This is a genomic window from Pseudomonas sp. FW305-3-2-15-C-LB1, from assembly GCF_058787615.1.
The window spans coordinates 571,586-685,650 of record NZ_JBYSZX010000001.1 but is presented as its reverse complement, the minus strand read 5'-3'; the positions used below and the strand labels follow the sequence as shown (position 1 = coordinate 685,650).

The 114,065-nt window shown below is 60.8% G+C and carries 105 protein-coding genes and 1 pseudogene (2 of these 106 running past the window's edge); 37 read left to right on the top strand and 69 right to left on the bottom strand.

The window, feature by feature from the left end; translation table 11 throughout:
- The 5 genes in view from surE to AC3WP7_RS03125 are tightly spaced (at most 54 nt apart) and all read right to left on the bottom strand, a layout consistent with a single transcriptional unit that may run on beyond the window.
- A protein-coding gene (surE, locus tag AC3WP7_RS03145) for a 5'/3'-nucleotidase SurE (RefSeq protein ID WP_071488814.1) crosses the window boundary here: on the bottom strand, positions 1-458 show its 5' portion. 292 nt of this gene lie to the left of the window's left edge; 458 of the gene's 750 nt are visible here — the first part of the coding sequence; its start codon is at positions 456-458; its stop codon lies beyond the left edge, outside the window.
- Positions 446-1,504, bottom strand: a complete 1,059-nt coding sequence (truD, locus tag AC3WP7_RS03140) for a tRNA pseudouridine(13) synthase TruD (protein ID WP_102591678.1) — start codon at positions 1,502-1,504, stop codon at positions 446-448. Before truD ends, surE begins: the two co-directional genes overlap by 13 nt.
- Positions 1,501-1,974, bottom strand: coding sequence for a 2-C-methyl-D-erythritol 2,4-cyclodiphosphate synthase (gene ispF, locus AC3WP7_RS03135; RefSeq protein ID WP_058425271.1), 474 nt, complete (start codon positions 1,972-1,974; stop codon positions 1,501-1,503). Before ispF ends, truD begins: the two co-directional genes overlap by 4 nt.
- 54 nt (positions 1,975-2,028) lie before the next feature.
- Complete coding sequence (fghA, locus tag AC3WP7_RS03130; RefSeq protein ID WP_071488812.1) at positions 2,029-2,874, bottom strand: S-formylglutathione hydrolase; 846 nt, start codon at positions 2,872-2,874, stop codon at positions 2,029-2,031.
- A gap of 8 nt (positions 2,875-2,882) precedes the next feature.
- On the bottom strand, positions 2,883-3,995 hold the full coding sequence (locus AC3WP7_RS03125) for an S-(hydroxymethyl)glutathione dehydrogenase/class III alcohol dehydrogenase (RefSeq protein ID WP_071488811.1): 1,113 nt from the start codon (positions 3,993-3,995) through the stop codon (positions 2,883-2,885).
- Positions 3,996-4,105: 110 nt separating this feature from the next.
- Between AC3WP7_RS03125 and AC3WP7_RS03120 the strand changes: the two genes are divergently transcribed.
- Positions 4,106-5,002 carry a LysR substrate-binding domain-containing protein gene (locus tag AC3WP7_RS03120; protein WP_071488810.1) on the top strand — a complete coding sequence of 299 codons (897 nt, stop codon included), beginning with the start codon at positions 4,106-4,108 and terminating at the stop codon, positions 5,000-5,002.
- Between the two features lie 112 nt (positions 5,003-5,114).
- Here the strand turns inward: AC3WP7_RS03120 and ispD are convergent, their stop codons facing one another.
- The 23 genes from ispD to rpsB all read right to left on the bottom strand — a co-directional run bounded on the left by ispD (position 5,115) and on the right by rpsB (position 31,222).
- Positions 5,115-5,822, bottom strand: a complete 708-nt coding sequence (ispD, locus tag AC3WP7_RS03115) for a 2-C-methyl-D-erythritol 4-phosphate cytidylyltransferase (protein ID WP_093512211.1) — start codon at positions 5,820-5,822, stop codon at positions 5,115-5,117.
- Positions 5,819-6,097 (bottom strand): cell division protein FtsB, encoded by a 279-nt coding sequence (gene ftsB / locus AC3WP7_RS03110; protein ID WP_003172294.1) that lies wholly within the window; start codon positions 6,095-6,097, stop codon positions 5,819-5,821. The genes ispD and ftsB overlap by 4 nt, the downstream gene beginning before the upstream one ends.
- A 184-nt stretch (positions 6,098-6,281) precedes the next feature.
- On the bottom strand, positions 6,282-7,571 hold the full coding sequence (gene eno, locus AC3WP7_RS03105; protein WP_071488808.1) for a phosphopyruvate hydratase: 1,290 nt from the start codon (positions 7,569-7,571) through the stop codon (positions 6,282-6,284).
- A 157-nt stretch (positions 7,572-7,728) separates the two neighbouring features.
- Positions 7,729-8,574 (bottom strand): 3-deoxy-8-phosphooctulonate synthase, encoded by an 846-nt coding sequence (kdsA, locus tag AC3WP7_RS03100; RefSeq protein WP_027604465.1) that lies wholly within the window; start codon positions 8,572-8,574, stop codon positions 7,729-7,731.
- A gap of 5 nt (positions 8,575-8,579) precedes the next feature.
- Positions 8,580-10,211 (bottom strand): CTP synthase, encoded by a 1,632-nt coding sequence (pyrG, locus tag AC3WP7_RS03095; RefSeq protein WP_071488807.1) that lies wholly within the window; start codon positions 10,209-10,211, stop codon positions 8,580-8,582.
- A 273-nt stretch (positions 10,212-10,484) separates the two neighbouring features.
- Complete coding sequence (gene tilS / locus AC3WP7_RS03090) at positions 10,485-11,804, bottom strand: tRNA lysidine(34) synthetase TilS (protein WP_093119324.1); 1,320 nt, start codon at positions 11,802-11,804, stop codon at positions 10,485-10,487.
- A gap of 101 nt (positions 11,805-11,905) precedes the next feature.
- Positions 11,906-12,853 (bottom strand): acetyl-CoA carboxylase carboxyltransferase subunit alpha, encoded by a 948-nt coding sequence (locus AC3WP7_RS03085; protein ID WP_093119327.1) that lies wholly within the window; start codon positions 12,851-12,853, stop codon positions 11,906-11,908.
- Between the two features lie 129 nt (positions 12,854-12,982).
- On the bottom strand, positions 12,983-16,504 hold the full coding sequence (gene dnaE, locus AC3WP7_RS03080; protein ID WP_071488805.1) for a DNA polymerase III subunit alpha: 3,522 nt from the start codon (positions 16,502-16,504) through the stop codon (positions 12,983-12,985).
- A 71-nt stretch (positions 16,505-16,575) separates the two neighbouring features.
- Positions 16,576-17,208 carry a ribonuclease HII gene (rnhB, locus tag AC3WP7_RS03075; RefSeq protein WP_071488804.1) on the bottom strand — a complete coding sequence of 211 codons (633 nt, stop codon included), beginning with the start codon at positions 17,206-17,208 and terminating at the stop codon, positions 16,576-16,578.
- The gene (gene lpxB, locus AC3WP7_RS03070) at positions 17,205-18,344 is read right to left on the bottom strand and encodes a lipid-A-disaccharide synthase (RefSeq protein ID WP_071488803.1); all 1,140 of its coding nucleotides are present in this window, start codon (positions 18,342-18,344) and stop codon (positions 17,205-17,207) included. The genes rnhB and lpxB overlap by 4 nt, the downstream gene beginning before the upstream one ends.
- Before the next feature lie 2 nt (positions 18,345-18,346).
- Complete coding sequence (gene lpxA, locus AC3WP7_RS03065; RefSeq protein ID WP_071488802.1) at positions 18,347-19,123, bottom strand: acyl-ACP--UDP-N-acetylglucosamine O-acyltransferase; 777 nt, start codon at positions 19,121-19,123, stop codon at positions 18,347-18,349.
- Positions 19,120-19,560 (bottom strand): 3-hydroxyacyl-ACP dehydratase FabZ, encoded by a 441-nt coding sequence (gene fabZ, locus AC3WP7_RS03060; RefSeq protein WP_003172281.1) that lies wholly within the window; start codon positions 19,558-19,560, stop codon positions 19,120-19,122. The genes lpxA and fabZ overlap by 4 nt, the downstream gene beginning before the upstream one ends.
- A 111-nt stretch (positions 19,561-19,671) precedes the next feature.
- A complete protein-coding gene (lpxD, locus tag AC3WP7_RS03055) occupies positions 19,672-20,727 on the bottom strand; it encodes a UDP-3-O-(3-hydroxymyristoyl)glucosamine N-acyltransferase (protein ID WP_092241172.1) in 1,056 nt (351 codons plus the stop codon).
- 3 nt (positions 20,728-20,730) lie between these two features.
- Entirely contained in the window at positions 20,731-21,234 is a 504-nt protein-coding gene (locus AC3WP7_RS03050) for an OmpH/Skp family outer membrane protein (protein ID WP_003172279.1), read from the bottom strand.
- 45 nt (positions 21,235-21,279) lie between these two features.
- On the bottom strand, positions 21,280-23,667 hold the full coding sequence (bamA, locus tag AC3WP7_RS03045; RefSeq protein ID WP_092241170.1) for an outer membrane protein assembly factor BamA: 2,388 nt from the start codon (positions 23,665-23,667) through the stop codon (positions 21,280-21,282).
- Positions 23,668-23,741: 74 nt separating this feature from the next.
- Positions 23,742-25,094, bottom strand: coding sequence for a sigma E protease regulator RseP (gene rseP / locus AC3WP7_RS03040; RefSeq protein WP_102591679.1), 1,353 nt, complete (start codon positions 25,092-25,094; stop codon positions 23,742-23,744).
- A gap of 57 nt (positions 25,095-25,151) precedes the next feature.
- A complete protein-coding gene (gene ispC / locus AC3WP7_RS03035) occupies positions 25,152-26,342 on the bottom strand; it encodes a 1-deoxy-D-xylulose-5-phosphate reductoisomerase (RefSeq protein WP_093512216.1) in 1,191 nt (396 codons plus the stop codon).
- Positions 26,339-27,145: a phosphatidate cytidylyltransferase gene (locus AC3WP7_RS03030; RefSeq protein WP_092241166.1), complete on the bottom strand. Its 807-nt coding sequence runs from the start codon at positions 27,143-27,145 to the stop codon at positions 26,339-26,341. The genes ispC and AC3WP7_RS03030 overlap by 4 nt, the downstream gene beginning before the upstream one ends.
- Positions 27,146-27,901 carry a polyprenyl diphosphate synthase gene (gene uppS, locus AC3WP7_RS03025; RefSeq protein WP_016974405.1) on the bottom strand — a complete coding sequence of 252 codons (756 nt, stop codon included), beginning with the start codon at positions 27,899-27,901 and terminating at the stop codon, positions 27,146-27,148.
- A gap of 17 nt (positions 27,902-27,918) precedes the next feature.
- Complete coding sequence (frr, locus tag AC3WP7_RS03020; protein WP_012722596.1) at positions 27,919-28,476, bottom strand: ribosome recycling factor; 558 nt, start codon at positions 28,474-28,476, stop codon at positions 27,919-27,921.
- Positions 28,473-29,216 (bottom strand): UMP kinase, encoded by a 744-nt coding sequence (pyrH, locus tag AC3WP7_RS03015; protein ID WP_003189161.1) that lies wholly within the window; start codon positions 29,214-29,216, stop codon positions 28,473-28,475. Before pyrH ends, frr begins: the two co-directional genes overlap by 4 nt.
- A 213-nt stretch (positions 29,217-29,429) precedes the next feature.
- Entirely contained in the window at positions 29,430-30,293 is an 864-nt protein-coding gene (tsf, locus tag AC3WP7_RS03010; RefSeq protein ID WP_058425287.1) for a translation elongation factor Ts, read from the bottom strand.
- Positions 30,294-30,484: 191 nt separating this feature from the next.
- A complete protein-coding gene (rpsB, locus tag AC3WP7_RS03005; RefSeq protein ID WP_003189158.1) occupies positions 30,485-31,222 on the bottom strand; it encodes a 30S ribosomal protein S2 in 738 nt (245 codons plus the stop codon).
- 387 nt (positions 31,223-31,609) lie between these two features.
- Here rpsB and map point away from each other — a divergent pair, with 387 nt between their 5' ends.
- The 3 genes from map to dapC all read left to right on the top strand — a co-directional run bounded on the left by map (position 31,610) and on the right by dapC (position 36,539).
- Positions 31,610-32,404 (top strand): type I methionyl aminopeptidase, encoded by a 795-nt coding sequence (gene map, locus AC3WP7_RS03000; protein ID WP_058425288.1) that lies wholly within the window; start codon positions 31,610-31,612, stop codon positions 32,402-32,404.
- Between the two features lie 69 nt (positions 32,405-32,473).
- Positions 32,474-35,176, top strand: a complete 2,703-nt coding sequence (locus tag AC3WP7_RS02995) for a [protein-PII] uridylyltransferase (protein ID WP_092241163.1) — start codon at positions 32,474-32,476, stop codon at positions 35,174-35,176.
- A gap of 163 nt (positions 35,177-35,339) precedes the next feature.
- Positions 35,340-36,539 carry a succinyldiaminopimelate transaminase gene (gene dapC, locus AC3WP7_RS02990; RefSeq protein WP_102591680.1) on the top strand — a complete coding sequence of 400 codons (1,200 nt, stop codon included), beginning with the start codon at positions 35,340-35,342 and terminating at the stop codon, positions 36,537-36,539.
- Positions 36,540-36,551: 12 nt separating this feature from the next.
- Here dapC and AC3WP7_RS02985 read toward each other — a convergent pair whose 3' ends face one another.
- On the bottom strand, positions 36,552-38,195 hold the full coding sequence (locus AC3WP7_RS02985) for a Na+/H+ antiporter (RefSeq protein ID WP_071488795.1): 1,644 nt from the start codon (positions 38,193-38,195) through the stop codon (positions 36,552-36,554).
- Between the two features lie 267 nt (positions 38,196-38,462).
- On the opposite strand from AC3WP7_RS02985, the gene AC3WP7_RS02980 reads away from it, so the two are divergent.
- From AC3WP7_RS02980 to AC3WP7_RS02965, 4 genes are all read left to right on the top strand, one after another.
- On the top strand, positions 38,463-38,771 hold the full coding sequence (locus AC3WP7_RS02980; RefSeq protein ID WP_231999482.1) for an arsenate reductase: 309 nt from the start codon (positions 38,463-38,465) through the stop codon (positions 38,769-38,771).
- 33 nt (positions 38,772-38,804) lie between these two features.
- A complete protein-coding gene (dapD, locus tag AC3WP7_RS02975; RefSeq protein WP_058425293.1) occupies positions 38,805-39,839 on the top strand; it encodes a 2,3,4,5-tetrahydropyridine-2,6-dicarboxylate N-succinyltransferase in 1,035 nt (344 codons plus the stop codon).
- Positions 39,840-39,903: 64 nt separating this feature from the next.
- Positions 39,904-41,109, top strand: a complete 1,206-nt coding sequence (locus tag AC3WP7_RS02970; RefSeq protein ID WP_102591681.1) for an aminotransferase class V-fold PLP-dependent enzyme — start codon at positions 39,904-39,906, stop codon at positions 41,107-41,109.
- Positions 41,106-41,519, top strand: coding sequence for a SufE family protein (locus tag AC3WP7_RS02965; RefSeq protein ID WP_102591682.1), 414 nt, complete (start codon positions 41,106-41,108; stop codon positions 41,517-41,519). The genes AC3WP7_RS02970 and AC3WP7_RS02965 overlap by 4 nt, the downstream gene beginning before the upstream one ends.
- 116 nt (positions 41,520-41,635) lie before the next feature.
- Here the strand turns inward: AC3WP7_RS02965 and tcdA are convergent, their stop codons facing one another.
- A complete protein-coding gene (gene tcdA, locus AC3WP7_RS02960; RefSeq protein ID WP_083351546.1) occupies positions 41,636-42,451 on the bottom strand; it encodes a tRNA cyclic N6-threonylcarbamoyladenosine(37) synthase TcdA in 816 nt (271 codons plus the stop codon).
- 212 nt (positions 42,452-42,663) lie between these two features.
- On the opposite strand from tcdA, the gene AC3WP7_RS02955 reads away from it, so the two are divergent.
- The 4 genes from AC3WP7_RS02955 (at position 42,664) to AC3WP7_RS02940 (ending at position 47,824) form a co-directional block, all read left to right on the top strand.
- Positions 42,664-45,255, top strand: coding sequence for a glycosyltransferase (locus tag AC3WP7_RS02955; RefSeq protein ID WP_071488792.1), 2,592 nt, complete (start codon positions 42,664-42,666; stop codon positions 45,253-45,255).
- 176 nt (positions 45,256-45,431) lie between these two features.
- A complete protein-coding gene (dapE, locus tag AC3WP7_RS02950; RefSeq protein ID WP_093119342.1) occupies positions 45,432-46,583 on the top strand; it encodes a succinyl-diaminopimelate desuccinylase in 1,152 nt (383 codons plus the stop codon).
- Complete coding sequence (locus AC3WP7_RS02945) at positions 46,583-47,392, top strand: putative RNA methyltransferase (RefSeq protein ID WP_102591683.1); 810 nt, start codon at positions 46,583-46,585, stop codon at positions 47,390-47,392. The genes dapE and AC3WP7_RS02945 overlap by 1 nt, the downstream gene beginning before the upstream one ends.
- A 54-nt stretch (positions 47,393-47,446) precedes the next feature.
- Positions 47,447-47,824, top strand: a complete 378-nt coding sequence (locus AC3WP7_RS02940; protein ID WP_058425300.1) for a hypothetical protein — start codon at positions 47,447-47,449, stop codon at positions 47,822-47,824.
- 178 nt (positions 47,825-48,002) lie between these two features.
- Here the strand turns inward: AC3WP7_RS02940 and AC3WP7_RS02935 are convergent, their stop codons facing one another.
- The gene (locus tag AC3WP7_RS02935) at positions 48,003-48,212 is read right to left on the bottom strand and encodes a cold-shock protein (protein WP_003219353.1); all 210 of its coding nucleotides are present in this window, start codon (positions 48,210-48,212) and stop codon (positions 48,003-48,005) included.
- 182 nt (positions 48,213-48,394) lie between these two features.
- Between AC3WP7_RS02935 and plsB the strand changes: the two genes are divergently transcribed.
- From plsB to AC3WP7_RS02920, 3 genes are read left to right on the top strand one after another with little or no spacing between them, the layout of a single operon-like run.
- Positions 48,395-50,899 carry a glycerol-3-phosphate 1-O-acyltransferase PlsB gene (gene plsB, locus AC3WP7_RS02930; RefSeq protein ID WP_092241150.1) on the top strand — a complete coding sequence of 835 codons (2,505 nt, stop codon included), beginning with the start codon at positions 48,395-48,397 and terminating at the stop codon, positions 50,897-50,899.
- A 51-nt stretch (positions 50,900-50,950) separates the two neighbouring features.
- Complete coding sequence (locus AC3WP7_RS02925) at positions 50,951-51,352, top strand: YbaY family lipoprotein (protein ID WP_071488788.1); 402 nt, start codon at positions 50,951-50,953, stop codon at positions 51,350-51,352.
- A gap of 22 nt (positions 51,353-51,374) precedes the next feature.
- Complete coding sequence (locus tag AC3WP7_RS02920; protein ID WP_071488787.1) at positions 51,375-52,064, top strand: DUF4197 domain-containing protein; 690 nt, start codon at positions 51,375-51,377, stop codon at positions 52,062-52,064.
- A gap of 45 nt (positions 52,065-52,109) precedes the next feature.
- On the opposite strand, the gene AC3WP7_RS02915 is transcribed toward AC3WP7_RS02920, so the two are convergent.
- The 4 genes from AC3WP7_RS02915 to AC3WP7_RS02900 all read right to left on the bottom strand — a co-directional run bounded on the left by AC3WP7_RS02915 (position 52,110) and on the right by AC3WP7_RS02900 (position 58,336).
- Positions 52,110-53,474 carry a Fic family protein gene (locus AC3WP7_RS02915; RefSeq protein ID WP_371914360.1) on the bottom strand — a complete coding sequence of 455 codons (1,365 nt, stop codon included), beginning with the start codon at positions 53,472-53,474 and terminating at the stop codon, positions 52,110-52,112.
- Between the two features lie 93 nt (positions 53,475-53,567).
- Positions 53,568-54,161, bottom strand: a complete 594-nt coding sequence (locus AC3WP7_RS02910; RefSeq protein ID WP_071488786.1) for a LysE family translocator — start codon at positions 54,159-54,161, stop codon at positions 53,568-53,570.
- 2 nt (positions 54,162-54,163) lie between these two features.
- Positions 54,164-57,229 carry an efflux RND transporter permease subunit gene (locus AC3WP7_RS02905; RefSeq protein ID WP_093119349.1) on the bottom strand — a complete coding sequence of 1,022 codons (3,066 nt, stop codon included), beginning with the start codon at positions 57,227-57,229 and terminating at the stop codon, positions 54,164-54,166.
- A gap of 6 nt (positions 57,230-57,235) precedes the next feature.
- Complete coding sequence (locus AC3WP7_RS02900) at positions 57,236-58,336, bottom strand: efflux RND transporter periplasmic adaptor subunit (protein ID WP_093119351.1); 1,101 nt, start codon at positions 58,334-58,336, stop codon at positions 57,236-57,238.
- 94 nt (positions 58,337-58,430) lie between these two features.
- Between AC3WP7_RS02900 and AC3WP7_RS02895 the strand changes: the two genes are divergently transcribed.
- On the top strand, positions 58,431-59,084 hold the full coding sequence (locus tag AC3WP7_RS02895) for a TetR/AcrR family transcriptional regulator (RefSeq protein WP_093119353.1): 654 nt from the start codon (positions 58,431-58,433) through the stop codon (positions 59,082-59,084).
- Between the two features lie 44 nt (positions 59,085-59,128).
- Here the strand turns inward: AC3WP7_RS02895 and AC3WP7_RS02890 are convergent, their stop codons facing one another.
- Positions 59,129-59,911 (bottom strand): class I SAM-dependent methyltransferase, encoded by a 783-nt coding sequence (locus tag AC3WP7_RS02890; protein ID WP_102591684.1) that lies wholly within the window; start codon positions 59,909-59,911, stop codon positions 59,129-59,131.
- Positions 59,912-60,007: 96 nt separating this feature from the next.
- Between AC3WP7_RS02890 and AC3WP7_RS02885 the strand changes: the two genes are divergently transcribed.
- The gene (locus AC3WP7_RS02885) at positions 60,008-60,628 is read left to right on the top strand and encodes an energy transducer TonB (RefSeq protein ID WP_092241138.1); all 621 of its coding nucleotides are present in this window, start codon (positions 60,008-60,010) and stop codon (positions 60,626-60,628) included.
- A gap of 3 nt (positions 60,629-60,631) precedes the next feature.
- On the opposite strand, the gene AC3WP7_RS02880 is transcribed toward AC3WP7_RS02885, so the two are convergent.
- The 7 genes from AC3WP7_RS02880 to ppc all read right to left on the bottom strand — a co-directional run bounded on the left by AC3WP7_RS02880 (position 60,632) and on the right by ppc (position 67,858).
- Positions 60,632-61,312, bottom strand: coding sequence for an extensin-like domain-containing protein (locus tag AC3WP7_RS02880; protein WP_219731699.1), 681 nt, complete (start codon positions 61,310-61,312; stop codon positions 60,632-60,634).
- A 21-nt stretch (positions 61,313-61,333) separates the two neighbouring features.
- Positions 61,334-62,161 carry an isocitrate lyase/PEP mutase family protein gene (locus AC3WP7_RS02875; RefSeq protein WP_092241134.1) on the bottom strand — a complete coding sequence of 276 codons (828 nt, stop codon included), beginning with the start codon at positions 62,159-62,161 and terminating at the stop codon, positions 61,334-61,336.
- A 27-nt stretch (positions 62,162-62,188) separates the two neighbouring features.
- Positions 62,189-63,049 carry a DUF72 domain-containing protein gene (locus AC3WP7_RS02870; RefSeq protein WP_093527678.1) on the bottom strand — a complete coding sequence of 287 codons (861 nt, stop codon included), beginning with the start codon at positions 63,047-63,049 and terminating at the stop codon, positions 62,189-62,191.
- The gene (locus AC3WP7_RS02865; RefSeq protein WP_058425317.1) at positions 63,049-63,339 is read right to left on the bottom strand and encodes a hypothetical protein; all 291 of its coding nucleotides are present in this window, start codon (positions 63,337-63,339) and stop codon (positions 63,049-63,051) included. The genes AC3WP7_RS02870 and AC3WP7_RS02865 overlap by 1 nt, the downstream gene beginning before the upstream one ends.
- Positions 63,340-63,529: 190 nt before the next feature.
- Positions 63,530-64,213, bottom strand: a complete 684-nt coding sequence (gene tsaB, locus AC3WP7_RS02860) for a tRNA (adenosine(37)-N6)-threonylcarbamoyltransferase complex dimerization subunit type 1 TsaB (protein ID WP_092241129.1) — start codon at positions 64,211-64,213, stop codon at positions 63,530-63,532.
- 90 nt (positions 64,214-64,303) lie between these two features.
- Positions 64,304-64,951: an adenylate kinase gene (adk, locus tag AC3WP7_RS02855; protein WP_010212617.1), complete on the bottom strand. Its 648-nt coding sequence runs from the start codon at positions 64,949-64,951 to the stop codon at positions 64,304-64,306.
- A gap of 279 nt (positions 64,952-65,230) precedes the next feature.
- Positions 65,231-67,858 (bottom strand): phosphoenolpyruvate carboxylase, encoded by a 2,628-nt coding sequence (gene ppc / locus AC3WP7_RS02850; RefSeq protein WP_092241126.1) that lies wholly within the window; start codon positions 67,856-67,858, stop codon positions 65,231-65,233.
- A gap of 184 nt (positions 67,859-68,042) precedes the next feature.
- On the opposite strand from ppc, the gene AC3WP7_RS02845 reads away from it, so the two are divergent.
- The 3 genes from AC3WP7_RS02845 to lptF all read left to right on the top strand — a co-directional run bounded on the left by AC3WP7_RS02845 (position 68,043) and on the right by lptF (position 69,911).
- A complete protein-coding gene (locus AC3WP7_RS02845) occupies positions 68,043-68,387 on the top strand; it encodes a pilin assembly protein (protein ID WP_092241124.1) in 345 nt (114 codons plus the stop codon).
- Positions 68,388-68,646: 259 nt separating this feature from the next.
- Positions 68,647-69,072 (top strand): DUF4398 domain-containing protein, encoded by a 426-nt coding sequence (locus AC3WP7_RS02840; RefSeq protein ID WP_092241122.1) that lies wholly within the window; start codon positions 68,647-68,649, stop codon positions 69,070-69,072.
- A gap of 53 nt (positions 69,073-69,125) precedes the next feature.
- Entirely contained in the window at positions 69,126-69,911 is a 786-nt protein-coding gene (lptF, locus tag AC3WP7_RS02835; RefSeq protein WP_071488772.1) for a lipotoxin F family OmpA-related lipoprotein LptF, read from the top strand.
- Between the two features lie 76 nt (positions 69,912-69,987).
- On the opposite strand, the gene AC3WP7_RS02830 is transcribed toward lptF, so the two are convergent.
- From AC3WP7_RS02830 to AC3WP7_RS02745, 18 genes are all read right to left on the bottom strand, one after another.
- On the bottom strand, positions 69,988-70,344 hold the full coding sequence (locus AC3WP7_RS02830) for a hypothetical protein (RefSeq protein WP_139212836.1): 357 nt from the start codon (positions 70,342-70,344) through the stop codon (positions 69,988-69,990).
- Between the two features lie 99 nt (positions 70,345-70,443).
- The gene (locus tag AC3WP7_RS02825) at positions 70,444-70,854 is read right to left on the bottom strand and encodes a hypothetical protein (protein ID WP_139216842.1); all 411 of its coding nucleotides are present in this window, start codon (positions 70,852-70,854) and stop codon (positions 70,444-70,446) included.
- 175 nt (positions 70,855-71,029) lie between these two features.
- Positions 71,030-71,167 carry a hypothetical protein gene (locus AC3WP7_RS02820; RefSeq protein ID WP_156682175.1) on the bottom strand — a complete coding sequence of 46 codons (138 nt, stop codon included), beginning with the start codon at positions 71,165-71,167 and terminating at the stop codon, positions 71,030-71,032.
- Between the two features lie 154 nt (positions 71,168-71,321).
- The gene (locus AC3WP7_RS02815) at positions 71,322-71,648 is read right to left on the bottom strand and encodes a PA3694 family proteiin (RefSeq protein ID WP_092241116.1); all 327 of its coding nucleotides are present in this window, start codon (positions 71,646-71,648) and stop codon (positions 71,322-71,324) included.
- Positions 71,645-72,550 carry an alpha/beta hydrolase gene (locus AC3WP7_RS02810; RefSeq protein ID WP_102591685.1) on the bottom strand — a complete coding sequence of 302 codons (906 nt, stop codon included), beginning with the start codon at positions 72,548-72,550 and terminating at the stop codon, positions 71,645-71,647. Before AC3WP7_RS02810 ends, AC3WP7_RS02815 begins: the two co-directional genes overlap by 4 nt.
- A 27-nt stretch (positions 72,551-72,577) precedes the next feature.
- On the bottom strand, positions 72,578-73,855 hold the full coding sequence (locus AC3WP7_RS02805; protein ID WP_010212629.1) for a flavohemoglobin expression-modulating QEGLA motif protein: 1,278 nt from the start codon (positions 73,853-73,855) through the stop codon (positions 72,578-72,580).
- Positions 73,856-73,876: 21 nt separating this feature from the next.
- A complete protein-coding gene (locus AC3WP7_RS02800; protein ID WP_102591686.1) occupies positions 73,877-74,425 on the bottom strand; it encodes a hypothetical protein in 549 nt (182 codons plus the stop codon).
- A gap of 16 nt (positions 74,426-74,441) precedes the next feature.
- Complete coding sequence (locus tag AC3WP7_RS02795; RefSeq protein ID WP_092241110.1) at positions 74,442-75,158, bottom strand: TetR/AcrR family transcriptional regulator; 717 nt, start codon at positions 75,156-75,158, stop codon at positions 74,442-74,444.
- Between the two features lie 106 nt (positions 75,159-75,264).
- Complete coding sequence (gene lysS / locus AC3WP7_RS02790) at positions 75,265-76,767, bottom strand: lysine--tRNA ligase (protein WP_058425327.1); 1,503 nt, start codon at positions 76,765-76,767, stop codon at positions 75,265-75,267.
- An 81-nt stretch (positions 76,768-76,848) separates the two neighbouring features.
- Positions 76,849-77,944, bottom strand: a protein-coding gene (gene prfB / locus AC3WP7_RS02785; protein ID WP_102591687.1) for a peptide chain release factor 2 whose coding sequence is annotated in 2 segments (ribosomal slippage) — positions 76,849-77,871 and positions 77,873-77,944 — 1,095 coding nt in all. Because the reading frame shifts where the segments join, the coding sequence is not laid out codon by codon here.
- Positions 77,945-78,119: 175 nt separating this feature from the next.
- Entirely contained in the window at positions 78,120-79,121 is a 1,002-nt protein-coding gene (locus tag AC3WP7_RS02780; protein WP_012722554.1) for a diguanylate cyclase, read from the bottom strand.
- A 51-nt stretch (positions 79,122-79,172) separates the two neighbouring features.
- Positions 79,173-80,183 carry a chemotaxis response regulator protein-glutamate methylesterase gene (locus AC3WP7_RS02775; RefSeq protein WP_102591688.1) on the bottom strand — a complete coding sequence of 337 codons (1,011 nt, stop codon included), beginning with the start codon at positions 80,181-80,183 and terminating at the stop codon, positions 79,173-79,175.
- Entirely contained in the window at positions 80,180-82,444 is a 2,265-nt protein-coding gene (locus AC3WP7_RS02770; protein ID WP_071488765.1) for a hybrid sensor histidine kinase/response regulator, read from the bottom strand. Before AC3WP7_RS02770 ends, AC3WP7_RS02775 begins: the two co-directional genes overlap by 4 nt.
- Positions 82,441-83,142, bottom strand: a complete 702-nt coding sequence (locus AC3WP7_RS02765; RefSeq protein ID WP_092241104.1) for a chemotaxis protein CheW — start codon at positions 83,140-83,142, stop codon at positions 82,441-82,443. The genes AC3WP7_RS02770 and AC3WP7_RS02765 overlap by 4 nt, the downstream gene beginning before the upstream one ends.
- Positions 83,139-84,398: a CheR family methyltransferase gene (locus AC3WP7_RS02760; protein ID WP_102591689.1), complete on the bottom strand. Its 1,260-nt coding sequence runs from the start codon at positions 84,396-84,398 to the stop codon at positions 83,139-83,141. The genes AC3WP7_RS02765 and AC3WP7_RS02760 overlap by 4 nt, the downstream gene beginning before the upstream one ends.
- Positions 84,395-84,907, bottom strand: a complete 513-nt coding sequence (locus tag AC3WP7_RS02755) for a chemotaxis protein CheW (RefSeq protein ID WP_102591690.1) — start codon at positions 84,905-84,907, stop codon at positions 84,395-84,397. Before AC3WP7_RS02755 ends, AC3WP7_RS02760 begins: the two co-directional genes overlap by 4 nt.
- The gene (locus AC3WP7_RS02750) at positions 84,907-86,529 is read right to left on the bottom strand and encodes a methyl-accepting chemotaxis protein (protein WP_071488761.1); all 1,623 of its coding nucleotides are present in this window, start codon (positions 86,527-86,529) and stop codon (positions 84,907-84,909) included. The genes AC3WP7_RS02755 and AC3WP7_RS02750 overlap by 1 nt, the downstream gene beginning before the upstream one ends.
- Positions 86,530-86,739: 210 nt before the next feature.
- On the bottom strand, positions 86,740-87,447 hold the full coding sequence (locus AC3WP7_RS02745) for a tellurite resistance TerB family protein (protein ID WP_092241099.1): 708 nt from the start codon (positions 87,445-87,447) through the stop codon (positions 86,740-86,742).
- A 168-nt stretch (positions 87,448-87,615) separates the two neighbouring features.
- Here AC3WP7_RS02745 and AC3WP7_RS02740 point away from each other — a divergent pair, with 168 nt between their 5' ends.
- The 9 genes from AC3WP7_RS02740 to AC3WP7_RS02700 all read left to right on the top strand — a co-directional run bounded on the left by AC3WP7_RS02740 (position 87,616) and on the right by AC3WP7_RS02700 (position 99,780).
- Positions 87,616-88,527, top strand: coding sequence for a LysR family transcriptional regulator (locus tag AC3WP7_RS02740; protein WP_071488759.1), 912 nt, complete (start codon positions 87,616-87,618; stop codon positions 88,525-88,527).
- A 133-nt stretch (positions 88,528-88,660) separates the two neighbouring features.
- Complete coding sequence (locus tag AC3WP7_RS02735) at positions 88,661-90,118, top strand: gamma-aminobutyraldehyde dehydrogenase (RefSeq protein ID WP_170856028.1); 1,458 nt, start codon at positions 88,661-88,663, stop codon at positions 90,116-90,118.
- Positions 90,119-90,190: 72 nt separating this feature from the next.
- Complete coding sequence (gene ydcS, locus AC3WP7_RS02730; protein WP_102591691.1) at positions 90,191-91,342, top strand: putative ABC transporter substrate-binding protein YdcS; 1,152 nt, start codon at positions 90,191-90,193, stop codon at positions 91,340-91,342.
- 189 nt (positions 91,343-91,531) lie between these two features.
- Positions 91,532-92,566, top strand: a complete 1,035-nt coding sequence (locus AC3WP7_RS02725; RefSeq protein ID WP_102591692.1) for an ABC transporter ATP-binding protein — start codon at positions 91,532-91,534, stop codon at positions 92,564-92,566.
- Between the two features lies 1 nt (position 92,567).
- The gene (locus tag AC3WP7_RS02720; RefSeq protein ID WP_092241091.1) at positions 92,568-93,497 is read left to right on the top strand and encodes an ABC transporter permease; all 930 of its coding nucleotides are present in this window, start codon (positions 92,568-92,570) and stop codon (positions 93,495-93,497) included.
- Entirely contained in the window at positions 93,487-94,296 is an 810-nt protein-coding gene (locus AC3WP7_RS02715) for an ABC transporter permease (RefSeq protein WP_025856826.1), read from the top strand. The genes AC3WP7_RS02720 and AC3WP7_RS02715 overlap by 11 nt, the downstream gene beginning before the upstream one ends.
- Before the next feature lie 169 nt (positions 94,297-94,465).
- Complete coding sequence (locus AC3WP7_RS02710) at positions 94,466-95,890, top strand: gamma-aminobutyraldehyde dehydrogenase (protein ID WP_092241089.1); 1,425 nt, start codon at positions 94,466-94,468, stop codon at positions 95,888-95,890.
- Between the two features lie 63 nt (positions 95,891-95,953).
- Positions 95,954-97,816: an NAD(P)-binding protein gene (locus tag AC3WP7_RS02705; protein WP_102591693.1), complete on the top strand. Its 1,863-nt coding sequence runs from the start codon at positions 95,954-95,956 to the stop codon at positions 97,814-97,816.
- Positions 97,817-98,154: 338 nt separating this feature from the next.
- Positions 98,155-99,780 carry a glucan biosynthesis protein D gene (locus AC3WP7_RS02700; RefSeq protein WP_092241085.1) on the top strand — a complete coding sequence of 542 codons (1,626 nt, stop codon included), beginning with the start codon at positions 98,155-98,157 and terminating at the stop codon, positions 99,778-99,780.
- A gap of 44 nt (positions 99,781-99,824) precedes the next feature.
- Here AC3WP7_RS02700 and AC3WP7_RS02695 read toward each other — a convergent pair whose 3' ends face one another.
- The 3 genes from AC3WP7_RS02695 to AC3WP7_RS02685 form a co-directional block, all read right to left on the bottom strand.
- The gene (locus AC3WP7_RS02695) at positions 99,825-100,010 is read right to left on the bottom strand and encodes a hypothetical protein (RefSeq protein ID WP_058423750.1); all 186 of its coding nucleotides are present in this window, start codon (positions 100,008-100,010) and stop codon (positions 99,825-99,827) included.
- 270 nt (positions 100,011-100,280) lie between these two features.
- On the bottom strand, positions 100,281-101,387 hold the full coding sequence (locus AC3WP7_RS02690; protein WP_092241083.1) for an NADH:flavin oxidoreductase/NADH oxidase: 1,107 nt from the start codon (positions 101,385-101,387) through the stop codon (positions 100,281-100,283).
- A 127-nt stretch (positions 101,388-101,514) separates the two neighbouring features.
- Positions 101,515-103,416: a potassium transporter Kup gene (locus tag AC3WP7_RS02685; protein ID WP_071488750.1), complete on the bottom strand. Its 1,902-nt coding sequence runs from the start codon at positions 103,414-103,416 to the stop codon at positions 101,515-101,517.
- Between the two features lie 289 nt (positions 103,417-103,705).
- Between AC3WP7_RS02685 and rimO the strand changes: the two genes are divergently transcribed.
- From rimO to tsaA, 5 genes and pseudogenes are all read left to right on the top strand, one after another.
- Positions 103,706-105,046, top strand: coding sequence for a 30S ribosomal protein S12 methylthiotransferase RimO (gene rimO, locus AC3WP7_RS02680; RefSeq protein WP_003231334.1), 1,341 nt, complete (start codon positions 103,706-103,708; stop codon positions 105,044-105,046).
- A 105-nt stretch (positions 105,047-105,151) separates the two neighbouring features.
- Positions 105,152-105,592, top strand: a pseudogene (locus tag AC3WP7_RS02675) (GNAT family N-acetyltransferase); the annotation flags it as partial.
- A 222-nt stretch (positions 105,593-105,814) separates the two neighbouring features.
- A complete protein-coding gene (locus tag AC3WP7_RS02670) occupies positions 105,815-106,525 on the top strand; it encodes an rRNA pseudouridine synthase (protein ID WP_078047152.1) in 711 nt (236 codons plus the stop codon).
- A gap of 67 nt (positions 106,526-106,592) precedes the next feature.
- The gene (locus AC3WP7_RS02665) at positions 106,593-107,054 is read left to right on the top strand and encodes a YehS family protein (protein WP_016977930.1); all 462 of its coding nucleotides are present in this window, start codon (positions 106,593-106,595) and stop codon (positions 107,052-107,054) included.
- 3 nt (positions 107,055-107,057) lie between these two features.
- Positions 107,058-107,753: a tRNA (N6-threonylcarbamoyladenosine(37)-N6)-methyltransferase TrmO gene (gene tsaA, locus AC3WP7_RS02660; protein WP_102591694.1), complete on the top strand. Its 696-nt coding sequence runs from the start codon at positions 107,058-107,060 to the stop codon at positions 107,751-107,753.
- Positions 107,754-107,899: 146 nt separating this feature from the next.
- On the opposite strand, the gene fpr is transcribed toward tsaA, so the two are convergent.
- Entirely contained in the window at positions 107,900-108,679 is a 780-nt protein-coding gene (fpr, locus tag AC3WP7_RS02655) for a ferredoxin-NADP reductase (RefSeq protein WP_003189055.1), read from the bottom strand.
- 123 nt (positions 108,680-108,802) lie between these two features.
- Here fpr and AC3WP7_RS02650 point away from each other — a divergent pair, with 123 nt between their 5' ends.
- Positions 108,803-109,729, top strand: a complete 927-nt coding sequence (locus AC3WP7_RS02650; protein WP_093512263.1) for a LysR family transcriptional regulator — start codon at positions 108,803-108,805, stop codon at positions 109,727-109,729.
- 3 nt (positions 109,730-109,732) lie between these two features.
- Here the strand turns inward: AC3WP7_RS02650 and AC3WP7_RS02645 are convergent, their stop codons facing one another.
- The 3 genes from AC3WP7_RS02645 to AC3WP7_RS02635 all read right to left on the bottom strand — a co-directional run bounded on the left by AC3WP7_RS02645 (position 109,733) and on the right by AC3WP7_RS02635 (position 111,679).
- Positions 109,733-110,095 carry a diacylglycerol kinase gene (locus tag AC3WP7_RS02645; RefSeq protein ID WP_058423756.1) on the bottom strand — a complete coding sequence of 121 codons (363 nt, stop codon included), beginning with the start codon at positions 110,093-110,095 and terminating at the stop codon, positions 109,733-109,735.
- Positions 110,096-110,170: 75 nt separating this feature from the next.
- Positions 110,171-110,821, bottom strand: coding sequence for a response regulator transcription factor ErdR (gene erdR, locus AC3WP7_RS02640; protein ID WP_071488746.1), 651 nt, complete (start codon positions 110,819-110,821; stop codon positions 110,171-110,173).
- A gap of 138 nt (positions 110,822-110,959) precedes the next feature.
- The gene (locus tag AC3WP7_RS02635; protein WP_102591695.1) at positions 110,960-111,679 is read right to left on the bottom strand and encodes a tRNA-uridine aminocarboxypropyltransferase; all 720 of its coding nucleotides are present in this window, start codon (positions 111,677-111,679) and stop codon (positions 110,960-110,962) included.
- A gap of 179 nt (positions 111,680-111,858) precedes the next feature.
- Here AC3WP7_RS02635 and AC3WP7_RS02630 point away from each other — a divergent pair, with 179 nt between their 5' ends.
- Together AC3WP7_RS02630 and AC3WP7_RS02625 are read left to right on the top strand one after the other, a co-directional pair.
- Positions 111,859-112,299: a PA3611 family quorum-sensing-regulated virulence factor gene (locus AC3WP7_RS02630; protein ID WP_102591696.1), complete on the top strand. Its 441-nt coding sequence runs from the start codon at positions 111,859-111,861 to the stop codon at positions 112,297-112,299.
- Positions 112,300-112,589: 290 nt separating this feature from the next.
- Positions 112,590-113,702, top strand: a complete 1,113-nt coding sequence (locus AC3WP7_RS02625; protein ID WP_102591697.1) for an LOG family protein — start codon at positions 112,590-112,592, stop codon at positions 113,700-113,702.
- A 222-nt stretch (positions 113,703-113,924) separates the two neighbouring features.
- On the opposite strand, the gene recX is transcribed toward AC3WP7_RS02625, so the two are convergent.
- Positions 113,925-114,065, bottom strand: partial view of a recombination regulator RecX gene (recX, locus tag AC3WP7_RS02620; protein WP_093119393.1) — the final stretch only. 327 nt of this gene lie beyond the right edge of the window; 141 of the gene's 468 nt are visible here — the last part of the coding sequence; its start codon lies beyond the right edge, outside the window — the gene reads right to left on this strand; its stop codon occupies positions 113,925-113,927.

Genomic DNA, 114,065 nt, shown 5'->3' with positions numbered 1-114,065 from the left:
GGTGGCAGGTCCAGAGAGCCATGGGCCTCCACCAGCTTGCGCGCGAAATGCGCGGCGGTTGCCAGGTTATCCAGTTGCCGCGAGGCAAACGAAAAGGCGAACCCGGTACGGCCCAGGAAGCGCCCCTCAAGGGCCGCCGCCACGGTCCCGGAATACAGCACATCATCCCCCAGGTTTGCACCCAGGTTGATGCCCGACACCACCAGGTCCGGCGCCTGCTCCAGCAGACTGTTGATTGCCAGGTGGACGCAGTCGGTAGGCGTGCCGTTCACACTGATAAAGCCATTGGCCAGGACTTGCGGGTGCAGCGGACGGTCGAGCGTCAACGAACTGCTGGCGCCACTCTTGTCCTGGTCGGGGGCAACCACCACGCACTCGGCATAATCCTGCAGCGCAGCATAAAGCGCGGCAAGACCGGGTGCGGTGGCACCGTCATCGTTTGATATCAGAATACGCATGGGTTGTCCGTCTGCCCCACCGGCACCAGATCAACAAGCTCGCGCACCAACACAGTGGCGAAGCATCCGGCCGGCAGGACGAATTCCAATTGCAGAATGTCCAGCGAGGGATAATGCCACGTCAAACCGCCAATGGGCAGTCGAAGAATGCGACGTTCCTGGCTCATACCGGCATTCACCAGCCAATCTCGCAGGTCGGCTTCACCAGCGGCAACCGCCTGTTCCAGCTCGAAGGTTGCACCACTGGCCGGCGAGTCGCCCTCGCCCCACTGCGGCCCGGTCGGGTGCAGGTCTAGAATAGCCAGGCGCGGGTCGCTACATTCCGCTTCGCCAGCCGGGAAAAAACTGCGGCTGTCGGTAAACGCCAGCAGGTCGCCGACCTGGGCACGTTGCCACGAACCATCGGCCACCCGCGCGGCCAGCACTTTGTTGAACAAAAAGCTGCGGGCGGTGGACAGCAACCGCGAACGCACATTGCGCTGCTCCGGCAAGGCTTTGCGGGCGGCCCACTCGCGAGCGTCCACGACATTGCCGCCATTGTGGCCAAAGCGCTGGGCACCGAAATAGTTGGGAATGCCGTGTTGGGCAATCTGTTGCAACCGAGCATCGATGGCGGCGGTATCACCGGCCAACTGCGTCAGGCGCAAAGTGAACCCATTGGCCGAATGCGCACCGCGCTGCAGCTTGCGCTTGTGGCGACCGGTCTTGAGAATCTTGAGCGTGTCGTTTTCTGCCGCGCTCATGTCCGGGTCGGCCTTGCCCGGCAGTTGCACGCTGAACCATTGGCGGGTCAACGCCTGGCGATCCTTGAGCCCGGCATAACTGACGGTACGCAACGGCACGCCGGCCGCCTTGGCGATACGCCGCGCAGCTTCTTCGGTATTGAGGCCGCGTTTTTCCACCCACAACCACAGGTGTTCGCCTTCACCGGTCAGCGGAATGTCCAGCACCTCGTCGACCTGGAAGTCTTCAGCCGTCGCCTTCAGTACCGCGCTGCCCAAGGCATCGCCATAGGCTCGCGGGCCCAGCAGTTGCAGGTCATTCATGCGCGCAGCAACAAGGCAACGGAGTGCACGGCAATGCCCTCTTCACGGCCGGTGAACCCGAGCTTTTCGGTGGTGGTGGCTTTCACGTTGACTTGATCCAATTCAATTTGCAGGTCGGCGGCAATCAGCGCGCGCATCGACTCGATATGCGGGGCCATTTTTGGCGCCTGGGCCACGATGGTGTTGTCGACGTTGCCGACCTTCCAGCCCTTGCCGTGGATCAGGCCGACCACATGGCGCAGCAGTACGCGGCTGTCCGCGCCCTTGAAGGTCGGGTCAGTGTCCGGAAAGTGCTTGCCGATATCGCCCAACGCCGCCGCGCCGAGCAAGGCGTCGCTCAAGGCGTGCAACACGACGTCGCCGTCGGAATGAGCCAGCAAACCATGGTGGTGCGCAATGCGCACGCCGCCCAGGGTGATGAAATCGCCTTCAGCGAAACGGTGCACATCGTAGCCGTGGCCAATACGCATAAAAAAACGCCCCGATTTAATTCAGGGCGTGATTCTACCTACTTTTGCCTCACATTAACCGAGCAAAGCACGGCCATGGTGTCGCAAATGGTCTTCGATGAAGCTGGCGATAAAGAAGTAGCTGTGGTCGTAGCCGGGTTGCAGGCGCAGTTCCAGCGGATGGTTGGCTGCCTTGGCCGCTTGTTGAAGGGCTTCAGGCTTGAGTTGCACGGCGAGGAAATCGTCGCGGTCGCCCTGGTCAACCAGCAGTGGCAGCTTTTCCGTAGCTTCGCTGATCAGCACACAGGTGTCCCACTCGCGCCATTTTGAACGCTCTTCGCCCAAGTAGCGGGAGAAGGCTTTCTGGCCCCACGGGCAATCCATCGGGTTGTTGATCGGCGAAAACGCCGACACCGACAGGTAGCGCCCGGGGTTGCGCAAGGCACAGACCAGCGCACCGTGGCCACCCATGGAGTGGCCGCTGATGCCACGTTTATCCGAGGCAGGGAAATGCCCTTCGATCAACGCCGGCAATTCTTGCACGACGTAGTCATACATCCGGTAGTGCTTGGCCCAGGGTTCCTGGGTGGCATTCAGATAAAAGCCGGCACCGAGACCGAAATCCCAGGCGTTATCCGGGTCGTCCGGCACACCCGGACCTCGCGGGCTGGTGTCCGGCGCCACGATGATCAACCCCAGCTCGGCAGCCATGCGCTGCGCGCCCGCCTTCTGCATGAAGTTCTCATCGGTGCAAGTGAGACCGGACAGCCAGTACAGCACCGGCAATTTGCCGCCCTGCTCCGCTTGCGGCGGCAGGTAGACAGCGAAGGTCATGTCACAACCAAGCACATCGGAATGATGCTTGTAGCGTTTATGCCAGCCGCCGAAACTCTTCTGGCACGACAGGTTTTCCAGACTCATGGCGAACCTCAGAAGTGGATGACGGTACGAATGCTCTTGCCTTCATGCATCAGGTCAAACGCTTTGTTGATGTCTTCCAGGCCCATGGTGTGGGTGATGAAGGTGTCCAGCGGGATCTCGCCGGTCTGGGCCATTTCTACGTAGCTTGGCAGTTCTGAGCGACCACGCACGCCACCGAAGGCCGAACCGCGCCAGACGCGACCGGTCACCAACTGGAATGGACGGGTGGCGATTTCCTGGCCGGCACCGGCCACGCCGATGATCACCGACTCGCCCCAGCCTTTGTGGCAGCACTCGAGGGCGGCGCGCATCAGTTGCACGTTGCCGATACATTCGAAGGAGAAGTCCACGCCGCCGTCGGTGAGGTCGACGATCACGTCCTGGATCGGACGATCGTAGTCTTTCGGGTTGATGCAGTCGGTGGCGCCCAGTTGCTTGGCGATTTCAAACTTGGCCGGGTTGATATCGATGGCGATGATGCGACCCGCCTTGGCCTTGACCGCACCGATCACTGCCGACAGGCCGATACCGCCAAGGCCGAAGATGGCCACGGTATCGCCTGGCTTGACCTTAGCGGTGTTGATTACCGCGCCGATGCCCGTGGTGACGCCGCAACCGAGCAGGCAGACTTTTTCCAGCGGCGCCTCTTTAGGAATCCTGGCCACGGAGATTTCCGGCAGCACGGTGTACTCGGAGAACGTCGAAGTGCCCATGTAGTGGAAAATCGGTTGGCCTTTGTAGGAGAAACGCGTGGTGCCATCCGGCATCAGGCCTTTGCCCTGGGTGGAACGGATGGCCTGGCACAGGTTGGTCTTGCCCGACAGGCAGAACTTGCACTTGCCGCATTCCGGGGTGTACAGCGGGATCACATGATCGCCCACGGCCACCGACGTCACGCCTTCGCCGATCGCTTCAACCACGGCACCGCCTTCGTGACCGAGGATCGACGGGAAGATGCCTTCCGGGTCGGCGCCCGACAGGGTATAGGCGTCGGTATGGCACACGCCGGACGCGACCACGCGCAACAGCACTTCACCCGCCTTGGGCATGGCGACATCCACTTCGACGATCTCAAGGGGCTTCTTGGCTTCGAAGGCTACGGCGGCGCGGGACTTGATCATCCAGGTTTCTCCAGGAGGTTAAAAAACTGAGTGTGTGAGTGTAAAACATGCCTGACTGATGAATAATCCAGGCAAAAGCAAAACTTTATTGCTGTACAGGGATAATCGACGTGCTTGAAAACCGCTGGGAAGGTATCGACGAATTTGTCGCGGTGGCCGAATGCGGCCAATTCACAGCGGCGGCGGAACGGCTGGGGGTGTCGTCTTCCCATATCAGCCGGCAGGTGGCGCGTCTGGAAGAACGCCTGCAAACCCGCTTGCTATATCGCAGTACGCGCAAAGTGACGTTGACCGAAGCAGGCCAGACGTTCCTGCAACACTGCCAACGCCTGCAGGACGGGCGTGAAGAAGCCCTGCGCGCCGTAGGTGACCTCACCAGCGAGCCCAAGGGCATGTTGCGCATGACCTGCGCGGTGGCGTATGGCGAGCGCTTTATCGTGCCGCTGGTCACCCGGTTCATGGGGCTGTATCCGCAGTTGCGGGTGGATATCGAGCTGAGCAACCGCCAATTGGACCTGGTGCACGAAGGCCTCGACCTGGCGATCCGCCTGGGGCGTCTGCAGGATTCGCGCATGGTCGCCAGCCGACTGGCGCCGAGGCGCATGTACCTGTGTGCGTCGCCGTCCTACCTCGCTCGGTATGGTCGGCCACATAGCTTGTCGGAATTGAGCCGGCATAACTGCCTCATCGGCAGCTCGGATATCTGGCAACTGGCCCAGGACGGCCGGGAATTTTCCCAGCGCGTGCAGGGAAACTGGCGCTGCAACAGTGGGCAAGCGGTGTTGGATGCGGCGTTACAGGGCGTCGGGTTGTGCCAGTTGCCGGACTATTACGTGCTGGAGCATTTGCACAGTGGCGCGCTGGTGTCGTTGCTGGAGGCGCATCAACCGCCGAATACGGCGGTGTGGGCGCTGTATCCACAACAGAGGCATTTGTCGCCGAAGGTCAGGAAGTTGGTGGATTTCTTGAAGGAGGGGCTGGCTGAAAGGCCGGAGTACAGCAGTTGACTGTTGGTGGTTTGGACGGGCCTCATCGGGGGCAAGCCCCCCTCCCACACTTGGAATATATTTCAATGTGGGAGGGGGCTTGCCCCCGATGAGGTCGACACGGTATCGCGGATTACCTGCGGTTGACCCACCGCAGCCGTAGCCATTCCAGATCTTCGGGCCGGGTCACCTTGATATTGTCCGAGCGCCCTTCGATCAGGCGCGGTGCCTGGCCGGACCACTCCATGGCCGAAGCTTCATCGGTAATCACCGCATCCGCCACCAGACTGTCGGCCAAGGCACGATGCAAAGCCCCCAGGCGGAACATCTGCGGCGTATAAGCCTGCCAGATCAGGCTGCGATCGACGGTCTCGACCACACGGCCACGCTTGTCGACGCGCTTGAGGGTGTCGCGGGCCGGTACGGCCAACAGGCCGCCAACCGGGTCGTCCGCCAGTTCGGCGAGCAAGCTGTCCAGATCATCACGGCTCAGGTTCGGCCGTGCCGCATCATGCACCAACACCCAATCGTCATCACTGGCGCCCAGGGCATTGAGCTGAAGCAGCGCATTGAGCACAGACCCCGAACGCTCGTCGCCGCCGTCCGCACGCACGATGCGTGGGTCGTTGGCACAAGGCAGGTTGGGCCAGTAAGGATCATCGACAGCAAGACTGACCACCAACCCTTTAAGGTCTGGATGGTCAAGAAAACAGCCAAGGCTGTGTTCGAGAATAGTGCGCCCACCCAGTTGCAGATATTGCTTGGGACGGTCCGCGGCCATACGGGCACCGACGCCCGCAGCAGGAATCACGGCCCAGAAGGCCGGCAAACGGCTACTCATTGGGCCAACTGGTAGAGGGTTTCACCCTCCTTGACCATGCCCAATTCATGACGAGCCCGCTCTTCAACGGTCTCCGTACCTTTTTTCAACTCAAGCACTTCGGCATCGAGGACGCGGTTGCGCTCCAGCAGGCGTTCGTTTTCGGCGTGCTGGTCGGCAATTTGCTGGGTCAGGTCTTTTACCTGCGCAAAGCTGCCATTACCCACCCATAGGCGGTACTGCAGGCCAGCCAGCAACAGGAGCAAGACGAGGAACAACCAATTGGGACTGCGCATCGAATATCGGGTATCCAGTGAAAAAAGACCGCCATGCAAAACTTTTGCAGCAACTGATAGCACGAAGCCTGGAAAAACCAGGCTTGTGCTTGATAGCCATCAGATTAGCGTCGAAATCCACACTGTCGTGAGTTTTCCGACGCAATCCGCTGACTTTTTACCATGTTTCACCATCAACTAGCGATCAGCCGCGAAACTCGCCGCGACCGTTGTACTTGGCCTTGCCGGCCAGTTGCTCTTCGATACGCAGCAATTGGTTGTACTTGGAAACACGGTCGGAACGGCACAGGGAACCGGTCTTGATCTGGCCAGCCGAGGTGCCCACGGCCAGGTCGGCAATGGTCGAATCTTCGGTTTCGCCGGAGCGGTGCGAGATCACGGCGGTGTAGCCCGCAGCCTTGGCCATCTGGATGGCCTCCAGGGTTTCGGTCAGGGTGCCGATCTGGTTGAACTTGATCAGGATCGAGTTGGCGATCTTTTTATCGATGCCTTCTTTCAGGATCTTGGTGTTGGTCACGAACAGGTCGTCGCCCACCAGTTGGATTTTCTCGCCGATCTTGTCGGTGAGGATTTTCCAGCCGTCCCAATCGGACTCGTCCAGGCCGTCTTCGATCGAGATGATCGGGTAGCGCTGGGTCAGGCCCTTCAGGTATTCGGCGAAACCTTCGGAGTTGAACACCTGGCCTTCGCCGGACAGGTTGTACTTACCGTCCTCGTAGAACTCGCTGGCCGCGCAGTCCAGGGCCAGGGTCACGTCGGTGCCCAGCTTGTAGCCAGCGTTGGCCACGGCTTCGGAGATCACTTTCAGTGCATCTTCGTTGGACGCCAGGTTCGGTGCAAAACCGCCTTCGTCACCCACCGCAGTGCTCAGGCCACGGGCCTTCAGCACAGCCTTGAGGTGATGGAAAATCTCGGTGCCCATGCGCAGGCCTTCGGAGAAGGACTTGGCGCCGACCGGCTGTACCATGAACTCCTGGATGTCGACGTTGTTATCGGCATGCTCGCCACCGTTGATGATGTTCATCATCGGTACCGGCATCGAGTAGACGCCCGGGGTGCCATTCAGGTTGGCAATGTGCGCGTACAGCGGCAGGTCCTGGTCCTGTGCGGCGGCCTTGGCGGCAGCCAGGGACACGGCGAGGATGGCATTGGCGCCCAGGCTGCCTTTGTTTTCGGTGCCGTCGAGCTTGATCATCGCGTGGTCCAGGGCTTTCTGGTCCAGCGGGTCCTTGCCCAGCAACAGGTCACGGATCGGGCCGTTGATGTTGGCCACGGCTTTCAGTACACCTTTGCCCAGGTAACGGCCCTTGTCGCCATCACGCAGTTCCAGCGCTTCGCGCGAACCGGTAGAAGCACCGGACGGCGCGCAGGCGCTGCCGATGATGCCGTTATCGAGAAGCACGTCGGCTTCGACGGTGGGGTTGCCACGGGAGTCGAGAACTTCACGACCTTTGATGTCGACGATTTTTGCCATTGTTGTAAACACTCCAAAGTTGACGAAAACGACGCAGCTGAAGGGAATCTTTTGACCGACCGCAAGGGTGGAACAACGGGGCAGGCTTGCAGGCGACAAGGCTCAGGCCCGTAGGCCTGAGCGTAAAGCGTGGGAAAGTCTACCGGAGAAACGACGCTTACGCGGTCTCTACCGTCGGAAAACTCTTGACCAGTTCGTCCAACTGCTTGAGCTGGGCCAGGAACGGCTCCAGCTTGTCCAGGCGCAGGGCACATGGGCCGTCGCATTTGGCGTTGTCCGGGTCCGGGTGGGCTTCCAGGAACAGGCCAGCCAGGGACTGGCTGATGCCTGCCTTGGCCAGGTCCAGCACCTGGGCACGGCGCCCGCCCGCGGAATCGGCGCGACCACCGGGCATTTGCAGCGCGTGGGTCACGTCGAAGAACACTGGGTATTCGAACTGTTTCATGATGCCGAAACCAAGCATGTCCACCACGAGGTTGTTGTAGCCGAAGCTCGAACCCCGCTCGCAGAGGATCAGTTGGTCGTTACCCGCTTCCACGCACTTGTTCAGGATGTGTTTCATCTCCTGGGGTGCAAGGAACTGGGCTTTCTTGATATTGATCACAGCGCCGGTCCTGGCCATCGCGACGACCAGGTCGGTCTGGCGCGACAGGAAGGCCGGCAACTGGATGATATCGCACACCTCGGCGACCACGGCAGCCTGCTCAGGCTCGTGGACGTCGGTGATGATCGGCACGCCGAAGGCTTGCTTGATGTCCTGGAAGATCCGCATGCCTTCTTCAAGGCCCGGGCCGCGATAGGAGGTCACGGACGAACGGTTGGCCTTGTCGAAGCTGGCCTTGAATACGTAAGGGATACCGAGCTTCTCGGTGACCTTGACGTACTCTTCACAGACCTGCATCGCCATGTCACGGCTTTCCAGCACGTTCATGCCACCGAACAGCACCATGGGCTTGTCGTTGGCAATCTCGATGTCGCCTACGCGAATGATCTTCTGGGCCATCAGGGTTACGCCTTCTTCTGGTGTTGCGTCAGGGCTGCCTTGACGAAACCGCTGAACAACGGGTGACCGTCGCGCGGCGTCGAGGTGAACTCAGGGTGGAACTGGCACGCCACGAACCACGGATGATCCGGCGCCTCGACCACTTCAACCAGCGCGCCGTCACCGGAGCGACCGGAGATCTTCAGGCCGGCCTCTTTGATCTGCGGCAGCAGGTTGTTGTTCACTTCGTAGCGGTGACGGTGACGCTCGACAATCACGTCCTTGCCATAGCAGTCGTGAACCAGCGAGCCCGGCTCCAGCAGGCAGTCCTGCGCACCCAGGCGCATGGTGCCGCCCAGGTCGGAGGCTTCGGTGCGGACTTCGACGGCGCCGGTGGCATCTTCCCACTCGGTGATCAGGCCCACGACCGGGTGACCGCTCTTGCTGTCGAACTCGGTGGAGTTGGCGTCTTTCCAGCCCAGCACGTTACGGGCGAACTCGATGACAGCCACTTGCATGCCCAGGCAGATCCCCAGGTACGGCACCTTGTTTTCACGAGCGTACTGAACCGCGGTGATCTTGCCTTCCACGCCACGCAGGCCGAAACCGCCTGGCACGAGGATCGCGTCGACACCTTCGAGCAGCGCGGTGCCCTGATTCTCGATGTCTTCGGAGTCGATGTAGCGCAGGTTGACCTTGGTACGGTTGCTGATACCCGCGTGGCTCATCGCTTCGATCAGCGACTTGTACGCGTCCAGCAGCTCCATGTACTTGCCGACCATGGCGATGGTGACTTCGTGCTCAGGGTTGAGCTTGGCGTCGACCACGGCTTCCCACTCGGACAGGTCCGCGCCGTTGCATTGCAGGCCGAAGCGCTCGACCACAAAATCGTCCAGGCCTTGGGAGTGCAGGATGCCCGGGATCTTGTAGATGGTGTCGGCGTCTTCCAGCGCGATCACCGCACGTTCTTCAACGTTGGTGAATTGCGCGATCTTGCGACGCGAGGAAATGTCGATCGGGTGATCGGAGCGGCACACCAGCACGTCCGGCTGCAGGCCGATGGAACGCAGTTCCTTGACCGAGTGCTGGGTAGGCTTGGTTTTGGTCTCGCCGGCGGTGGCGATGTACGGCACCAGGGTCAGGTGCATCAGCATCGCGCGCTTGGCGCCGACTTCGAAACGCAACTGGCGGATGGCTTCGAGGAACGGTTGGGACTCGATGTCACCCACGGTGCCACCGATCTCGACCATCGCCACGTCGGCATCGCCGGCACCCTTGATGATGCGGCGCTTGATTTCGTCGGTGATGTGCGGGATCACCTGGATGGTTGCACCCAGGTAGTCACCACGGCGCTCCTTGCGCAGCACGTGCTCGTAGACACGGCCGGTGGTGAAGTTGTTGTTCTGGGTCATGGTCGTGCGGATGAACCGCTCGTAGTGGCCCAGGTCCAGGTCGGTTTCGGCGCCGTCGTGGGTGACGAACACTTCACCGTGCTGGAACGGGCTCATGGTGCCCGGGTCAACGTTGATGTAGGGGTCCAGCTTGAGCATGGTGACCTTAAGTCCCCGCGCCTCCAGGATGGCCGCCAATGAAGCGGAGGCAATGCCTTTCCCCAATGAAGAAACAACACCGCCCGTGACGAATATGTAGCGCGTCATGAAAAACCCTAGAAGTCTGCGTTAAAGCGGTCCGAGCCGCCGGGGAAAGCGAAGGAAGGCCGAAGCCCCCGATCACCTGCATTAATCACAGTGCACCTTTCAAAAAAACCGCCGCGTGGTGACAGACCAGCAATGAAACACCGGTACGTTGATCGCTACACATTTTTTGGAATCGCCCAGCAAAGACTGCTTGGTAATCGGCAACTGCTGCGATTCAGCCGAATCCACAGAAGTTGTATCAAGAAGGGAGCGTAGTCTACCGGAAAGGCGCTATCAGCTCAAACCTTGATCGCAGGTCTGTGGCATCCAATGTAATTGCCAGTCATCACTTGCCGCCGGCCACAGTCCCACAAGGCTGGGTGCACCCAGCAATTGCTGGCCGCGATACAGCAGCGGCAATCTGCCACGGACGAAACCCGGCAGGCCACTTTCGTTAAGCAGGCGCTTCAAATCACGCCGGCCTCGACCGGGTACGTCGAGGATTTCGCCGCCCTGGCGGTAGCGGACCTCCAGCGGGCCTGCGGGCACGCTGCCCGTGAGCGTCAACTGACCATTACCGGGTAACTCTAGTGGGTTTTGTGGATCGGACCAGCTCAGCGATGCGTCGGAAAATTCTGATCCTGCGCGAGGCAGCCACCAGATGCGCTCGCCACCGCGATGCAACTCACCGTCGGCCAGGCGCCATAGAGGTTGTGCGTCACCCCTGGCATCGCGCAGGGAATACCAGCCTGCCCAGTGGTCACTGTCGGGCAGGCGCGTCAGCGGCGTCAGCCAATGACGCAGGGCGTTGCGCTGACGGGCGTCGGAAAGCTCACGCAGCGGCGTAAGAGCCAAGGACGGCAAATTCAGCCAGGGAAAAGGGGAAGGTTGATCGGCGGCCTGCAGGTCCATCTGCGCCAGCTCATCGAGCAGGCCCTGGGCTTCACTCAGGTGTTCGGCGGTGCGCGCCAGGCTTGAGACGGCCTGAGGCCAGCGTTCCGTCAGTGCAGGAAGCACGCGGTGACGCAGGTAATTACGGGAGAAACGCAAATCTGCGTTTGAAGGGTCTTCGATCCATTTGAGCTGATACTGGCGTGCGTAGGCTTCCAACTCGTCCCTGGAGACACGCAACAATGGCCTTACCAGGTAGCCACTTGCCAATCGGCGCTGCACGGGCATCGCTGCCAACCCGCGCACCCCAGCCCCACGCAGCAGGCGGAACAACAGCGTTTCTGCCTGGTCTTCACGATGCTGGCCGGTGAGCATCACCTGCCCCGCCCCGATCACCTCGGTAAATGCCTGGTAGCGCGCATCACGGGCGGCACGCTCGAGGCTGGCGCCGGGTTGTACCTGCACGCCCATCACGCGCAAAGGCACGCCCAGGCTGTCACAGATCGACTGGCAATGAGCCGGCCACGCGTCGGCGGCAGCCTGCAGGCCGTGGTGGACATGGACAGCGCTGAGGGGTGGCAGGGTTTCGGTTTTCGCCAGGTTGGCCAGGAGGTGCAGCAGGACGGTGGAATCAAGGCCACCGGAGAGTGCGATGTGCCAGGCCGGGGCGTTGCGCCAAGGCGCTAGGATTTGCATGAGTTTGGCGGGCAGAGCCGGTTTCATGACAAGTTACCGCCTCTGGTCTGGAATACGCTCACCAAGCATACACAACGCAAATGTGGGAGGGGGCAAGCCCCCTCCCACATTTGGGTATTGCGTGGGTCTTAGAGACCGTAGCTCATCAGGCGCTCGTAACGACGAGCCAGCAGCGCTTCGTTATCCATCTTCTTGAGCATCGCCAGTTGCGAACCCAGTTCGGCACGGATGGTCGCAGCAGCAGCAGCCGGGTCACGGTGAGCGCCGCCCAATGGCTCGGCGATCACTTTGTCCACGATCCCAAGGCCTTTGAGGCGATCGGCGGTGATGCCCATGGCTTCGGCAGCGTCCGGTGCCTTTTCGGCGGTTTTCCATAGGATAGAGGCGCAACCTTCCGGCGAGATCACCGCGTAGGTCGAGTATTGCAGCATGTTCAACTGGTCGCAGACGCCGATGGCCAGTGCACCGCCGGAACCGCCTTCACCAATCACGGTGGCAATGATCGGGGTTTTCAGGCGGGCCATGACGCGCAGGTTCCAGGCGATAGCTTCGCTCTGGTTACGCTCTTCGGCGTCGATCCCCGGATAAGCGCCCGGGGTGTCGATGAAGGTCAGGATCGGCATCTTGAAGCGCTCGGCCATTTCCATCAGGCGGCACGCCTTGCGGTAGCCTTCTGGACGCGGCATGCCAAAGTTGCGGCGGACCTTCTCGCGCACTTCACGGCCTTTCTGGTGACCGATCACCATCACCGGCTGGTCGTCCAGGCGAGCGATACCGCCGACGATGGCCGCGTCGTCGGAGAAGTGGCGGTCGCCATGCAGCTCGTCGAACTCGGTGAAGATGTGCTGAATGTAGTCCAGGGTGTACGGACGGCGCGGGTGGCGAGCCAGGCGCGCAATCTGCCAGCTGGTAAGCTTGCCGAAGATGTCTTCGGTGAGCGTTTTGCTCTTGTCTTGCAGGCGGGAGATCTCATCGCCGATATTCAGCGAATTGTCATTGCCGACCAGGCGCAGCTCTTCGATCTTGGCTTGCAGGTCAGCGATCGGCTGTTCGAAATCAAGAAAATTCGGGTTCATAAGCGTCCGTCTTGGGTCGACGGCCAGGGCGTGCCTGGCCAGCCGGTTGTCTATTCGCGCCCTACCTTAAGGGAGAGGCGCGTTTAGGTCGAGATTAAATGTTTAGCCGAGGTCAGACATATCTGACCATCAACGGTATTGGAGGAAGACGTTGTCTCGCCCGAACTGGTCACGCAAAGCTTGAATCAAGCCATCAGCGGGATCGATTCGCCAGGTCTCGCCAAACTGCAACATGGCCTTGGCGTCATTGCCGGTGTACTCCATGGTCACCGGGCACGCGCCACGGTGGCGTTTGAGCAGGTCGCCCAACCAGCGTAGCTGATCGCCCTTGAGCGCTTCGGTTTTCACCTTCAAGCGCAGGCTCTCGGCCAGATTGGTGCGCGCATCTTCCATGCTCATCACCCGCTTGATCCGCAGGCGCAGGCCGCCGGAGAAGTCATCGTTGCTGACCTCCCCTTCGACGACCACCATGGCGTCGGTCTGCAACAACGACTGGGCGGAGTGGAACGCGTCGGCAAACAGCGACGCTTCGATGCGGCCCGAGCGGTCGTCGAGGGTGATAAACCCCATCTTGTCGCCCTTCTTGTTCTTCATCACCCGCAGGGCAATGATCATGCCAGCGACGGTCTGGGTGTCCCGCGCCGGTTTCAGGTCGATGATGCGCTGACGGGCGAAGCGACGGATTTCACCTTCGTATTCGTCAATCGGATGGCCGGTCAGGTACAAGCCCAAGGTATCTTTCTCACCCTTGAGGCGTTCCTTGAGGGTCAGTTCCTTGGCCTTGCGGTGGTTACCGTAGACATCCGCATCGTCTTCGACGAACAACCCGCCAAACAAGTCGGCATGGCCGCTGTCATGGGTACGTGCAGTCTGTTCGGCCGCCTTGATCGCTTCTTCCATGGCGGCGAGCAGCACCGCACGGTTACGGTCGATATTGGCCTGGTAGGCCTTCGGCTCGTCATGGAAATACGGGCCGAGACGGTCGAGCGCGCCGCTGCGGATCAGGCCATCGAGGGTTCGTTTGTTGATGCGCTTGAGGTCCACCCGTGCGCAGAAGTCGAACAGGTCCTTGAACGGACCGTCCTGGCGCGCTTCGGTAATGGCTTCCACCGGGCCTTCACCGACGCCTTTGATTGCGCCCAGGCCATAGATGATGCGGCCTTCGTCGTTTACCGTGAACTTGAACTCCGAGGCGTTCACATCCGGCGCATCAAGGCGCAGCTTCATGGTGCGCACTTCCTCGATCAAGGTCACGACCTTGTCGGTGTTGTGCATATCCGCCGAAAGTACCGCAGCCATGAACGGCGCCGGGTAGTGGGCTTTCAGCCAGGCAGTCTGGTACGACACTAGGCCGTAGGCGGCGGAGTGGGATTTGTTGAAGCCGTAACCGGCGAATTTCTCCACCAGGTCGAAGATGTTACCCGCGAGGTCGGCGTCGATATTGTTGGTCGCGCAACCTTCAATGAAACCGCCGCGCTGCTTGGCCATTTCCTCGGGTTTTTTCTTACCCATGGCTCGACGCAGCATGTCCGCGCCACCCAGGGTGTAACCGGCCATCACCTGGGCAATCTGCATCACCTGTTCCTGATACAGGATGATGCCGTAGGTCGGTGCCAATACCGGCTTGAGGCCTTCGTACTGGTAGTCCGAGTGCGGGTAGGCCAGCTCGGCGCGCCCGTGTTTACGGTTGATAAAGTCGTCCACCATGCCCGATTGCAGCGGGCCCGGACGGAACAGGGCCACCAGTGCGATCAAGTCTTCCAGGCAGTCGGGCTTGAGCTTTTTGATCAGCTCTTTCATGCCGCGCGATTCAAGCTGGAATACCGCCGTGGTTTCGGCTTTTTGCAGCAGGGTGTAGGTCGGCTTGTCGTCCAGCGGGATGAAAGCGATGTCCAGCGGTTCTTCGCCCACCTTGGCGCGGTCGCGGTTGATGGTCTTGAGCGCCCAGTCGATGATGGTCAGGGTCCGCAGGCCGAGGAAGTCGAACTTCACCAGGCCGGCCGCCTCCACATCATCCTTGTCGAACTGGGTGACCAGGCCGTCGCCTTCTTCATCGCAATAGATCGGCGAAAAGTCAGTCAACTTTGTCGGCGCGATGACCACGCCACCCGCGTGCTTACCGACGTTACGCACCACGCCTTCAAGCTTGCGGGCCATCTCCCAGATCTCGGCCGCTTCTTCATCGACCTTGATGAAGTCGCGCAGGATTTCCTCCTGCTCGTAGGCCTTTTCCAGGGTCATGCCGACTTCGAACGGGATCATCTTCGACAGGCGATCCGCCAGGCCGTAAGACTTGCCCTGCACCCGGGCCACGTCGCGGATTACCGCTTTGGCCGCCATGGAACCGAAGGTGATGATCTGGCTTACCGCGTTGCGGCCGTATTTCTCGGCCACGTATTCGATCACGCGGTCACGGCCATCCATGCAGAAGTCGACGTCGAAGTCGGGCATGGAAACCCGCTCCGGGTTCAGGAAACGTTCGAACAGCAGGTCATATTCCAACGGATCAAGGTCGGTGATCTTTTGCACATAGGCCACCAGCGAACCGGCACCTGACCCCCGGCCCGGACCAACCGGCACACCGTTGTTCTTGGCCCACTGGATAAAGTCCATCACGATCAGGAAGTAACCGGGGAATCCCATCTGGATGATGATATCCAGCTCGAAATTCAGCCGGTCCACATAAACCTGGCGCTTGGCCTCGTAATCTTCGGTGGTGTCCCTGGGCAGCAGAACGGCCAGCCGCTCTTCCAGCCCGTCGAACGAGACTTTGCGGAAGTACTCGTCGATGGTCATGCCATCCGGAATCGGGAAGTTGGGCAGGAAGTGCTTGCCCAGCTTGACCTCGATATTGCAGCGCTTGGCGATCTCGACGGAGTTTTCCAGCGCCTCGGGCAGGTCGCTGAACAGCTCGGCCATTTCCTCAGCGCTTTTGAGGTACTGCTCTTCGCTGTAGTTCTTCGAACGACGCGGGTCATCCAGGGCCCGGCCTTCACCGATGCACACGCGGGTTTCGTGGGCTTCGAAGTCTTCCTTCTTGATGAAGCGCACGTCGTTGGTCGCCACCAGTGGCGCGCCCAGCTTGTCGGCCAGGGCCACCGCAGCGTGCAGGTGCTCTTCATCGTTGGGGCGGTTGGTCCGCTGGACTTCCAGGTAAAAACGGTCGGGGAAGACCTGCATCCATTCCCTGGCCAGCACTTCGGCTTCTTGGGGGTTGCCGCCCAGCAGCGCGATACCGATTTCGCCCTCTTTGGCGGCCGACAGCATGATCAGGCCTTCGCTGGCCTCGGCGACCCATTCGCGCTCGATGATGATCGAGCCATTGCGCTGGCCGTCAATGAAACCACGGGAAATCAGTTCAGTGAGGTTGCGGTAACCCACGCCGTTCATCGCCAGCAGGCTGATGCGGCTCAGGGGGTTATCCGGGTCTTTGTTGGACAGCCACAGGTCGGCGCCGCAGATCGGCTTGATGCCGGCGCCCATGGCGTTCTTGTAGAACTTGACCAGGGAACACATGTTGTTCTGATCGGTGACCGCCACCGCAGGCATGTTCATGCCCACCAGGGTTTTGACCAGCGGTTTGATCCGTACCAGGCCGTCGACCAGGGAGTATTCAGTGTGCAGGCGTAGGTGAACGAATGAAGCCGGCATAGTGATCTCTTAACGTGGAAACAACAAGGCCCGGATTGTACCGGGCCTTGGCAAAAACATCAGCCTCGCGACTACACCTCGCTGAGACTCTCCCGCGCCTCGCAAGCCTGGCGCACCGGAGCGAACGAGCGGCGATGGATCGGTGTCGGGCCAAGACGTGCGAGGGCTTCCAGATGAACGGGCGTCGGGTAGCCTTTATGACCGCCGATGCCATAGCCGGGGTAGATCAGCTCGAAAGCCGCCATTTCACGATCACGACTGACCTTTGCCAGGATGGAGGCCGCCGCAATCGCCGGCACCTTGCTATCGCCCTTCACCACCGCTTCCGATGGCATGGCCAGTCTGGGGCAGCGGTTGCCATCGATCATCGCCAGTTTGGGCGTAATGTGCAGGCCCTCCACTGCACGCTGCATGGCGAGCATGGTGGCGTGGAGGATGTTCAGTTCGTCGATTTCCTCAACTTCGGCCCGGGCGATGTGCCAGCTCAGGGCTTTCTCGCAAATCTCGTCGTAGAGCTTTTCACGGCGCGCTTCGGTGAGTTTTTTCGAGTCGTTGAGGCCGAGGATCGGACGGTTCGGATCAAGAATCACCGCCGCCGTGACGACCGCACCGCACAAAGGTCCGCGCCCGACCTCGTCAACACCGGCTACCAGTTCGTGGGCTTGGGCAACCAGGCTGAAATCCAGGCCCATTTGCGTACTCATAACGCCTCCTGCTTCTGGCCGATCAGAGTCAACACGGCGTCTGCCGCCTGGTTCGAGGCGTCACGGCGCAGTATGCGATGGATGTCGTCGAAACCACGGGTCTGTTCTTCGCCACCCTCGATCAAGGGGAGCAAGGTTTGCGCGAGCGCCTCAGGCGTTGCATCGTCCTGCAACAACTCCGGCACCAACAGGCGCTGGGCCAGCAGGTTGGGCAGGGAGATGTAAGGACTTTTGACCATGCGCTTGAGAATCCAGAACGTCAGCGGCGCCAGGCGGTAGGCCACGACCATCGGGCGCTTGTACAGCAAGGCCTCCAGCGTGGCCGTCCCCGAAGCGATCAATACCGCATCGCAGGCCGCCAGGGCCAGGTGCGATTGACCATCGAGCAGGGTCAACGGCAGGTTGCGCCCTTCCAGCAATGTCTCGATCTGCGCACGCCGTTGCGGGCTTGCGCAGGGCAACACGAAACGTACGCCCGGCTTCAAGACCTGCAGACGCTCTGCGGCGTCGAAAAATACCGAGGCCAGGCGGCCGACTTCGCCGCCCCGGCTGCCCGGCATCAGCGCAACCAATGGGCCGTCGGGCAAGCCCAACTCGGCACGCGCGGCCGCGCGATCCGCCTGCAAGGGAATAGTGTCGGCCAGGGTGTGCCCGACAAACCGCACCGGCACGCCCTTTTCTTCATAGAACCGCGCTTCGAACGGCAGTAAGGTCAGCATCAGGTCGCAGCCTTCGCGGATCTTGAGCACGCGCTTCTGCCGCCATGCCCAGACGGACGGGCTGACATAGTGCACCGTCTTGATGCCGGCCTGGCGCAACTTGAGTTCGATATTGAGGGTGAAGTCCGGCGCGTCGATTCCGATAAAGACGTCCGGCTTTTCTTCGATCAGGGTCTGGATCAGCAGCTTGCGGCGGGCCAGCAGCTCGCGCAGGCGGCCCAGCACCTCGACCAGCCCCATGACAGACAAACGCTCCATGGGGAAGTAGGACGTAAGCCCCTCAGCCTGCATCAGCGGGCCGCCGACGCCGATGAACTCTACCGCTGGATGCTGGGCCTTGAGGGCCCGCATAAGACCTGCACCCAGAATGTCGCCGGAAGCTTCCCCGGCCACCAGCGCGATACGCAGATTAGCCATGATCAGCGGGTGATGCCGCGAGTCGACGCCTGGATCGAGTCACGGAACACCGCGACTTCCGGGAACAACGCTGCCGGCTCGGTCAGTTGGGTCAACGCCTGGTCCACCGTGAGCCCCTGGCGGTAAACCACCTTGTAGGCGCGGCGCAGGGCGTGGATGGCTTCTTCGCTGAAACCCCGACGACGCATGCCTTCGAAGTTCATGCTACGGGCTTCGGCGGGGTTACCGAATACCGTGACGAATGCCGGAACATCCTTGCCAATGGCGGTACCCATGCCGGAAAAGCTGTGAGCACCGATATGGCAGTACTGATGCACCAGGGTGAAACCGGACAGGATTGCCCAATCGTCAACATGCACATGGCCGGCCAACGCGGTGTTATTGACCAGGATGCAATGGTTGCCGATCACGCTGTCGTGGCCGATATGGGCGTAGGCCATGACCAGGTTGTGGTCACCCAGCGTGGTCTCGGCCCGATCCTGCACGGTGCCACGGTGAATGGTCACGCCTTCACGGATGATGTTGTGATCACCGATTACCAGGCGGGTCTCTTCACCCTTGTACTTCATGTCCGGGGTGTCTTCGCCTACCGAGGAGAACTGGTAGATGCGATTGTACTTGCCAATGCGGGTCGGACCTTTGAGGATCACGTGCGGCCCGATGACAGTCCCCTCGCCGATTTCCACACCTGCGCCGATGATCGACCAGGGGCCGACCTCAACGTCGGCGGCCAGAACGGCCGACGGATCGATGATTGCGCGAGGGTCAATCAAACTCATAGTTTGCGTTCCGCACAGATGATCTCGGCAGAGCACACCGGCTTGCCATCCACCGAGGCCTGGCATTCGAACTTCCAGATCTGGCGCTTGCAGCTGATGAACTTGGCTTCCAGGATCAACTGGTCACCCGGGGTAACCGGATTGCGGAAACGCAACTTGTCGGAGCCCACGAAATAGTAAAGCGTGCCATCGGCAGGCTTGAGGTCGAGCATTTTGAAACCAAGGATACCGGCAGCCTGGGCCATCGCCTCGATGATCAACACACCCGGCATGATCGGATGCGCAGGAAAGTGACCATTGAAGAACGGTTCGTTGATGCTGACATTCTTGTAGGCACGAATGCGCTTTTCCTCGACATTGAGGTCCACTACGCGATCCACCAACAGGAACGGGTAACGGTGAGGCAGGTATTCGCGAATCTCGTTGATGTCCATCATTTCGGGGGGAAGCCTGTAATAAAGATTGGGGGCGGGCGAACTAAAAGCACGCCCCGCTAGCAAATCAAGGAGGCAGTCTAGCGGCTGTGCACACTTGATATGGAAATGGTATCAGCCTTCTGATGAAGCATTACCGCCAGGGGTCACGTCCCCAACACGCTTTTCCAGCTGTTTGAGACGTCGAGCCATGTCGTCGAGCTGCCTCAACCGTGCTGCACTCTTGCGCCATTCAGCCGCAGGCTGCATGGCGGTACCGGAAGAATAAGCACCCGGTTCGGTAATCGAGTGGGTGACCATGGTCATGCCGGTGATGAAGACGTTGTCGCAAATATCGATGTGCCCCACCAGCCCGACGCCACCGGCCAGCATGCAATGCTTGCCGATCCGGGTGCTGCCGGAGATACCCACGCATGCTGCCATGGCGGTGTGATCGCCAATCTGCACGTTGTGGGCGATCTGGATCTGGTTGTCGAGCTTTACGCCGTTGCCGATCACGGTATCGGCCAGGGCCCCGCGATCAACAGCTGTGTTCACGCCAATTTCCACGTCGTCGCCGATCAATACGCCGCCGACCTGGGCAATCTTGTTCCAGATGCCCTTGGAATTGGCAAAGCCAAAGCCTTCACCACCGATCACGGCACCTGACTGGATGACCACACGCTCACCGATACGCACGTCGTGGTACAGGGTTACGCGGGGTGCCAGCCAACCGCCTGCGCCGATTTCGCAGCGCGCACCGATAAAACAATGGGCACCAATGGTCACGCCCGCCGCAATGCGTGCACCGCTCTCGATCACCGCAAAGGCACCGACGCTGGCAGCAGGGTCAACCTGGGCATCATCGGCGATCACCGCAGACGGGTGAATACCGCTGGCGGCCTTGGGTTTCGGATCGAACAGGTGCGACACCCGCGCATACGCCAGGTAAGGGTCGGCTACCACCAGCGCATCCCCGGCAAACCCTTCGGCATCAGCGGCCTTCAGCAACACGGCTGCGGCTTGGCTGTCGACCAGGTATTTACGGTATTGGGGGTTTGCGAGGAAGCTCAACTGAGCTGGGCCAGCCTCCTGCAAGGTGGCTAGCCCAGTGATTTCCTTCTCCGGGGAGCCACGCAAGGTGGCCCCCAGGAACTCGGCCAACTCGCCGAGCTTGATAGTCGCGGTCATGGCTTACTTCAGCTGGTTCATGCGCTCGATCACCTGACGGGTGATGTCGTATTGAGGCTTGACGTCGATCACAGCGCCACGCTCGAACACCAGGTCAAAGGCACCTTTCTTGATGACTTCTTCCACAGCGCTGTCGAGTTTCGGCTTCAGCTGTTTCAGCATTTCACGGTCAGCAACAGCCTTGGCTTCGTTCAGTTCTTTGGACTGGAACTGGTAGTCACGGGCCTTTTGCTTGAATTCAAGCTCCAGACGCTCGCGCTCGCCTTGCTGCATCTTGTCACCACCGGCTACCAGACGATCCTGGATGCCCTTGGCGCTGCTTTCCAGGGTCTTGAGCTTGGTCAGTTGCGGACCGAATTTTTTCTCGGCATCCACGGCGTATTTCTTGGCCGCATCGGATTCCAGCAGGGCCATCTGATAGTTCAGGACGGCGATTTTCATTTCGGCGAAGGCCGGGGTGGTTACCAGCACGGTTGCCAGCAGCACCAATTGAGTCAACTTGCGCACGATGTACTCCTACAGAATCCGTTGTCGTTATCTTGGGTCAGACGCTTAGAACGTCTGGCCGAGGGAGAATTGGAAAATCTGGGTTTCAGCGTTATCCGGTTTCTTGATCGGCATGGCCAGAGCAAAGCTCAATGGGCCAAGCGCAGTCACCCAGGTCACACCCACGCCCACGGAGCTTGCCAGATTACTCAGGCTCACGTCGTTACACTGAGTGTTGGACTTCACGCCGCTCGGGTTACGGATCTGCTCGCACTTGGAATCGAACACGTTACCCACATCCCAGAATACCGAAGTACGCAGGGAGCGCTGATCTTTCACGAACGGCAGCGGGAACAGGATTTCCGCACCACCCTGGATCAGGACGTTACCACCGAACGGCAGTGGGTCGTTGTCGGAATCCACTACGGTGCCCTGGTTACCGGTTACACCAACACCACGGCTCGGAGTACCACGCGGGCCCAGGGTGCTGTCTTTGAAACCACGTACGGAGTTGAAGCCACCCGCATAGTAGTTCTCGTAGAACGGTAGACCATTGGTGGAGCCATAACCATCGCCATAACCCAGCTCAGTGTGCAGGCGCATGGTGTAGTTGTCGCTCAACGGCTGGAACAGCTGGCCGCGGTAGTCGAGCTTGAAGAACGACAGGTCGCTGCCCGGCGTGGTGGTTTCCAGGGTCAGGCTCTGGGAATGACCACGGGTCGCCAGTACACCTTTGTTCAGGGTGGACTCGGACCAGCCGGCGGACGCCTTGAAGTTCAGGAACTTGTCACCTTCACGACGGGTGAAGTCGAAGATTTCGTCCACGGTGTACACACCGGTCTTGATCTCATCCTGCTGCGCAGTCAAGCCGAACGTCAGGCGCGAGGTCTCGCTGATCGGGTAACCAACGTTCACGCCAGCACCAAGACTATCGATTGCATAGCTGGCTACGTCAACGTCGAGGTCTTTGTAGTCAGTGGTGCGATAAAAGGCGTTGTAGCCCAGGCTCACACCGTCAGCAGTCCAGTAGGGGTCGGTATAACCGAAGTTATATCGGCTCTGGTATTCGCTTCGGGTCAGGCCGATGGAAACTCGGTTACCGGTACCCAGGAAGTTGTTCTGGGTGATCGAACCACCGAGGATCAGGCCGGCGCTCTGTGCGAAGCCAACACTGGCGGTGATGGAGCCCGATGCCTGTTCTTCTACGGCGTAGTTCACGTCAACCTGGTCATCCACACCCGGTACGGCCGGGGTTTCGACGTTGACTTCCTTGAAGAAGCCCAGACGCTCAAGACGGGTCTTGGACTGGTCGATCAGGTAAGTCGACGCCCAGCCACCTTCCATCTGACGCATTTCACGACGCAGCACTTCGTCCGCAGACTTGGTGTTGCCACGGAAATTGATACGGTTTACGTAGGCGCGCTTGCCTGGATCGACCACGAAGGTGATGTCCACGGTGTGGTCATCATCATGGGGCGTCGGCACGCCGTTGACGTTGGCGAAGGTGTAGCCTTCGTTGCCCAGGCGACGGGTGATCAGTTCGGACGTGGTGGTCATCAGCTTGCGCGAGAACACCTGGTCTTTCTGCACCAGCAACAGCGCCTTGACCTGGTCTTCAGGCACCTTCAGGTCGCCGCTCAGCTTGACGTCGCGAACCTTGTACTTCTCGCCTTCGTTGACGTTGACGGTGATGTAGACGTGCTTCTTGTCCGGGGTGATGGACACCTGGGTCGAAGCGATATCCATATTGATGTAGCCACGGTCCAGGTAGTAGGAGCGCAGGCGCTCCAGGTCACCGGACAGTTTTTCGCGGGCATACTTGTCATCGTTCTTGAAGAACGACAGCCAGTTGGTGGTCTTGAGTTCGAACAGGTCGATCAGGTCGTCATCAGAGAACTTGGTATTGCCTACCACGTTGATGTGCTGGATCGCCGCCACAGTGCCTTCGTTGATGTTGACCTTGAGGCCGACACGGTTACGCGGCTGCGGCACCACTTCCGTTTCCACGGTCGCGGAGTAGCGGCCCTGCGCAACGTACTGGCGTTGCAGCTCGTTACGCACACCTTCGAGGGTGGCGCGCTGGAAGATCTCGCCTTCGGCCAGGCCGGATTGCTTCAGACCCTTCATCAGGTCTTCAGTCGAGATCGCCTTGTTGCCTTCGATCTCGATACTGGCGACGGAAGGTCGCTCGACCACGGTGATGACCAGGACGTTGCCTTCGCGACCCAGTTGGATGTCTTGAAAGAAACCGGTTTTGAACAGCGCACGAGTGGATTCCACCAGGCGACGGTCATCAGCCTGTTCCCCAACGTTCAACGGCAAGGCACCAAAGACGCTACCCGCGGAAACCCGCTGGAGGCCGTTGACGCGAATATCGGAGATGGTGAAGGACTCGGCGTGAACTTCGGCGATCATCAATACGGTGAGAACCGCAGTTAGCAGCAGACGTTTCATGAAGTCCTTTCTTATTCCAACTGGCAATAAACAAACTGCCGCAAAATGCGGCAGATTCGCAATTCAGCGAAGCGTTACAGTCGACCCAGATCGTTGACCAGGGCTAACAACATCACCCCGACCACCAAACTGATACCGATCTGTATCCCCCAACCCTGCACCCGATCCGACAAGGGGCGACCACGCACCCACTCGACCAGATAAAACAACAGATGCCCCCCATCCAATACTGGAATGGGCAGCAAATTCAGAACCCCCAGGCTAATACTCAGATAAGCCAGGAAATTCAGGAAATCCGCGACACCCGACTGGGCAGAAGCGCCCGCCACTTTAGCAATGGTTATCGGTCCACTCAAGTTTTTTACCGAGAGCTCGCCGAACAACATTTTCTTGAGCGATTCCAGGGTCAGCACACTCATGGTCCAGGTGCGTTTCGCACCCTCGCCAATTGCCGCCAACGGCCCGAAACTCACCTCACGCACCATCGATGGCGGCCAATCGACACCCTTGACTCCAGCACCCAGGTAACCCCCGGCCGCCTTGGCTTCCCCGCGAACCGACAAGGTCACAGGGACGTCGATTTGAGCACCGTCGCGTTCAACTTTCAGCACAATTTTAGTATCAGGACGTACACGAACCAGATCGACCACCTGCTGCCAGTCACCCAATGGCTGACCATCGAGGGCCAACAGGCGATCGCCGGTTTTCAGGCCAGCAGCCTGGGCCGGACCTTTCGGATCCAGCTCGGCAAGCACCGGCGGCAAGGCCGGACGCCATGGACGTATGCCCAGGGATTTGATCGGATCAGGCTCATCTGCGCCCTTGAGCCAGTGGTCGAGAGCCAGTTCACGCGGGCTTTCGGCGGTGGAGCCCTGCTCGCGCACCACTACATTCACAATCCCGCTTTCGCCCAGGCGACGCACCAACTGCAAATTGACTGCGCCCCAACCCGTGGTGGGTTCGCCATCAATGGAAACAATTTCCTGCCCAGCGACCAGCCCGGCCTTGGCGGCGATGCTGTCCGATTCAACCGCACCGATCACCGGACGCACCTGCTGGCTGCCCAGCATGGCCAACACCCAGAAGAACACCATCGCCAACAGGAAGTTGGCGATCGGACCCGCGGCAACAATGGCGATACGCTGACGAACGGTCTTGCGATTGAAGGATTGATCCAACTGGTCTGCAGGCACTTCGCCTTCGCGCTCATCGAGCATCTTGACGTAGCCACCCAACGGGATGGCCGCAATCACAAACTCGGTGCCACGACGGTCATGCCAGCGCAGCAGCGGCATGCCGAAGCCGACGGAAAAGCGCAATACCTTGACGCCGCAACGACGCGCCACCCAGAAGTGGCCGAATTCGTGGAAGGTGACCAGCACGCCCAGAGCAACCAGGGTGCCGACAATCATGTAAAGCGCACTCATCTAATTTCTCCGCATTCCAATCCAGTGCCTGAAGGCTCGAACCCATCCGCCCACAGGCTAACGCGTGTTGCGGCTCAACCATTGCTCTGCCAGGGCTCGAGCCTTGGTATCGGCTTCGAATACCGCCGCCAGGTCACTCACCGCCACGACAGGCTCAAGCGCCAGGACGTCCTCGATGATACTCGCGATCTGCGGAAAGCGGATGCGCCGTTCGAGAAACGCCGCCACAGCCACTTCGTTGGCCGCATTCAGCATTGCTGGCGCGCTGTTCCCCACCTCGGCCGCTTGCCGGGCCAGGCGCAGGCAAGGAAAGCGCTGCTCGTCTGGCGCTTCAAAGTCCAGGCGGGCCACTGCAAACAGATCCAGCGGGGCGACACCGGAATCAATCCGCTCCGGCCAGGCCAAGGCATTGGCAATCGGCGTGCGCATATCGGGGTTACCCAACTGCGCAAGTACCGAACCGTCGACGTAATCGACCAGGGAATGAATCACACTTTGCGGGTGAATTACCACTTCGACCTGATCCGGCCGTGCATCGAACAGCCAGCACGCCTCGATCAGTTCCAGCCCCTTGTTCATCATGCTCGCCGAATCCACCGAGATCTTACGCCCCATGGACCAGTTCGGATGAGCGCATGCCTGGTCGGGCGAAACATGCTCAAGCTCGGCCAGCGGGGTTTGCCGGAACGGACCACCGGAGGCGGTCAGCAGAATCCGACGCACGCCAACCTGACCCAAACCACGCGCATAGTCGCCAGGCATGCATTGGAAGATCGCGTTGTGCTCGCTGTCGAGCGGCAGCAGCACCGCGCCGCTTTTACGCACTGCCTGCATGAAGAGCGCGCCAGACATGACCAGCGCTTCTTTGTTGGCCAGCAGGATCTTCTTGCCGGCATCTACAGCGGCGAGGGTTGGACGCAGGCCGGCGGCACCGACGATAGCGGCGACTACCGTATCCACCTCAGCGTCAGCCGAGACCTGACACAACCCCTCCTCGCCCACCAGCACTCGAGTCGCCAACCCGGCAGCCCGCAGATCATCCTGCAAGCCACGCGCCGCTCCTGCCTCAGGGACTACCACGAAGCGCGGTGCGTGGCGCACACACAAAGCCAACAGCTCGCTCAGACGGCTGAACCCAGTCAGGGCAAAGACCTGATAGCGATCAGGATGACGCGCAATCACATCCAGGGTGCTCAGCCCCACCGAGCCGGTTGCACCCAGCACGGTCACTTGTTGAAGGCGGCTCACGAAGCAGTCATCCATAGCAACACAGCGAAGATCGGAATAGCCGCCGTCAGGCTGTCGATACGGTCCAACACACCACCGTGCCCGGGCAGCAGGTTACTGCTGTCCTTGATACCGGCCTGACGCTTGAACATGCTTTCGGTGAGGTCACCCACCACAGAAACAAACACGACAATGGCTGTGGCCAGCAGCGCCAGGAAGATTTCCTTCACCGCCCAGCCACGCACGACACCAACCACCAGCGCAATCACCAGTGTCAACGCCAAACCACCATAGACCCCCTCCCAGCTCTTGCCCGGACTGACCGCCGGCGCCAACTTGCGCTTGCCGAAGGCCCGACCGGAGAAGTAGGCACCGATATCAGCCCCCCATACCAGCACCATGACTGCCAGGATCAACCAGTTACCCATTGGATAACGCTTGATCTCCACCAGCCCTTGCCAAGCCGGCAAGAGGATCAGCAAACCAATCACCAGCTTGCAGGCAACGCTGGACCATTGGCCGCTGGTGCGCGGATAGGTCAGCACCAGGAACGTCGCCAGCGCCCACCACAGCACCGCCGCCCCCAACACCCAGGGCGCGAGGTCCGGCAGGATGTACAAGAGGAACGCCAGCGCGGCCACGACGGCGGCATACACCACGCGCGGCAACTGCGCGCCGAACCCGGCCAGGCGCGCCCATTCCCAGGCGCCCAGGGTGACGACCAGGCCAATGAACAGCGCAAAGCCGGAACCCTCGAGCAGGAAAAACCCGCACAAGGCGATCGGCAACAGGATCAGTGCAGTGATGATTCGTTGTTTAAGCATTTAAACCCGGGCTCCAGCTTCGATCTGCTCACTCGTTTTACCGAAGCGACGCTGACGGGAAGCGAAATCGGCCAGTGCATTACGCATGGCATCGTGTTTGAAGTCCGGCCAGAACAGGTCGGAGAAGTACAGCTCGGTATAGGCCAGCTGCCACAGCAGGAAATTACTGATGCGGTGCTCACCACCGGTCCGGATGCACAGGTCCGGCAACGGCAGGTCACCGGTCACCAGGCAGGTTTGCAACAGTTCGGGCGTGATGTCGTCGGGCCGCAGGTGCCCGGCCTGCACTTCGCGAGCCAGCCGCTGCGCTGCCTGGGCGATATCCCACTGGCCGCCGTAGTTGGCTGCGATCTGTAGCACAAAACGGTTGGCACCAGCGGTGATTGCCTCAGCCTCGCGCATGGCAGCCTGAAGTTCCGGGTGGAAGCGCGAGCGGTCGCCAATGATGCGCAGGCTGATGTTGTTGTCGTTAAGGCGCTTGGCCTCACGACGCAAGGCCTTGAAGAACAGATCCATCAAGGCACTGACTTCTTCGGCGGGCCGCTGCCAGTTCTCACTGGAGAACGCAAACAGGGTCAACACTTCGACCTTGGCCTCGGCACACACCTCGATCACAGCCCTTACCGCATCGACACCGGCTTTATGCCCGGCGACACCCGGCATAAAGCGCTTCTTCGCCCAGCGATTATTCCCATCCATGATGATCGCGACATGGCGCGGCACCACGGAGGGTACAGTCTGCTTGGTCTTTTCCATGAAGGCGTCCTGACCCCTTATACGGCCATCAGGTCCTTTTCTTTTTCTTCCGTGGCCTTGGTGATCTGGGCCTCGGCATCCTTGGTCAATTTGTCGATATCGGCGGTGGCACGACGCTCTTCGTCTTCGCTGATTTCCTTGTCCTTGACCAGCTTCTTCAGGTCACCCAAGGCATCGCGACGGATATTACGTACGGCAACACGCGCGTCTTCTGCAGCGCTGCGAGCCTGCTTGGTGAAGCCTTTGCGGGTCTCTTCAGTCAGGGCCGGCATGGAGATCAGCAGCAACTCACCCAGGTTGGTCGGGTTGAGGTTCAAACCGGCGCTCTGGATGGCCTTGTCGACAGCACCCAGCATGTTGCGCTCAAACGCTACGACTTGCAGGGTGCGCGAGTCTTTAACGGTAATGTTGGCGACGCTGCTGATAGGGGTATCGGAGCCGTAGTAAGGCACCATCACGCTGCCCAGGATGCTCGGGTGCGCCTTGCCGGTACGAATCTGGCCGAATGCATGGCTCAGAGACTCCAGGGATTTCTGCATACGCGCTTGGGCGTCTTTCTTGATTTCGTTGATCATTGTTGGCCTTCCTCGATCAGAGTCCCTTCTGCGCCGCCGTGTACGATGTTCAGCAGGGCGCCGGGCTTGTTCATGTTAAATACGCGCAGTGGCATCTTGTGGTCGCGGCACAGGCAGATAGCCGTCAGATCCATTACGCCCAGCTTGCGATCCAGTACTTCATCGTAGGTCAGATGATCGAACTTCTCGGCATGCGGGTCTTTGAATGGATCTGCGGTGTACACGCCGTCTACCTTGGTCGCCTTGAGCACCACGTCCGCATCGATCTCGATGGCGCGCAGGCAGGCTGCCGAATCGGTGGTAAAGAACGGGTTACCCGTGCCGGCCGCGAAGATCACCACTTCCTTGGAATTCAGGTGGCGCATGGCTTTGCGGCGGTCATAGTGATCGGTTACGCCGACCATGGAAATAGCCGACATCACGATAGCCGAGATATTGGCGCGCTCCAAGGCGTCACGCATGGCCAGGGCATTCATCACAGTGGCCAGCATGCCCATATGGTCGCCGGTGACCCGGTCCATGCCAGCAGCACTCAGGGCCGCGCCACGGAACAGGTTGCCACCACCGATCACCAGGCCAACCTGCACGCCGATACCGACCAGTTGGCCGACTTCCAGCGCCATGCGGTCGAGCACCTTGGGATCGATCCCGAACTCTTCCGAGCCCATCAGGGCCTCGCCGCTAAGCTTGAGTAGAATGCGTTTATAGCGAGCCTGATAACCACTGCCCTGCTGAGCCATTGCGAATCTCTCCTGCGGCGTATTTTTTAAAAAATTCTTGGCGAGCCGTTTTACGGCTTGCGTTCACTCTAGCTGGACGCTGTAACAGCGCCATCGGAACACGGCTTTGTAAGCCAGTTCCGGAGGGATGCCAATTAAAATCGGCCTTCCCATTTGAAAAGAGGCTGCGCGCGTGAGCGGGCAGCCTCTTTCGGGCGACAGTTGAAAGCTGTCTTATTGCTTGGCGGCAGCCAGCTGGGCAGCAACTTCTTCAGCGAAGTTGTCGACCGGCTTCTCGATGCCTTCGCCTACTTTGTAGTAAGTGAAGGAAACGATTTCAGCACCGGCTTTCTTGGCCAGTTCGCCAACCTTGATTTCAGGGTTCTTGACGAACGCCTGCTCAACCAGGCTCGCTTCAGCCAGGAACTTGCTGATACGGCCTTTGATCATGTTTTCCACGATGTTTTCTGGCTTGCCGGCGATCTTGTCGGCGTTCAGGCTCAGGAACACCGCTTTTTCACGCTCGATCGCTTCGGCAGACACTTCCGAAGGCAGCAGGAACTCAGGGTTGCTGGCAGCAACGTGCATAGCGATGTCTTTGGCCAGCTCAACGTCGCCGCCTTTCAGAACAACAGCTACACCGATCTTGTTGCCGTGCAGGTAACCACCGACGACATCACCTTCAACGCGAGTCAGGCGACGGATGTTGACGTTTTCGCCAACTTTGCCGACCAGTACCAGGCGATCAGCTTCTTGGGCTTCGATCAGAGGCTCAACGGTGGTCAGCTTCTCATCGAATGCCTTCTTGACGCTGGCAGCAACGAATGCCTTGAAGTCGTCTTGCAGGGCCAGGAAGTCGGTCTGCGAGTTCACTTCCAGCAGAACGGCGGCTTTACCGTCTTCAACCAGGGCGATAGCGCCTTCAGCAGCGACGTTGCCGGCTTTCTTGGCGGCCTTGATGGCGCCGGAAGCGCGCATGTCGTCGATGGCTTTTTCGATGTCGCCGCCAGCCTTGGTCAAGGCCTTTTTGCAATCCATCATGCCTTCGCCGGTACGCTCACGCAGTTCTTTAACCAACGCTGCAGTAATCTCTGCCATTTCAAAATCCTCTTGGATAGGTTTTCAACCATTCCACCCGATCAGACGGGCGATCAATTCTTCCCGAATCTCCCTTGTAGGCCGCTGCACGTTACAGATGATGTAGCCGCGCTGCCGACAAATGGTTTTCGAGGTGGCAAAAAGGGGGCCAAGCCCCCTTTTTGCTTACTGAGTCAACGCCAGGGCGCTAATTACTCAGCGGCAGCTACCGGAGCTTCTTCAACGAACTGCTCGGTACCGCCAGCAACGTGGTTGCGACCACGGATGACAGCGTCAGCCATCGAACCCATGTACAACTGGATAGCGCGGATTGCGTCATCGTTGCCTGGGATGATGTAGTCAACGCCTTCCGGGCTGCTGTTGGTATCGACTACGCCGATAACAGGGATGCCCAGCTTGTTGGCTTCGGTGATCGCGATGCGCTCGTGATCAACGTCGATAACGAACAGTGCGTCAGGCAGACCGCCCATGTCCTTGATACCACCCAGGGAACGATCGAGCTTTTCCAGGTCACGGGAGCGCATCAGCGCTTCTTTCTTGGTCAGCTTGGCGAAAGTACCGTCTTCGGCTTGCACTTCAAGGTCACGCAGACGCTTGATGGAAGCACGGATGGTTTTGAAGTTGGTCAGCATGCCGCCCAACCAGCGGTGATCGACGTACGGCGAACCGCAACGTGCTGCTTCTTCAGCAACGATCTTGCCAGCGGAACGCTTGGTGCCGACGAACAGAATCTTGTTTTTGCCCTGGGCCAGGCGCTCTACGAAAGTCAGCGCTTCGTTGAACATTGGCAGGGTTTTTTCAAGGTTGATGATGTGGATCTTGTTACGCGCGCCGAAAATGTACTTACCCATTTTCGGGTTCCAGTAACGGGTCTGGTGGCCGAAGTGCACACCGGCCTTCAGCATATCGCGCATGTTGACTTGGGACATGATAGTTCCTTAATAAGTCGGGTTTGGCCTCCACGTATCCCAATGACCAACCAGCGGCATCAAGGCCTCCGGCACCCAGGTCATCGTGTCGACACGTGTGTGGATTTAAGCTTTGCGGGGTATCCCCGGAAAGCGGCGCATTTTATACCACAGCATCGGCAAAAACGGAACACGCAATCACATTTGCCGTCGGGCGCGTTCGTGTAACCCCTTGAATAGAGCTGACATAGCCCTACCTTATAGACAGAAGCGATCATCAGAGGCTCATGATTTGACGCCATGGTCTGTTAGAATCGCGTTTTCTGTGGCTTGTGCGAATTTTGCAACCTTTTGTCGCACGCCCGTAAACCGTATTGATTTCAGCGCGTCGCGCTAGAGAGAGCCTGTATGACCGTTAGTTTGAAAACCGCCGAAGACATCGCTGGCATGCGCATCGCCGGCAAACTGGCCGCCGACGTGCTGGAAATGATTGCCGAACACGTCAAGCCCGGCGTCACCACCGAGACCCTCAACCAGATCTGCCACGACTATATCGTCAACGTGCAGGGCGCCATCCCTGCGCCGCTGAACTACAAGGGCTTCCCCAAGTCGATCTGCACCTCGGTCAACCACGTGGTTTGCCACGGAATTCCGGGCGACAAGCCGCTGAAGGACGGCGACACCCTGAACATCGACGTCACCGTGATCAAGGACCGCTACTTCGGCGACACCAGCCGCATGTTCCACGTCGGCAACGTACCGGTCTGGGCCGAACGCCTGTCCCAGGTCACCCAGGAATGCATGTACAAGGCCATCGAGATCGTCAAGCCTGGCTGCCGCCTGGGCGACATCGGCGAAGTGATCCAGAAGCATGCGGAAAAGAACGGTTTCTCGGTGGTACGCGAGTTCTGCGGCCACGGTATCGGCACGGTCTTCCACGAAGAGCCACAGATCCTGCACTACGGCCGCGCCGGCACCGGCATGGAGCTGAAGGCAGGCATGACCTTCACCATCGAGCCGATGATCAACCAGGGCAAGGCCGACACCAAGGTGTTGGGCGACGGCTGGACTGCCATCACCAAGGACCGCAAGCTTTCGGCCCAGTGGGAACACACTTTGCTGGTCACCGAGACCGGCTACGAGATTTTCACGCTGCGCGCCGATGACACGATCCCGCGCACCTCGGGTACAACGTCGGCATAAACGTTGCTCAGGTTTTCCCCCACTGTGTTGTGACTGACTGACTGAATAGATTGAAAGGAAAGCCGATCGATGCCCCAGGTGGATCCCGAACTCTTCGACCGTGGCCAGTTCCAGGCCGAACTGGCCCTGAAGGCGAGCCCCATCGCCGCGTTCAAGAAGGCGATCCGCCAGGCCCGCGAGGTGCTCGACGAGCGCTTTCGCAGGGGGCGGGACATCCGCCGGCTGATCGAGGACCGAGCCTGGTTCGTCGATAACATCCTGCAAAAAGCCTGGGAACAGTTCAGTTGGAGCGAAGACGCCGACATCGCCCTGGTGGCGGTCGGCGGCTACGGTCGCGGTGAGCTGCACCCTTACTCCGACATCGACCTGCTGATCCTGCTGGACAGCGCCGACCATGAGATCTTTCGCGATTCCATCGAGCGCTTTCTCACATTGTTGTGGGACATCGGCCTGGAAGTCGGCCAAAGCGTACGCTCGGTGGACGAATGCGCCGAAGAAGCCCGCGCCGACCTCACCGTCATCACCAACCTCATGGAAAGCCGTACCATCGCCGGCCCCGAGCGCCTGCGCCAGCGTATGCTTGAAGTCACCAGCACCGCGCACATGTGGCCGAGCAAGGACTTCTTCCTGGCCAAGCGCGCCGAGCAAAAGGCCCGGCACCACAAGTACAACGACACCGAATACAACCTGGAACCCAACGTCAAAGGCTCGCCGGGCGGGCTGCGGGATATCCAGACGATTCTGTGGGTTGCGCGTCGCCAGTACGGCACCCTGAACCTGCGCGCCCTGGCCGGTGAAGGCTTCCTGGTGGAAAGCGAAAACGCCCTGCTGGCCTCCTCCCAGGAATTCCTCTGGAAAGTGCGCTACGCCTTGCACATGCTGGCCGGGCGTTCCGAAGACCGCCTGCTCTTCGACCACCAGCGCTCCATCGCCACCCTGCTGGGCTTTGAAGGTGAAGACGCGAAGACCAGCATCGAAAGCTTCATGCAGCAGTACTACCGGGTGGTCATGAGCATTGCCCAGCTCAGCGACCTGATCATCCAGCATTTTGAAGAAGTGATCCTGGCCCCCGAAGACGAGGCGCCGCCGCAACCGATCAATGCGCGTTTCCAACTGCACGATGGCTATATCGAGGCGCGCAACGACAACGTGTTCCGCCGCACACCGTTTGCCATGCTGGAAATCTTCGTGCTGATGGCCCAGCAGCCGGAAATCAAAGGCGTGCGCGCCGATACCATTCGCCTGTTGCGGGAAAACCGGCACCTGATCGACGACGATTTCCGCAACGATATCCGCAACACCAGCCTGTTCATCGAGCTGTTCAAGTGCAAGATCGGCATCCACCGCAACCTGCGGCGCATGAACCGTTACGGCATCCTCGGGCGCTACCTGCCGGAGTTCGGTTTTATCGTCGGGCAGATGCAACACGATCTGTTCCACATCTATACCGTGGACGCCCACACCCTGAACCTGATCAAGCACCTGCGTAAGCTGCAGTACACCCAGGTGTCGGAGAAATTCCCGCTGGCCAGCAAATTGATGGCCAAGCTACCCAAGCCAGAGCTGATCTACCTGGCCGGCCTGTACCACGACATCGGCAAGGGCCGGCATGGCGATCACTCCGAGGTCGGTGCGGTTGATGCCGAGGCCTTCTGCCAGCGCCACCAGTTGCCGCTGTGGGACAGCCGCCTGATCGTCTGGCTGGTGCAGAACCACCTGGTGATGTCGACCACCGCCCAGCGCAAGGACTTGTCCGACCCGCAGGTGATCCACGACTTTGCGCAGATCGTCGGCGATGAAACCCGCCTCGACTACCTGTACGTGCTGACCGTCTCGGATATCAACGCGACCAACCCGACGCTGTGGAACTCGTGGCGCGCCAGTCTGCTGCGCCAACTGTACACCGAGACCAAGCGCGCCCTGCGCCGTGGCCTGGAAAACCCGGTAGACCGCGAAGAGCAGATCCGCCGCACCCAAAGCGCCGCCCTGGATATCCTGGTGCGCGGCGGCAACGACCCGGACGATGTGGAACAACTGTGGTCGCAACTGGGCGACGATTACTTCCTGCGCCACACCGCCGGTGATGTGGCCTGGCACACCGACGCGATCCTGCAGCAACCGGCCGACGGCGGCCCACTGGTGCTGATCAAGGAAACCACCCAGCGCGAATTCGAAGGCGGCACGCAGATTTTCATCTACGCGCCGGACCAGCACGACTTCTTCGCCGTGACCGTAGCGGCCATGGACCAGTTGAACCTGAACATCCATGACGCACGGGTAATCACCTCCAGCAGCCAGTTCACCCTCGACACCTATATCGTGCTCGACACCGATGGCGACTCGATCGGCGACAATCCAGCGCGAGTGAAGAAGATCCGCGAAGGCCTGACCGAAGCCCTGCGCAACCCTGACGACTACCCGACCATCATCCAGCGTCGAGTGCCGCGCCAACTCAAACACTTTGCGTTTGCGCCCCAGGTGACCATTTCCAACGACGCCCAGCGCCCGGTGACGGTGCTCGAACTGAGCGCCCCGGACCGCCCAGGCCTGCTGGCGCGTATCGGTGGGATTTTCCTGGAGTTCGACCTGTCGTTGCAGAACGCCAAGATTGCGACCCTCGGCGAACGCGTGGAAGACGTGTTCTTCATCACCGATGCCGACAACCAGCCGTTGTCCGACCCGGAGCTGTGCCTGCGGTTGCAGGAAGCGATCGTCCAGCAATTGAGCGTGACCCAGGAACCCGGCGTCGAGCTGACACGCCTGACTCTCTAAAAAACAAACAGGGCCCGTGTGGGAGGGGGCTTGCCCCCGATAGCGGTGGATCAGATAAAAATGCTTTGGCTGGCACACTGCAATCGGGGGCGAGCCCCCTCCCACATTTAGATGGCTTCGCCCAGCAGACCGCATGCTTTAAACCGAATTGAACGAGATGCCCATGAACAACGCCCTGAACCAACTGCAACCCTACCCGTTCGAGAAACTGCGCGCCCTGCTCGGCAGCGTCACGCCAAACCCGGACAAGCGCCCGATTGCGCTGTCCATCGGCGAGCCGAAGCACAAGTCTCCCACGTTCGTGGCCGAAGCGTTGAGCAACAACCTCGACCAGATGGCCGTGTACCCGACCACCCTGGGTATCCCGGCGCTGCGCGAAGCCATCGGTGCCTGGTGCGAACGTCGCTTCAACGTGCCCAAGGGCTGGCTCGACCCGGCGCGCAATATCTTGCCGGTCAACGGCACCCGTGAAGCGCTGTTCGCCTTCACCCAGACCGTGGTCAACCGTGGCGAGGATGCGCTGGTGGTGAGCCCGAACCCGTTCTACCAGATCTACGAAGGCGCCGCGTTCCTGGCCGGGGCCAAGCCACACTACCTGCCGTGCCTGGACGCCAATGGCTTCAACCCGGACTTCGACGCCGTGACGCCGGACATCTGGAAACGCTGCCAGATCCTGTTCCTGTGCTCGCCCGGCAACCCGACCGGCGCGCTGATCCCGGTCGACACCCTGAAAAAACTCATCGCCCTGGCCGACGAATACGACTTCGTCATCGCCGCCGACGAGTGCTACAGCGAACTGTACTTCGACGAACAAACCCCGCCGCCCGGCCTGCTGAGCGCCTGTGTCGAACTGGGTCGCCAGGACTTCAAGCGCTGCGTGGTGTTCCACAGCCTGTCCAAGCGCTCTAACCTGCCGGGCCTGCGCTCCGGTTTCGTGGCCGGCGATGCCGACATCCTCAAGGCGTTCCTGCTGTACCGCACCTACCACGGCTGCGCGATGCCGGTGCAGACCCAGCTGGCGAGCATTGCTGCCTGGCAGGATGAAGCCCACGTGCACGCCAACCGTGACCTGTATCGCGAGAAATTCGACGCGGTGCTGGCGATTCTCAAGCCGGTGCTGGATGTGCAGAGCCCGGATGGCGGCTTCTATCTGTGGCCGAATGTGAATGGCGACGATGCCGCATTCTGCCGCGATCTGTTCGTGGAAGAACATGTGACCGTGGTGCCGGGTTCGTACCTGTCCCGTGAAGTGAACGGCGCCAACCCCGGCGCTGGGCGAGTGCGTATGGCGTTGGTCGCGCCGTTGGCCGAGTGTGTGGAAGCGGCTGAGCGCATTCGCGATTTTATTCAGCGTCGCCGCTAACGGGCTTGAGGGTCATTTCACCTGACCCAGATTCGCCTCACTCATATCCAGATCCGCCAACACCTCCCTCAGCACGTCATCACCAATCTGGTGATGACGACTCAGGCTGTATAACTCCAGGCGCTGTGCCCGCAGCGCCTTGAGGCGCAATTTGCGCTCGAGCAGGTCCATCTGCCGTGCCAGCGCCTGGGCTTCGGCCGAGTCGTTGAACACCTCCAATTGATGGCGATATTCCGACATCAGCCGTGCCTTGAGTTCGGTGGCGAGCGCAGCCTGGGCGGCGTCCTGGGTTTCAGGCTCAACGGGCTCTTCCGTTTCCAGCGCATGGATCGCAGCGACGGCCGTTTTTTTCCAAGCCTCGCGGACCTCTTTATGGCGTTTCTCGTCCGGGCTCTTTTCAATGCCGCGTAACAACAACGGCAAGGCGATACAGGCGGCGATCAGCGACAGGAGGATCACGCCTGCCGCGATGAAGATCAGCAGGTCGCGCTCGGGAAAGTCCTGGCCCGGCGCCAGCAGTAACGGCACCGACATCACACCGGCCAACGTCACCGCACCGCGCACACCACCCACGGTCAACAACCAGCAAGAGCGGGCGGTCGGCACCAGCGTCAGCTCGCTTTTCCCACGAATCCGGCGTAACAGGCCTGACAGCCGCCAGATGCTCTGCACCCAGATAAAACGCAGCACTACCAACACCAGGAAGATCGCAATCACATCCAGGCAGCGATAAAACAGGGTCGGCCACAGTGTCGGCTCATGGCTGACCACGGCCTTGATGATGTCCGGCAGTTGCAGGCCCAGCAGCAGGAAGATCAGGCCATTGAAGGCAAACTCCAGCAGCGACCAGACGCTGCGGTTGAGCAAGCGCGTGCTGGTCTGGCGCGGTAGCAGATCAAGCCAGCTTTGCATCATGCCTGCCGCGACCGCCGACAAGATGCCCGAGGCCCCCAGGCGCTCGGCCAGCACATAGGCGGCAAAGGGCAGCAACAACATGAACACCACGTGGGTTGCCGGGTCATCCCAGCCACGGGCGATCATCCAGGCGCGCAGTCGGCCGACCAGCCAGCTCAGGGCCACGCCAACGGCCAGGCCACCGACGGCGACCAACACGAAGGTCAGGCTGGCATCCGCCAGGGAAAACACCCCGGTCAACGCCGCCGCCAGGGCAAACTTGAACGTTACCAGGCCCGATGCGTCGTTCATCAAGGCCTCGCCCTGCAACATGTGCATCAGTGGCGTAGGTAAACGATTCTGGGAAATGGCCGACACCGCCACGGCATCCGTCGGCGACAAAACCGCCGCCAGGGCGAAGGCCACCGGCAACGGGATCGTAGGCAATATCCAGTGAATGAAATAACCAGCACCGACCACCGTGAACAACACCAGCCCCACCGCAAGCGTCAGGATCGGCCCACGCAACCGCCACAACTCACGCTTGGGCATACGCCAGCCATCCGAAAACAGCAACGGTGGCAGGAACAGAAACAAGAACAGCTCCGGGTCCAGCGCCACATGCAGGCCCAGCGTCGGCCAGGCCAGCAAGGCACCGGCGGCGATCTGCACCAGGGGCAACGGCAGAGGAATGACACGCCCAACCAGACGCGAAACGCTGACCAGCATCAGCAGGATAAGAACGGTGTAGGCGGTTTGCATAACGCGGGTTTCCCGGACAATCGACTTGCAACGACACACATGAGGCAACAACTGGCCGCTGAAGTGCCATATTACCCAGCTATGTTAACCGCCTATGCTGCCTGCCGGCCTTTGCACATAAGTCGCACGCCGCATGACGAGGGGCACCCGCCCGCTGGTCGTGGCATAATCCGTGACCTTTAATTTTCACTTGGTCCAAAGGGGGGCAATTCCTTGACCGCTTCAAGCAAAACGTTGCACCTTTTCGGCATCAAAGCCTGCGACACCATGAAAAAAGCGCGCACCTGGCTCGATGAGCACGGCGTGGGCTATGAGTTCCACGACTACAAAACGGCCGGTATCGACCGCGAACACTTGACCCAATGGTGCAACGAGCACGGTTGGCAGGTGGTGTTGAACCGTGCGGGCACCACCTTTCGCAAACTCGAAGACGAACGCAAAGCCGATCTCGATCAGTCGAAAGCCATTGAATTGATGCTCGCACAACCCTCGATGATCAAGCGCCCGGTGCTCGATCTCGGTGACAGAACCCTGATTGGCTTCAAGCCAGATAGTTATTCGGCGGCCCTCAAGTAGGCCAGCCCTTTCCATTTTTGTAGAGGTAACAGCATGTCCAATTCCCTGTTCAGCCTGGGCTTCGGCGTCGGCACTCAGAACCGCCAAGGTGCTTGGCTGGAAGTGTTTTACGCACAGCCGCTGCTCAACCCATCGGCTGAAATCGTCGCGGCCATCGCGCCGATCCTCGGTTACACCGAAGGCAACCAGGCCATCACCTTCACCATCAGCCAAGCGCTGCAACTGGCCGATGCCCTCAAGAATGTCGACGCCACCCAAGCCGCGCTGCTCAACCGCCTGGCCGAAAGCCACACCCCGCTGGTCGCCACCCTACTGGCCGAAGACGCCGCACTGACCTCCACGCCTGAGGCCTACCTCAAGCTGCACCTGCTGTCCCATCGCCTGGTCAAGCCCCACGGCCTGAGCCTGGCCGGTGTGTTCCCGCAGCTGCCGAACGTGGCCTGGACCAGCCAGGGCGCGATCGACATCAACGAACTGGCCGAACGCCAGCTGGAAGCCCGCCTGCGTGGCGAGCTGCTGGAAGTGTTCTCGGTGGACAAGTTCCCGAAAATGACCGACTACGTGGTGCCGAGCGGCGTGCGTATCGCTGATGCCGCGCGTCTGCGCCTGGGCGCCTACGTGGGCGAAGGCACCACCGTGATGCACGAAGGTTTCATCAACTTCAACGCAGGCACCGAAGGCCCGGGCATGATCGAAGGCCGTGTATCGGCAGGCGTGTTCGTCGGCAAGGGTTCGGACCTGGGTGGCGGTTGCTCCACCATGGGCACCTTGTCCGGCGGCGGCAACATCGTGATCAAGGTCGGCGAAGGCTGCCTGATCGGCGCCAACGCCGGTATCGGTATCCCGTTGGGCGACCGCAACACCGTGGAGTCGGGCCTGTACGTCACCGCCGGCACCAAGGTCGCGCTGCTGGATGAGAAAAACCAACTGGTCAAAGTGGTCAAGGCCCGTGAGCTGGCCGGCCAACCGGACCTGTTGTTCCGCCGCAACTCCGAGACCGGTGCCGTGGAGTGCAAAACCCACAAATCGGCCATCGAACTGAACGAAGCGCTGCACGCTCACAACTAAGCAGCCACTCGATGCCACTAGCGGGCCCCGACCCTGGGGCTCGCTTATACGAGTCTTGAACACCATGCTAGTGCCCTCCCCCTGGCGCGCCGATTTCCCGGCCATCGCCACCCTGCAACGGCAAGACCAGACGTACCTGGACAACGCCGCCACCACACAAAAGCCCCAGGCCCTGCTGGATGCCATCAGCCATCACTACGCCAATGGCGCAGCCAATGTGCACCGTGCCCAGCACTTGCCCGGCGCCCATGCGACCCAGGCGTTCGAAGACAGCCGCAGCAAGGTCGCGCAGTGGTTGAATGCAGGCGACAGTGGGCAGATCGTGTTCACCCACGGCGCGACTTCTGCGCTGAACCTCTTGGCCTACGGCCTTGAGCACTTATTCAATGCGGGCGATGAGATTGTGGTCAGCGCCCTGGAACACCACGCCAACCTGCTGCCCTGGCAGCAACTGGCCAAACGCCGCGCTGCCACGCTGGTGGTGTTGCCGTTGAACGACGACGGCGTGATCGACCTGACAGCCGCCGCCGAATTGATCGGCCCGCGTACACGCCTGCTGGCGGTAAGCCAGCTATCCAACGTGCTGGGCGCCTGGCAACCCTTACAGACGCTGATCACAACGGCCAAGGCCCACGGCGCACTGACCGTGGTCGATGGCGCCCAAGGCATCGTCCACGGCCGCCACGACGTGCAGGCCCAGGGCTGCGACTTCTATGTGTTTTCCAGCCACAAGTTGTACGGACCGGACGGCGTCGGCGTGCTGTTTGGCCGCAACGAAGCCCTGCACCACCTGCGCCACTGGCAGTTTGGCGGCGAAATGGTGCAACAGGCCGACTACCACAGCGCCAGTTTCCGCCCGGCGCCGCTGGGTTTCGAAGCGGGCACACCGCCGATTGCCGGCGTGATCGGCCTGGGCGCCAGCCTGGATTATCTGAATTCGCTGGATCAACCGGCAGTGATCGCCCATGAAGCGGCGTTGCACGAGTATCTGCTGCGCGGTTTGAAAGCGCGCAATGGCGTGCGCGTGCTGGGCTCGCCGCAAGTGGCGTTGGTCAGCTTTGTGGTCGAAGGCGTGCATAACGCCGACCTCGCGCATCTGTTGACCGAACAAGGCATCGCTGTGCGCGCCGGGCACCATTGCGCCATGCCGTTGCTCAAGGCGATGCATCTGTCGGGGGCGATTCGTGTGTCCCTGGCGCTGTATAACGATTCCGATGATCTGGAACGCTTCTTCGAAGCGCTGGACCAGGCCTTGGATATGTTGCGATGAGCCTGCCGGTGGAGGCAGTCGCTGCACTGGAGGCCTTCCAGGCGGTAGGCAGCTGGGAACAGCGCGCGCGCATGCTGATGCAATGGGGCGAGCGTCTGCCTGCCCTGACCGATGAGGATAAAGTCGACGCCAATCTCGTGCAGGGCTGCGAAAGCCTGGTGTGGCTGGTCGGGCAATTGCACGATGACCACTGGCAGTTCGCCGCCAGCAGCGAGGCGCGGATGATTCGCGGGTTGGTGGCGTTGTTGCTGGCGCGGGTCAATGGACTCTCTGCCGCCGAGCTGCAAGCCGTCGACTTGCCCGACTGGTTCAACCAACTGGGGCTTTCCCGCCAATTGTCGCCGTCGCGCAGCAATGGCCTGAATGCGGTCTTGCAGCGCATGCGAGCATTGAGCCTTATACAAAACTAAATGTGGGAGCTGGCTTGCCTGCGATTACAGGGTGTCAGTCGTCGAAGAGGTTGACTGATCCACCGCTATCGCAGGCAAGCCAGCTCCCACATTTTGAATGGTGCAAGTATCCAGTATTAAGTGGGCTTGACCCGCTCGGAAGGCCTGCGCACCCCGGCCACAATCTTGTCCACCGCCTTGGTCGCCGCCACCATGCCGAACGTGGCGGTCACCATCATCACCGCACCAAACCCACCCGCGCAGTCCAGCTTCACGCCATCCCCGACAAAACTCTTCTGCAAACAAATGCTGCCATCCGGTTTGGGATAACGCAGTTGCTCGGTGGAAAACACGCACGGCACGCTGTAATGACGGGTCACGGTGCGTGAAAAACCATAGTCGCGACGCAAGGTAGAACGCACTTTCGAGGCCAGCGGATCGTTGAACGTGCGGTTCAGGTCGCAGACCTGGATCAACGTCGGGTCGATCTGCCCGCCGGCGCCGCCGGTGGTGATGATCTGGATCTTGCGGCGCTTGCACCAGGCGATCAGCGCAGCTTTGGCGTTGACCGCGTCAATGCAGTCGATCACGCAATCGATGTTGGGGGTGATGTATTCGGCCATGGTGTCGCGGGTCACGAAGTCGGCCACCGCATGCACCGTGCAGTGCGGGTTGATGCCGCGCAGGCGCTCGGCCATCACCTCGACCTTGGGTTTGCCCACGGTGCTGTCCAGGGCGTGCAACTGGCGGTTGCTGTTGCTGACACAGACGTCATCCAGGTCAAACAGCGAAATCTCGCCCACCCCACAACGGGCCATGGCTTCCGCCGCCCAGGAGCCTACGCCGCCGACGCCGACGATCGCCACATGGGCCGCTTTCAAGCGCTCCAGGCCTTCAATGCCATACAAGCGGGCGACGCCTGCAAACCGCGGATCTTCTGTACTCATGACCATTACCCCAAAAACCGGCGCGCATTATAGGGCTACGCAGCGACAAGTTCGAAGCTTCAAGCTACAAGTTAAGAACTAAGATGGCCTTTCGCTGACTAATGTCCGGTTTTTCTCTGCTTGCTGTACGGTCAGGGAAGGGCCGGTGTAGGATGCGCGCCGTTCGGCGCAGGCCGACACCTCTTTTCGTTCCACACCTTTTGGAACCCGAAATAGCCATGGCATCGCGTAAATTTGGACTCAACCTGGTGATCGTGCTGGCAATCGCCGCGCTGTTCACCGGCTTCTGGGCGCTGATCAACCGCCCCGTCACCACCCCCAACTGGCCCGAACAGATCTCCGGTTTTTCCTACTCGCCGTTCCAGCAAGGCCAGTTCCCACAGAAAGACCAGTACCCGACCGACGACCAGATGCGTCAAGACCTTGCGATCATGAGCAAGCTGACGGACAACATCCGCACCTACTCGGTCGACGGCACCCTGGGGGACATCCCCAAGCTGGCGGAAGAGTTCGGCCTGCGCGTGACGCTGGGGATCTGGATCAGCCCGGACCTGGAGCGCAACGAGCGAGAAATCCAGCGTGCCATCGAAATCGCCAACACCTCGCGCAGTGTGGTGCGGGTAGTGGTGGGTAACGAAGCCCTGTTCCGGGAAGAAATCACCCCTGAGGCACTGATTGTGCTGCTGGACCGGGTGCGCGCCGCCGTGAAAGTACCGGTGACGACCTCCGAGCAGTGGCACATCTGGGAAAAGAACCCGCAACTGGCCAAGCACGTCGACCTGATCGCCGCGCACATCCTGCCGTTCTGGGAATACATCCCGATGGACAAGGCCGGCCAGTATGTACTCGACCGTGCCCGTGACCTGAAGAAACTGTTCCCGAAAAAACCGCTGCTGCTGTCGGAAGTGGGCTGGCCGAGCAACGGCCGCATGCGCGGGGGTAATGAAACCTCCCCGGCCGACCAGGCGATTTACCTGCGTACGCTGGTAAACAAGCTGAACCGCCAGGGCTACAACTACTTTGTGATCGAGGCCTTCGATCAGCCGTGGAAAGTCAGCGACGAAGGCTCGGCGGGCGCCTACTGGGGCGTGTACAACGCCGCACGCCAGCAGAAATTCAACTTTGAAGGCCCCGTGGTCGCGATCCCGCAATGGCGCGTGCTGGCCATCGGTTCGGTGGTGCTTGCGCTGTTGTCGCTGACCCTGCTGATGATCGACGGCTCGGCCCTGCGCCAGCGTGGCCGTACCTTCCTGACCTTTATCGCGTTCCTGTGCGGTTCGGTGCTGGTGTGGATCGGCTACGACTACAGCCAGCAATACAGCACCTGGTTCAGCGTGACCGTGGGCATTCTCCTGGCCCTCGGTGCCCTGGGCGTGTTTATCGTGTTGCTGACCGAAGCCCATGAGCTGGCGGAAGCGGTCTGGACCCACAAGCGTCGGCGTGAATTCCTGCCAGTAGTGGGGGATTCGGACTACCGCCCAAAAGTGTCGATCCACGTGCCCTGCTACAACGAGCCGCCGGAGATGGTCAAACAGACCCTCGACGCGTTGGCCGCGCTCGATTACCCGGACTACGAAGTCCTGATCATCGACAACAACACTAAGGACCCGGCCGTGTGGGAGCCGGTGCGCGACTACTGCGAAACCCTGGGCCCGCGCTTCAAGTTCTTCCATGTCGCGCCCCTGGCCGGTTTCAAAGGTGGCGCACTGAACTACCTGATCCCGCACACCGCCAAGGATGCCGAGGTGATCGCGGTGATCGACTCCGATTACTGCGTATCGCCGAACTGGCTCAAGCACATGGTGCCGCACTTCGCCGACCCGAAAATCGCCGTGGTGCAGTCGCCGCAGGATTACCGCGACCAGAACGAAAGCACCTTCAAGAAGCTCTGCTACGCGGAATACAAAGGCTTCTTCCATATCGGCATGGTCACCCGCAACGACCGCGATGCGATCATCCAGCACGGCACCATGACCATGACCCGTCGCTCGGTGCTCGAAGAACTGGGCTGGGCCGACTGGTGCATCTGCGAAGACGCCGAACTGGGCCTGCGTGTGTTCGAGAAAGGCCTGTCGGCGGCGTATTACCACGACAGCTACGGCAAGGGCCTGATGCCGGATACCTTTATCGACTTCAAGAAACAGCGTTTCCGCTGGGCCTACGGCGCGATCCAGATCATCAAGCGCCACACCGCGAGCCTGTTGCGCGGCAAGGACACCGAACTGACCCGTGGCCAGCGTTACCACTTCCTGGCGGGCTGGCTGCCGTGGGTGGCGGACGGCATGAACATCTTCTTCACCGTGGGTGCGCTGCTGTGGTCGGCGGCGATGATCATCGTGCCGACGCGGGTCGATCCGCCGCTGCTGATTTTCGCGATCCCGCCGTTGGCGCTGTTCGTGTTCAAGGTGGGCAAGATCATCTTCCTGTACCGTCGTGCGGTAGGCGTGAACTTGAAGGACGCATTCTGCGCGGCGCTGGCCGGTCTGGCGTTGTCCCACACCATCGCCAAGGCGGTGCTGTATGGCTTCTTCACCACCAGTATCCCGTTCTTCCGTACACCGAAAAACGCCGATAACCACGGCTTCTGGGTGGCGATTTCCGAAGCCCGCGAAGAGATGTTCATCATGCTGCTGTTGTGGGGCGCGGCGCTGGGGATCTACCTGGTGCAGGGCCTGCCGAGCAATGACATCCGCTTCTGGGTGGTGATGTTGCTGGTGCAGTCGCTGCCGTATGTGGCGGCGCTGGTCATGGCGTTCCTGTCTTCGCTGCCGAAACCGGCGGCGGCAGCCCAACCCGCACCGGCTGCGTAAAAACTTGCGCAATGCACTAAACGGCGGCCTCTGGCCGCCGTTTTGCTATAAGATAACGGCCGTTTTATGAGTCTTGGCCCAGGCCAATGCTTTGTGTGGGAGGGGGCTTTGCCCCCTCCCACACTGAATCTGCGCCCCTTACGTCCTGCGCCCATCACATGCTTCCGGAGTTTCCCATGACGGCCCATGCCGACCTTTCGCCGACCCTTCAACTTGCCATCGACCTGATCCGTCGCCCCTCGGTGACGCCGATCGACGCCGATTGCCAAAAGCTGATGATGCAGCGCCTGGGCGACGCCGGTTTTGCGCTTGAGCCGATGCGCATTGAAGACGTGGACAACTTCTGGGCCACCCACGGCAAGCACGATGGCCCGGTGCTGTGCTTTGCCGGCCACACCGACGTGGTACCGACCGGCCCGGTGCAGGCGTGGCAGAACGACCCGTTCGACGCGCTGATCGATGAAAACGGCATGCTCTGCGGGCGTGGCGCAGCGGACATGAAAGGCAGCCTGGCGGCCATGCTGGTGGCGGCGGAGCGTTTTGTCGCCGACTACCCCGACCACAAGGGTTCGGTGGCTTTCCTGATCACCAGCGATGAAGAAGGCCCGGCGCACCACGGCACCAAGGCCGTGATCGAACGCCTGGCTGCACGCAAGGAACGCCTGGACTGGTGCATCGTCGGCGAACCGTCGAGCACCACGCTGGTGGGCGACGTGGTCAAGAACGGCCGTCGCGGCTCCCTCGGCGCCACCCTGACCGTGCGCGGCGTGCAAGGTCACGTAGCCTACCCGCACCTGGCGAAGAACCCGATCCACCTGGCCGCGCCGGCCCTGGCCGAACTGGCCGCCGAGCACTGGGATGACGGCAACACCTTCTTCCCGCCGACCAGCTTCCAGATCTCCAACCTCAACTCCGGCACCGGCGCGACCAACGTGATCCCCGGTGACCTGAAGGCGGTGTTCAACTTCCGTTTCTCCACCGAGTCCACCGTCGAAGGCCTGCAGCAACGGGTTGCGGAGATTCTCGACAAGCACGGCCTGGACTGGCACGTGGAGTGGGCGCTGTCGGGCCTGCCGTTCCTCACCGAACCGGGCGCCTTGCTGGATGCGGTGTCGGCGAGCATCAAGGCGATCACCGGGCGTGAGACCCAGGCGTCCACCAGCGGTGGCACCTCCGATGGGCGTTTCATCGCCACCCTCGGCACCCAAGTGGTCGAGTTGGGTCCGGTCAACGCGACGATCCACCAGGTCAACGAGCGCATCCTGGCCAGCGACCTCGATGTGCTGACCGAAATCTACTACCAGACCCTGATCAAGTTGCTCGCCTGATGCTCGCCTGCCCCATTTGCAACGCGCCGCTCAACACGGTGGACAATGGCGTGGCGTGCCCGGCCGGGCATCGTTTTGACCGTGCGCGCCAGGGTTACCTGAATCTATTGCCGGTGCAGCACAAGAACAGCCGCGACCCGGGCGACAACCTGGCCATGGTCGAAGCGCGCCGCGATTTCCTCAACGCCGGGCACTACGCCCCGGTGGCCAGGCGCCTGGCCGAACTGGCCGCCGAACGCGCGCCGCAGCGCTGGGTCGATATCGGCTGTGGCGAGGGTTACTACACCGCGCAAATCGCCGATGCCCTGCCTCACGCCGATGGCTACGCACTGGACATTTCCAAGGAAGCGGTCAAGCGTGCATGCAAGCGCAACCCTGCGCTGACCTGGTTGATCGCCAGCATGGCCCGCGTGCCGTTGGCGTCAGGCAGTTGCCAGTTTCTCGCCAGCGTGTTCAGCCCATTGGACTGGGAAGAGGCCAAGCGCCTGCTCAGTCCCGGCGGAGGTCTGATGAAGGTCGGTCCGACCAGCGGCCACCTGATGGAATTGCGCGAGCGCTTGTACGACGAAGTGCGTGAATACACCGACGACAAGCACCTGGCCCTGGTGCCGGACGGCATGAGCCTGGCGCACAGCGAAACATTGGAATTCACGCTGAACCTGGCCGAGCCCCGGGACCGCGCCAACCTGCTGGCCATGACGCCTCACGGCTGGCGTGCCAGTGCCGAGCGCCGTGCACAAGTGATCGAAGCGGCCGAGCCGCTGATGGTCACCGTGTCGATGCGCTACGACTATTTCGTGCTTCAATAAACACCTTTCCAATACCCGCGAATGGATTTTCGAATCCCGCAACGAGGAACATCCATGCGCCAACCCGATATCGAGATTTATCTGAAGGACGCCGACGTCGACCACAAGGCCATTGCCGCCTGGCTGGGCGCCGCCCTGGGCCCGTGCACCGATTGGGTCCAGAAAGGCCAGACCTACAAATGCAAGGCCGGCAACGTGCCGGTCACCTGGCTGCCCAAAGCCGTCGGCAAATGGAACAGCCTGTACCTGGAAAGTGACCAGACGCCGTGGGACGACGACATTGCCTGCGCCCGCGCTGCGTTTGCCGCACTGAACGTGGAAGTGCGTTGTGCACCGGGGACCTGGGTCGAGGAAGAAGGCGAAGAAAGCGCCGATACCTGGATTCGGATCAGCGTGGACGGTGAAGAGCAGATCACCTGGAAAACCGCCTGATCCTGAAAGCATGAGGGAAGGGCTTGTGTGGTGAGCGGGCTTGCCCCGCGTTGGGCTGCGAAGCGGCCCTAAAACCCTACGCCGCGGAGTGCCTGACACAACGCGGCGTTCTTATTGGGGCCGCTTCGCAGCCCAACGCGGGGCAAGCCCGCTCACCACAACAGGGGTTCAGCGCGCGTTAAAGCCCCACCACATCCTCCGCCTGCAACCCCTTCTCGCCAGTCACCACGGCGTACTCCACCTGCTGTCCCTCGGCCAGGGAGCGATGGCCTTCACCGCGAATGGCGCGGTAGTGCACGAACACATCCTTGCCGTCTTCGCGTTGAATGAAGCCATAGCCCTTTGCATCGTTGAACCATTTCACATTGCCGGTTTCACGCGTTGCCATTCTGTTTTTGCTCCCACAGTTTTTTATTGTTGGGTCAGTCGCATTGAACTGCCGAGTATAAGACAGGCTCAAAAACGATCAACTCAAGTTTACATCGCTGCTTTTTTGCCGATTTTCGGCGAATACGGCACACTACCCGCCCGAGCGCCTGCTCGGTTTTTTCCACTTGAAGCAGCACGCCTATGACCCGCTCCCCGTTCCGCCGTCTAGTGTTTGGCACCTTGCGCCGACTGTTGTACCTCTGGGTTCGCTCGGAGACGATCAACCAGTCGTCCCTAACCCTCAACCTGGACCGCAGCCGGCCGGTGTTCTACGTCCTGCAATCACCCTCCCTCACCGAATTGGCCGTGGTCGATGCCGAGTGCACCAAGGCCGGCCTGCCGCGCCCGGTGCTGCCGGTTTCGGTCGGCCCGCTGATGGAACCGGCGGCGTTCTTCTACCTCACGCCGGAACCGGACTGGCTCGGCCGCCAGGACAAGCGTGGTGCACCGCCCACGCTGACCCGCCTGGTCGATACCCTCAGCGAGCACGCCGAAGAGAATGCACAAATCATTCCGGTCAGCGTGTTCTGGGGCCAGTCCCCCGAGAGCGAGTCCAGCCCGTGGAAGCTGTTGTTTGCCGACAGCTGGGCGGTCACCGGGCGTCTACGTCGCCTGTTGAGCATCCTGATCCTGGGTCGCAAGACCCGCGTGCAATTCTCTGCGCCAATCAACCTGCGTGAATTGATCGAGCACAATAAAGGGCACGAACGCACGGTGCGCATGGCCCAACGCATCCTGCGTGTGCACTTTCGTAACCTGAAGACGGCGGTGATCGGTCCCGATCTGTCACACCGGCGCAATCTGGTGAAGGGCCTGGTCAACATGCCGCTGGTGCGCCAGGCCATCATCGACGAGGCCGAACGGGAAAAGATCAGCCCGGAAAAAGCCAAGGCCCAGGCCTTGCGCTACGGCAACGAAATCGCCTCGGACTACACCTACACCGCGATCCGCTTTCTCGAAGTGGTGCTGAGCTGGTTCTGGAACAAGATCTACGACGGCATCAAGGTCAACAACATCGAAGGCGTGCAAAAGGTTGCCCAGGGCTACGAGGTGATCTACGTCCCTTGCCACCGCAGCCATATCGATTACCTGCTGCTGTCCTACCTGCTGTTCAAGAATGGCCTGACCCCACCGCACATCGCCGCCGGGATCAACCTGAACATGCCGGTGATCGGCAGCCTGCTGCGCCGTGGCGGTGCGTTTTTCATGCGCCGCACCTTCAAGGGCAACCCGCTGTACACCTCGGTGTTCAACGAATACCTGCATACCTTGTTCACCAAGGGTTTCCCGGTGGAGTACTTCGTCGAAGGCGGACGCTCGCGTACCGGGCGCATGCTGCAGCCGAAGACCGGGATGCTGGCGATCACCCTGCGCAGCTTCCTGCGCTCATCGCGCATGCCGATCGTGTTCGTGCCGGTGTACATCGGTTATGAACGCGTACTCGAAGGTCGTACCTACCTCGGTGAATTGCGCGGCGCGAGCAAGAAGAAAGAGTCGATCTTCGATATTTTCAAGGTGGTCGGCGCCCTCAAGCAGCGCTTCGGCCAGGTCGCGGTCAACTTCGGCGAACCGATCAAGCTGGCCGAATTCCTCGACAGCGAACAACCGGACTGGCGTGCCCAGGAGCTGGGGCCGAACTACAAGCCGGCCTGGCTCAACGAAACCACCAACCGCCTCGGCGAACAGGTGGCACGCCACTTGAACGAAGCCGCCGCCGTGAACCCGGTGAACCTGGTCGCCCTGGCGCTGCTGTCCACCACCCGCCTGGCCCTGGACGAACAAGCCATGGCGCGCCAGTTGGACCTGTACCTGGCGCTGTTGCGCCGTGTGCCCTACTCGCCGCACACCACCTTGCCCGAAGGTGATGGCCTGGCGCTGATCAAGCATGTGAAGGACATGGATTTGCTGTCGGAACAGAGCGATGCGTTGGGCAAGATTCTGTACCTGGACGAGCAGAACGCTGTCCTGATGACCTACTACCGCAACAATGTGCTGCACATCTTTGCCCTGCCGGCACTGCTGGCGAGTTTCTTCCAGAGCAGCTCGCGGATGAGCCGCGAGCAGATCCAGCGCTACACCCACGCGCTGTACCCGTACCTGCAATCGGAGCTGTTTATCCGCTGGTCGCTGGAAGAGCTCGATACCGTGATCGACCAGTGGCTGGAAGCCTTTGTCGAACAAGGTTTGCTGCGTTTCGAAAACAACGTATACCTGCGCCCGGCGCCGAGTTCACGGCACTTCGTGTTGCTGACGCTGCTGTCCAAGAGCATCGCCCAGACCCTGCAACGCTTCTACATGGCGATTTCTCTGCTGCTCAACAGCGGCCAGAACAGCATCAGCGCCGAAGAGCTGGAAGACCTGTGCACGATCATGGCCCAGCGCCTGTCGATCCTGCATGGCCTCAATGCCCCGGAATTCTTCGACAAGAGCCTTTTCCGACATTTCATCCAGACCTTGCTGGAACAAGATGTGCTGCGCCGCGATGACGCCGGCAAGCTGAGCTATCACGACCTGCTCGGCGAACTGGCCGAAGGCGCGGCCAAGCGCGTATTGCCAGCAGATATTCGCCTGTCGATTCGCCAGGTGGCATTGCATCGTGTGGATGGCGCGGCCGAAATACCCATCGAACCTGAAGAAAACCGCTAGATTTGAAAAGGCGTTGGTTGGATGCCGGCGCCGTTGAAAAGGAGCGACACCGTGAAAAAGATCATCCTCCTGGGCCTTACCGCCCTGCTCGGAGCTTGCCAGTCCATGAGCCCCACCCCCAAGGCCAGCCTCGATGGCGAAGTGTTCTACCTGCAACGCATCGCCCTGCCGCCAACCGCGACCTTGAGTGTGAGCCTGCAAGACGTTTCCCTGGCAGATGCACCGGCTGTGACCCTCGCCGAGCAGAAAGGCCCGGTCAAAGGCCAGGTGCCGCTGCCGTTTCACCTGAGCTACGACCCGGCCCAGGTCAAACCCGGCCACAGCTACTCGGTCAGCGCTCGCATCGAAGTGGATGGCAAGCTACTGTTTATTACCACCGAGCGACACGCTGTACAGCTCAACGGCCAGGATCCTCAACCACTGCGTCTGCGCGTTGACGCGGCGGCCCACTGAATTCGATAAAAAGGAAGCGCCCATGCTCCGTAACTCCCTTCGCCTGACTGCCCTGTGTGCCGGCCTGCTGCTCGGTGCCAACGCCATGGCCCTGGACCTCAGCAGCCTGTCCCAGGGCGACGCCAGCGGCGGCCTCAAGGACGCCCTGACCCAAGGCGCGCAAATCGCCGTGAAACAACTGGGTGTACCCGGTGGTTTCAGCAACAACCCGGAAGTGAAGATCGGCCTGCCTGGCAAGCTGGGCAAAGTCGCCGACAAGCTGAAGATGTTCGGCATGGGTGACCAGGTCACGCAGCTGGAAACCAGCATGAACAAGGCTGCTGAAACCGCCGTGACCCAGGCCCAGCCGATCCTGGTGAATGCCGTGAAGAACATGAGCGTGACGGACGCCAAGGGCATCCTCAGCGGTGGCCAGGATTCCGCTACCCAGTACCTGAACAAAAGCAGCCGTGAACAGATCCGCGCCAAGTTCCTGCCCATCGTCAAGGCGGCTACCGACAAGGTCGGCGTAGCCCAGCAGTACAATGCCCTGGCCGGCAAGGCTGCGGCTTTCGGTGCGGTGGACGCCAAAAGCGCCAATGTGGAGAGCTACGTAACCGAGCAGGCACTGGACGGTTTGTTCAAGATGATTGCCAAGCAGGAAGAAACCATTCGCGAGAACCCGGCGGCGGCGGCTACCAGTTTGGCGAAGAAGGTGTTTGGGGCGCTGTAATACCCGTAATGCCCACGGTTCAAGAAGACGTGGGCATTCGTTAAATTAACGAGAAGTCTTCAACCAGTTTTTTTGTATTTCTGCTTGATCACGCATTGAAAAAACCCATTCACGACCCTGCTTCTTCTTGACGAAGATGTTCAATTCAACAAGACCGTTCAGGACGGCTGACGCCGTGTTGTAGGAACAGCCCAGATTTTCCTTCACATTGACCGCAGTGAACTGCTTCGCGGTGCCACTCTTGGCGACCTGAAATACAGTCTTCTGTTTCTCGTTCAACTCTTTGTAAAGCCCTGACTCCCAGAGCCATTGCTCGAACGACTCAGCCTCCTTAACACTTTTTTCGTAAGACGCCTTGAAGCTATCAACCGCCCGCTGGACCACAGAGCACTGGTAGTCAATAAAGTAAGTCAGATCCAGTTCATCTGTCTCGGTATAGAGGTAAGACGTACCGTACTGAACGGCGGCATTCTTAAGCAGAACACTGATGGAGATATACCTGAATGCCGCGTAATCGCTTTTAAACATAAACCAATAAAACAACGCACGCGCCACGCGACCATTGCCATCCCGAAAAGGGTGCTCGTAACCCAGCGCAAAATGCAGAGAAATACCTTTGATCAACGGATGGAGGTAGCGGCTTGTCGTAGCGTCGTCGTGGCAGGTGTTGATCCAGTCAGCTAATCGCCCCAATCTTTTGGCGATGCCTTCTGCAGGAGGGGGCGTATGGACCACATTGCTATCACCATCTTGGACAACTACGTCATCATTTAGACGAAAGCTGCCGGGAGAATATTTGTCATCGTCAATGCCTTGAACACCCACCTCATGCATTTCAGCGATCAGTTCGGCACTGAGAGGAGCGTTTCTCTTATCCCAAGCGAAACGCATCATCCGGTAATTACCAATGATCATTTTTTCATCGGGTGTTCTGGGTAGCCGCTCTCTTTTCAACATATCTTTTGCTACGAGCGTCGTGGTTGCTGCCCCTTCCAGCTGACTGCTGCTGATGGCTTCATCTTCAATCAAATCATTGAGCAGATACTTGATGTGAGCGGCCTTCCCAATCTTGCTGCTCATGTACTCAAGTGCTGCAGTTGAGGCGTACCTGTCGACCGTGGATACCACGCGCTGTGCGGTCGGTGTCAGTAAAAACTTGCACCAGGCCTCAGGCGTACCGACGGGCAATATTTGCTGGTACAGACGAGAGCGCTCGTATTTTACGATGCCCCAGCATATCGCCTGATCCAAATGCTTTGGGAAGCGGTGACGTAGTTGATCAAAGTGTAAGTAACGCCCCTGGCTATCGGTTGGCTGAGTCAGCTTCATATAGTCAGAAAGATGCTGAAGATGGGGTTCCTGGCCAATTAAAACGAAAACCCCTTCCGGCACCCTCGGTGGCAACTTGATCATCAAAATCTCAATTTTTCGATTTCTGAGACTTGAGTACACCAGAAAACTGCAACTATCTCAATAAACATAAAATCTGAGACGCGCGCTCCCTCAATTCACCATCGATTCCGCCAACCGCCCCACCATCAGCGTGGCAAAGCAGCCAATCGCAATAGAGGTCGCACGGTTGATCTTCAATGGCGTGAGCCAGGCCTTTTGAATTCCTTCAAAGCGGCTGCCCAGCATGATCCACCCCGCCCCCACTGGAATCACCACCAGCACCAGCGTGGCCATGAACCCGGCATAGCCGGGTAGCGTGGCAAAGGTGCCGAACGGTGCAATGAATGACACGATCAGCAATCCCTTGGGATTCATCACCGTCAGCCAGAAGAAGTACAGCCCGGAGAAACGGTCGGAACCGGGGTGGATGACACTGTTCTTACGCTGCCAAAGCTTGTAGGAGACATAGAGCAAGTAGCAGGCTGCCGCCAATTGCGTTGCCTTCAGCGCCCATGGCGAGTACGCCGACAGGTACAGCAATGCCACGCCCCATACCGAAACTTGCAGCAGGTACGCCAGGCACTCGACAAATGCCAGCCTCCACGAAGCCCGCAAGCCACACAACACACCGGCACGAAATAACAGGGTGTTGGTAGGGCCTGGGGCAAGCAACAACAACATCAGGGCTGAAACGGTGGCCAGCATGATTACGCGACGTCCTTCCTCACTCGGAACCACGCAGCATACAGGGCCGGCAAGAACAATAGTGTCAACGCCGTCGCCACTATCAACCCGCCCATGATCGCCACGGCCATCGGCCCGAAGAACACACTGCGCGACAGCGGGATCATCGCCAATACCGCCGCGAGGGCGGTCAGCACAATCGGGCGGAAGCGGCGGACGGTGGCTTCGATGATCGCTTGCCACGGTGCCAGCCCCGCCTTGATGTCCTGCTCGATCTGGTCCACCAGGATCACCGAGTTGCGCATGATCATCCCCGACAGCGCAATGGTCCCGAGCATGGCGACGAAACCGAAGGGTTGGCGGAATACCAGCAGGAACAAGGTCACCCCGATCAAGCCCAGCGGTGCCGTCAGAAACACCATCGCGGTACGCGAGAAACTGCGCAACTGCAGCATCAACAAGGTCAGCACGACCACGATAAACAGCGGCACCCCGGCTTTCACCGAATTCTGTCCACGGGCGGAATCCTCCACCGTCCCGCCCACGTCGAGCAGGTAGCCATCCGGCAGTTCGGCCCGCACGCCTTCCAACGTCGGCAGGATCTGCTGGACCAGCGTCGCGGGCTGTTCCTTGCCGTAGATATCGGCGCGTACGGTCACCGTCGGCAAGCGGTTGCGGTGCCAGATGATGCCTTCTTCGAAACCGTATTCGAGGGTGGCAATTTGTGACAGCGCCACGCTTTTGCCGTTGTCCGTCGGCACTGCCAGGCTCGGCAGCAATGACAGTTCGGTGCGTTCGTGCACGGTGCCGCGCAGCAGGATTTCGATCAACTCGTTGTCCTCCCGGTACTGGCTGACGCTGGAACCGGTCAATGAACTCTGCAGGAATTTCGACAGGTTGGCCGTGCTCACGCCGAGGGCGCGGGCGCGGTCCTGGTCGATATTGAGGTAGACGATCTTGCTCGGTTCTTCCCAGTCCAGGTGCACGTTGACCACGTGAGGGTTTTCGCGAACCTTGGCCGCCACTTTGCGGGCGAGCGCGCGGACCTCTTCGATATGTTCGCCGGTCACACGGAACTGCACCGGGTAACCCACGGGCGGGCCGTTTTCCAGGCGGGTGACCCGTGAGCGCAGGTCGGGGAATTGTTCGTTGAGGGTTTCGATCAACCAGGTACGCAGGCTTTCGCGCTCTTCGATGGTTTTGGCCAGCACCACGAACTGGGCAAAACTGGCGGCCGGCAGTTGTTGATCCAGCGGCAGGTAGAAACGCGGCGATCCAGTACCGACATACGCCACGTAGTTGTCGATGCCGGCGTGATCCTTGAGCAGGGTTTCCAGGCGCTTGACCTGCTCGGCGGTGTTGCTCAGGGAGGCGCCTTCGGCCAGCTTCAGGTCGACCATCAGTTCCAGGCGACCGGAAGCCGGGAAGAACTGCTGCGGCACAAAACGGAATAGCGCGACCGAGCCGATAAACAGCAACAGGGTCAGGACGATCACGGTTTTGCGGCGACGCACGCACCACTCCACCAAACGCCTTACGCGCTGGTAGAACGGTGTGCCGTAGGGGTCAGGACCATCGGTGCCATGTTTGGCTGCGTGAATTTTCGCCAGGTCCGGCAGGAGCTTTTCCCCCAGGTAGGGCACAAACACTACGGCAGCCACCCACGAGGCGAGCAACGCAATGGTCACCACCTGGAAAATCGAGCGGGTGTATTCGCCGGTGCTCGACTGCGCAGTGGCAATCGGCAGGAAGCCGGCGGCGGTGATCAACGTACCGGTGAGCATCGGGAACGCGGTACTGGTCCAGGCAAAGCTGGCGGCCTTGAGCCGGTCGTAGCCCTGCTCCATTTTGATCGCCATCATCTCCACGGCGATGATCGCGTCATCCACCAGCAAGCCCAACGCCAACACCAGTGCGCCCAGGGAAATCTTGTGCAGGCCGATGCCGAGGTAATACATGGTGGCAAACGTCATCGCCAGCACCAGCGGAATCGCCAGGGCCACCACCATGCCGGTGCGCACGCCGAGAGAGAAGAAACTCACCAGCAACACGATGGCCAGCGCTTCGGCCAGTACCTGCACGAATTCGCCGACGCTGGTCTTCACCGCTGCCGGTTGGTCCGACACCTTGCGCAGCTCCATACCCGCCGGAAGGTTCTTCTGCAGGCGTGCGAATTCACCTTCCAGGGCCTTACCCAATACCAGGATGTCGCCGCCATCGCGCATCGCCACGGCCAGGCCGATGGCGTCTGCGCCCATGTAGCGCATGCGGGGTGCCGGTGGATCGTTGAACCCGCGGTGGATGTCGGCCACATCACCGATGCGGAAGGTGCGGTCACCCACGCGGATCGGGAAATTGCGGATCTCTTCCACGCTCTTGAAGTTGCCCGATACACGCAGTTGCACACGTTCACTCGGGGTTTCAAAGAAGCCCGCAGTGGACACCGCATTCTGTTCCTGCAACGCCTGTTGCACCGCCGCCAAAGGCAAGCCGAGGGTGGCGAGCTTGAGGTTGGACAGCTCGATCCAGATTTTTTCATCCTGCAGGCCGAGCAACTCGACCTTGCCCACATCCGCCACGCGCTGCAGTTGGATCTGGATGCGGTCGGCGTAGTCCTTGAGCACCGCGTAGTCGAAACCGTCGCCGGTCAGGGCGTAGATATTGCCGAAGGTGGTGCCGAATTCATCGTTGAAAAACGGCCCCTGGATATCCGGCGGCAAGGTCTGGCGGATGTCGCTGATCTTCTTGCGCACCTGGTACCACAGCTCGGGGATCTGCGCCGAATGCATGGAGTCGCGGGCCATGAAGGTGACCTGGGATTCGCCGGGGCGCGAGAAGGAGACGATACGTTCGTACTCGCCGGTCTCCATGAGTTTTTTCTCGATGCGTTCGGTGACCTGCCGCGAGACTTCCTGCGCCGTTGCGCCAGGCCAGTTGGTCTTGATCACCATGGCCTTGAAGGTGAACGGCGGGTCTTCACTTTGCCCCAGCTTGGAGTAGGACAGGGTGCCGACCACTGCCAGCAGGATCATCAGGAACAGTACGATCTGGCGATTGCGCAACGCCCATTCGGAAAGATTGAAACCCATCGGGGACTACTCCTTGGCCGCCAGATTCACCACACGGTTGGAGCGGTCCACCGGGCGCACTTGCTGGCCCTCGTGAAGCACGTGCACACCGGCGGCGATCACCCAATCCGTCGGGGCCAGGCCTTCCAGGACCGGGACGGTTTTCTCACCGAAGGCACCGATGCGCACCGGCGTGCGCTTGAGCGTGTTGTCGGGCTGGACGCGCCATACGTAGGACGCACCGTTCTCCGCACTGAGGGCAGACAGCGGCACCGACAACGGAACATCGCCGTCGACCTGTATGAATACCCGTGCGCTCTGGCCCAGTTCGGCCGGGACCTTGCCGCCGGTGAACGCCACACGCGCCGCAAACGTGCGCGACTTGGGATCGGCCGCCGGTGACAGCTCGCGAATACGCCCGGTAAAACGCTGATCCGGCTGGCTCCACAACTCCACAGAGACCGGCTGGCCGATCTTGAAGCGGCCGAAACCTTGTTCCGGCAGGCTGATCAGCACTTCGCGCTCACCATCGGTCGCCAGGGTAAACACAGTTTGCCCGGCGGACACCACTTGGCCGACTTCCACCGCACGCTTGGCCACCACCCCGTCCTGAGGTGCACGCAGAACGGCATAGCCGGCCTGGTTGCTGGCCACGTCGAACTCGGCCTTGATCTGCTTGAGGCGTGCTTCACCGGATCGGTAGAGGTTTTCGGAATTGTCGTACTGGGAACGGCTGACCATCTGACGGTCCATCAGGGTCTTGTAGCGGTCGCGCTCGGCCCGCACCAGGCTCAGGTTGGCCTCAGCGGCGGCAACCTGGGCGCGGGTCGCTTCCAGTTGCAGGCGCACGTCCTGAGGGTCCAGCTCCGCCAGCGGCTGGTTGGCCTTGACCCGTTCGCCCTCCTCCACCAAACGCTTGCTGACTTTGCCACCGATGCGAAAGGCCAGGTCCGGTTCATAGCGGGCGCGCACTTCGCCGGGGTAGCTGTCCATCGATTGCGAAGAAGGCTGAGGCTGCACCACCATGGCTGGGCGGATGGTAATCTGGGCCGCTTCTTCATGGCCGCAGGCGGCCAACAGCACGACCAAACTGACAGGCAAAGCAAAGGGCAGGAAGGTGCTGCGCATGCTGTAGGACCTTTCGCAAGTAGAGCTAGGAATAATTATACTGGCGGGTATGGTATTAATACCAAACTCGCCAGTCCAGTATTAAAGGGTGAAAATGTCCGACAATCCTCTGAACACCAATAGCCCCGGGCGCCCCAAGGACATGGCAAAACGCCAGGCAATCCTCGAAGCAGCGAAAATCCTGTTTTTGAGCAATGGCTACGCCAGTACCAGCATGGACGCAGTGGCACTGGAAGCCGGCGTGTCGAAACTGACCGTCTATAGCCACTTCAACGATAAAGAGACCTTGTTCACCGCCGCGGTGGTGGCCAAGTGCGAAGAACAACTGCCGGTGATGTACTTCGAGTTGCCCGAGGGCGTACCCGTACACACTGTATTGCTGAATATCGCGCGGGGGTTCCATCGGCTGATCAACAGTGAAGAGTCGGTCAACCTGCATCGCCTGATGATGACCACCGGCAACCAGGATGTGAAACTCTCACAGATCTTCTTCGAGGCCGGCCCCATGCGCATGCTGCAGGGCATGGAACGCCTGCTCGGCAAGATCGACCAGAGCGGCGCACTGAGCATCGACAAGCCATTTACGGCGGCCGAGCACTTCTTCTGCCTGCTCAAAGGCACGGCGAATTTCTGCTTGCTGTATGGCTGCGGCGGACAACTGAGCGAAGAAGCCGCCGAAGCCCATGTACAGGAGGTGGTGGGGCTGTTTATGCGGGCTTATAGGAGAGAGGCAGCGGTAAGTTGTTAGCTGCAAGCTGCAAGTTGAAAGCACTTTAGCTTGCAGCTTGTGGCTTAAGGCTTGAGTGCTTTTTTAGGGTAGATGTCATAGCGACTGGATTTGCCATCCAGCGCATGGCTCGGCTTTGGCCCGTCAATGCACGGCGCCTTGCGCGGGCGCTTGACCACCACACGGTGGCTGGCCAGGGCCAGGGCGGCGGCCAGTAGCGCGGGGGCGTCAGGATCATCGCCAACCAGCGGCCGGAACAGGCGCATTTCCTTCTTCACCAGGGCAGTTTTCTCACGGTGCGGGAACATCGGGTCGAGGTAGATCACCTGGGGCGGCTCGCCTTCCCAGTTACGCATCACGTCGATGGAATTGCCCTTGAGCAGCTTCATGCGCGCCACAATCGGCGCCACTTCAAAATCCTCCGCGCCGCGCGCCAGCCCATCTTCGAGCAAGGCGCCGATCAGCGGCTGGCGCTCGATCAGGCTCATCTCGCAACCCAGGCTGGCCAGTACGAAGGCGTCCTTGCCAAGGCCAGCCGTAGCGTCGAGTACCCGTGGGCGCACGCCTTGGGCGATGCCCACGGCCTTGGCGATCATCTGCCCGCTACCGCCACCATAGAGGCGCCGATGCGCCGCGCCACCCTCGACAAAATCCACGCGCACCGGCCCCGGTGCATCAGGCCCGAGCTGTTGCAATTGCAGGCCATGCTCCCCCACTTGCAGGGAAAAGTCCGCATCCGCCTGCAGCAACGGCAAGCCAAGCCGCTGCGCCCATTGCTCGGCGCGGGCCTGGAAAAACTCGCCCAAGGCCTCGACCCGGATGCGGCTGGCCGCTGGTTGTTCGCTCATCAATCGCTACGCTCAAAAATATTAAGGATCGGCAAACAGCGGCCGATAAAAACAACAGTCAGGTATTTTGCCAGAGCTGAGCGTCGACCGAGAAAAATGTCAGACATTCTTCCCCTAACCATCGGTGTACTGCCGACCCACAACCACTACGGCCTGCGCAATACTCAAGCGCTGGCCGGGGTGAGTCATGTGTGGCAGGACTTCTTCGCCCGGGCACTGGCCGAGCAGCTCGGCGATACGCCGGACACGCTCGCCGTGCAGGCGCCAGCACCGGCGGACCCGGCGGTAGAACCCAGCGAAGGCGCCGACCTGCTGTCGCAGATCCTCACCCAGCGTGAGTGCGACGTGAAAGATACCGAGATTGCCCCGCCGGAGCCGCTGTTCCTGCCGATTGCCGAGTTCGAGACTGACTTGCTGCCACCGGCCGCCACACCGTATCCGGAAGAAGAAATCGTCGCGCAGCAACGCCAGCAGAATTTCGAAAGCGGCTGGGTCCGCCCCATCGTGCTGACGGCCGGCCAGCCGCTGCCGGAACCGGGCCCAGCCCCGGAGCCGCGCCCTCTGCACCTGCCCATCGCAGAATTCGAACTGGACCTGCTGCCTCCACCTGCCACGCCATTCCCGGAAGAAGAGCTGGTCGCGCAACAAAAGGCCCTGGATTTCGATTACTACTGGGCTCGCCCACTGGTCACCCAGAACCTGCGCCTGGCCGCCTGAGTCTCAGCGACACACCCACCAACGCCCCATATCCAGGTGGAAGTGGTTGCGGTGCGCGGCGTTGTAGTCAGGGCTCAGCACGACATTGAAATCATCACAGGCACTGTCGCGGACCTGACGCAGGAACCGCGCCTTATCGCCCTCCCCCGGCCAGTCCTTGAGCACGCTGATGCTGCGCCCATCCGCCAGGCGAAAGCCGGCAATATCCAGCGCATTGGCCGACGCATGCTGGCTGAGTCGCCCTTCGGCACGGTTATACATATTGCGACAGGCAAAGCTGCCCAGGTGATCGACCCGCGTCACTGCCTGGCCGAATACCGACTGGGCCGCCGGTTGCAAGCTGTGACGCTCAAACAGGGCGAACGCCACCGCCAGTGGGCAACTGGCGAGAAAACTGCTGCTCAGCCCCACCGCCGAACCCTGTACGCGCAAGGTATTGCGCAGGGGGCAAGCGGCATCTGCCGGCGAGTCCGCCTGATGACTGACGCGCAGGCCCGAGGTTTCCAGCACCTGGTCGCACAATGCCGGATCATCCTGCAGACGACCCAATTTGTAGCGGGTCAACACGTTAGGGGTCGCCCGCACGTCCAGCGGCGCCCATGGGTTCCAATCGGCCGGCAGTGGGACCCATCCACGCCAGACACCCACGGCAACGGCACCCGCCAGGATCAGCAGCATGCCCATGACTTTGAAAAAACGCACCGCCTAGCCCTTGAAGAACTGGTTGGCCTGGCTGAACGGCATCTTGCGCTCGGTAAAGGTGAACGTGCCCCGTTCATAGATTTCCTGGGCTGCGCGATAGAACTCACCATAGGCGGCCAACGCCAGCGCCGAGCCGACGCTGATCCGCCGCACGCCCATCTCGCTCAACTGCGCCACGCTCAGGTTCAAGCCACCGGACATCAACACATTCACCGGCTTGGGCGCCACGGCCTTGACCACCGCCAGCACTTCCTCGGCACTGCGCAGGGCCGGCGCATACAGCACGTCGGCACCGGCTTCGGCGTAGGCTTGCAGACGGCGGATGGTGTCGGGCAAATCCAGGCGGCCATGCAGGAGGTTTTCCGCACGGGCCGTCAGGGTGAAGGCAAAAGGCAGGCTGCGGGCGGCGGCGACGGCGGCTTCCACACGCTCGACCGAAAGTTCGAAGGGATAGATCGGGTCGGCGGCAATGCCCGTGGCGTCCTCGATGGAGCCGCCGACAATGCCGACTCCCGCTGCGCGCAGGATGGTCTGGGCGCAGCCTTCAGGGGTGTCGCTGAAGCCGTTTTCCAGGTCGGCGGCCACCGGCAACGGGGTGGCGTTGGCGATCATACCGGCATTGACCAACGTGTCCTCCAGGGACAACGCGCCTTCCGCATCCGGTCGCCCCAGGCTGAACGCGTAGCCTGCACTGGTGGTAGCCAGCGCTTCGAAACCCAGGCTGGCCAACATTACAGCGGAGCCCGCATCCCACGGGTTGGGCATCACGAATGCGCGGTCGCGCTCATGCAAGGCCTTGAAGGTTTCGGCGCGAAGGGTTTGGGCATCCATGTCGGGCTCCTGGCGGAAAAAGGAGCCCTAGAGTAACCCCAGTTGCTCCACGGCGGGGGCACGATCCAGCACGGGCAGGGGCTGCAGGCCTGGTAGGCGCGCCATCAGTTGATCGTGGAAACGCAGGGCCAGTTGCGCGGCCAGGCGGTTATCCGAGGTGTGCAGGAACACGTAGGGGGTGCGCCCTTCTTCGATCCAGCCCGCGACTTTTTCCACCCATGGCATCAGGAACGAATCGTTGGCCTCCAATTCGGGATGGCCAATAAAGCGTACCTGGGGAAACTGCGTCAGCGCCGCCGGGCGGGGTGGCACCTTGGGCTTTTTGGATTGGGCGTGCAGCACGGCGGCCGAGGTGGACGTGCAACTGAACAACGCACGCGGATCCAGGCAGATGCGCTCCACGCCGCGGTCACGCAACAAACGGTTAAGCATGCGCTCGGCATCCCCCTTGGCGAAGAATTCCAGGTGGCGCACTTCCACCGCCATCGGCCGCTCCAAGCCATCGATAAAGCCTGCCAACTCCCCCAGGCGCTGCGGGGTGAAAGACGCGGGCAGTTGCAACCACAGCGGCGATACCCGCTCACCCAACGGGCTCATCAAGCCCACGAAGCTTTCCGCTGCCGGTAGCTGCTCGATCAGGTTGCCACTGTGGCTGATATCACCGGGAAATTTGGCGGTGAAGCGAAAGTCGTCAGGCATGATTTCGGCCCAGCGCTGCACGGTGGCGGCGGAGGGGCGGGCGTAAAACGTGGTATTGCCTTCAACGGCGTTGAAGACCTGGGAGTACAGCGCGAGGTAATCGCTGGAACGGGCATCGGCGGGGTACAGGTACTCGCGCCAGGCATTTTCACTCCAGGACGGGCAACCGAGGTAGTAAGGCAGACGCATCAGATATGGATGTCGAGGCCCAGCACTTCCATATCCCATTCGACAAAGCCGGCGGTGGTCAGGTAGCTGGCCAGGGCGGTGGCGACGCTTTTGCTCATGGAGCGCGGGAAGACCATGTCTTGCTGACGGGCGGGAAGACCGCTGATACGGGCTTGGGCGTTGGCTTGCGCATCGGCTTGGACTTCGATGAAGTCCGGCGAGTCCTCGACCGACTCATCCACCGTGACGTTCGCCTTACGCGGCTTGCGCTTGATTGGGTAAGACTGTGAGGAAAAGCCATCAATACGCATGGGCGCGAACTCGCTATCAGTAATGGCATTTTGGCAGCACTGTCCGTAGTGCGCAAATGCTCTGGTGATAACTAGAACACATAATTTGAAAAAGGTTTAAAACCCAGGGAAAATTCTGACGATTGGTGCAAGTTTGGGGGATTTTAGCGCTGCTTCGCAGCCCAATGCGGGGCAAGCCCGCTCGCCACAATTAAAGGCCGCGCTCTGCCTTGGTCTGCGCCACTTTATCGCGCAGATAGACCGGCGCCGCCTGGTCGGCCGGAATCGCCTCGCCACGCGCAAAAGCAAAACGTGCCAATGTCAGCAAGTCCTCGGCATGAGGCAACATCGCCGCGTCCTGGCCCACCAACGGCACAGCGAGGCGCTCGCCATACCCCCAACCAGTACCAGCCCCGAACCAATCGCCGCTGGCGTCGGCTGGCAATTGCGATGACTCCGGCGGTTGCACGGCTTCCACGCCGACCAGACGCATCTCGCCCGCCGTTTCGCGGTAGCAACCCCAATAGACTTCATCCATGCGCGCATCGATAGCCGCCGCCACCTGATGCGCGCCATGTTCACGCAAGGCGCGCTGGGCCAGCACGGCCAGGTTGGACACCGGCAACACCGGACGCTCCAGCGCAAACGCCAGGCCCTGCACCACGCCAATGGCGATACGCACACCCGTGAATGCACCCGGTCCGCGACCGAAGGCGATGGCATCGACCGCAGCCAGAGTGGTGCCGGCGTCTTCCAGCAGTTGCTTGATCATCGGCAACAGCTTCTGCGCGTGCAGGCGCGGGATCACCTCGTAGTGGCTCGTTACCTTGCCATCGTGCAGCAAGGCAACGGAGCAAGCTTCAGTCGCGGTGTCCAGGGCCAGCAGGGTGCTCATCGGTGTAGGTGTCCAAGTCGAAAAAAAGTGCGCCAGTATAAACAACAACGGCCCGCAAGCGGGCCGTTATCCATGAAGCCGGTCGAGGGATCAGCTCAGTGCTTGCAGCACTTTGGCGGTGATCGCCTCAACCGAGCCGACGCCAGGAATGTGGCTGTACTTCGGCTTGCCTTGGGCGGCGGACAGCTTCTGGTAGAAGTCCACCAGCGGCTTGGTCTGGGAATGGTAGACCGACAGGCGATGACGCACGGTTTCTTCGGTGTCGTCTTTGCGCTGCACCAGGTCTTCGCCGGTGACGTCGTCCTTGCCTTCCACCTTTGGCGGATTGTAGACGGTGTGATACACGCGCCCCGAGGCTTCGTGGACGCGACGACCGGCGATACGCTGGACGATTTCTTCGTCTTCAACCGCGATTTCGACCACGGCATCCAGCTCGACGCCGGCCTTCACCAGGGCTTCAGCCTGGGGAATGGTGCGCGGGAAGCCGTCGAACAGGAAACCGTTCTTGCAGTCTTCCTGGCTGATGCGTTCCTTGACCAGGTTGATGATCAAGTCATCGGAAACCAGGCCACCGCTGTCCATCACGCTCTTGGCGATCAGGCCCAGCTCGGTGCCGGCCTTGACGGCCGCGCGCAGCATGTCGCCGGTGGAGATTTGTGGAATGCCGAATTTTTCAGTGATGAACTTTGCCTGAGTACCTTTACCGGCCCCGGGAGCTCCCAGCAGAATGACGCGCATTGATGTGCTCCTCAATTTTTTATAGAGATGACGCTCGGATTCGCCGCGGCGGGCCAATCGCGTAAAAATAGAATTCGGGCCGCCCAAACGGCCAAAGGCTGATCAAGATACACAGCAGGCCTTAAGCACACAAGCCGCCAAAAGTCGCAGGAACCCGTGCAGCGCTTACGTCATAGGTAGGGTGTGCCTGGGTGCAACCCGACGCCATAAACGCCGACCGCCCTTTTCAGGGCGGCCGCCGTGGTTTATCTGCAAGCCGTTGAGAACATGCAAAAAACCTTAGCCGGTATTACGCAAACCGGCGGCAATACCGGCCACGGAGACCAGCAGCGCCTGTTCCAGAGGGCTGTCCTGTGCCGCTTCCTGCTGGCGCGAACGCGCCAGCAACTCGGCCTGCAACAGGTGCAGCGGGTCGAGGTAGGTGTTGCGCAGGCGGATGAACTCCAGGGTGTCCGGGCTATGGGCCAGCAGCTGCGACTGGCCAGTCAGGCCAAGCACCACCTTGCAGGCCTGCGACAATAGGTCGCGCAAATGCGCACCCAGTGGCAACAGGTCCGGCTGCACCAGGCGCTCGTCATACAGACGGGCGATGTCGGCGTCGGCCTTGGCCAGCACCATTTCCAGCATGTCGATGCGGGTGCGGAAGAACGGCCACTGCTCACGCATCTGCCCCAGCAAGTCGCCTTCACCACGTTCCAGGGCCTTGCTCAGCGCCGCTTCCCAGCCCAGCCAGGCCGGTAGCATAAGACGGGTCTGGGTCCAGCCGAAGATCCACGGAATCGCACGCAGGCTTTCAATCCCGCCCGCACGGCGCTTGGCCGGGCGGCTGCCCAACGGCAAACGGCCCAGCTCTTGTTCCGGCGTGGACTGGCGGAAATACTCCACGAACTGCGGATTCTCGCGCACCACGGCGCGGTAAGCGCTGACACCGTCTGCCGCCAATTCGTCCATCAAATGGCGCCAGGCCGGTTCGGGCGGCGGCGGTGGCAACAGGGTCGCCTCCAACACGGCGGCCAGGTAAAGGTTGAGGTTCTGCTCGGCAATATCCGGCAGGCCGAACTTGAAGCGGATCATCTCGCCCTGTTCGGTGGTACGGAAGCGCCCCGCCACCGACCCAGGCGGCTGCGACAGGATCGCCGCGTGGGCCGGGCCGCCGCCACGCCCCACGGTGCCACCACGCCCGTGGAACAACAGCAGTTCCACTTGCTGTTCACGGCAGATATCCACCAGGCGTTCCTGCGCCCGGTACTGCGCCCAGGCAGCGGCAGTGGTGCCGGCGTCCTTGGCCGAATCCGAGTAGCCGATCATCACTTCCTGCGGGCCTTGCAGCCGCGCGCGGTAGCCCGGCAGCAGCAACAGTTGCTCGATCACCGGGCCGGCGTTATCCAGGTCGGCCAGGGTTTCGAACAGCGGCACCACGCGCATCGGCCGTTGCACGCCTGACTCTTTAAGCAGCAACTGCACCGCCAGCACGTCCGAAGCAGCGCCGGCCATGGAGATGACATACGAGCCCAGGGACGCCGCCGGGGCCGCGGCGATTTCCTTGCAGGTGTTGAGCACCTCGGCGGTATCCGCCGACGGTTTGAAATAACCCGGCAGCAACGGTCGACGGTTGGCCAGTTCCTTCATCAGGAAGCTGATGCGCATCTCTTCGTTCCAGTCCTCGTAGCGACCGAGACCAAGATAATCGGTGATTTCGGTCATGGCCGCGCAATGGCGACTGGAATCCTGGCGCACATCCAACCGCACCAGGAACAGGCCGAAAGTCACCGCCCGCCGCAGGCAATCGAGCAACGGCCCATCAGCAATCACGCCCATGCCGCATTCGTGCAGCGACTGGTAGCACAGCTCCAGCGGCTCCAGCAGGTCGCGGTTGTTCTGCAATACCTCGGCAGGCGCTGGCGTGCTGCTGCTCAACGCCGTATGCGCCCATTGGCGCGTGGCACGCAGGCGTTCACGCAGTTGCTTGAGCAAGGCACGATAGGGTTCGACGCTGTCGCCGACCCTGGCCTGCAACGCCGGGCTGGCGCGCTGCATCGACAGCTCGGAGGCCAGGTGATCGATATCGCGCAGGTACAGATCCGCAGCCATCCAGCGCGCCAGCAGCAACACTTCGCGGGTGACCGGTGCAGTGACATTCGGGTTGCCGTCACGATCGCCGCCCATCCAGGACGCAAAGCGGATCGGCGCCGCTTCCAGCGGCAAGCGCAGGCCTGTGGCGGCGTGCAGGGCCTGGTCGGCCTTGCGCAGGTAATTGGGAATAGCGTGCCACAGCGAATGCTCGATCACCGCGAACCCCCACTTGGCTTCGTCTACCGGCGTGGGCCGGGTGCGGCGGATTTCTTCGGTGTGCCAGGCCTCGGCGATCAAGCGTTGCAGGCGCTGGCGGATCTGCTCACGCTCGGCCGTGGTGAGGTCGCGGTGATCCTGCAGTGCCAATTGGGCGGCGATGGCATCGTATTTCTGGATCAGGGTGCGGCGCGCCACTTCGGTGGGGTGGGCGGTGAGGACCAGTTCGATCTCCAGGCGCCCCAACTGGCGGGCCAGGGATTCGTTGCTGTGGCCTTCGGCTTGCAGGCGCGCCAGCAACTCAGGCAATACGCGGGATTCGAAGGGTGCCGGTTGCGACTCATCGCGTCGATGAATCAGCTGATACTGCTCGGCAATGTTGGCCAGGTTGAGGAACTGGTTGAAGGCACGGGCGACCGGTAGCAGCTCATCTTCCTGCAACTGGTTGAGGCTGGTGCTCAGTTCATCGCCTGCGCCACGGCGGTCGGCCTTGGCGCCCTTGCGGATCTGCTCGATCTTGTCGAGGAAATCATCGCCGTATTGCTCTCGAATGGTGTTGCCCAACAGTTCACCCAGCAGGTGAACATCCTCACGCAAGCGTGCATCGATATCACTCATCAGCCAATCTCCAGCCAGAAATCCGGGACGCGCAGGTTTGCCAGAGTGCCGCCAGCGCTCATTTATGACAAGACTTTAAACCTTGCGAGTTGCAGCTAGTCTCAACACTAAGTCGCCGCGTTTATCCGCGCGAGCGGCGGGTCACTCATCACCGCCTGCTATCGCAGGCTTTACTGAGGTTGCCATGAAAATCCGAGAACTGGCCCAGCATTGGGAAGAGAACGCCAAGGGTCGCCTGACCAAGACCGAGTACGCCATCCATCTGGATGTGGAAGCTGCGGCACGCCTGGCAGCGATCGCCGAGATGTACCCCAAGCGCAGCACCGAAGAACTGCTCGGCGAACTGATCGGCGCCGCACTGGAAGAGCTGGAAGCCAGCTTTCCGTATATCAAGGGGCAGCAGGTGATCGCGACTGATGAAGAGGGCGACCCGCTGTACGAAGATGTCGGCCCTACTCCGCGCTTTCTGACACTGTCGCGTCGCTATCTGCATGACTTGTCAGCAAGCAGCGACAAACCGAACCACTGAAACCCCTTGTACGCCGGACTCTTTATGGGTCCGACGTACCGCTGCGCAACGCAGAAGTTCCAAGTTTTTTCGCTGACCGAACAGTCAGATATTTTTTTAGGCAAATCGCCATCTTCTCTGAACTTTTGAAAAAAGCCTCCGGTCACAGCCAGTAAGCCATCACTTGGAACGGCCGTTTTAAAGGGCTTTTTGTACATCACCCTGAAGCCCCGGCCGAGTACCAGTGACATGGATTTTGATGTTTTTCAGGAGTTATCCAATGGAGTTGAAGACGATGAAGACCAGCACTGCCAAATCCTCGTTTAACCACCTGCGCGGGCTCAAATTGGCCGCGCTGGCAATCGGCACCAGCTTCGTTCTGGCGGGCTGCGCCGGCAACCCTCCGACCGAGCAGTACGCGGTGACCCAGTCCGCAGTCAACAGCGCAGTCAGCGCTGGCGGCACTGAGTTTGCGGCTGTGGAAATGAAGTCGGCTCAGGACAAGCTCAAAGAAGCTGAAATCGCCATGCACGACAAGAACTACGACAAAGCTCGCCAGTTGGCTGAACAAGCCGAGTGGGACGCTCGCGTCGCAGAGCGCAAGGCCCAGGCTGCCAAGGCTCAACAGGCTGTGAAGGATTCCCAGAAGGCTGTTGACGAACTGCGTAGGGAAGGCATGCGTCCGGCTGCTATCCAGCCGAAGTAAGACGCCCCTTGACTGCTTCGCACTTGATATCGAATTGAAAGGACGACACGACTATGCGTAAACAATTGATGATCCCTGCCCTGCTGGCGATGAGCGTTGCCCTGGCGGCCTGCTCCACCCCGCCTAACGCGAACCTGGAAAACGCACGGACCAACTTCTCTTCCCTGCAGACCAACCCGCAGGCCACCAAGCTCGCGGCGCTGGAGACCAAAGACGCCAGCGAATGGCTGGACAAGGCAGACAAGGCCTACCGCGACAAGGAAGACGAGAAGAAAGTTGACCAACTCGCCTACCTGACCAACCAGCGCGTTGAAGTGGCCAAAGACACCATCGTGCTGCGCGAATCCGAAGCCAAGCTGAAAAATGCCGGTGACGAACGCGCCCGCGCCCTGCTGGAAGCCCGTGACGCGCAGATCAAGCAACTGCAAGACAGCTTGAACGCCAAGCAGACCGATCGTGGCACCCTGGTGACCTTCGGTGACGTGCTGTTCGCCACCAACAAGTCCGACCTGAAATCCAGCGGCCTGGTGAACATCACCAAGCTGGCGCAGTTCCTGCGCGATAACCCGGACCGTAAAGTGATCGTCGAAGGCTACACCGACAGCACCGGTTCCGATGCGTACAACCAGAGCCTGTCGGAGCGTCGTGCGGCCTCCGTACAACGCGCACTGGCGCAACAGGGCGTGGATATCTCGCGCATCGTGACCCAGGGTTATGGCAAAGAATACCCGGTTGCCGATAACGGCAGCGTTTCCGGTCGTGCCATGAACCGCCGCGTTGAAGTAACCATCTCCAACGACAACCAGCCGGTCAAGCCACGGTCTTCCGTCGCCAACTGATGCTGGATGCCCTAAAAGCCCCGTCTATATAGACGGGGCTTTTTAATTTCTTGTGTATTTGAAAGGCACTGAGATTTTAGTAGTTGATACCCACACGGCGATTGCCGTTCTGACCAGAGTTGATGTAACTGCTGAACCCGCCGAAGTTGCCATTATTCCCATAGTTTCCGTAGTTGCCGAAACCCGCGTAGTCACCGAGCGAGTCCCTCCACCGGCCGATCATTTCATTGCCGTTCTGCCCGTGATTTGCATAGTGACTGTGTGCGCCGCGATTTCCGTTATTGCCGTAGTTACCGTAGTTACCGTTATCACGGCCACCTTGTGCACGACCCCATACCCGTTGCCCTCCCACCGTCTTCCAAGTGTGCTCATCAGAATAACGCGGATAAGATTGAGTGTAGTGGTCATATCGCGAGCCTAATCGCTGAGTCATATTGATACCCTCTCCAAACTGAATAATTTATAAACCAGGCCATAACAAGCCACACTGTATTAATACGCTCTGAACTTTGACGCCTCAGGCGCGAATGCGCTAGGCCAGGCCAGGCTGGGAGAACCTGGCGCTTGCGGAATTTCGAAGATTGCCGTTGCTACCGTGATTGGCATAACGGCTGCCACTTCCGCTGTTGCCGTTATTTCCATAGTTCCCGAAATTGCCGTTATTCATACTGCCGTTGCCGCTATTGACGTGCACGCCGACCTGGGATGACTTAACATCCCCGACACTCACATAATTCGTGTTGAACACATAGTTGATATGGTTGACCGTAGACGGTTGTTGCAACGCCGGCGGTTGGGCGCCGGAAAACCTTGGTTGCTGGCTCGGTTGAGAGCGGGAGTAATGAAGTGTGTTGCCGCTCCACCTGCCACCTCTACCCTGCCCTGTAAAAACATTCCATGTCGTGTGAATAGTCGCGAGGGTATTCATCAAAACCGTACTCATCAACGAGTCCAATCTCATTATTTCACTCCAAATTTAATTTCCCATGAGTCCGGGTTTGATCTCCTGACCGATATAGCAGTGGTCGCTGACAGCTATCAGTTCCCGACGGTATACGCTGGTAATAAATGATGGAATGAAAATAAAAAACCCACCAGGAACGGTGGGTTTTTCACACTTAGAATTTGATCGGACGCTTGTCGCTTTCGAAGCCTGCATAGCCAGGTTTCTCCTGGGACCGCTCCCCCTGCTCCTTTTTCGCGATATCGTCGACGGCTTCACGGAGCGCTTCAACGAGCTCCTGCGTCCTGGACATCTTCAACATCCTGTCTATCGCGCTTATCTCACCCAACATAACCATGACACTCCCCTGGCTGGCGGTTCGCAAATCTCACCATGAACGCTGACAAGCCCTTGAGTGGTCTGTTACGCAAAACGGTTCCAGATATTCCAGGTGCGATGCGTCCGGCTTACTGCTGGAGTTGTGGTGTTTCCTGCCCCAGGCAGCGCACAGCCTGTTTCTTGTTATTCACCAACACACCGCTCAGGCCTTTCTGCTCAGTGTCGAACATCACCAGTACACCATCCACGCATTGCGCCACCTGAGCGGCTGGCGCCAGGGAGATCTTGTAGTCCTCGCCGGGCACGGTCTTGAGCATGGTGAAGTCGCTGAGCAACAACGCATCTTCCGGCTTGGCGAAGTGCAGGTAGCCGTAATACCACAGGCAACCGACAGTACCGATGATGGTGCCGATACCGGTGAGGATCAGCGGGATCATATTGCGTTCTTCGCTCATTGCGGGCTCTCTGATGAGTCAACTTTAGGAATCGGGTAATTCGGGATTTCGCCCAGGCGACGCAGGCCGTTGAAGTGCTGAGGGTCATCCAGGTAACGCAGCATCACGGTTTGCCAGGTCTTGTCGGCAAAGGTCTGCACATGCCCGCCGCGGGTCAACTGCAACACCCTGGGTGGCGGTGCGGCCTGGTACAGGCGGATCCCGTTGGCTACCGGCACGATCGGGTCATCCAGGCTGTGGAACAGCAGTTTGGGTACTCCTGTCAGCCGGGGCATGGCGTAAATGGCACTGTCGGCGTCCGGGACCAGCCAGGACAACGGCACCTGAAACGGCCATGTTAACCAGGAGGTACTCAGGGCGAATTGTCCTACGTCACGATAACTGGCGGGCACGCCGTCCAGCACCAGCGCCTTGAGCCGGGGTTGGCGCTCCGGGTGGGCGGCCAGGTAATGCACCGCCAATGCGCCACCCAGGCTCTGGCCCAGTACTATCAACGGCTGACCTTGGGTTTCGGGAGCCTTGTCGATCCATTGGAACGCCGCGTCCACATCCTGGTAGATCGCCGGTAATGATGGCTTCCCCTCCGACAAGCCATAACCGCGATAGTCCACCAACAGCACTTGGTAGCCCTGCTCGGGCAACCACCAACTGCCGCCCAGATGCCAGGCCAGATTGCCGCCGTTGCCATGCAGGTGCAGCACCGTTCCCTTGAGCGGCACTCCGGGGTTGGCCGGTAGCCACCAGGCGTGGAGCTTTATGCCGTCGGCAGTGGTGAGGGTGACGTCACGGTATTGAAGGTGAGCTTTTTCCGGCGTGAACGGCAGGCCGGGCTCGGGGTAGAACAGCAGGGAACTGCAGCCGTTCAATGTGAGTAGCAGGCACAGAATGCCGAGGATTCTCATCCGTTGAAGCCTCGCGAATAGCACGGTTTAAAGGATATTGGAGTAATCCGCCTCGATCCGATCCAGGCTCAGGTGGTTGAGGAAGTTGGAGAAGCACATCCACGCCGCCAGCGCGTTCATGTCGCGGAACTGCTCGGGCAGGTACTTGGGTGGCACCACCAGGCCTTCGTCGACCAGTTGGCGCAGAGTACGCATGTCTTCCAGGGTGGTCTTGCCGCAGAACAGCAGCGGTACTTGTTCCAGCTTGCCTTTGCGCACGGCCAGCTGGATGTAGTTGTAGACCATGATAAAGCCCTTGAGGTAGGACAGGTCCTTGGTGAACGGCAGACCGGTCGGCACCGAACCACGGAAAACACGACTGGCGTTGCCGTAGCTTTCAGCCATCTCAAAGCCTTGCTCACGGAAGAACTCGAACACCTGCAGGAAGTCGGCGCCCTCTTCCACCATATGGATGGCGCGGGTGCGGTTGGTCAACTTGCGCAGGCGGCTCGGGTAGGAGGCGAAGGTGATGATCTCCATCAAAATCGCCAAACCTTCCTGGGTCACGGTGGACGAGGGCGGGCCCTTGGACAGGAAGGTGCAGATCGGCTGGTTCTGGCCATTGAGGGTAGTGCCGACATGCACCAGGCCTTCATGCACCTCCAGGGCGCGCACGTCGCGGTCGTTGAACATCGCGTCGGCGCGGATCTTGATGTAGTCGGCGCCCGCTGCGGCGTCAGCGACAATACCGTCGGACTCGAACACGCGGATGGTCTCTTCGGCCTCACCGAACACCTTGTTCAGGCGGGTTTGCAACAAGGCGACGGCGTCCTTGGCGGTGAGCGTCTTGGCCTCATCCTTCAGGTCACCACGGCCATCGATATTGTTAAGGTAATCGGAAAGCATCAGGCCCAAGTCAGCCAGGGTCGGGTCGCCGGCGTGAAACGCATCGGAGGCAGCGCCATACAGTTCCTGGGAAATCAGGCCGAAATCCTCGGTACCACGCGCTTCGAGCATGCGCACCACCATGCGGTATTCCTTGCACATGCGGCGCATGATCTGCCCCACCGGGCTGAATTGGCCGAGGCGGCGGGTGATGTCGCGCTCGATGTTCTGGAACTCCAGCTTCACCGCACTGGAGTCGAACGACAGTGGCCGATTGAGGTAGTAGTCGCGGCTCACCGCCGGCATTTCCTTGCCCTTGGCCTTGAGGAATCCCTGGCGAATGTTTTCGTCCCACTTCACGGCGTCGAGGACGCGAATCGGTGTTTGCGCCAGCACAATGCGATCAGACAAGGTGCGTATCGTCTGCTGGTAATCGTCCACCCGGTGCTTCCTCTTTAAACGTTATTTGCCCGCGCGCTGGTAGCGCACGGCTTCCACGAATACATCGGCATTGGCCGGGTCATCCAGGTAGGCAAACACCTGGTCCAAGGGGCTGTCGACCAGCACCCCGGCGCCCTCGACCGTGTCCACGGTGCTGCCGTGCAACGCCTGCTGGCCTATGGCTTGGTGGATCTGCTCAAGGTCGAGGTTGTAGACCACCAATTCGTGCTTTTCGTTGATCTCAAACCCCGCCAGGATGAAATGCCCACCCAGCTTGGCCGGCAGCGGCGCCGACAAATACCAGCGGCTGCCATGGCGCGAAACGGTAAACAGGTATTCGTCACGCTGGCCGGGCTTGGCTGTAGGGTAGCTCACGGCTTTATAGCGGTGTTCACCAACGGCACTGATATGCAGGTTGAGCGGCTCGCCCCAGGCATTTTTGCTCGACCACTGGCCGAGCAGGGCCGGCGGCGCGGCCTCATGGGCTGGCAGCGGGTCCTTGAAGGTCACCAGGCAACCGCTGAGCAGCAGGAACGACAAGGCGATTGCAACCACGCGCCAGGCTTTCATTGGACATCCCCCGGTGTCAGACCGAAGCCAACACCAAATGCATATAGCGCTTGAGGATCTCAAGCATCTCTTCACCGGTCAGAGGCTCTGCGCTGCCCAGCAGGCCCTGATATTCCATCCGACTGATTATCGCCGTCAACACTTTGGCATCCTGTTGCGGCTCGCGCGAGCCCAACACCTGGAAGAACTGCCCGGTGCCCTGCAACAGAATCTGCTGGTGGGAACGCACCAACTCCGCCAGGCGCGGGTTGAGCAGGGCTTCCTGGCGAAACGCCTGCTCGGCCATCAGGTATTCACGGCGGTTGGTCAATTGGCGCAGGACGTAATCAGCGGTCAGCCGTGCAATGTCATCGGCCAGTTGTGAACGCGATTCGGGGCTGCCATCGCCATAGGCGACCATTTCGCGCAGCAGGCCTTCGTTACGCACCCACAGCTTGCCCATGAATGCGGCGCTGCGCTCGACGTATTGGGCGAAGGTATCGGTGAGCAGGTCATCGATATCCTTGAAGTAATAGGTGGTGGCGGACAGGGGCACGCCCGCCTCCGCCGCCACCGCTCGATGGCGCACGGCCCGTACGCCGTCACGGACCACGATGCGCATGGCCGCATCGAGAATGTCTTGCCTGCGTTGCTCGCTGCCCCGACGACTGGCCTTGCGGCCCTGGTACTGGACGCTTTCAGCCACGGCAGCGGCAATGCCGGCGGCGCCTTCTTGAGCGGTTACGCGGTTCACGACACACATCCTTGAATAGATCAAAACCTGGCGCTGTTTGCTTGACGCTTATTAACGCCACATAAAAAAGCCGCCTTATAAAAGGCGGCTTCGGATTTCGCTACGGTTACGCTTGTGGCCGCATGTGCGGGAACAAGATCACGTCGCGGATCGACGGCGAGTTGGTCAGCAGCATCACCAGGCGGTCGATGCCGATCCCTTCACCGGCGGTCGGCGGCATGCCGTATTCCAGGGCGCGGACGAAGTCGGCATCGTAATGCATGGCTTCGTCATCGCCGGCGTCCTTGTCGGCCACCTGGGCCATGAAGCGCTCGGCCTGGTCTTCCGCGTCGTTCAACTCGGAGTAGGCATTGGCGATCTCACGGCCGCCGATGAACAGCTCGAAACGGTCAGTGACGTTCGGGTTGTCGTCGTTGCGACGGGCCAGCGGCGACACTTCGAACGGGTACTGGGTAATGAAGTGCGGCTGTTCCAGCTTGTGCTCCACCAACTCTTCGAAAATCATCACCTGCAATTTGCCCAGGCCTTCGAAGCCCAGCACCTTGGCGCCGGCTTTCTTGGCGATGGCGCGGGCCTTGTCGATGTCGTTCAGGTCGTCGGCGGTCAGTTCAGGGTTGTACTTGAGGATCGAGTCGAACACCGACAGGCGCACGAACGGCTCGCCGAAGTGGAACACCTTGTCGCCGTACGGCACGTCGGTGCTGCCCAGGACCAGCTGCGCCAGTTCGCGGAACAGTTCTTCGGTCAGGTCCATGTTGTCTTCGTAGTCGGCGTAGGCCTGGTAGAACTCCAACATGGTGAATTCTGGGTTGTGACGGGTCGAAACGCCTTCGTTACGGAAGTTGCGGTTGATCTCGAAGACTTTTTCGAAGCCGCCAACCACCAGGCGCTTGAGGTACAGCTCCGGCGCGATACGCAGGAACATTTCCATGTCCAGGGCATTGTGGTGGGTTTCGAACGGCTTGGCTGCGGCGCCGCCAGGAATGGTCTGCAGCATCGGCGTTTCGACTTCCAGGAAGTCGCGCTTCATCAGGAAGCTGCGGATGTGCGCGATCACTTGCGAACGCACGCGGAAGGTCTGGCGTACTTCTTCGTTGACGATCAGGTCAACGTAACGCTGGCGGTAGCGCTGTTCGGTGTCGGTCAGGCCGTGGTGCTTGTCCGGCAGCGGGCGCAGCGACTTGGTCAGCAGGCGCACGTTGGTCATTTCCACGTACAGGTCGCCCTTGCCGGAACGGGCCAGGGTGCCTTCGGCGGCGATAATGTCGCCCATGTCCCAGGTTTTCACCGAGGCCAGGGTTTCTTCCGACAAGGTCTTGCGGTTGACGTAGACCTGGATACGCCCGGTCATGTCCTGGATCACCATGAACGAGCCACGGTTGAGCATGATGCGACCTGCCACCTTGACCGGGATCGCAGCCTCTGCCAGTTCTTCCTTGGTCTTGTCCGCGTACTGTTTCTGCAAGGCATCGCAGTAGTTTTCGCGGCGGAAGTCGTTGGGGAAGGCATTGCCCTTGGCGCGCTCGGCAGCAAGCTTTTCCTTGCGCAGGGCGATCAGGGAGTTTTCTTCCTGTTGCAGGGCTTGCGGGTCGAGTTGTTGGTCGCTCATGTCTTTTGAAATTCCATCACAGATACGTTTTCCCCAGCCTTCGGCTGGGGATCGCGGGCAAGCCCGCTCCTACAAGGTTCTTTAGAGGCCGGATTTCAGGCTGGCTTCCAGGTATTCGTCGATATCGCCGTCGAGCACCTTGTCACAGTCGCTGCGTTCGATGTTAGTGCGCAGATCCTTGATCCGCGACGCATCCAGCACATAAGAGCGGATCTGGTGACCCCAGCCGATGTCCGACTTGGTGTCTTCCAGCGCCTGGGATGCGGCGTTGCGTTTCTGCATTTCCTGCTCGTACAACTTGGCCCGCAGCATTTTCATGGCAGTGTCCTTGTTGGCGTGCTGGGAACGTTCGTTCTGGCAGCTGACCACGGTGTTGGTCGGTACGTGGGTGATACGTACGGCCGAGTCGGTGGTGTTTACGTGCTGGCCACCGGCACCGGAGGAGCGGTAGGTGTCGATGCGCAGGTCGGCCGGGTTGATCTCGATCTCGACCTTGTCGTCGATCTCCGGCGAGACGAACACCGCGCAGAACGAGGTGTGGCGACGGTTGCCGGAGTCGAACGGGCTCTTGCGCACCAGGCGGTGCACGCCGATTTCGGTACGCAGCCAGCCAAAGGCGTACTCACCCTTGATGTGCACGGTCGCGCCCTTGATTCCGGCAACTTCACCGGCGGACAGCTCCATGATGGTCGCTTCGAAACCGCGCTTGTCCGCCCAGCGCAGGTACATGCGCAACAGGATGTTGGCCCAGTCCTGGGCCTCGGTGCCGCCGGAACCGGCCTGGATGTCCAGGTAGGCGTTGTTCGGGTCCATTTCATGGCTGAACATGCGGCGGAATTCGAGTTTGGCGAGGTTTTCCTCGAGACGGGCCAGCTCGGCGACGACATCGCCCACTGCGCCTTCGTCGTTTTCTTCGACGGCCATGTCCAGCAGGTCACGGCAATCGGCCAGACCGGTGTTCAGCTCGTCAAGTGTATCGACGATCTGCGCCAGCGCAGCGCGCTCGCGCCCCAGTTCCTGGGCGTATTCAGGTTTGTTCCAGACAGCAGGATCTTCAAGCTCGCGATTGACTTCGGTCAGACGCTCATGCTTTTGATCGTAGTCAAAGATACCCCCGAATAGTTTCGGAGCGCTCGGACAGGTCCTTGATGGTGTTAAGGATCGGGTTGATTTCCATGGCGGGCAGCACTCGTTGGCGAACTTTTGAAAGCCGGCGAGTATAACGGCAAATGGGGGGGAACGGCAGTCCGCTGGGCGAAAAGGCAGGATTTGTACACAACCCAAGACCCATCAAGATCCCAATGTGGGAGGGGGCTTGCCCCCTCCCACATTGAATGGGGTAAGACTTCAGGTCACTCGATACCGACCTGATTGCGCCCATTATGCTTGGCCGTATACAACCCCTTGTCCGCCGCCACAATCACCTGCCGACAATCCGTGCCCTGCTGCGGCGTCATCGTGGACAAACCAATGCTGATGGTCAGGCTGGAACCCTCGGTCGGCGCAATGTGCGGAATTTTCAGCGCAGCCACCGCCATCCGCAGCTTCTCGGCCACCAACCGCGCCCCGCCCGGCGAGGTATTCGGCAGCACCAGGGCAAACTCCTCACCGCCATAGCGCGCCGGCAAATCCGAAGGCCGACTGCTGGCCTCTCGGATGGTCGCCGCCACCTTGCGCAAAGCCTCGTCACCCTCGACATGCCCGAAGCTGTCGTTATAAGTCTTGAAGAAATCCACATCAATCATCAACAACGACAACTGAGTCTGGTCACGCATGGCACGCCGCCATTCCAGTTCCAGGTACTCGTCGAAATGGCGACGGTTGGACAGCCCGGTGAGGCCATCGGAGTTCATCAGCCGTTGCAGCACCAGGTTGGTGTCCAGCAGTTGTTGCTGGCTGACCCGCAACGCACGGTACGCCGCATCCCGCTGCAACAGGGTCATATAGGAGCGCGAGTGATAGCGAATGCGCGCCACCAATTCGATGTTATCCGGCAACTTGACCAGGTAATCATTGGCCCCGGCCGAAAACGCCGCGCTCTTGATCAGCGGGTCTTCCTTGGTGGAAAGCACGATGATCGGGATGTTCTGCGTGGCCGGATGGTTGCGGTATTCGCGCACCAGGGTCAGGCCATCGAGGCCGGGCATTACCAGGTCTTGCAGGATAACGGTCGGCTTGATGCGGATCGCCTGGGCAATCGCCTGGTGCGGATCGGCGCAGAAGTGGAAGTCGATATTTTCTTCATGGGCCAGGCCACGCCGCACGGCTTCGCCGATCATGGCCTGGTCGTCGACCAGCAACACCATGGCGGCGTTTTCGTCGGTCTTGATGTCGTCGATCTGTAAATCATTCATGTGCAGTCACCTGAATTACTGCCTGCAAGCCAGCACCGCAAGAGGCCTTGTTCATTTGGCAAAGACCTCCAGCAATCGGGGCGCAATTCTATCCAGTGGGCGAATTTCAACAGCAGCATCAATCGCCGCCGCCGCTTTGGGCATGCCGTACACCGCCGAGCTTTGCTGATCCTGGGCGATGGTCAAATAACCTTGTTCACGCAGCAATTTTAGGCCCTGGGCCCCGTCGCGCCCCATGCCGGTCAGCAACACGCCGACGGCATCGCCATTCCAGTGGCTGGCCACGCTTTCGAAAAACACGTCGATCGACGGCCGGTAAATCTCGTTCACCGGCTCTGCGGTATAGGCTAGCGTGCCATTCTTCAATAAACGAATGTGGTGGTTGGTACCGGCCAGCAGCACCACCCCGCTTTGCGGTGGCTCGCCCTCGCGGGCCAGGCGTACCGGCAGGCCGGAGGCGCTGCTCAGCCACTCGGCCATGCCGGCGGCGAACACCTGGTCCACATGCTGCACCAGTACGATGGCGGCGGGAAAGTCCCGGGGCAAGCCCTTGAGCAGGATTTCCAGGGCAGCCGGGCCACCTGCCGAAGACCCGATGGCCACCAGGCTCTGGCGTTTGCCGGTAGTCCGCGGCGTGACGGTTTCGGCGCGTACACGGCTGCCGCGCTGGCCGATCAGCCAGCCGATATTGAGGATCTTGCGCAGCAGCGGCGCCGCCGCATCCTTGGGATTGCCCACGCCCAGGGTCGGCGTGTCCACCACGTCCAGGGCGCCATGGCCCATGGCTTCGAACACCCGGCTGACGTTGGCCTGGCGGTCGACGGTCACGATGACGATGGCGCACGGGGTCTCGGCCATGATCTGGCGGGTAGCCTCCACGCCATCCATCACCGGCATGATCAGGTCCATCAGGATCAGGTCCGGGGTCAGCTCGACGCAGCGCTGCACCGCTTCCAGGCCGTTGCTGGCCACCCACACCACTTCGTGCGCGGGCTCGAAACTCAAGGCGCGGCGCAAGGCCTCTACCGCCAGGGGCATGTCATTGACGATCGCAATCCTCATGCCCGTGCGCCTCCGATCAGCTCCACCACGGCGTCCAGCAGGGCGTCATCGTGGAAACTGGCTTTGGCTAAATAATAGTCGGCGCCGGCGTCCAGTCCACGACGTCGGTCTTCTTCACGGTCTTTGTAGGACACCACCATCACCGGCAACGATTGCAGGCGACTGTCACGGCGCAAGAGTGTGACCAATTCAATACCGTCCATACGAGGCATATCAATATCAGTGATCAACAGGTCAAAGTCTTCGGAACGCAAGGCGTTCCAGCCGTCCATCCCATCGACCGCCACGGCCACTTCATAACCACGATTAAGCAGCAATTTGCGTTGCAGTTCGCGCACTGTCAGCGAGTCGTCCACTACCAGCACCCGCTTGCGCGGTGCCTCGGTGGTTTGCTGGCTGCGCCGGGCAATGCGCTCCAAGCGGCCGGTGTTGAGCAGTTTGTCCACCGAGCGCAGCATGTCTTCGACGTCGACGATCAACACCACCGAGCCGTCGTCCAGCAAGGCACCGGCGGAAATATCCTGGACCTTGCCCAGGCGATCATCCAGCGGCAACACCACCAGCGTACGCTCGCCGACAAAGCGCTCCACGGCAATCCCATACACCGCATCACGCTCGCGGATCACCACCACTTTCAAGGTGTCCGACTGACTCTGCCCCGCCGGGCGCTGCAACAACTGGCTGGCGGCGACCAGCCCGACATGCCGGCCCTCGTGCCAGAAATGCTGGCGGCCCTCCAGTTGCACGATGTCGTCGGGCGCCAGGTCGCACATGCGTTCGATATGGGCCAGCGGGAACGCGTAGGCTTCTTCGCCGACCTCCACCACCAGGCTGCGCACCACCGACAAGGTCAGCGGCACCTCCAGGTGGAAACGACTGCCCTGCCCCGCCGTCTGTTCCAGCACCACCGCGCCACGCAGTTGGCGGACCATATGCTGCACCGCATCCAGGCCGACCCCGCGCCCGGACACTTCGGTGACCTTGTCGCGCAGGCTGAACCCCGGCAGGAACAGGAACGTCAGCAGTTCTTCTTCGCTCAGGCGCAGGGCGGTTTCCACCGGTGACAGGTGCCGGTCGACGATGGTGCCGCGCAGGCGCTCCAGGTCGACGCCATTACCGTCATCGCTCAATTCCAGCACCAGCAACCCGGCCTGATGGGAGGCGCGCAGGCGGATCAAACCTTCCGCCGGCTTGCCCGCCAGCAGACGTTGCTCAGGCATTTCGATGCCGTGGTCGACGGCATTGCGCAATAAATGAGTGAGTGGCGCTTCGAGCTTTTCCAGCACGTCGCGGTCGACCTGGGTCTTTTCGCCTTCGATCTCCAGGCGTACCTGTTTGCCCAGGCTGCGACCGAGGTCGCGCACCATGCGCACTTGCCCGGCCAGCACATCGGCAAACGGGCGCATGCGACAGGCCAGCGCGGTGTCATACAGCACTTGGGCGCGCTGGCCGGCTTGCCAGCCAAACTCGTCCAGTTCAGCGGTTTTTTCCGCCAGCAGGGCCTGGGCTTCGCTGAGCAGGCGGCGGGTGTCGGCCAGGGCTTCCTGGGCTTCGAGCGGCAGTTGTTGAGTCTTGAGTTGCCCGTCCAGCGTATCCAGCGCTCGCACGCTCTGGCTCTGAAGGCGCTTGAGACGCTGCAGGCTGGCCAGATACGGCTTGAGCCGCTGGGTCTCCACCAGGGATTTACTCGACAGGTCGAGCAGGCTGTTCAAACGCTCGGCGGTCACCCGCAGCACGCGTTCGCCGCCTTCGGTCATGCGTTTGTTCTGGCGTGGCGGCTCGGCGACCACCGGCGGCGCGGGCTCCGGTTCGGGTTCGGGCTCCGGCAGCAGTGTTTCGACGATGGGCGCTGGCTCTGGCACAGGCGCCTGGGACGGGTCCAGCAAGCGCTCCATCAACGCCACATAGGCGTCGATGTCCGCCGGCCCCACATCATTGCCCGGCGTGGCGATGCGCATCAGCAGGTCGGTGCCTTGCAGCAGCGCATCGATATGTTCGGGTTGCAGGTACAGGCGACCTTCCTGGGCACTGACCAGGCAATCCTCCATGACGTGGGACACGCTGACTCCGGCGTCCACCCCAACGATCCGCGCGGCGCCTTTGAGCGAGTGCGCCGCGCGCATGCATGCTTCAAGCTGATCGGCCTGGGTCGGGTTGCGTTCCAGGGCCAGCAGGCCCGCGCTCAATACCTGAGTCTGCGCATCGGCTTCCAGGCTGAACAGTTCCAGCAGCGAGGCATCGCGCATCTGGTCGGGGGTCATGTGAGGCTCCGGGTCACGGCAGACAACAATTGCGCCTCGTCCAGCCAACGCAGGCTGCGGCCTTTCCACTGCAACACGCCTTGGGTGAAGCGCGCACTGGCCTGGGCGCCCGAGGCCGAGGCGGCCTTCAAGGTGCGCTCATCGATGGCATGGATGCCGTCGACTTCATCCACCGGCACCACCACCGGACCATCCTGCGCGGCGATGATCAACATGCGCGGCATGATGCGCCCACCGCTGGCGCCGTTGCCGGTGGCATCCAGGCCCAGCAGTTCCACCAGCGACAGGCACGCCACCAGCGCACCACGGACATTGGCCACGCCGAGCAAGGCGCGGGAACGCTGGTGGGGCAGCGAATGAATCGGTTGCAGCGGCGCAACTTCCACCAGGCAGCGGGTGGCAATGCCCAGCCATTCCTCACCGAGGCGGAACATCAGCAGGGAGCGGGTGACCACGTCTTCGCCGACGTCAGCAGCGGCAACCGGACGATGATCATCCTGCTGCAAGGCATAACGGTCCAGCAAACGTGTGGCCGCTGCCGAGTACACCGAGCAGTTGCGGCAGTGAATATGGTCCGCCAGCAGCGGGCAGGACTTGTCGCCATGGATGCCGATGCGGTTCCAGCAGTCGTCGATGGCCTGGGTATCGGCCAGGGTCAGGTCCAGCCCTGCGGTATCGAGTGCGTCGGTGTTACTCATCGTTTGGACTCACTGTCAGCTCGCTCACTCCGCGCGGCACGCGCCTGCAAGCGGCGCGCCCCCGCACTGTCGCCCTGGGACTCGAGCAACGCCGCCAGGTGCATCAAGGCCTGCGGGTGCTGGGGTTCCAGGTACAAGGCCTTTCGATAATAACCCTGGGCTTCCAGGGCGCTGCCGGCCACATCGCTGAGCAGCCCCAGCCAGTAGAACACCTGGGCGGCCGGCGGATGGTTACTCAAATACTGTTCGCATGCAGCGCGGGCTTCGGCGCTTTTGCCTTCGTTGGCCAGGGTAGCGATGCGGCTGAGCAAGTCGCCCGCATCGGTTTGCACCGTCTTGATCGGCACCACCTGGGCGCTGGCCTTGCTGAAAGGCCGTGGCTTGCTCGGGATCGGTGCCGCACTGCGTTGCGGGACGGGCGCGGCGCTCGGCACAAATACCGGCTCGGGCTTGACCGGCTCGGCATGCCGACTGAACGCAAAGGACTGCGGCACACCAATCGAACGCATGCCGTGGCGCCCCAGCAGGCTGCCCTCGGCCGGACCGATAAACAGCACGCCGTCCACGTGGGTCAGGCCCTTGAGCACCTCGAACACTTGTTTCTGGGTCGGCTGGTCGAAGTAGATCAGCAGGTTGCGGCAAAACACGAAGTCGTAGCTCGCCTCATTGGCCAGCAGTGTCGGGTCGAGCAGGTTGCCGACTTGCAGGCGCACCTGTTCGCGCACGCGGTCGGCAATGTGATAACCGTCACCGTACTCGGTGAAATGGCGGTCACGGAAGGCGATATCGCCGCCGCGAAAGGAGTTTTTGCCATACACCCCACGCCGTGCGCGCTCCACCGACAACGGGCTGACATCCACGCCCTGCACCTTGAACTGATGCGGCGCCAGCCCGGCATCCAGCAACGCCATGGCGATCGAATAAGGTTCTTCACCGGTGGAGCACGGCAGGCTGAGGATGCGCAGTGCGCGCATCTGCTTGATTTCGGCCAGGCGCGCCTTGGCCAGGCGGGCCAGGGTCGCAAAGGATTCGGGGTAACGGAAAAACCAGGTTTCCGGGACGATTACCGCTTCGATCAGCGCTTGCTGTTCATCCTGGGAGCTTTGCAGGTACTGCCAGTATTCACCGGGGGTCAGCGCGTTGACCGCCTGAGTGCGTTGGCGCACCGCCCGCTCGATAATGGCTTCGCCGACCGAGGCAACGTCCAGGCCGATGCGTTCTTTCAGGAAGGCAAAGAACCGCGGATCGTGGCTCATAGGCTCAACCCGGGGCAAAACAGCACGGCGCGCACGTCGTCGGTCAGCAGGTCATTCACGCCGATCCACTGCATCAGGCCCTGCGCATCTTCGCGCACCGGTCCCAGGTACGGCGCCTGGCAGTTGTCCAGGCCATAGGGCTGGAACTGGGCCGGGTCGCAGCGCAGGGTGTCGGTGGCCTGTTCCAGGATCAACCCCAGCCAACGCGGCTCGCGCCAGGGCTCCGGCTGGTAATTGACCAGCACCAGCCGCGTGCTGGTACGCGCCTGGGCAGCGGTGCCGAAAGTCAGGGCGCTGAGGTCGATCACCGGCACCAGCGCGCCGCGATGGGCAAAGATGCCCGCCACCCAGAGCGGCGCATGGGCAATCGGTTTCAATGGCAGGCGCGGCAGCACCTCGGCCACTTCCGTGGCCTTGAGGGCATAACGTTCGTTGCCGATGTGGAACACCAGGAACAACGCCTTTTTCGCTGCCGGGACGGCGCCGCGTTTAGCCGCGAGGTCGCTCATCAGACTTTGAAACGCGACACGCCGCTGCGCAGACCGACCGCCACCTGGCTCAACTCATCGATGGCAAAGCTGGCCTGGCGCAGGGACTCGACGGTCTGGCTGCTGGCATCGCCCAGTTGCACCAGGGCGTGGTTGATCTGCTCGGCACCGGTGGCCTGGGCCTGCATGCCTTCATTGACCATCAAAACCCGCGGCGCCAGCGCCTGTACCTGGTGGATGATCTGCGACAGTTGCTCGCCCACTTGCTGCACTTCGAACATGCCGCGGCGTACTTCTTCGGAGAACTTGTCCATGCCCATCACGCCCGCCGACACCGCCGACTGGATCTCGCGCACCATCTGCTCGATGTCGTAGGTGGCCACGGCAGTCTGGTCGGCCAGACGCCGCACTTCGGTGGCAACCACGGCAAAACCACGCCCGTATTCACCGGCTTTCTCGGCTTCGATGGCGGCATTCAACGACAGCAGGTTGGTCTGGTCGGCGACCTTGACGATGGTCACCACCACCTGGTTGATGTTGCCGGCCTTCTCATTGAGGATCGCCAGCTTGGCGTTGACCAGGTCGGCGGCGCCCATCACCGAGTGCATGGTTTCTTCCATGCGCGCCAGGCCTTGCTGGCCGGAACCGGCGGCAACCGAGGCCTGGTCGGCGGCGGTGGACACTTCGGTCATGGTGCGCACCAGGTCCTTGGAGGTGGCCGCGATCTCGCGGGAGGTAGCGCCGATCTCGGTGGTGGTGGCGGCAGTTTCGGTGGCGGTGGCCTGTTGCTGCTTGGAGGTGGCGGCAATCTCGGTCACCGAGGTGGTCACCTGCACCGACGAGCGCTGGGCCTGGGACACCAGGGCCGTGAGCTCGGTCATCATGTCGTTGAAGCCGGTTTCGACCGCGCCGAACTCGTCCTTGCGTTCCAGGTTCAAGCGTTTGCTCAGGTCACCGTCGCGCATGGTTTCGAGGATATCGACGATGCGCTGCATCGGCGCCATGATCGCGCGCATCAGCAGCAGGCCGCACAGGCCGGCAGCGAGGATTGCCAGGGCCAGCGATACAAACATGCTGATTTTCGCGGCGGATACTGCATCATCAATCGCGTTGGTCGCACGGTCGGCGACGTTCTTGTTCTCGGTGATGATGTCGTTGAGCTTCATGCGGCCTGCGACCCAGCTTGGCGTCATCTGCGTATCGAACAGTTTGCGTGCGCCAGCTATGTCCTTGTTCTGCAGGCGCTCTACGACGGCAGCCAGCGCCTTGTTGTAGGCCTGGTGCTGGATTTCGAATTTATCGAACTCGGCCTGGTCCTCGCCCCCACTGATGGTCGCCTGGTAGTTGGCCATCTGCTGCAGGATGCGCGCTTCATAGGACTTGAAGTCGGCTTTGTCGGTGTCGGTGAGCCCCTTGTCTTCACGCAGGCCGATCAACTCCAGGGTCTGCAGGTAACTGTCGACCCACGCGCTACGGATCATGGAGCTGAGGTAGACCCCGGGCACCGCGTCGTCGCGCACCGCGACTTCACTGGTTTCGATCTTCAGCAACCGTGAATAAGAGACCACGACCATTAACAGCATGATGGCGATAATGACCGCAAAACTTGCCAGGATGCGTTGGCGCAAGGTCCAGTTCTTCACAGTAATTCCTCGGAGGGCCATTCAAATGGAGGGGAGTATAGCTGAGCAGAAGCCCTCATTTATCAACGGGTTTTGCTGTAGCGTCCACAGAATGCAAATGTGCGAGGGGACTTGCCCCCGATGGCGATGTGCCAACCAACTGTAAATAGGCTGAAACACCGCTACCGGGGCGAGTCCCCTCGCACATTTTGATCGCTGCACGCCCCGTCTTTACGCGTTCAGCCGCACCTGTTTTTCCAGTTCCAGCTTCAAGCCGGGCTCGAGCTTCAGTTGGCGGGCCAGCTCGTCAAGGTAGGCTTTCTCCATGAAGTTCTCCTCGTCCACCAGCATCACGCTGGCGATGTACATCTCGGCCGCCATTTCCGGAGTGCCGGCAGCCCGCGCCACATCGGCCGGGTCCAGGGGTTTGTTGAGTTCGGCGTGCAGCCAGCTTTGCAGCTCGCGGTCGTTGTCCAGTCTGGTGAATTCGCCTTCGATCAGCGCACGCTCGCGCTCGTCCACATGGCCATCGGCTTTGGCCGCCGCAACCAGCGCCTTGAGGATGCCCTGACTGTGTTGCTCGACCTGGGCCGGTGGCAGGCGATCGATAGTCTGTGGCTCGCCCTGGGGCGCGCTGGCCTGATTGGCCTGCCAGTTGCCGTAGGCCTTGTAGGCGATAACGCCCAACGCCGCCAGACCGCCGTAGGTCAGCGCCTTGCCGCCGAATTTACGCGCCTTCTTGTTGCCCAGCAGCAGGCCCATGGCCCCCGCCGCCAGCGCGCCGCCGCCAGCACCACCGAGCAGGCTGCCCAGGCCGCCACCGCCGAGCAGACCGCCCAGAGCACCTTTGTCGTCCTGCCTACGCTGGCCGCCAGCCTTGTTTTGCAGCATGTCCTGGCCAGACTTGAGCAACTGATCGAGCAATCCACGGGTATTCATTCGCAGCCTCCAGACACTTGGGTTCATAGGACCAATAGGCCCCCAGCGTAAAACTAAGTGCCAAAAAGCCCTGATCTAGAGTGCTTCCAGATGTAACGCGACCGCCCTTCACTTAAATCGATATACACTCGAACAAATCTATAAAAACACCCCACTGGTAATTCCAGCATGATGACCTTGCGTCAAATCCGGCACTTTATTGCCGTGGCCGAGACTGGTTCGATCTCCGCCGCCGCGCAGACGGCGTTTATTTCCCAGTCGACCCTGACCCTGGCGATCCAGCAACTGGAACAGGAAATCGGCGTCAACCTGTTCAACCGTCACGCCAAGGGCATGACCCTCACCCACCAGGGCCATCAGTTCCTGCGCCAGGCGCACCTGATCCTCGCCACCGTCGACAACGCCAAGCGCAGCCTGCAACAGAGCACCGACCAGGTCGCCGGGCAGTTGATCATCGGCGTGACCAGCCTGGTGGCCGGTTATTACCTGGCCGATTTGCTGACTCGCTTCCAACGCGCCTACCCCAATGTGGAAATCCGCGTGATGGAGGACGAACGCCCGTATATCGAGCATTTGCTGGTCAGCGGCGAAATCGACGTGGGCGTGTTGATCCTCTCCAACCTCGAAGACCGCCACGCCCTGCAGACCGAAGTGCTCACCCACTCCCCGCACCGGCTTTGGCTGCCCGCACAGCATCCGCTGCTGGAGCACGACAGCATCAACCTGGCCGACGTGGCGCGCGAGCCCTTGATCCAGCTGAACGTCGATGAAATGGGCCACAACGCCCAACGCCTGTGGACCAGCGCCGGCCTGCAACCGCGCGTGACCCTGCGCACCGCCTCCACCGAAGCGGTGCGAAGCCTGGTGGCGGCAGGCCTGGGCGTGTCGATCCAACCCGACATGACCTACCGCCCCTGGTCGCTGGAGGGCGACATTATTGAAGCGCGGCCGATTGCCGACCTCAGCCAGACCCTCGACGTGGGCCTGGCCTGGCGCCGTGGCACGGCGCGCCCGGCGCTGGTGGACCCGTTCCTGACCGTTGCCCGCGAACAGCCGCACCCGCGCAAGCCATCTATTTAATCGAATGCTGTATTCAGTATTTAGTATTTGTTGACCTCGCGCCTGACCTCTAGTCTCTGCTTATCCCCTAAGAGAAAGGTCAGGCCCTCGTAAGAGAACGCCCATGGCCGCACAAGAAAAGAGATCACGAAAAATGTCCGGCGCGCCCACCCCGCTGCTCACTGCGTTGCTGATCGACGGCGAACTGGTCCCGGGCCAGGGTTTTGCCGAGCCGATCCTCAACCCGGCCACCGGTGAAATCCTCACCCAAATCGCCGAAGCCAGCGCCGAGCAGGTCGAGACCGCGATCCTTGCCGCCCACCGTGCCTTGGCCGGTTGGTCGCGGACCACGCCGCAGCAACGTTCGAACATCCTGCTGGGCATTGCCGACGCCATCGAAAAACACGCCGATTACCTGGCCCGCCTGGAGTCCCTGAACTGCGGCAAGCCGCTGCACCTGGCACGCCAGGATGACTTGAGCGCCACCGTGGATGTGTTCCGCTTCTTCGCCGGGGCCGTGCGTTGCCAGACCGGGCAACTCAGCGGTGAATACCTGCCGGGCTACACCAGCATGGTGCGTCGCGATCCGATTGGCGTAGTGGCCTCGATTGCGCCATGGAACTACCCGCTGATGATGGCCGCGTGGAAAATCGCTCCGGCCCTGGCGGCCGGTAATACGCTGGTGTTCAAGCCATCGGAACACACGCCGCTGTCGATCCTCGCCCTCGCCCCGGTGCTCAAAGACCTGTTGCCGCGTGGCGTGATCAACATTCTGTGTGGCGGCGGCGAAGGTGTCGGCAGCCATCTGGTCAGCCACGCCAAGGTGCGCATGGTTTCGCTGACCGGCGATATCGTCACCGGACAGAAGATTCTGCAGGCTGCCTCCAAGACCCTGAAACGCACGCACCTGGAACTGGGCGGCAAGGCGCCGGTGATCGTATGCAACGACGCCGACCTGCAAGCCGTGGTCGAGGGTGTGCGCGCCTACGGTTACTACAACGCTGGCCAGGACTGCACCGCCGCATGCCGCATCTACGCCCAGGCGGGTATCCACGACAAACTGGTCGCCGAGCTCGGCGCCGCTGTCAGTAGCCTGCGCTTTGCCGGCAAGCGCGACACCGACAATGAGCTGGGGCCGCTGATCAGCACACGCCAGCGCGACCGCGTGGCCAGTTTTGTCGAACGCGCCCTCGGCCAGCCACATATCGAACGCGTCACCGGCGCCGCCGTGCATTCCGGTGCCGGCTTCTATTACCAGCCGACGCTGCTGGCCGGCTGTAAACAGAACGATGAAATCGTGCAGCGCGAAGTGTTCGGCCCGGTGGTCACCGTAACGCGCTTCGACGAACTGGAACAGGCGGTGGACTGGGCCAACGACTCCGAGTACGGCCTGGCCTCGTCCGTGTGGACCCAGAACCTGGACAAGGCCATGCAAGTGGCGGCGCGTCTGCAATACGGCTGCACCTGGATCAACAGCCATTTCATGCTGGTCAGCGAAATGCCCCATGGCGGCTTGAAGCGCTCGGGGTATGGGAAGGATCTGTCCAGCGACTCGCTGCAGGACTACAGCGTGGTGCGGCACATCATGGCGCGCCACGGCCAGCATCTTTAAAACAACAACTAAGCTCTTGCGTTACCGGTTCAAACAACTGCCCCGACCATAATTAAAGAAGAGGGAACCCCCATGTCTGCGCACAAGACCGCACTGCTCAGTGCTTTGACTACCGCGCTGCTGGCCAGCGCCAGCCTGCAGGCCGCCGAACCGCTCAAAGCGGTGGGTGCCGGTGAAGGCCAACTGGATATCGTCGCCTGGCCCGGCTATATCGAACGCGGCGAAAGCGACAAGGCCTACGACTGGGTCAGCGGTTTCGAGAAGGAAACCGGCTGCAAGGTCAACGTGAAAACCGCCGCTACCTCTGACGAAATGGTCAGCCTGATGGCCAAGGGTGGCTATGACCTGGTGACCGCGTCGGGCGATGCGTCGCTGCGGCTGATCGTCGGCAAACGGGTGCAGCCAATCAATACCGCACTGATCCCCAACTGGAAGAACATCGACCCCCGCCTGAAGGACGCGCCGTGGTACGTGGTTGGCCAGCAAACCTACGGCACCCCGTACCAGTGGGGGCCAAACGTGTTGATGTACAACACCAACGTATTCAAGACCGCGCCCACCAGCTGGAATGTGCTGTTCGACGCGCAGAACCTGCCGGACGGCAAGCCGAACAAAGGCCGCGTGCAGGCGTATGACGGCCCGATCTACATCGCCGACGCGGCGCTGTACCTCAAGTCGGCCAAGCCGGAACTGGGCATTCAGAACCCGTACGAACTCACCGAAACACAGTACAAGGCCGTGCTTGAATTGCTGCGCGCCCAGCAACCGCTGATCCACCGCTACTGGCACGACACCACCGTGCAAATGAGTGACTTCAAGAACGAAGGCGTGGTGGCCTCCAGCGCCTGGCCGTATCAGGTCAACGGCCTGCAGAACGAGAAGCAGCCGATTGCCTCGACCATTCCGAAGGAAGGCGCCACCGGCTGGGCCGACACCACCATGCTGCATGCCGAAGCCAAGCACCCGAACTGTGCCTACAAATGGATGGACTGGTCGCTGCAACCGAAGGTCCAGGGCGATGTGGCCGCCTGGTTCGGTTCGCTGCCAGCCGTGCCGGCAGCCTGTAAGGAGAGCGAGCTGCTCGGCGCCGAAGGCTGCAAGACCAACGGCTTCGACCAGTTCGACAAGATCGCCTTCTGGAAAACCCCGCAGGCGGAAGGCGGCAAGTTCGTGCCCTACAGCCGCTGGACCCAGGATTACATCGCGATCATGGGTGGCCGCTAGACACCATCGGTCTCCTGTGGGAGGGGGCTTGCCCCCGAGTGCAGTGTGTCAGCCAGCACATCTGTAACTGATCCACTGCTATCGGGGGCAAGCCCCCTCCCACATTGACCGCATTCACAGATGTTTTGTTTTTTCAGAAGTCCAGGCCGGGCCGCTGCGACGATCCGTGCCTTTTCGGAGCACCGCACCATGACACTTGCAGTCCAATTCACCCACGTTTCCCGTCAGTTCGGCGAAGTGAGGGCCGTTGACCGGGTTTCCATCGATATCCAGGACGGCGAGTTCTTTTCCATGCTCGGGCCTTCCGGCTCGGGCAAGACCACCTGCCTGCGCCTGATCGCCGGGTTCGAGCAGCCGAGCGCAGGCTCGATCCGTATCCACGGCGAGGAAGCCGCCGGCTTACCGCCCTACCAGCGCGACGTGAACACCGTGTTCCAGGATTACGCGCTGTTCCCCCATATGAATGTGCGCGACAACGTCGCCTACGGCCTCAAGGTCAAGGGTGTGGGCAAGACCGAGCGCCTCAACCGCGCCGAAGAAGCCCTGGCCATGGTCGCCCTCGGCGGCTACGGCGAGCGCAAGCCGGTGCAGCTCTCCGGCGGTCAACGCCAACGAGTGGCCCTGGCCCGCGCCCTGGTCAATCGCCCGCGTGTGTTGTTGCTGGATGAACCCCTGGGCGCCCTCGACCTCAAGCTGCGCGAGCAGATGCAGAGCGAACTGAAAAAGCTGCAACGCCAGCTGGGCATCACCTTTATCTTCGTGACCCACGACCAGACCGAAGCGCTGTCGATGTCCGACCGCGTCGCAGTCTTCAACAAAGGTCGCATCGAGCAGGTCGACACCCCGCGCAACCTGTACATGAAACCGGCCACCGCCTTCGTCGCCGAGTTCGTCGGCACCTCCAACGTGATTCGCGGCGAGCTGGCGCAGCGCCTCAGCGGCAGCACGCAACCCTTCTCGATCCGCCCGGAACACGTGCGCTTCGCCGAGGGCCCGCTGGGCGCCGGCGAAGTGGAAATCAGCGGCCTGCTCCACGACATCCAGTACCAGGGCAGCGCCACCCGCTATGAACTGAAACTGGAAAACGGCCAGGCGCTGAACATCAGCCAGGCCAACAACCAGTGGCTGGACATCAGCAGCGGCCACCAGGTCGGCCAGTCCATCGCCGCCCGTTGGGCGCGGGAAGCCATGACCCCGCTGACCGACAGCGCAGGCGAGGTGTGACATGAGCCTGGCTATTTCCCACCCGCCGATGCGCAGGTTTTCCAACCTGCTCTACCGCAAGCCCAACCTCTACCTGGCGATGCTGCTGGTGCCGCCGCTGATCTGGTTCGGCGCGATCTACCTCGGTTCGTTGCTGACCCTGCTGTGGCAAGGTTTCTATACCTTCGACGACTTCACCATGGCGGTCACGCCAGACCTGACCCTGGCCAACTTCGCCGCGCTGTTCCAGCCGTCGAACTTCGACATCATTGTGCGCACCTTGAGCATGGCGATCGTGGTATCGATCGCCAGTGCCATCGTGGCCTTCCCCATTGCCTACTACATGGCGCGCTACACCACGGGCAAGACCAAGGCGTTCTTCTACATCGCGGTGATGATGCCGATGTGGGCCAGCTATATCGTCAAGGCTTATGCCTGGACCTTGCTGCTGGCCAAGGGCGGCGTGGCGCAGTGGTTCGTGCAGCACCTGGGCCTGGAGCCTGTGTTGCAGTTCGTGCTGGGCGTTCCCGGCGTGGGCGGCAGTACCTTGAGCACCTCGCATCTGGGACGGTTCATGGTGTTTGTCTATATCTGGCTGCCGTTCATGATCCTGCCGATCCAGGCGTCCCTGGAGCGTTTGCCGCCGTCCTTGCTGCAAGCCTCTGCCGACCTGGGCGCCAAACCGCGCCAGACCTTCATGCAGGTGATATTGCCGCTGTCGGTGCCAGGGATTGCCGCAGGTTCCATCTTCACCTTCTCGCTGACCCTGGGCGATTTCATCGTGCCGCAACTGGTCGGCCCGCCCGGCTACTTCGTCGGCGGCATGGTCTATGCGCAGCAAGGCGCCATCGGCAACATGCCCATGGCGGCGGCGTTCACCCTGGTGCCGATCGTGCTGATCGCGGTTTACCTGTCCATCGTCAAACGCCTGGGGGCCTTCGATGCACTCTGAAAAATCCTCATTGGGCCTGAAGATCGCCGCCTGGGGCGGGTTGGTGTTTCTGCACTTCCCGATCCTGATCATCTTTCTTTATGCCTTCAACACCGAAGAAGCTGCGTTCAGCTTTCCGCCCCAGGGCTTCACCCTGAAGTGGTTCAGCGTGGCGTTCGCGCGGCCGGACGTACTGGAGGCGATCAAGCTGTCGCTGCAGATCGCCGCCATCGCCACGCTGATCGCCATGGTGCTCGGCACACTGGCCTCGGCGGCGCTGTATCGCCGCGAGTTCTTCGGCAAGCAAGGCGTGTCGCTGATGTTGATCCTGCCGATTGCGCTGCCGGGGATCATCACCGGTATCGCACTGCTGGCGACGTTCAAGACGCTGGGTATAGAGCCGGGGATGTTCACCATCATCGTCGGCCACGCGACCTTCTGCGTGGTGATCGTCTACAACAACGTCATTGCCCGCTTGCGCCGCACCTCCCACAGCCTGATCGAGGCCTCGATGGACCTGGGCGCCGACGGCTGGCAGACCTTCCGCTACATCATCATGCCCAACCTGGGCTCGGCGCTGCTGGCCGGCGGCATGCTCGCCTTTGCATTGTCGTTCGACGAAATCATCGTCACCACCTTCACCGCCGGCCACGAGCGCACCTTGCCGCTGTGGCTGCTCAACCAGTTGAGCCGCCCGCGGGATGTGCCGGTGACCAACGTGGTGGCGATGCTAGTGATGCTGGTAACGATGTTCCCGATTCTCGGTGCCTATTACCTGACCCGCGGCGGTGAAAGCGTGGCCGGGAGTGGCGGCAAATAACGATGCTATTGAAGGAACACGGTTCAAATGTGGGAGGGGGCTTGCCCCCGATGGCAGTGGGTCAGTTGTAGAGGGTGTGACTGGAAGATTGCTATCGGGGGCAAGCCCCCTCCCACATTTAGAGCCAGTTTATTCAAGGAAATAACGATAGTTGGTGGAGAGCTGAACCATGCAAACCAAATTACTGATCAACGGCCAACTGGTCGAAGGCGAAGGCCCGGCGCAGGCTGTATTCAACCCGGCTCTGGGCCGCGTACTGGTAGAAATCAAGGAAGCCAGCGAAGCCCAGGTCGACGCCGCCGTGCGCGCCGCCGACGCGGCCTTCGAAGGCTGGTCGCAAACCGCGCCCAAGGATCGTTCGCTGCTGCTGCTGAAACTGGCGGACGTGATCGAGGCCCACGGCGAAGAGCTGGCCAAGCTGGAATCGGACAACTGCGGCAAGCCCTACAGAGCCGCGCTCAACGATGAAATCCCGGCGATTGCCGATGTATTCCGTTTCTTTGCCGGCGCCAGCCGTTGCATGAGCGGTTCGGCCGGCGGTGAATACCTGCCCGGCCACACCTCGATGATCCGTCGCGACCCGGTGGGCGTGATCGCGTCCATCGCGCCGTGGAACTACCCGCTGATGATGGTCGCCTGGAAAATCGCCCCGGCCCTCGCCGCCGGTAATACCGTGGTGCTCAAGCCGTCGGAGCAAACCCCGCTGACGGCATTGCGCATGGTCGAACTGGCCGCTGAAATCTTCCCGGCCGGCGTGCTCAACCTGGTGTTCGGCCGTGGGCCTACCGTGGGCAGCCCACTGGTGACGCACCCTAAAGTGCGCATGGTGTCGCTGACCGGCTCCATCGCCACCGGCGCAAATATCATCTCCAGCACCGCCGACAGCGTGAAACGCATGCACATGGAGTTGGGTGGCAAGGCGCCAGTGATCATCTTCAACGATGCGGACATCGACGCCGCCGTGGAAGGCATTCGTACCTTCGGTTTCTACAACGCCGGCCAGGATTGCACGGCGGCCTGCCGGATTTACGCGCAGGCGCAGATCTACGACAAGTTCGTCGAAAAACTCGGCGCGGCGGTCGCCAGCATCAAGTATGGATTGCAGGATGACCCGGCCACGGAGTTGGGCCCGTTGATTACTGCGCAACATCGCGACCGTGTTGCCGGGTTTGTCGAACGCGCCGTGGCGCAACCGCACATTCGCCTGGTCACGGGTGGCAAGGCGGTGGAAGGCAATGGTTTCTTCTTTGAACCCACCGTGCTGGCCGACGCACAGCAGGACGACGAGATCGTGCGCCGCGAAGTATTCGGGCCGGTGGTCTCAGTGACCAAGTTCAACGACGAAGCGCAGGTGCTGGGCTGGGCCAACGATTCGGACTACGGCCTGGCGTCGTCCGTATGGACCGCCGATGTAGGACGTGCCCATCGCCTGGCCGCACGCCTGCAGTACGGCTGCACCTGGGTGAACACCCACTTCATGCTGGTCAGCGAAATGCCTCACGGCGGTCAGAAACTGTCTGGCTATGGCAAGGACATGTCCATGTACGGGCTGGAGGACTACACCACCGTGCGTCATGTGATGTTCAAGCACTGACAATTCAACCCGGCATTCCCTCTGGATGCCGGGAACCTATAACAATAATTTTCAGGATCCCCCATGGATATCACCCGCCGCGACTTCCTCAACGGCGTCGCTGTCACCCTCGCCGCCGGCATGACCCCACTGCAAATCCTGCAAGCCGCCCCTGATGGCCGTTACTACCCACCCGCCCTTACCGGCCTGCGCGGCAGCCATGCCGGCTCGTTCGAAGTGGCGCACCAGATGGGCTGGGAAAAGAAGGTGTTCGACACCGACAAGCTGCCGGTCACCGAAGACTATGACTTGGTCGTCGTGGGCGGTGGCTTGAGTGGGCTGTCGGCGGCGTGGTTCTATCGCGAGAAGCACCCCAAGGTGAAGATCCTGATCCTGGAAAACCACGACGACTTCGGCGGCCACGCCAAGCGCAATGAATTCCAGGCCGGTGGCCGCATGATCATCGGCTACGGTGGCAGCGAGGCGTTCCAGTCGCCCAACCACCTGTACAGCAAGGAAGTGAACGGGCTGCTGAAAAAGCTCGGCGTGAACATCAAGCGCTTCGAAACCGCCTTCGACCGCCGGTTCTACCCCGGTGTCGGGCTGTCGCGCGGGGTGTTTTTCGACAAGGAGAACTTCGGCGAAGACAAACTGGTGACCGGCGACCCGACGCCGATGGTCGCCGACGACATCGCCCCCGACCAACTCAACGCACGGGCCATCCGCGATTTCATCAATGACTTCCCGTTGCCGGCGGCAGACCGTCAGGCCCTGATCGAGCTGCACACCGCGCCCAAGGACTACCTGCCGGGCAAGACCGCCAAAGAAAAGGCCGACTACCTGGCAGCCACCAGCTACCGCGATTTCCTGCTCAAGAACGTCGGTTTGTCGGAAGGCGCGGTGAAGTACTTCCAGAGCCGCACCAACGACTTCATGGCGCTGAGCATTGATGCCGTGGCGTCGGCCGATGCCTACAGCGTGGGTTTCCCAGGTTTTGCAGGGATGAACCTGGCGCCAATCAGCGAAGAAGCGGCAGCCGAAATGGAAGAGCCCTACATCTATCACTTCCCGGACGGCAATGCGTCGGTGGCACGGTTGCTGGTACGCAGCCTGATCCCGGGCGTGGCGCCGGGACATAACATGGACGATATCGTGCTGGCGGCATTCGACTACGCCAGGCTCGACCAACCCAAGGCGGCGGTGCGGCTGCGCTTGAACAGTACGGCGGTCAGCGTGCGTAACGTCGGCGACGGCGTGCATATCGGCTACAGCCGTGGCGGCCAACTCGCACAGGTGCGTGGAAAACGCTGCATCCTGGCCTGCTACAACATGATGATTCCGTATTTGTTGAAGGATTTGCCGGCACCGCAGGCTCACGCCTTGAGCCAGAACGTGAAGTACCCGCTGGTGTACACCAAGGTGGTTATCCGCAATTGGCAGTCCTTCCAGAAGCTCGGCGTTCACGAGATTTACGCGGCAACCCAGCCCTACAGCCGGATCAAACTGGACTACCCGGTGAGCATGGGCGGCTATGACCACCCGCGCGACCCGACGCAGCCGATCGGCTTGCACATGGTCTACGTGCCCACCAGCCCCAACAGCGGCATGAACGCCCGCGACCAGGCCCGCGCCGGGCGTGGCAAGTTGTATGGGCAGACGTTCGAACAACTGGAAGCGCAGTTGCGCGACCAGTTGCAACGCATGCTCGGGCCCGGCGGTTTCAATCATGAGACCGATATTCTGGCGATCACTGTCAACCGCTGGTCACACGGTTATGCGAGCTTCTCCAACAGCTTGTTCGATCAAGCCGATGAAACCGAAGCGTGGATGCAACTGGCGAAAAAGCCGGTGGGGCATGTGAGCATCGCCAACTCGGATGCGGCGTGGAGTGCGTATGCCCATGCGGCGATTGATGAGGCTTACCGAGCGGTGGGTGAAGTCGCCTGAAATGCAGTCTAAATGTGGGAGGGGGCTTGCCCCCGATTGAGTTGGACCTGCGCAGTATTCAATGACTGGCACACCGCTATCGGGGGCAAGCCCCCTCCCACATTTGGATCTTCATATTTCTTAACTAATGTGTTCGGTCACAGAATCGGAAATGTCTTGTCGCATTTGCAACGCCATCACCACGCTATCAATCAATTTTCCTGCGTCATCGAACCGCTTAAGCTATCCGGCGTCTGTTTAATGTCCGTTGCGTTTGGTCGAAGGCATGTCCGAACCGTAATTTCTGATCCGCTACGTGCCAGGAACGGCGCGGGATTTGCTCACGACAGGTTGTCTCTATGCACCGCAGGAATTTGCTCAAAGCGTCCATGGCCATTGCGGCTTACACCGGCTTGTCGGCCAGCGGCCTGCTCGCCGCCCAGGCCTGGGCCGGGAACCGTGCTGCCGATGGCAAGGCCGTGGCGTTCGACTTCGACACGCTCAAGGCCCAGGCCAAACAACTCGCCGGGACCGCTTACAAGGACACCAAACAGGTGTTGCCGCCCACGCTGGCGACCATGACCCCGCAGAATTTCAACGCCATCGGCTACGACGGCAACCATTCGCTGTGGAAGGAATTGAACGGCCAACTGGACGTGCAATTCTTCCACGTCGGCATGGGCTTCAAGACGCCGGTGCGCATGCACAGCGTCGACCCCAAGACCCGTGAAGCCCGTGAGGTGCATTTCCGCCCCTCCCTGTTCAACTATGAAAAAACCACGGTCGACACCAAGCAACTGACCGGCGACCTGGGCTTCTCCGGCTTCAAGCTGTTCAAGGCGCCGGAACTGGATCGCCATGACGTGCTGTCGTTTCTCGGTGCCAGCTACTTCCGCGCGGTGGATTCCACCGGCCAGTACGGCCTTTCTGCCCGTGGCCTGGCCATCGACACCTACGCGAAAAAACGCGAGGAATTCCCCGACTTCACGCAGTTCTGGTTCGAAACCCCGGACAAGAACGCCACCCGCTTCGTGGTCTACGCACTGCTCGACTCGCCGAGCGCCACCGGCGCTTACCGCTTCGATATCGACTGCCAGGCCAACCAGGTAGTGATGGCCATCGACGCCCATATCAATGCGCGTACCACCATCGAACAATTGGGCATCGCGCCGATGACCAGCATGTTCAGTTGCGGCACCCACGAACGCCGCATGTGCGACACCATCCACCCGCAGATCCACGATTCGGACCGCCTGGCGATGTGGCGCGGCAACGGCGAGTGGATCTGCCGACCGCTGAACAACCCGGCCAAGCTGCAATTCAACGCATTTGCCGACAAAGACCCGAAGGGGTTCGGCCTGGTGCAGACCGACCATGAGTTCGCCAGTTACCAGGACACCGTGGACTGGTACAGCAAGCGCCCGAGCCTATGGGTCGAACCGACGACCGCCTGGGGCGAAGGCTCGATCGACCTGCTGGAAATCCCGACCACCGGCGAGACCCTCGATAACATCGTGGCCTTCTGGACGCCGAAAACACCCGTGGCCGCTGGCGACTCGCTCAACTACGGCTACAAGCTGTACTGGAGCGCGCTGCCGCCGGTGAGCACACCGTTGGCGCAAGTCGATGCAACCCGTTCGGGCATGGGTGGCTTCACCGAAGGCTGGGCACCGGGTGAGCACTATCCGCAAGTCTGGGCGCGTCGTTTTGCCGTGGACTTCAAGGGCGGCGGCCTGGATCGCCTGCCGCCAGGCACCGGGATCGAGCCGGTGGTGACCTGTTCCCATGGCCAGGTGAAGGACTTCAGCGTGCTGGTGCTGGATAACATCAAGGGCTACCGCATCCTGTTCGACTGGTACCCGACCAGCGACAGCGTGGAGCCAGTTGAGCTGCGCCTGTTCATTCGCACCCAGGACCGCACCTTGAGCGAAACCTGGCTGTACCAGTACTTCCCGCCGGCGCCGGACCAGCGCAAGTACACCTGATGCACCGCGTTCCCACGCTTGCGTGGGAACGCCCCCTCTTCGGTTCAGAACCGCGACACACTCTTCATTGCGCCAATCAAATAGCGCATCGCCACCTGATCGTTCTCGGTCAGCGCTCGATACTGCGCCAGCAACTCCATTTCATCCGAGCTCAACCTTCGCCCCCGCAATGACACCCTGCGGGTCAGAAAAGACGCTACCGCACCCGCCACACCATAGGACTTGGCCATGGACTGCTTCTCCTGTTATCCAACAAATACTCCTGGTGCCCATAACCCCTTCCCGTGAAGCGCAATGCCTGCGTGGGAAAACCGACTGACTCCCTGGGCCAGAAATCAGGCTTACCCTAAGCGTAGAAACGATCTCGCCAAGCGTGCGATTTTTTTAGAGTAATCACTTAAATAATTACATCGGTAACGAATACCTACAGCGCTATCCCACGCTATGACCGTAAAAAAACCCACCGGGTCAGGGTGGGTTTCGGCGGAGCGTGTCAGGGCTCAATCTCTCAAATCCGACTCGTGGATGGGTTGGTCACGATGGGTAGCACGCTGGTACTGCGCCGGCCAGATCGCCTTGCGCCCGCCCAGGTCATCATCGGCGTGCAACGGCCAGTACGGGTCGCGCAACAGCTCACGGGCAAGGAAGATAATATCGGCCTGACAGGTGCGCAGGATGTGCTCGGCCTGGGCCGGCTCGGTGATCATGCCCACGGTGCCGGTGGCGATGCCCGACTCCTTGCGCACGCGTTCGGCGAAGCGGGTCTGGTAGCCGGGGCCAGTGGGGATCTCGGCGTTGGCGGCGGTACCGCCTGACGAAACGTCGATCAGGTCCACGCCCAGCTCTTTCAGGCGACGCGCCAGTTCCACGGTTTCATCCGGGTTCCAGCCGTCTTCCACCCAGTCGGTGGCCGACACCCGCACAAACAGCGGCAGCTCCTGGGGCCAGATATCACGCACGGCCCTGGTCACTTGCAGCACCAGGCGGATGCGGTTTTCGAACGAGCCACCGTACTGGTCCTGACGTTGGTTGCTGATCGGTGACAGGAATTGATGCAGCAGGTAACCATGAGCGGCGTGGATTTCCACCACCTCAAAACCGGCGGTCAGCGCACGTTTGGCAGCGGCGACGAAATCGGCGATCACTTGCTGGATCTGCCCTTCGTCCAACTGCCTGGGTTGGGTGTGCTGAGGGTCGAAGGCAATCGGCGACGGCCCCACCGGCACCCAGCCGCCGTCCTCCGGCTTGACGCTGCCATGCTTGCCGATCCACGGCCGATGGGTGCTGGCCTTGCGCCCGGCGTGGGCCAGTTGAATGCCGGCCACCGCGCCCTGGGCGGCAATGAAGCGCGTGATGCGTTGCAGCGGTTCGATCTGGGCGTCGTTCCAGAGACCCAGGTCCTGTGCGGTGATGCGGCCATCGGCGGTCACGGCGGTGGCTTCGGTGAAAATCAGCCCGGCGCCACCGACGGCGCGGCTGCCAAGGTGCACCAGGTGCCAGTCATTGGCCAGGCCGTCATCGCTTGAGTATTGGCACATCGGTGAGACCGCGATGCGGTTGAGCAGGGTCAATTGACGGAGGGTATAGGGTTCGAGCAGCTGACTCATGGCGCACCTCTTCTGGGTTCTGTGGGCACTATTCAAACGGTGCTTAGAGCCTAGTCGACAACGCTGGATTGCACAGGGTTCAGAAGGAAAAGCGGGAGCCGATTGCCGGCCCCCGGTTGGCTGCCGCCTACATTTCGACCTGGGTGCCCAGCTCGATCACGCGGTTTACCGGCAGTTTGAAGAAGCGCAGGTTGCCGTTGGCGTTCTTCAACATAAAAGCGAACAACGCTTCGCGCCAGCGGGCCATGCCCTTGATTCGCGAAGCGATCACCGTTTCGCGGCTGAGGAAGTAGGTGGTGCGCATCGGGCTGAAGTCCAGGCCATCCAGGTGACACAACTTCAGCGCTTCGGGCACGTCCGGCTCATCGGTGAAACCAAAGTGCAGGATCACGCGGAAGAAGCCTTCGCCGTAGGAATCCACCTCGAAACGCCGTGTGGCCGGTACGCGGGGAATATCCTCGTAGACCACCGTCAGCAGCACCACTTGCTCATGCAACACCTGGTTATGCAGCAGGTTGTGCAACAGCGCGTGGGGCACGGCGTCCGGACGCGCCGTGAGGAACACGGCGGTACCCTGCACGCGATGGGGCGGTTGCACGCGGATACTGCCGATAAAGATCGGCAGCGGCAGGCCGCCTTCGTCGAGGCGCTCCACCAGCAATTGCTTGCCGCGCTTCCAGGTGGTCATCAGCACGAACAGCACAATCCCCGCCAGCACCGGGAAAGCACCGCCCTGGATGATCTTCGGCACGTTGGCGGCAAAGTACAGCCCGTCGACCAGCAGGCAGCACACCAACACCGGCACGGCCAGGATCGGGGGCCATTTCCACAGCAGCAGCATCACCGCCGACACCAGGATGGTGGTCATCAGCATGGTGCCGGTCACCGCCACGCCGTAGGCCGATGCCAGTGCGTTGGAAGATTCGAAGCCGAGCACCAGCAGGATCACGCCGACCATCAACGACCAGTTCACCGCGCCGATGTAGATCTGGCCCTGTTCGGCGCTGGAGGTGTGCTGGATATGCATACGCGGGATGTAACCCAACTGGATCGCCTGGCGCGTCAACGAGAACGCACCGGAAATCACCGCCTGGGATGCGATCACCGTAGCCAGGGTGGACAACACCACCAGCGGGATCAGTGCCCAGCTCGGGGCCAGCAGGTAGAACGGGTTGCGCGCGGCTTCCGGATCGCCCAGCAGCATCGCACCCTGGCCGAAGTAATTGAGCACCAGCGCCGGCAGCACCAGCATGAACCAGGCCCGGGCGATGGGTTTGCGCCCGAAGTGGCCCATGTCGGCATACAGCGCTTCGGCGCCGGTCAGTGCCAGCACCACCGCGCCAAGGATGGCCACGCCAATGCCGGGGTGAGCCTCGAAGAAGCGCACGGCCCATATCGGGTTTAGCGCACTGAGCACTTCAGGGTGCAGGGTGATGCCATACACACCGAGGCCACCCAGCACCAGGAACCAGGTCACCATCACCGGCCCGAACAACTTGCCGATGTGATCGGTGCCGTGCTTCTGGATCAGGAACAGCGCCACGAGCACCACCAGGGCGATGGGCACGACCCATTTCTCCAGGCCGTCGAACGCAAGTTCCAGGCCTTCAACGGCGGACAATACGGAAATGGCTGGGGTGATCATGCTGTCGCCATAGAACAGCGCCGCGCCACACAGGCCGCACACCACCAGGAAACTGCGCAGTTTCTTGCGCTCCCCTGCCGCCCGCCGTGCCAGAGCCGTAAGGGCCATGATGCCGCCCTCGCCCTGGTTGTCGGCGCGCAGCACGAACAGCATGTACTTGATCGAGACCACCCAGATCAGCGACCAGAAGATCAGCGCCAGGATCCCCAGCACGCCATCATGGTTGACCTGAACCCCATAACCGCCGTTGAACACCTCTTTGAGGGTGTACAGCGGGCTGGTCCCGATATCGCCGTAAACCACCCCGACCGCTGCCACCAGCATACCAATCGGCTTGGCGTTTGACTGCTCGGCACCTGCTGCCTGACTACTCGCGTGACCCATCAACCACTCCTGCCCTTTGACCTGCGGTCTTTTATTAACAACGCGTCTAAGCTGACCCTAGCATGCGCCGTTTTACTTCTCGTAACAGACGTTTTGTTGACCTTAGGGTTTTACCTACGCACAACGGCGCGAAGCATAGCGCAGCACTCGTCGCATTTCCCTGCATAAAGCTGGTCAAGTGCGCTGCCCGTCGCTAGAATTGCGCACTTTTTGATCAGAGGCGCGCCAAGCGCCCGTCCGCAGCCCTGTCGTGCCCGATGGGCGGCGTCATTCAATACCGAGGTTAGACATGTCCACCACCATCGCAAAAGCCAACCCCAAGGTTGGCTTTGTTTCCCTGGGTTGCCCGAAGGCTCTGGTCGACTCCGAGCGCATCCTCACGCAACTGCGTATGGAAGGCTACGACGTTGTGTCCACCTACCAGGACGCTGACGTGGTGGTGGTCAACACCTGCGGCTTCATCGACTCGGCCAAGGCAGAGTCGCTGGAAGTGATTGGCGAGGCCATCAAGGAAAACGGCAAGGTCATCGTGACCGGCTGCATGGGCGTGGAAGAAGGCAATATCCGCAACGTGCACCCGAGCGTGCTGGCCGTGACCGGCCCGCAGCAGTACGAGCAGGTAGTCAACGCCGTGCACGAGGTGGTGCCACCGCGCCAGGACCACAACCCGCTGATCGACCTGGTACCGCCGCAAGGCATCAAGCTGACGCCGCGTCACTACGCTTACCTGAAGATTTCCGAAGGCTGCAACCACAGCTGCAGCTTCTGCATCATCCCGTCGATGCGCGGCAAGCTGGTCAGCCGTCCGGTCGGTGACGTACTCGACGAGGCCCAGCGCCTGGTCAAATCCGGCGTCAAAGAGCTGCTGGTGATCTCCCAGGACACCAGCGCCTACGGCGTCGACGTGAAATACCGCACCGGTTTCTGGAACGGCGCGCCGGTGAAAACCCGCATGACCGAACTGTGCGAAGCCTTGAGCAGCCTGGGTGTGTGGGTGCGCCTGCACTACGTCTACCCGTACCCGCACGTGGACGAGCTGATCCCGCTGATGGCCGCCGGCAAGATCCTGCCGTACCTGGACATCCCGTTCCAGCACGCCAGCCCGAAAGTGCTCAAAGCCATGAAACGCCCGGCCTTCGAAGACAAGACCCTGGCGCGCATCAAGAACTGGCGCGAGATCTGCCCGGAATTGATCATCCGTTCGACCTTCATCGTCGGTTTCCCCGGCGAAACCGAAGAAGACTTCCAGTACCTGCTGGACTGGCTGACCGAAGCCCAACTGGACCGCGTCGGCTGCTTCCAGTATTCGCCGGTGGAAGGTGCCCCGGCCAACCTGCTGGACCTGGCCGTGGTGCCGGACGACGTCAAGCAGGACCGTTGGGAGCGTTTCATGGCGCACCAGCAGGCCATCAGCTCGGCGCGCCTGCAACTGCGCATCGGCAAGGAAATCGAAGTGCTGATCGACGAAGTCGACGAGCAAGGCGCCGTTGGCCGCTGCTTCTTCGACGCGCCGGAGATCGACGGTAACGTGTTTATCGACGATGCCAGCGGCCTGAAGCCGGGCGACAAGGTCTGGTGCACCGTGACCGATGCCGATGAATACGACCTGTGGGCTGAAAAGCGCGACTGATCGGTGTAAAAATTTGAAAAAGCCCTGCTTCTGGACAAGATGCGGGGCTTTTTTAGGTCTATCGTTTTGCCCATCAACGCCGATCATCGGCAAGGGGCAGCGGGCATGCGTCAGCATTCGGTTATCCACACACCTAAAACCAGCGACTACACCGAGCTGGCGCGGATCTGGGAGGCCTCGGTACGCGCCACCCATGACTTCCTGCCGGACAGTTACATCGAGTTGCTGAAAAACCTGGTGCTGACCCGCTATCTGGATGCCGTGATGCTGATCTGCACCAAGGACGCCCGTCAGCGCATCACCGGGTTTGCCGGGGTCGCGAGCGGCAAGGTGGAGATGCTCTTCATCGACCCGCAGCACCGGGGCCAGGGCCTCGGGCGGCAGTTACTGCGCTATGCCATCGAACACCTGAATGCCGATGAACTGGATGTCAACGAGCAGAACCCCCAGGCGCTGGGGTTCTACTTCAAACAAGGCTTCGAGGTGATCGGACGCACGGAGCATGACGGCCTGGGCCAGCCTTATCCGTTACTGCATATGCGTCTGGCAACGCCTGAAACGACACTGAACAACTGTGGGAGAGGGCTTGCCCGCGATAGCCGATCACCAGCCACTGGATTCTTTGCTGATACACCGCCATCGGGGGCAAGCCCCCTCCCACATTCAGACCGGGTTGAGCCAAATAAGACCGCGCGCCCTGAAATGGAGCCGGGATTAACCGGCGCCAGGCAGGTACAATAGCCACCCCCTTTTGTTACGGCCCTTGTCATGACTGACCCCATACGCCTCTCCAAACGCCTCATCGAGCTGGTCGGTTGCTCCCGTCGGGAGGCTGAGCTGTTCATCGAAGGCGGCTGGGTCTCGGTGGACGGTGAAGTGATCGACGAACCGCAGTTCAAGGTCACCACCCAGAAGGTCGAACTCGACCCCGAGGCCAAGGCCACCGCGCCCGAGCCGGTGACCATCCTGCTGCACGCCCCGGCCGGCGTGGATGCCGAAACGGCCATGGCGTCGATCAGCGCCGAAACGCTCTCGGAAGAACACCGCTTCGGCAAGCGCCCGCTCAAGGGCCACTTCCTGCGCCTGACCGCCAGCGCCGACCTGCAGGCCAAGGCCAGCGGCCTGCTGGTGTTCACCCAGGACTGGAAGATCCTGCGCAAGTTGACCGCCGATGCCGCCAAGATCGAGCAGGAATACGTGGTGGAGGTTGAAGGCGACATGGTTGCCCACGGCCTCAACCGCCTGAACCACGGCCTGACCTATAAAGGCAAGGAACTGCCGGCCGTCAAAGCCAGCTGGCAGAACGAAAACCGCCTGCGCTTTGCGATGAAAAACCCGCAACCGGGAGTGATCGCACTGTTCTGCGAAGCGGTTGGCCTGAAAGTCATCGCCATTCGCCGTATCCGCATCGGTGGCGTGTCCATCGGCAAGGTGCCAGTCGGCCAATGGCGTTACCTGTCCGGCAAAGAGAAGTTCTAAGCCGCCGCACTTTTTCCGACACCGCCTGACTGGCGGTGTCCTCAGTTGAATACCAGGATTGCCCACCATGATTCACAACGACGTACTGCGCAGCGTGCGCTACATGCTCGACATCAGCGACAACAAGATGGTCGAGATCATCAAGCTCGGCGGCATGGACGTGACCAAGGACGACCTGCTCACCTACCTCAAGAAGGACGAGGAAGAAGGCTTCGTGTTCTGCCCGGACGACGTCATGGCGCATTTCCTCGATGGGCTGGTGATCTTCAAGCGCGGCAAGGACGAAAGCCGTCCGCCGCAGCCGATCGAAACGCCAGTGACGAACAACATCATCCTCAAGAAACTGCGTGTGGCCTTCGAACTGAAGGAAGACGACATGCATGCCATCCTCAAGGCCGCCGAGTTCCCGGTGTCCAAGCCGGAACTGAGCGCGCTGTTCCGCAAGTTCGGCCACACCAACTACCGTCCATGCGGCGACCAGTTGCTGCGTAACTTCCTCAAGGGCCTGACCCTGCGGGTTCGTGCGTAAGCCATGAGTTACCAGGTCTCGCCCGTCGGGTTCGTGCGCTCCTGTTTCAAGGAGAAGTTCGCCATTCCGCGCCAACCGCAGTTGGCGCCAGCCGCCCGTGGCATATTGGAGCTAGTGGCGCCGTTCGACAGCGGCGAGGCGGTGCAGGGCCTGGAGCAGGTCAGTCATGTGTGGCTGCTGTTTCTGTTCCACCAGGCCCTGGAAGACAAGCCACGCCTGAAAGTGCGCCCTCCGCGCCTGGGCGGTAACACGTCCATGGGCGTGTTTGCCACCCGAGCCACGCACCGCCCGAATGGCATTGGCCAATCAGTGGTGAAGCTGGACAAGGTGGAACCGGGACGCCTGTGGATTTCCGGGATCGATTTGCTGGATGGCACACCGATCCTGGATATCAAGCCGTATGTGCCGTATGCCGACATTGTCGACACGGCCACCAACAGCATCGCCAGCGCAGCGCCGCAGCTGATCCCCGTGCAGTGGCTGAAGACTGCGCTGCAACAAGCACAAGGGCATGCTCAGCGCCTTGGCGAGCCCCTGGTGGAACTGATTGATCAGTGCCTGGCGCAGGATCCACGACCGGCGTATCAGGTGCCGGGACCGGAGCGCGAATACGGCGCGCAGTTCTGGGATGTGGATGTGCGTTGGCACTATCCCGAGGCGGGGGTGATTTGTGTGTTGGAAGTGCTACCGGCTGGATAAACCGAAAACCCAATGTGGGAGGGGGCTTGCCCCCGATAACAGTGTGTCAGCTACAGATGTATCAACTGACACGCACTCATCGGGGGCAAGCCCCCTCCCACATTTGGATCTTCTGTGTGGCCCAGTCAGCATATGGCCCGGCTATCTTACTTCTCGACGAACGCGCGCTCGATCAGGTAATCACCCGGCTCACGCATGCGTGGCGAAACCTTCAGGCCGAAGCTGTTCAGCACTTCGCTGGTTTCATCCAACATGCTTGGGCTGCCGCACAGCATGGCGCGGTCGTCCTCGGGGTTGATCGGGGGCAGGCCAATGTCGCTGAACAGCTTGCCGCTGCGCATCAGGTCGGTCAGGCGGCCTTCGTTCTCGAACGGCTCGCGGGTCACGGTCGGGTAATAGATCAGCTTGTCACGCAAGGCCTCGCCGAAGAATTCGTTCTGCGGCAGGTGCTCGGTGATGAATTCGCGGTAGGCGACTTCGTTGACGTAACGCACGCCGTGGCACAGGATCACCTTTTCGAAACGCTCGTAGGTTTCCGGGTCCTGGATCACGCTCATGAAGGGAGCAAGGCCGGTACCGGTGCTGAGCAGGTACAGGTGTTTGCCCGGCTTCAAATCGTCAAGCACCAGGGTGCCTGTCGGTTTTTTGCTGATGATGATCTCGTCGCCTTCCTTCAGGTGCTGCAATTGGGAAGTCAGCGGGCCATCAGGCACCTTGATGCTGAAGAACTCCAGGTGCTCTTCCCAGTTCGGGCTGGCAATGGAGTAGGCGCGCATGAGCGGGCGGCCGTTGGGCTGTTGCAGGCCGATCATCACGAACTGACCGTTCTCGAAGCGCAGGCCCGGATCGCGGGTGCACTTGAAGCTGAACAGAGTGTCGTTCCAGTGATGAACACTGAGGACACGCTCGTGGTTCATGTTGCTCATGTACGGGGGACTCCTGGAAATGGGTCTGCGCCAAATGTAGTTGCGCAATTGCACAGCATTCTAATGGCGGCGACAATATCTGTTAACTGGATTATTAAGATAAGGGTTATCGGTTATATCGATATGCGATTTACTCTCCGTCAACTGCAAGTCTTCGTCGCCGTCGCCCAGCAGGAAAGCGTCTCCCGCGCTGCTGGCCTTCTGGCCTTATCTCAATCCGCCGCCAGCACTTCCATTACCGAGCTGGAGCGTCAATCCAGCTGCCAATTGTTCGACCGTGCAGGCAAACGCCTGAGCCTCAACGCGCTCGGTCATCAGCTGTTGCCCCAGGCGGTAGCGCTGCTGGACCAGGCCAAGGAGATCGAAGATCTGCTCAACGGCAAGTCCGGCTTCGGCTCCCTGGCGGTCGGCGCCACCCTGACCATCGGCAACTACTTGGCCACCCTGCTGATCGGCAGCTTCATGCAGCAGCACCCCGAGAGCCAGGTGAAACTGCATGTGCAGAACACTGCACATATCGTGCACCAGGTTGCGCATTACGAAATTGACCTGGGTCTAATCGAAGGCGACTGCAGCCACCCGGATATCGAGGTGCAAACCTGGGTGGAAGATGAACTGGTGGTGTTTTGCGCGCCGCAGCATCACCTGGCCAAGCGTGGTATGGCGAGCATGGATGAGTTGACCCACGAGGCGTGGATCCTGCGGGAGCAAGGCTCGGGCACACGCTTGACCTTCGACCAAGCCATGCGCCATCACCGCAGCGCGCTGAATATCCGCCTGGAGCTGGAACACACCGAGGCGATCAAGCGTGCGGTGGAATCGGGACTGGGGATTGGCTGTATTTCGCGGCTGGCGCTGCGCGACGCGTTTCGCCGCGGCAGCCTGGTGCCGGTGGAAACCCCGGACCTGGACTTGGCCCGGCAGTTCTACTTCATCTGGCATAAACAGAAGTACCAGACCTCGGCCATGCGCGAGTTCTTGGAGTTGTGCCGTGCCTTCACCGCCGGGGTTCAGCGCAGCGACGAGATCGTGCTGCCGAGCATTGCCTGAGGCTCAGATCAGGATGACGGCCCACACCAGGGTGATCATGGTCAGGGCCACGAATTGCGCAGCGCTGCCCATGTCCTTGGCGTTTTTCGACAGTGGGTGGCGGTCCAGGGAGATGCGGTCGATCGCCGCCTCTACCGCTGAATTGAGCAACTCGACGATCAACGCCAGCAGGCACACGGCGATCAACAACGCTCGCTCGACCCGGCTGACATTCAGGAAGAAGCTCACCGGGATCAGGATCACGTTGAGCAACACCAACTGACGGAACGCCGCCTCGCCGGTGAACGCTGCGCGCAGGCCATCCAGGGAATATCCCCCAGCATTGAAGATACGTTTGATACCGGTTTGACCCTTGAAAGGCGACATAGATGTAGGCAACTGAACCAAAGAAGTGGGGAAACTAGATCACGCAAAGTCAAAAAAGCGTGAATCGGTAACAAGCTAGTGCTGCGAAATTGACTCAAGTTGTTGCAAGAGCAGCGCCGCCTGGGTGCGTGTACGTACGCCCAACTTGCGGAAAATCGCCGTCACATGCGCCTTGATCGTCGCTTCCGAGACACTCAGCTCATAGGCAATCTGCTTGTTCAACAGGCCTTCGCAGACCATGGTGAGCACCCGGAACTGCTGGGGCGTCAGGCTGGCAAGGCCATCACGGGCAGCCTTGGCTTCGTCGGACACGTTGATTTGTTCAAAAGCCTGCGGTGGCCAGGACACGTCGCCATCCAACACTGTGCGCACGGCTTTCTGGATATCTTCCATCGCACTGGACTTGGGAATGAAACCGCTCGCGCCGAACTCCTTGGAGCGCACGACCACGTCGGCTTCTTCCTGGGCCGAGACCATCACTACGGGGATCTGCGGGTATTGGCCGCGCAACAGCACCAGCCCGGAGAAACCGTAGGCGCCCGGCATGTTCAGGTCGAGCAGCACCAGGTCCCAGTCGGACTTTTCGGTGAGGCGGGCTTCCAACTCGGCAATGCTGGCCACTTCAACCAGGCGCACGTCCGGGCCGAGGCCCAGGGTCACGGCCTGGTGCAACGCACTGCGAAACAGCGGGTGGTCATCGGCTATCAGGATTTCGTATGTGGCCATTGATTAAATGATCCTGTTTTCAGGGGTGCCCTGATCGGCGCCCAGCATGCCCAGCGTAGCCTGGAGGGTCAAGCACTACGCCCGTGGGCATTTTAGCGGGTTGCGGGTGCGTGGTGCCATCATGCAAACGTCGTCTGGTTATGCGGTCGGAATATAGGGCGCAAGGCGCGTATGCACAGTGTCCGCAGGATCCAGCGGCATCTGGAACTTGGCGGCCAGGTAATGGGTACTGAAGACATCCAGATAGGCGTCCAGGACTTCACTGGCTGCCAGATCATCGGCCAACTCAAGGCACAGGGCAGCGACTTCAGCGGTACAGAAATGGTCGTCGCGCTTGGAGCGGCGCAATTTGTAGCGCGACAGCTGTTCCGGCGCAAGGCTGAGTACCGGCAAATGCTCCAGGTAGGGGCTTTTGCGGAACATCTTGCGCGCTTCACTCCAGGTGCCGTCCAACAGGATGAACAGCGGGCGCTTGCCCTCCTCCACCTTCACTTCACTCACAACGCGCTCGGGCACGACGAATTCGCCGGGGAACACGATATAGGGCTGCCAATGCGGATCGGCCAGCAAGGTGAGCAGTTCAGGGTCGACCTCAGTGCGCGACCAGGCGAATGCCGTGGTGTCCTTGATGACATCGGCAATCAACCAACCGGTGTTGCTGGGTTTCATCGGCTCAACGTCATGCATCAGCAGGCACATGGCGGAGCGCGCTTCGACCTTGGGCCGCCAGGCGCATAGGCAGTATTCGGGGATGACTCGGCAGCCAGGGCAGCGTTCGGCACGCGAGCCACGATTGAGAAACGGCCGCACGGCACGGGCCAGGCGCTGGGTGCGCAGGCGGGAAACGGCGTGGCTCATCGGCTGTGCCGTAGGGACGGGTAAATCGACACGGTGAAAACTCGTGGAAGGCGGAAGTGGCCGCAGTTTACCAGCGATACGCCTGGCTGTAGTGGCAACGGCTCACCTATAATTGCGCGCCACTGAACGCACAGCGCAGTGGCTGGTCTATGCACCAGTAACCGAATCAGGAGAGTTTCATGCTGCGTTCCATGCTGCGTCTTGTCGCCCCATCCGTCGCCCTCGCGATGGTATTGCCCGTGTGCGCCCAGGCGGCCTCGCTGCTGGAGGCCCAAATGAACCGGAAGCTGCAAAGCGTCGCGGCCGAAAGCAACAAGGACCTGCCCCGGGAAATCGACGAAAAAACCCTGGAAGTGGCCTACACCGTGGAAGGCATGCAACTGATCGATCACCTGAGCGTCCTGCCTGACCGCGCCGAACAAATGCGCGCCAACCCCAAGGCGGTGTATTTCCAGCTGGGCCAGAGCGTGTGCCTGAACAAGGGCTACCGCGAGCTGATGGCCAAGGGCGCAGTGATGCGTTACGAAATCACCGAGAACAAGACCAACCGTCCTGTGGCCTCGGTGAAATTCATCGAAGCGGATTGCCCGGCACCGGCGGCGGCAAAGAAGAAAAAGTAACAGCATGGCCTTCGCGCGCTGCCGTCCGGTGGCGCGTACTCCCCCGCTTCAACGTCCTGCCAACGGCTAAACTCCCTGATGAGTGACCAATAAGCGGTTGCCAGCCAAGGGTTTTGCGGCCCATGATCAAGTCATCCCGACCATTCATTCACAGCACTTTTCATGCTGTTCTGTAATATTTTCAGGGCAAAAGAAGGTTGCCCCCTGCGGCAAGCAACGACACATGCAGTGTCGTCGCCTCCGGCGAACGGCTCGTCGGCCACCCGGGCCCTGCAATAAGGAGAAGTTGAATGCCTTACGAACCGAATGAGCGCCTGCTTCGGCACTTTGAAGAAAACGGTGCTGACCTCACGCAGCAGGTCGACGCTCAACTCCAGCTGATCGCTCCCAACAGCCCGAATATTCCCCTGTATCGCGACATGATCCTCACCGTGCTGCGCATGGCCCAGGACGACCGCAATCGCTGGAACGCCAAGATCACCCTGCAAGCCATCCGTGAACTGGACAATGCCTTTCGCGTGCTCGAACAGTTCAAGGGCCGCCGCAAAGTGACGGTATTCGGCTCGGCCCGTACTCCGGTGGAAAGCCCGCTGTACGCCCTGGCCCGCGAAGTCGGCGCTGCACTGGCACGCTCTGACTTGATGGTGATCACCGGCGGTGGTGGCGGCATCATGGCGGCGGCCCACGAAGGCGCGGGCCTGGAACACAGCCTGGGGTTCAACATCACCCTGCCGTTTGAACAGCATGCCAACCCGACCATTGATGGCACCGAGAACCTGCTGTCCTTCCACTTCTTCTTTACCCGCAAGCTGTTCTTCGTCAAGGAGGCCAATGCGCTGGTACTGTGCCCAGGCGGTTTCGGCACCCTGGATGAAGCGCTGGAAGTACTGACCCTGATCCAGACCGGCAAGAGCCCATTGGTGCCGGTGGTGTTGCTGGACGCGCCCGGCGGCGGGTTCTGGCAAGGCGCCCTGGACTTTATCCGCAGTCAGTTGGAAGCCAACCGCTACATCCTGCCTACCGATCTCAAGCTGATACGCCTGGTGTACAGCGCCGAAGAGGCCGTGGAAGAGATCAACCAATTTTATGCCAACTTCCACTCCACCCGCTGGTTGAAGCGTGAGTTTGTGGTGCGTATGCATCACCCTCTCAGCGATGGGGCATTGGCCCATTTGCAGACTGAATTTGCCAGCCTGCGGTTGAGCGGAGAGTTTCAACAGCTCGCGTACACCGGCGAGGAACATGATGAGCCACGGTTCAGCCATTTGACGCGGCTGGTGTTCAACTTCAATGGCCGCGATCAGGGCCGGCTGCGGGAGTTGGTGGATTACATCAACCTGCCGGAGAACTGGGCGCAGGCTCAGGGGAAGGCGCAGCAGCGGGTTACGCCGGAGCCGGCTTGATTTTTTGAGGGCAAAAAAAAAAGACCCACTATTTTCATAGTGGGTCTTTTTGGTGGTGTTTCAGGTGGAGTGGAGGCGAGGCATTTGGGGCTGCTGCGCAGCCCAACGCGGGGCAAGCCCGCTCGCCACAACAAGCTCGCTCGCCACAGCAAGCCCGCTCACCACAACAAGCCAGCTCGCCATAGAAGTCTGCTCATCAATGCGGCCAGCATAGCAAGGTATTCAGTCGTCCATATCCCGACCACTCAACAAGCGGCTTATCATTTCCATCGAAAACCCGCGATAACTCAGGAAGCGACCTTGCTTCGCACGCTCCCTGGCATCAATCGGAAGATGGCCCGCGAACTTGCGTCGCCAGGTGTC

Excerpts from the sequence above, each read along its gene's own strand:
- fpr (WP_003189055.1), bottom strand. The coding sequence starts at position 108,679 with ATGAGCAACATGAACCACGAGCGTGTCCTCAGTGTTCATCACTGGAAC.
- plsB (WP_092241150.1), top strand. The coding sequence starts at position 48,395 with ATGACCCGCTCCCCGTTCCGCCGTCTAGTGTTTGGCACCTTGCGCCGA.
- rimO (WP_003231334.1), top strand. The coding sequence starts at position 103,706 with ATGTCCACCACCATCGCAAAAGCCAACCCCAAGGTTGGCTTTGTTTCC.
- tcdA (WP_083351546.1), bottom strand. The coding sequence starts at position 42,451 with ATGGTCATGAGTACAGAAGATCCGCGGTTTGCAGGCGTCGCCCGCTTG.
- AC3WP7_RS02890 (WP_102591684.1), bottom strand. The coding sequence starts at position 59,911 with ATGAGCGAACAACCAGCGGCCAGCCGCATCCGGGTCGAGGCCTTGGGC.
- AC3WP7_RS02625 (WP_102591697.1), top strand. The coding sequence starts at position 112,590 with ATGCCTTACGAACCGAATGAGCGCCTGCTTCGGCACTTTGAAGAAAAC.
- ydcS (WP_102591691.1), top strand. The coding sequence starts at position 90,191 with ATGTCTGCGCACAAGACCGCACTGCTCAGTGCTTTGACTACCGCGCTG.
- AC3WP7_RS02635 (WP_102591695.1), bottom strand. The coding sequence starts at position 111,679 with ATGAGCCACGCCGTTTCCCGCCTGCGCACCCAGCGCCTGGCCCGTGCC.
- fabZ (WP_003172281.1), bottom strand. The coding sequence starts at position 19,560 with ATGATGGACATCAACGAGATTCGCGAATACCTGCCTCACCGTTACCCG.
- AC3WP7_RS02770 (WP_071488765.1), bottom strand. The coding sequence starts at position 82,444 with ATGACCCCCGACCAGATGCGCGATGCCTCGCTGCTGGAACTGTTCAGC.
- fghA (WP_071488812.1), bottom strand. The coding sequence starts at position 2,874 with ATGAGTCTGGAAAACCTGTCGTGCCAGAAGAGTTTCGGCGGCTGGCAT.
- AC3WP7_RS02705 (WP_102591693.1), top strand. The coding sequence starts at position 95,954 with ATGGATATCACCCGCCGCGACTTCCTCAACGGCGTCGCTGTCACCCTC.
- AC3WP7_RS02985 (WP_071488795.1), bottom strand. The coding sequence starts at position 38,195 with ATGCAAACCGCCTACACCGTTCTTATCCTGCTGATGCTGGTCAGCGTT.
- AC3WP7_RS02630 (WP_102591696.1), top strand. The coding sequence starts at position 111,859 with ATGCTGCGTTCCATGCTGCGTCTTGTCGCCCCATCCGTCGCCCTCGCG.
- AC3WP7_RS02885 (WP_092241138.1), top strand. The coding sequence starts at position 60,008 with ATGTCAGACATTCTTCCCCTAACCATCGGTGTACTGCCGACCCACAAC.
- AC3WP7_RS02875 (WP_092241134.1), bottom strand. The coding sequence starts at position 62,161 with ATGGATGCCCAAACCCTTCGCGCCGAAACCTTCAAGGCCTTGCATGAG.
- AC3WP7_RS02765 (WP_092241104.1), bottom strand. The coding sequence starts at position 83,142 with ATGAGTAACACCGACGCACTCGATACCGCAGGGCTGGACCTGACCCTG.
- AC3WP7_RS02940 (WP_058425300.1), top strand. The coding sequence starts at position 47,447 with ATGCGCCAACCCGATATCGAGATTTATCTGAAGGACGCCGACGTCGAC.
- tsf (WP_058425287.1), bottom strand. The coding sequence starts at position 30,293 with ATGGCAGAGATTACTGCAGCGTTGGTTAAAGAACTGCGTGAGCGTACC.
- AC3WP7_RS02720 (WP_092241091.1), top strand. The coding sequence starts at position 92,568 with ATGAGCCTGGCTATTTCCCACCCGCCGATGCGCAGGTTTTCCAACCTG.
- kdsA (WP_027604465.1), bottom strand. The coding sequence starts at position 8,574 with ATGGCCCAGAAGATCATTCGCGTAGGCGACATCGAGATTGCCAACGAC.
- ispD (WP_093512211.1), bottom strand. The coding sequence starts at position 5,822 with ATGAGTAGCCGTTTGCCGGCCTTCTGGGCCGTGATTCCTGCTGCGGGC.
- pyrH (WP_003189161.1), bottom strand. The coding sequence starts at position 29,216 with ATGGCTCAGCAGGGCAGTGGTTATCAGGCTCGCTATAAACGCATTCTA.
- AC3WP7_RS02910 (WP_071488786.1), bottom strand. The coding sequence starts at position 54,161 with ATGCTGGCCACCGTTTCAGCCCTGATGTTGTTGTTGCTTGCCCCAGGC.
- uppS (WP_016974405.1), bottom strand. The coding sequence starts at position 27,901 with ATGGAAAAGACCAAGCAGACTGTACCCTCCGTGGTGCCGCGCCATGTC.
- AC3WP7_RS02845 (WP_092241124.1), top strand. The coding sequence starts at position 68,043 with ATGAAAATCCGAGAACTGGCCCAGCATTGGGAAGAGAACGCCAAGGGT.
- rpsB (WP_003189158.1), bottom strand. The coding sequence starts at position 31,222 with ATGTCCCAAGTCAACATGCGCGATATGCTGAAGGCCGGTGTGCACTTC.
- bamA (WP_092241170.1), bottom strand. The coding sequence starts at position 23,667 with ATGAAACGTCTGCTGCTAACTGCGGTTCTCACCGTATTGATGATCGCC.
- map (WP_058425288.1), top strand. The coding sequence starts at position 31,610 with ATGACCGTTAGTTTGAAAACCGCCGAAGACATCGCTGGCATGCGCATC.
- AC3WP7_RS02840 (WP_092241122.1), top strand. The coding sequence starts at position 68,647 with ATGGAGTTGAAGACGATGAAGACCAGCACTGCCAAATCCTCGTTTAAC.
- AC3WP7_RS02905 (WP_093119349.1), bottom strand. The coding sequence starts at position 57,229 with ATGGGTTTCAATCTTTCCGAATGGGCGTTGCGCAATCGCCAGATCGTA.
- AC3WP7_RS02650 (WP_093512263.1), top strand. The coding sequence starts at position 108,803 with ATGCGATTTACTCTCCGTCAACTGCAAGTCTTCGTCGCCGTCGCCCAG.
- AC3WP7_RS02800 (WP_102591686.1), bottom strand. The coding sequence starts at position 74,425 with ATGAAAGCCTGGCGCGTGGTTGCAATCGCCTTGTCGTTCCTGCTGCTC.
- AC3WP7_RS02825 (WP_139216842.1), bottom strand. The coding sequence starts at position 70,854 with ATGAGTACGGTTTTGATGAATACCCTCGCGACTATTCACACGACATGG.
- AC3WP7_RS02935 (WP_003219353.1), bottom strand. The coding sequence starts at position 48,212 with ATGGCAACGCGTGAAACCGGCAATGTGAAATGGTTCAACGATGCAAAG.
- lpxD (WP_092241172.1), bottom strand. The coding sequence starts at position 20,727 with ATGACCGCGACTATCAAGCTCGGCGAGTTGGCCGAGTTCCTGGGGGCC.
- AC3WP7_RS02920 (WP_071488787.1), top strand. The coding sequence starts at position 51,375 with ATGCTCCGTAACTCCCTTCGCCTGACTGCCCTGTGTGCCGGCCTGCTG.
- lpxA (WP_071488802.1), bottom strand. The coding sequence starts at position 19,123 with ATGAGTTTGATTGACCCTCGCGCAATCATCGATCCGTCGGCCGTTCTG.
- ppc (WP_092241126.1), bottom strand. The coding sequence starts at position 67,858 with ATGAGTGATATCGATGCACGCTTGCGTGAGGATGTTCACCTGCTGGGT.
- dapC (WP_102591680.1), top strand. The coding sequence starts at position 35,340 with ATGAACAACGCCCTGAACCAACTGCAACCCTACCCGTTCGAGAAACTG.
- AC3WP7_RS02690 (WP_092241083.1), bottom strand. The coding sequence starts at position 101,387 with ATGAGTCAGCTGCTCGAACCCTATACCCTCCGTCAATTGACCCTGCTC.
- AC3WP7_RS02955 (WP_071488792.1), top strand. The coding sequence starts at position 42,664 with ATGGCATCGCGTAAATTTGGACTCAACCTGGTGATCGTGCTGGCAATC.
- AC3WP7_RS02895 (WP_093119353.1), top strand. The coding sequence starts at position 58,431 with ATGTCCGACAATCCTCTGAACACCAATAGCCCCGGGCGCCCCAAGGAC.
- tilS (WP_093119324.1), bottom strand. The coding sequence starts at position 11,804 with ATGAAACCGGCTCTGCCCGCCAAACTCATGCAAATCCTAGCGCCTTGG.
- lptF (WP_071488772.1), top strand. The coding sequence starts at position 69,126 with ATGCGTAAACAATTGATGATCCCTGCCCTGCTGGCGATGAGCGTTGCC.
- AC3WP7_RS02810 (WP_102591685.1), bottom strand. The coding sequence starts at position 72,550 with ATGAGAATCCTCGGCATTCTGTGCCTGCTACTCACATTGAACGGCTGC.
- AC3WP7_RS02980 (WP_231999482.1), top strand. The coding sequence starts at position 38,463 with ATGAAAAAAGCGCGCACCTGGCTCGATGAGCACGGCGTGGGCTATGAG.
- AC3WP7_RS03030 (WP_092241166.1), bottom strand. The coding sequence starts at position 27,145 with ATGCTTAAACAACGAATCATCACTGCACTGATCCTGTTGCCGATCGCC.
- AC3WP7_RS02870 (WP_093527678.1), bottom strand. The coding sequence starts at position 63,049 with ATGCGTCTGCCTTACTACCTCGGTTGCCCGTCCTGGAGTGAAAATGCC.
- AC3WP7_RS02815 (WP_092241116.1), bottom strand. The coding sequence starts at position 71,648 with ATGAGCGAAGAACGCAATATGATCCCGCTGATCCTCACCGGTATCGGC.
- tsaB (WP_092241129.1), bottom strand. The coding sequence starts at position 64,213 with ATGAGCACCCTGCTGGCCCTGGACACCGCGACTGAAGCTTGCTCCGTT.
- AC3WP7_RS02900 (WP_093119351.1), bottom strand. The coding sequence starts at position 58,336 with ATGCGCAGCACCTTCCTGCCCTTTGCTTTGCCTGTCAGTTTGGTCGTG.
- AC3WP7_RS02945 (WP_102591683.1), top strand. The coding sequence starts at position 46,583 with ATGCTCGCCTGCCCCATTTGCAACGCGCCGCTCAACACGGTGGACAAT.
- AC3WP7_RS02740 (WP_071488759.1), top strand. The coding sequence starts at position 87,616 with ATGATGACCTTGCGTCAAATCCGGCACTTTATTGCCGTGGCCGAGACT.
- lysS (WP_058425327.1), bottom strand. The coding sequence starts at position 76,767 with ATGAGCGACCAACAACTCGACCCGCAAGCCCTGCAACAGGAAGAAAAC.
- AC3WP7_RS03085 (WP_093119327.1), bottom strand. The coding sequence starts at position 12,853 with ATGAACCCGAATTTTCTTGATTTCGAACAGCCGATCGCTGACCTGCAA.
- AC3WP7_RS02710 (WP_092241089.1), top strand. The coding sequence starts at position 94,466 with ATGCAAACCAAATTACTGATCAACGGCCAACTGGTCGAAGGCGAAGGC.
- AC3WP7_RS02880 (WP_219731699.1), bottom strand. The coding sequence starts at position 61,312 with ATGGGCATGCTGCTGATCCTGGCGGGTGCCGTTGCCGTGGGTGTCTGG.
- dapE (WP_093119342.1), top strand. The coding sequence starts at position 45,432 with ATGACGGCCCATGCCGACCTTTCGCCGACCCTTCAACTTGCCATCGAC.
- frr (WP_012722596.1), bottom strand. The coding sequence starts at position 28,476 with ATGATCAACGAAATCAAGAAAGACGCCCAAGCGCGTATGCAGAAATCC.
- AC3WP7_RS02695 (WP_058423750.1), bottom strand. The coding sequence starts at position 100,010 with ATGGCCAAGTCCTATGGTGTGGCGGGTGCGGTAGCGTCTTTTCTGACC.
- eno (WP_071488808.1), bottom strand. The coding sequence starts at position 7,571 with ATGGCAAAAATCGTCGACATCAAAGGTCGTGAAGTTCTCGACTCCCGT.
- AC3WP7_RS02755 (WP_102591690.1), bottom strand. The coding sequence starts at position 84,907 with ATGAGCGACCTCGCGGCTAAACGCGGCGCCGTCCCGGCAGCGAAAAAG.
- AC3WP7_RS02665 (WP_016977930.1), top strand. The coding sequence starts at position 106,593 with ATGATTCACAACGACGTACTGCGCAGCGTGCGCTACATGCTCGACATC.
- rnhB (WP_071488804.1), bottom strand. The coding sequence starts at position 17,208 with ATGAGTACGCAAATGGGCCTGGATTTCAGCCTGGTTGCCCAAGCCCAC.
- AC3WP7_RS02700 (WP_092241085.1), top strand. The coding sequence starts at position 98,155 with ATGCACCGCAGGAATTTGCTCAAAGCGTCCATGGCCATTGCGGCTTAC.
- AC3WP7_RS02865 (WP_058425317.1), bottom strand. The coding sequence starts at position 63,339 with ATGCGTATTGATGGCTTTTCCTCACAGTCTTACCCAATCAAGCGCAAG.
- tsaA (WP_102591694.1), top strand. The coding sequence starts at position 107,058 with ATGAGTTACCAGGTCTCGCCCGTCGGGTTCGTGCGCTCCTGTTTCAAG.
- AC3WP7_RS02830 (WP_139212836.1), bottom strand. The coding sequence starts at position 70,344 with ATGACTCAGCGATTAGGCTCGCGATATGACCACTACACTCAATCTTAT.
- AC3WP7_RS02725 (WP_102591692.1), top strand. The coding sequence starts at position 91,532 with ATGACACTTGCAGTCCAATTCACCCACGTTTCCCGTCAGTTCGGCGAA.
- AC3WP7_RS02670 (WP_078047152.1), top strand. The coding sequence starts at position 105,815 with ATGACTGACCCCATACGCCTCTCCAAACGCCTCATCGAGCTGGTCGGT.
- AC3WP7_RS02995 (WP_092241163.1), top strand. The coding sequence starts at position 32,474 with ATGCCCCAGGTGGATCCCGAACTCTTCGACCGTGGCCAGTTCCAGGCC.
- erdR (WP_071488746.1), bottom strand. The coding sequence starts at position 110,821 with ATGGCCACATACGAAATCCTGATAGCCGATGACCACCCGCTGTTTCGC.
- AC3WP7_RS02970 (WP_102591681.1), top strand. The coding sequence starts at position 39,904 with ATGCTAGTGCCCTCCCCCTGGCGCGCCGATTTCCCGGCCATCGCCACC.
- AC3WP7_RS02760 (WP_102591689.1), bottom strand. The coding sequence starts at position 84,398 with ATGAGCCACGATCCGCGGTTCTTTGCCTTCCTGAAAGAACGCATCGGC.
- AC3WP7_RS02775 (WP_102591688.1), bottom strand. The coding sequence starts at position 80,183 with ATGAGGATTGCGATCGTCAATGACATGCCCCTGGCGGTAGAGGCCTTG.
- AC3WP7_RS03125 (WP_071488811.1), bottom strand. The coding sequence starts at position 3,995 with ATGATCAAGTCCCGCGCCGCCGTAGCCTTCGAAGCCAAGAAGCCCCTT.
- AC3WP7_RS02820 (WP_156682175.1), bottom strand. The coding sequence starts at position 71,167 with ATGTCCAGGACGCAGGAGCTCGTTGAAGCGCTCCGTGAAGCCGTCGAC.
- AC3WP7_RS02965 (WP_102591682.1), top strand. The coding sequence starts at position 41,106 with ATGAGCCTGCCGGTGGAGGCAGTCGCTGCACTGGAGGCCTTCCAGGCG.
- adk (WP_010212617.1), bottom strand. The coding sequence starts at position 64,951 with ATGCGCGTCATTCTGCTGGGAGCTCCCGGGGCCGGTAAAGGTACTCAG.
- ftsB (WP_003172294.1), bottom strand. The coding sequence starts at position 6,097 with ATGCGCAGTCCCAATTGGTTGTTCCTCGTCTTGCTCCTGTTGCTGGCT.
- AC3WP7_RS02685 (WP_071488750.1), bottom strand. The coding sequence starts at position 103,416 with ATGGGTCACGCGAGTAGTCAGGCAGCAGGTGCCGAGCAGTCAAACGCC.
- AC3WP7_RS02645 (WP_058423756.1), bottom strand. The coding sequence starts at position 110,095 with ATGTCGCCTTTCAAGGGTCAAACCGGTATCAAACGTATCTTCAATGCT.
- AC3WP7_RS02715 (WP_025856826.1), top strand. The coding sequence starts at position 93,487 with ATGCACTCTGAAAAATCCTCATTGGGCCTGAAGATCGCCGCCTGGGGC.
- AC3WP7_RS02745 (WP_092241099.1), bottom strand. The coding sequence starts at position 87,447 with ATGAATACCCGTGGATTGCTCGATCAGTTGCTCAAGTCTGGCCAGGAC.
- rseP (WP_102591679.1), bottom strand. The coding sequence starts at position 25,094 with ATGAGTGCGCTTTACATGATTGTCGGCACCCTGGTTGCTCTGGGCGTG.
- dapD (WP_058425293.1), top strand. The coding sequence starts at position 38,805 with ATGTCCAATTCCCTGTTCAGCCTGGGCTTCGGCGTCGGCACTCAGAAC.
- ispF (WP_058425271.1), bottom strand. The coding sequence starts at position 1,974 with ATGCGTATTGGCCACGGCTACGATGTGCACCGTTTCGCTGAAGGCGAT.
- AC3WP7_RS02780 (WP_012722554.1), bottom strand. The coding sequence starts at position 79,121 with ATGAATGATTTACAGATCGACGACATCAAGACCGACGAAAACGCCGCC.
- AC3WP7_RS02735 (WP_170856028.1), top strand. The coding sequence starts at position 88,661 with ATGTCCGGCGCGCCCACCCCGCTGCTCACTGCGTTGCTGATCGACGGC.
- truD (WP_102591678.1), bottom strand. The coding sequence starts at position 1,504 with ATGAATGACCTGCAACTGCTGGGCCCGCGAGCCTATGGCGATGCCTTG.
- dnaE (WP_071488805.1), bottom strand. The coding sequence starts at position 16,504 with ATGCCGGCTTCATTCGTTCACCTACGCCTGCACACTGAATACTCCCTG.
- pyrG (WP_071488807.1), bottom strand. The coding sequence starts at position 10,211 with ATGACGCGCTACATATTCGTCACGGGCGGTGTTGTTTCTTCATTGGGG.
- lpxB (WP_071488803.1), bottom strand. The coding sequence starts at position 18,344 with ATGGCTAATCTGCGTATCGCGCTGGTGGCCGGGGAAGCTTCCGGCGAC.